Origin of the sequence: Roseovarius sp. CAU 1744 (genome assembly GCF_039839345.1) — a bacterium.
GTDB lineage: Bacteria > Pseudomonadota > Alphaproteobacteria > Rhodobacterales > Rhodobacteraceae > Roseovarius.
Genome location: NZ_JBDOQV010000008.1, coordinates 111,314 through 224,776 on the forward strand (window position 1 = coordinate 111,314; position 113,463 = coordinate 224,776).

General features: G+C 61.1%; 107 protein-coding genes, 1 tRNA gene, 1 other RNA gene and 2 riboswitches (2 of these 111 only partly in view). Of the genes, 69 read left to right on the forward strand and 40 right to left on the reverse strand.

Annotated elements, in window-relative coordinates:
- The 3 genes from AAFO92_RS16865 to AAFO92_RS16875 form a co-directional block, all read right to left on the reverse strand.
- Positions 1–40, reverse strand: the start of a protein-coding gene (locus AAFO92_RS16865; protein WP_347537069.1) for a class I SAM-dependent methyltransferase. 956 nt of this gene lie to the left of the window's left edge; the window shows 40 of its 996 coding nt (coding positions 1–40); its start codon is at positions 38–40; its stop codon lies off the left edge, out of view.
- Between the two features lies 1 nt (position 41).
- The gene (gene clpS / locus AAFO92_RS16870) at positions 42–380 is read right to left on the reverse strand and encodes an ATP-dependent Clp protease adapter ClpS (RefSeq protein ID WP_347537071.1); all 339 of its coding nucleotides are present in this window, start codon (positions 378–380) and stop codon (positions 42–44) included.
- A 135-nt stretch (positions 381–515) separates the two neighbouring features.
- On the reverse strand, positions 516–1,307 hold the full coding sequence (locus tag AAFO92_RS16875; RefSeq protein ID WP_347537073.1) for a pseudouridine synthase: 792 nt from the start codon (positions 1,305–1,307) through the stop codon (positions 516–518).
- Positions 1,308–1,370: 63 nt separating this feature from the next.
- Between AAFO92_RS16875 and AAFO92_RS16880 the strand changes: the two genes are divergently transcribed.
- The gene (locus AAFO92_RS16880) at positions 1,371–1,820 is read left to right on the forward strand and encodes a nucleoside deaminase (protein ID WP_347537075.1); all 450 of its coding nucleotides are present in this window, start codon (positions 1,371–1,373) and stop codon (positions 1,818–1,820) included.
- A gap of 92 nt (positions 1,821–1,912) precedes the next feature.
- Here the strand turns inward: AAFO92_RS16880 and AAFO92_RS16885 are convergent, their stop codons facing one another.
- On the reverse strand, positions 1,913–2,608 hold the full coding sequence (locus tag AAFO92_RS16885) for a metal-dependent hydrolase (protein WP_347537077.1): 696 nt from the start codon (positions 2,606–2,608) through the stop codon (positions 1,913–1,915).
- Between the two features lie 129 nt (positions 2,609–2,737).
- On the opposite strand from AAFO92_RS16885, the gene gatC reads away from it, so the two are divergent.
- The 5 genes from gatC (at position 2,738) to rnpB (ending at position 6,402) form a co-directional block, all read left to right on the forward strand.
- Positions 2,738–3,025, forward strand: a complete 288-nt coding sequence (gatC, locus tag AAFO92_RS16890) for an Asp-tRNA(Asn)/Glu-tRNA(Gln) amidotransferase subunit GatC (RefSeq protein WP_347537079.1) — start codon at positions 2,738–2,740, stop codon at positions 3,023–3,025.
- Positions 3,025–4,512: an Asp-tRNA(Asn)/Glu-tRNA(Gln) amidotransferase subunit GatA gene (gatA, locus tag AAFO92_RS16895; protein ID WP_347537331.1), complete on the forward strand. Its 1,488-nt coding sequence runs from the start codon at positions 3,025–3,027 to the stop codon at positions 4,510–4,512. The genes gatC and gatA overlap by 1 nt, the downstream gene beginning before the upstream one ends.
- Positions 4,513–4,548: 36 nt before the next feature.
- Entirely contained in the window at positions 4,549–5,271 is a 723-nt protein-coding gene (locus AAFO92_RS16900) for a hypothetical protein (protein WP_347537081.1), read from the forward strand.
- Positions 5,268–5,954 (forward strand): N-acetylmuramoyl-L-alanine amidase, encoded by a 687-nt coding sequence (locus AAFO92_RS16905; RefSeq protein WP_347537083.1) that lies wholly within the window; start codon positions 5,268–5,270, stop codon positions 5,952–5,954. The genes AAFO92_RS16900 and AAFO92_RS16905 overlap by 4 nt, the downstream gene beginning before the upstream one ends.
- A 50-nt stretch (positions 5,955–6,004) precedes the next feature.
- Positions 6,005–6,402, forward strand: an RNA gene (rnpB, locus tag AAFO92_RS16910) — RNase P RNA component class A.
- On the opposite strand, the gene AAFO92_RS16915 is transcribed toward rnpB, so the two are convergent.
- On the reverse strand, positions 6,403–7,158 hold the full coding sequence (locus tag AAFO92_RS16915) for a PhnD/SsuA/transferrin family substrate-binding protein (protein WP_347537085.1): 756 nt from the start codon (positions 7,156–7,158) through the stop codon (positions 6,403–6,405). It abuts the RNA gene before it with no gap.
- 220 nt (positions 7,159–7,378) lie between these two features.
- Here AAFO92_RS16915 and rpmG point away from each other — a divergent pair, with 220 nt between their 5' ends.
- The 5 genes from rpmG to AAFO92_RS16940 all read left to right on the forward strand — a co-directional run bounded on the left by rpmG (position 7,379) and on the right by AAFO92_RS16940 (position 16,820).
- Positions 7,379–7,546, forward strand: a complete 168-nt coding sequence (gene rpmG, locus AAFO92_RS16920; RefSeq protein ID WP_007814563.1) for a 50S ribosomal protein L33 — start codon at positions 7,379–7,381, stop codon at positions 7,544–7,546.
- 278 nt (positions 7,547–7,824) lie between these two features.
- Positions 7,825–10,272 (forward strand): C1 family peptidase, encoded by a 2,448-nt coding sequence (locus AAFO92_RS16925; protein ID WP_347537087.1) that lies wholly within the window; start codon positions 7,825–7,827, stop codon positions 10,270–10,272.
- Positions 10,273–10,298: 26 nt separating this feature from the next.
- A complete protein-coding gene (locus AAFO92_RS16930; RefSeq protein ID WP_347537089.1) occupies positions 10,299–13,706 on the forward strand; it encodes a D-Ala-D-Ala carboxypeptidase family metallohydrolase in 3,408 nt (1,135 codons plus the stop codon).
- A gap of 206 nt (positions 13,707–13,912) precedes the next feature.
- A complete protein-coding gene (locus tag AAFO92_RS16935; protein ID WP_347537091.1) occupies positions 13,913–14,641 on the forward strand; it encodes a transporter substrate-binding domain-containing protein in 729 nt (242 codons plus the stop codon).
- 25 nt (positions 14,642–14,666) lie between these two features.
- On the forward strand, positions 14,667–16,820 hold the full coding sequence (locus tag AAFO92_RS16940; RefSeq protein ID WP_347537093.1) for a bifunctional diguanylate cyclase/phosphodiesterase: 2,154 nt from the start codon (positions 14,667–14,669) through the stop codon (positions 16,818–16,820).
- 210 nt (positions 16,821–17,030) lie between these two features.
- Here the strand turns inward: AAFO92_RS16940 and AAFO92_RS16945 are convergent, their stop codons facing one another.
- Both AAFO92_RS16945 and AAFO92_RS16950 read right to left on the reverse strand, forming a co-directional pair.
- A complete protein-coding gene (locus tag AAFO92_RS16945) occupies positions 17,031–17,801 on the reverse strand; it encodes a Bax inhibitor-1/YccA family protein (RefSeq protein ID WP_347537095.1) in 771 nt (256 codons plus the stop codon).
- A 127-nt stretch (positions 17,802–17,928) separates the two neighbouring features.
- Positions 17,929–18,129: a DUF1127 domain-containing protein gene (locus AAFO92_RS16950; RefSeq protein WP_347537097.1), complete on the reverse strand. Its 201-nt coding sequence runs from the start codon at positions 18,127–18,129 to the stop codon at positions 17,929–17,931.
- Between the two features lie 123 nt (positions 18,130–18,252).
- On the opposite strand from AAFO92_RS16950, the gene AAFO92_RS16955 reads away from it, so the two are divergent.
- Positions 18,253–19,128, forward strand: coding sequence for a LysR family transcriptional regulator (locus AAFO92_RS16955; protein WP_347537099.1), 876 nt, complete (start codon positions 18,253–18,255; stop codon positions 19,126–19,128).
- On the opposite strand, the gene AAFO92_RS16960 is transcribed toward AAFO92_RS16955, so the two are convergent.
- Entirely contained in the window at positions 19,115–20,077 is a 963-nt protein-coding gene (locus AAFO92_RS16960; protein WP_347537101.1) for an NADPH:quinone oxidoreductase family protein, read from the reverse strand. The two genes, AAFO92_RS16955 and AAFO92_RS16960, sit on opposite strands and share 14 nt — an antisense overlap.
- A gap of 305 nt (positions 20,078–20,382) precedes the next feature.
- Between AAFO92_RS16960 and AAFO92_RS16965 the strand changes: the two genes are divergently transcribed.
- The 6 genes from AAFO92_RS16965 (at position 20,383) to AAFO92_RS16990 (ending at position 25,545) form a co-directional block, all read left to right on the forward strand.
- The gene (locus AAFO92_RS16965; RefSeq protein ID WP_347537103.1) at positions 20,383–20,754 is read left to right on the forward strand and encodes a helix-turn-helix transcriptional regulator; all 372 of its coding nucleotides are present in this window, start codon (positions 20,383–20,385) and stop codon (positions 20,752–20,754) included.
- A gap of 59 nt (positions 20,755–20,813) precedes the next feature.
- On the forward strand, positions 20,814–21,602 hold the full coding sequence (locus AAFO92_RS16970) for an inositol monophosphatase family protein (protein ID WP_347537104.1): 789 nt from the start codon (positions 20,814–20,816) through the stop codon (positions 21,600–21,602).
- A gap of 112 nt (positions 21,603–21,714) precedes the next feature.
- Positions 21,715–23,052, forward strand: a complete 1,338-nt coding sequence (locus AAFO92_RS16975) for an 8-oxoguanine deaminase (RefSeq protein WP_347537106.1) — start codon at positions 21,715–21,717, stop codon at positions 23,050–23,052.
- A gap of 96 nt (positions 23,053–23,148) precedes the next feature.
- Positions 23,149–23,745: a heme NO-binding domain-containing protein gene (locus tag AAFO92_RS16980; protein WP_347537108.1), complete on the forward strand. Its 597-nt coding sequence runs from the start codon at positions 23,149–23,151 to the stop codon at positions 23,743–23,745.
- Entirely contained in the window at positions 23,742–24,800 is a 1,059-nt protein-coding gene (locus AAFO92_RS16985) for a GGDEF domain-containing protein (RefSeq protein ID WP_347537109.1), read from the forward strand. The genes AAFO92_RS16980 and AAFO92_RS16985 overlap by 4 nt, the downstream gene beginning before the upstream one ends.
- 130 nt (positions 24,801–24,930) lie before the next feature.
- Complete coding sequence (locus AAFO92_RS16990) at positions 24,931–25,545, forward strand: hypothetical protein (protein WP_347537111.1); 615 nt, start codon at positions 24,931–24,933, stop codon at positions 25,543–25,545.
- Positions 25,546–25,561: 16 nt separating this feature from the next.
- On the opposite strand, the gene AAFO92_RS16995 is transcribed toward AAFO92_RS16990, so the two are convergent.
- From AAFO92_RS16995 to AAFO92_RS17020, 6 genes are read right to left on the reverse strand one after another with little or no spacing between them, the layout of a single operon-like run.
- On the reverse strand, positions 25,562–26,347 hold the full coding sequence (locus AAFO92_RS16995; protein ID WP_347537113.1) for a carnitinyl-CoA dehydratase: 786 nt from the start codon (positions 26,345–26,347) through the stop codon (positions 25,562–25,564).
- On the reverse strand, positions 26,344–28,419 hold the full coding sequence (locus AAFO92_RS17000) for an acetate--CoA ligase family protein (protein ID WP_347537115.1): 2,076 nt from the start codon (positions 28,417–28,419) through the stop codon (positions 26,344–26,346). Before AAFO92_RS17000 ends, AAFO92_RS16995 begins: the two co-directional genes overlap by 4 nt.
- Complete coding sequence (locus AAFO92_RS17005; protein WP_347537117.1) at positions 28,416–29,576, reverse strand: acyl-CoA dehydrogenase family protein; 1,161 nt, start codon at positions 29,574–29,576, stop codon at positions 28,416–28,418. Before AAFO92_RS17005 ends, AAFO92_RS17000 begins: the two co-directional genes overlap by 4 nt.
- Before the next feature lies 1 nt (position 29,577).
- Complete coding sequence (locus AAFO92_RS17010; RefSeq protein ID WP_347537119.1) at positions 29,578–30,987, reverse strand: carnitine 3-dehydrogenase; 1,410 nt, start codon at positions 30,985–30,987, stop codon at positions 29,578–29,580.
- Positions 30,987–31,748, reverse strand: a complete 762-nt coding sequence (locus tag AAFO92_RS17015) for an SDR family oxidoreductase (RefSeq protein ID WP_347537121.1) — start codon at positions 31,746–31,748, stop codon at positions 30,987–30,989. The genes AAFO92_RS17010 and AAFO92_RS17015 overlap by 1 nt, the downstream gene beginning before the upstream one ends.
- On the reverse strand, positions 31,745–32,659 hold the full coding sequence (locus tag AAFO92_RS17020) for a 3-keto-5-aminohexanoate cleavage protein (RefSeq protein ID WP_347537123.1): 915 nt from the start codon (positions 32,657–32,659) through the stop codon (positions 31,745–31,747). The genes AAFO92_RS17015 and AAFO92_RS17020 overlap by 4 nt, the downstream gene beginning before the upstream one ends.
- Positions 32,660–32,738: 79 nt before the next feature.
- Between AAFO92_RS17020 and AAFO92_RS17025 the strand changes: the two genes are divergently transcribed.
- Together AAFO92_RS17025 and AAFO92_RS17030 are read left to right on the forward strand one after the other, a co-directional pair.
- Positions 32,739–33,689, forward strand: a complete 951-nt coding sequence (locus AAFO92_RS17025; protein ID WP_347537124.1) for a helix-turn-helix domain-containing protein — start codon at positions 32,739–32,741, stop codon at positions 33,687–33,689.
- A 139-nt stretch (positions 33,690–33,828) separates the two neighbouring features.
- Positions 33,829–34,653 carry a bifunctional allantoicase/(S)-ureidoglycine aminohydrolase gene (locus tag AAFO92_RS17030; RefSeq protein ID WP_347537126.1) on the forward strand — a complete coding sequence of 275 codons (825 nt, stop codon included), beginning with the start codon at positions 33,829–33,831 and terminating at the stop codon, positions 34,651–34,653.
- On the opposite strand, the gene bhcR is transcribed toward AAFO92_RS17030, so the two are convergent.
- On the reverse strand, positions 34,654–35,478 hold the full coding sequence (gene bhcR / locus AAFO92_RS17035; RefSeq protein WP_347537128.1) for an HTH-type transcriptional regulator BhcR: 825 nt from the start codon (positions 35,476–35,478) through the stop codon (positions 34,654–34,656). It abuts the gene before it with no gap.
- Between the two features lie 196 nt (positions 35,479–35,674).
- Here bhcR and bhcA point away from each other — a divergent pair, with 196 nt between their 5' ends.
- Genes bhcA through bhcD form a run of 4 tightly spaced genes read left to right on the forward strand, consistent with a single transcriptional unit; the run spans position 35,675 to position 40,040 of the window.
- Positions 35,675–36,865 (forward strand): L-aspartate--glyoxylate aminotransferase BhcA, encoded by a 1,191-nt coding sequence (gene bhcA, locus AAFO92_RS17040; RefSeq protein WP_347537129.1) that lies wholly within the window; start codon positions 35,675–35,677, stop codon positions 36,863–36,865.
- Positions 36,865–37,833 carry a beta-hydroxyaspartate dehydratase BhcB gene (gene bhcB / locus AAFO92_RS17045; RefSeq protein WP_347537131.1) on the forward strand — a complete coding sequence of 323 codons (969 nt, stop codon included), beginning with the start codon at positions 36,865–36,867 and terminating at the stop codon, positions 37,831–37,833. Before bhcA ends, bhcB begins: the two co-directional genes overlap by 1 nt.
- A gap of 20 nt (positions 37,834–37,853) precedes the next feature.
- Positions 37,854–39,017: a 3-hydroxy-D-aspartate aldolase BhcC gene (gene bhcC / locus AAFO92_RS17050; protein ID WP_347537133.1), complete on the forward strand. Its 1,164-nt coding sequence runs from the start codon at positions 37,854–37,856 to the stop codon at positions 39,015–39,017.
- 57 nt (positions 39,018–39,074) lie between these two features.
- Complete coding sequence (gene bhcD, locus AAFO92_RS17055) at positions 39,075–40,040, forward strand: iminosuccinate reductase BhcD (protein WP_347537135.1); 966 nt, start codon at positions 39,075–39,077, stop codon at positions 40,038–40,040.
- On the opposite strand, the gene AAFO92_RS17060 is transcribed toward bhcD, so the two are convergent.
- The gene (locus AAFO92_RS17060) at positions 40,037–40,948 is read right to left on the reverse strand and encodes a LysR family transcriptional regulator (RefSeq protein WP_347537137.1); all 912 of its coding nucleotides are present in this window, start codon (positions 40,946–40,948) and stop codon (positions 40,037–40,039) included. The genes bhcD and AAFO92_RS17060 overlap by 4 nt on opposite strands.
- 168 nt (positions 40,949–41,116) lie before the next feature.
- Between AAFO92_RS17060 and xdhA the strand changes: the two genes are divergently transcribed.
- The 4 genes from xdhA to AAFO92_RS17080 all read left to right on the forward strand — a co-directional run bounded on the left by xdhA (position 41,117) and on the right by AAFO92_RS17080 (position 47,409).
- Positions 41,117–42,577 carry a xanthine dehydrogenase small subunit gene (xdhA, locus tag AAFO92_RS17065; RefSeq protein ID WP_347537139.1) on the forward strand — a complete coding sequence of 487 codons (1,461 nt, stop codon included), beginning with the start codon at positions 41,117–41,119 and terminating at the stop codon, positions 42,575–42,577.
- 11 nt (positions 42,578–42,588) lie between these two features.
- Positions 42,589–44,913, forward strand: a complete 2,325-nt coding sequence (xdhB, locus tag AAFO92_RS17070; protein WP_347537141.1) for a xanthine dehydrogenase molybdopterin binding subunit — start codon at positions 42,589–42,591, stop codon at positions 44,911–44,913.
- A complete protein-coding gene (xdhC, locus tag AAFO92_RS17075; RefSeq protein WP_347537143.1) occupies positions 44,910–45,758 on the forward strand; it encodes a xanthine dehydrogenase accessory protein XdhC in 849 nt (282 codons plus the stop codon). The genes xdhB and xdhC overlap by 4 nt, the downstream gene beginning before the upstream one ends.
- A gap of 70 nt (positions 45,759–45,828) precedes the next feature.
- A complete protein-coding gene (locus AAFO92_RS17080; protein ID WP_347537145.1) occupies positions 45,829–47,409 on the forward strand; it encodes a xanthine/uracil/vitamin C permease in 1,581 nt (526 codons plus the stop codon).
- A 94-nt stretch (positions 47,410–47,503) separates the two neighbouring features.
- Here the strand turns inward: AAFO92_RS17080 and AAFO92_RS17085 are convergent, their stop codons facing one another.
- The 3 genes from AAFO92_RS17085 to puuE form a co-directional block, all read right to left on the reverse strand.
- A complete protein-coding gene (locus AAFO92_RS17085; RefSeq protein WP_347537332.1) occupies positions 47,504–48,913 on the reverse strand; it encodes a nucleobase:cation symporter-2 family protein in 1,410 nt (469 codons plus the stop codon).
- 83 nt (positions 48,914–48,996) lie between these two features.
- Complete coding sequence (locus tag AAFO92_RS17090; RefSeq protein WP_347537147.1) at positions 48,997–49,494, reverse strand: ureidoglycolate lyase; 498 nt, start codon at positions 49,492–49,494, stop codon at positions 48,997–48,999.
- Positions 49,491–50,906 (reverse strand): allantoinase PuuE, encoded by a 1,416-nt coding sequence (gene puuE, locus AAFO92_RS17095; protein WP_347537148.1) that lies wholly within the window; start codon positions 50,904–50,906, stop codon positions 49,491–49,493. The genes AAFO92_RS17090 and puuE overlap by 4 nt, the downstream gene beginning before the upstream one ends.
- Positions 50,907–51,065: 159 nt before the next feature.
- Between puuE and uraH the strand changes: the two genes are divergently transcribed.
- Positions 51,066–51,419, forward strand: coding sequence for a hydroxyisourate hydrolase (gene uraH, locus AAFO92_RS17100; protein WP_347537150.1), 354 nt, complete (start codon positions 51,066–51,068; stop codon positions 51,417–51,419).
- A gap of 233 nt (positions 51,420–51,652) precedes the next feature.
- On the opposite strand, the gene AAFO92_RS17105 is transcribed toward uraH, so the two are convergent.
- Positions 51,653–52,564 carry a LysR family transcriptional regulator gene (locus AAFO92_RS17105; RefSeq protein ID WP_347537152.1) on the reverse strand — a complete coding sequence of 304 codons (912 nt, stop codon included), beginning with the start codon at positions 52,562–52,564 and terminating at the stop codon, positions 51,653–51,655.
- 109 nt (positions 52,565–52,673) lie between these two features.
- Here AAFO92_RS17105 and AAFO92_RS17110 point away from each other — a divergent pair, with 109 nt between their 5' ends.
- A complete protein-coding gene (locus AAFO92_RS17110; RefSeq protein WP_347537154.1) occupies positions 52,674–53,909 on the forward strand; it encodes a urate hydroxylase PuuD in 1,236 nt (411 codons plus the stop codon).
- 56 nt (positions 53,910–53,965) lie between these two features.
- Here the strand turns inward: AAFO92_RS17110 and AAFO92_RS17115 are convergent, their stop codons facing one another.
- Positions 53,966–54,604 (reverse strand): ChrR family anti-sigma-E factor, encoded by a 639-nt coding sequence (locus AAFO92_RS17115; RefSeq protein WP_347537156.1) that lies wholly within the window; start codon positions 54,602–54,604, stop codon positions 53,966–53,968.
- Positions 54,601–55,167: a sigma-70 family RNA polymerase sigma factor gene (locus tag AAFO92_RS17120; protein WP_347537158.1), complete on the reverse strand. Its 567-nt coding sequence runs from the start codon at positions 55,165–55,167 to the stop codon at positions 54,601–54,603. The genes AAFO92_RS17115 and AAFO92_RS17120 overlap by 4 nt, the downstream gene beginning before the upstream one ends.
- Before the next feature lie 189 nt (positions 55,168–55,356).
- Here AAFO92_RS17120 and AAFO92_RS17125 point away from each other — a divergent pair, with 189 nt between their 5' ends.
- The 6 genes from AAFO92_RS17125 to AAFO92_RS17150 all read left to right on the forward strand — a co-directional run bounded on the left by AAFO92_RS17125 (position 55,357) and on the right by AAFO92_RS17150 (position 61,069).
- The gene (locus AAFO92_RS17125; protein WP_347537159.1) at positions 55,357–56,637 is read left to right on the forward strand and encodes an FAD-dependent oxidoreductase; all 1,281 of its coding nucleotides are present in this window, start codon (positions 55,357–55,359) and stop codon (positions 56,635–56,637) included.
- Positions 56,634–57,383, forward strand: a complete 750-nt coding sequence (locus AAFO92_RS17130) for a DUF1365 domain-containing protein (RefSeq protein WP_347537161.1) — start codon at positions 56,634–56,636, stop codon at positions 57,381–57,383. Before AAFO92_RS17125 ends, AAFO92_RS17130 begins: the two co-directional genes overlap by 4 nt.
- Positions 57,383–58,540 (forward strand): cyclopropane-fatty-acyl-phospholipid synthase family protein, encoded by a 1,158-nt coding sequence (locus AAFO92_RS17135; RefSeq protein ID WP_347537163.1) that lies wholly within the window; start codon positions 57,383–57,385, stop codon positions 58,538–58,540. Before AAFO92_RS17130 ends, AAFO92_RS17135 begins: the two co-directional genes overlap by 1 nt.
- Positions 58,533–59,051, forward strand: a complete 519-nt coding sequence (locus AAFO92_RS17140) for a chalcone isomerase family protein (RefSeq protein WP_347537165.1) — start codon at positions 58,533–58,535, stop codon at positions 59,049–59,051. Before AAFO92_RS17135 ends, AAFO92_RS17140 begins: the two co-directional genes overlap by 8 nt.
- Complete coding sequence (locus AAFO92_RS17145) at positions 59,051–60,274, forward strand: MFS transporter (protein WP_347537166.1); 1,224 nt, start codon at positions 59,051–59,053, stop codon at positions 60,272–60,274. Before AAFO92_RS17140 ends, AAFO92_RS17145 begins: the two co-directional genes overlap by 1 nt.
- Positions 60,275–60,346: 72 nt before the next feature.
- Positions 60,347–61,069, forward strand: coding sequence for an SDR family NAD(P)-dependent oxidoreductase (locus tag AAFO92_RS17150; protein ID WP_347537168.1), 723 nt, complete (start codon positions 60,347–60,349; stop codon positions 61,067–61,069).
- Positions 61,070–61,185: 116 nt separating this feature from the next.
- On the opposite strand, the gene AAFO92_RS17155 is transcribed toward AAFO92_RS17150, so the two are convergent.
- The 5 genes from AAFO92_RS17155 to AAFO92_RS17175 all read right to left on the reverse strand — a co-directional run bounded on the left by AAFO92_RS17155 (position 61,186) and on the right by AAFO92_RS17175 (position 66,880).
- On the reverse strand, positions 61,186–63,714 hold the full coding sequence (locus AAFO92_RS17155; RefSeq protein WP_347537170.1) for an AMP-binding protein: 2,529 nt from the start codon (positions 63,712–63,714) through the stop codon (positions 61,186–61,188).
- Positions 63,715–63,738: 24 nt separating this feature from the next.
- Positions 63,739–64,512 (reverse strand): aspartate/glutamate racemase family protein, encoded by a 774-nt coding sequence (locus tag AAFO92_RS17160; protein WP_347537172.1) that lies wholly within the window; start codon positions 64,510–64,512, stop codon positions 63,739–63,741.
- Entirely contained in the window at positions 64,509–65,324 is an 816-nt protein-coding gene (locus tag AAFO92_RS17165; protein WP_347537173.1) for a hypothetical protein, read from the reverse strand. Before AAFO92_RS17165 ends, AAFO92_RS17160 begins: the two co-directional genes overlap by 4 nt.
- A complete protein-coding gene (locus AAFO92_RS17170) occupies positions 65,321–66,115 on the reverse strand; it encodes a hypothetical protein (RefSeq protein ID WP_347537175.1) in 795 nt (264 codons plus the stop codon). Before AAFO92_RS17170 ends, AAFO92_RS17165 begins: the two co-directional genes overlap by 4 nt.
- 594 nt (positions 66,116–66,709) lie before the next feature.
- Positions 66,710–66,880, reverse strand: coding sequence for a DUF1328 domain-containing protein (locus tag AAFO92_RS17175; RefSeq protein WP_347537177.1), 171 nt, complete (start codon positions 66,878–66,880; stop codon positions 66,710–66,712).
- 156 nt (positions 66,881–67,036) lie between these two features.
- On the opposite strand from AAFO92_RS17175, the gene AAFO92_RS17180 reads away from it, so the two are divergent.
- From AAFO92_RS17180 to AAFO92_RS17215, 8 genes are all read left to right on the forward strand, one after another.
- The gene (locus tag AAFO92_RS17180) at positions 67,037–67,366 is read left to right on the forward strand and encodes a hypothetical protein (RefSeq protein WP_347537178.1); all 330 of its coding nucleotides are present in this window, start codon (positions 67,037–67,039) and stop codon (positions 67,364–67,366) included.
- A gap of 3 nt (positions 67,367–67,369) precedes the next feature.
- Positions 67,370–67,726, forward strand: coding sequence for a phage holin family protein (locus AAFO92_RS17185; RefSeq protein ID WP_347537180.1), 357 nt, complete (start codon positions 67,370–67,372; stop codon positions 67,724–67,726).
- 231 nt (positions 67,727–67,957) lie between these two features.
- Positions 67,958–68,689, forward strand: a complete 732-nt coding sequence (locus AAFO92_RS17190) for a Crp/Fnr family transcriptional regulator (protein ID WP_347537182.1) — start codon at positions 67,958–67,960, stop codon at positions 68,687–68,689.
- 35 nt (positions 68,690–68,724) lie between these two features.
- Positions 68,725–69,774: an AI-2E family transporter gene (locus AAFO92_RS17195; protein ID WP_347537184.1), complete on the forward strand. Its 1,050-nt coding sequence runs from the start codon at positions 68,725–68,727 to the stop codon at positions 69,772–69,774.
- A gap of 575 nt (positions 69,775–70,349) precedes the next feature.
- Positions 70,350–71,879, forward strand: a complete 1,530-nt coding sequence (locus AAFO92_RS17200; protein ID WP_347537186.1) for a hypothetical protein — start codon at positions 70,350–70,352, stop codon at positions 71,877–71,879.
- 232 nt (positions 71,880–72,111) lie between these two features.
- Positions 72,112–72,714 carry an HNH endonuclease signature motif containing protein gene (locus AAFO92_RS17205; RefSeq protein WP_347537188.1) on the forward strand — a complete coding sequence of 201 codons (603 nt, stop codon included), beginning with the start codon at positions 72,112–72,114 and terminating at the stop codon, positions 72,712–72,714.
- Between the two features lie 270 nt (positions 72,715–72,984).
- Positions 72,985–74,211: an AAA family ATPase gene (locus tag AAFO92_RS17210; protein WP_347537189.1), complete on the forward strand. Its 1,227-nt coding sequence runs from the start codon at positions 72,985–72,987 to the stop codon at positions 74,209–74,211.
- The gene (locus AAFO92_RS17215) at positions 74,208–74,855 is read left to right on the forward strand and encodes a retron system putative HNH endonuclease (RefSeq protein ID WP_347537191.1); all 648 of its coding nucleotides are present in this window, start codon (positions 74,208–74,210) and stop codon (positions 74,853–74,855) included. Before AAFO92_RS17210 ends, AAFO92_RS17215 begins: the two co-directional genes overlap by 4 nt.
- An 82-nt stretch (positions 74,856–74,937) precedes the next feature.
- Here the strand turns inward: AAFO92_RS17215 and AAFO92_RS17220 are convergent, their stop codons facing one another.
- Positions 74,938–75,498, reverse strand: coding sequence for a recombinase family protein (locus AAFO92_RS17220; protein WP_347537193.1), 561 nt, complete (start codon positions 75,496–75,498; stop codon positions 74,938–74,940).
- Between the two features lie 584 nt (positions 75,499–76,082).
- Here AAFO92_RS17220 and AAFO92_RS17225 point away from each other — a divergent pair.
- The 3 genes from AAFO92_RS17225 to AAFO92_RS17235 are packed head-to-tail and all read left to right on the forward strand — an operon-like array spanning position 76,083 to position 78,352.
- Complete coding sequence (locus AAFO92_RS17225; RefSeq protein WP_347537195.1) at positions 76,083–77,261, forward strand: serine protease; 1,179 nt, start codon at positions 76,083–76,085, stop codon at positions 77,259–77,261.
- Positions 77,262–77,822 carry a hypothetical protein gene (locus AAFO92_RS17230; RefSeq protein ID WP_347537197.1) on the forward strand — a complete coding sequence of 187 codons (561 nt, stop codon included), beginning with the start codon at positions 77,262–77,264 and terminating at the stop codon, positions 77,820–77,822.
- On the forward strand, positions 77,810–78,352 hold the full coding sequence (locus tag AAFO92_RS17235; RefSeq protein WP_347537199.1) for a hypothetical protein: 543 nt from the start codon (positions 77,810–77,812) through the stop codon (positions 78,350–78,352). Before AAFO92_RS17230 ends, AAFO92_RS17235 begins: the two co-directional genes overlap by 13 nt.
- 405 nt (positions 78,353–78,757) lie before the next feature.
- On the opposite strand, the gene AAFO92_RS17240 is transcribed toward AAFO92_RS17235, so the two are convergent.
- The 5 genes from AAFO92_RS17240 to truA form a co-directional block, all read right to left on the reverse strand.
- Positions 78,758–79,150, reverse strand: coding sequence for a hypothetical protein (locus AAFO92_RS17240; RefSeq protein WP_347537200.1), 393 nt, complete (start codon positions 79,148–79,150; stop codon positions 78,758–78,760).
- A gap of 510 nt (positions 79,151–79,660) precedes the next feature.
- Positions 79,661–80,134 carry a hypothetical protein gene (locus AAFO92_RS17245; protein WP_347537202.1) on the reverse strand — a complete coding sequence of 158 codons (474 nt, stop codon included), beginning with the start codon at positions 80,132–80,134 and terminating at the stop codon, positions 79,661–79,663.
- Positions 80,135–80,230: 96 nt separating this feature from the next.
- Positions 80,231–81,166, reverse strand: coding sequence for a DUF6538 domain-containing protein (locus tag AAFO92_RS17250; RefSeq protein ID WP_347537203.1), 936 nt, complete (start codon positions 81,164–81,166; stop codon positions 80,231–80,233).
- A gap of 113 nt (positions 81,167–81,279) precedes the next feature.
- Positions 81,280–81,356, reverse strand: a tRNA-Arg gene (locus AAFO92_RS17255).
- 48 nt (positions 81,357–81,404) lie between these two features.
- On the reverse strand, positions 81,405–82,172 hold the full coding sequence (gene truA, locus AAFO92_RS17260) for a tRNA pseudouridine(38-40) synthase TruA (protein ID WP_347537205.1): 768 nt from the start codon (positions 82,170–82,172) through the stop codon (positions 81,405–81,407).
- A gap of 112 nt (positions 82,173–82,284) precedes the next feature.
- Here truA and AAFO92_RS17265 point away from each other — a divergent pair, with 112 nt between their 5' ends.
- From AAFO92_RS17265 to AAFO92_RS17280, 4 genes are all read left to right on the forward strand, one after another.
- Complete coding sequence (locus AAFO92_RS17265; RefSeq protein WP_347537207.1) at positions 82,285–83,700, forward strand: YcjX family protein; 1,416 nt, start codon at positions 82,285–82,287, stop codon at positions 83,698–83,700.
- The gene (locus tag AAFO92_RS17270; RefSeq protein ID WP_347537209.1) at positions 83,697–84,689 is read left to right on the forward strand and encodes a TIGR01620 family protein; all 993 of its coding nucleotides are present in this window, start codon (positions 83,697–83,699) and stop codon (positions 84,687–84,689) included. Before AAFO92_RS17265 ends, AAFO92_RS17270 begins: the two co-directional genes overlap by 4 nt.
- A gap of 224 nt (positions 84,690–84,913) precedes the next feature.
- Positions 84,914–85,819: a GTPase Era gene (gene era / locus AAFO92_RS17275; protein ID WP_347537211.1), complete on the forward strand. Its 906-nt coding sequence runs from the start codon at positions 84,914–84,916 to the stop codon at positions 85,817–85,819.
- An 81-nt stretch (positions 85,820–85,900) separates the two neighbouring features.
- Complete coding sequence (locus AAFO92_RS17280; protein WP_347537213.1) at positions 85,901–86,233, forward strand: DUF1491 family protein; 333 nt, start codon at positions 85,901–85,903, stop codon at positions 86,231–86,233.
- 84 nt (positions 86,234–86,317) lie between these two features.
- On the opposite strand, the gene AAFO92_RS17285 is transcribed toward AAFO92_RS17280, so the two are convergent.
- Positions 86,318–87,052 carry a CatB-related O-acetyltransferase gene (locus AAFO92_RS17285; RefSeq protein WP_347537215.1) on the reverse strand — a complete coding sequence of 245 codons (735 nt, stop codon included), beginning with the start codon at positions 87,050–87,052 and terminating at the stop codon, positions 86,318–86,320.
- A 449-nt stretch (positions 87,053–87,501) separates the two neighbouring features.
- On the opposite strand from AAFO92_RS17285, the gene AAFO92_RS17290 reads away from it, so the two are divergent.
- Positions 87,502–90,009 carry an FAD-dependent oxidoreductase gene (locus tag AAFO92_RS17290; protein ID WP_347537217.1) on the forward strand — a complete coding sequence of 836 codons (2,508 nt, stop codon included), beginning with the start codon at positions 87,502–87,504 and terminating at the stop codon, positions 90,007–90,009.
- Between the two features lie 489 nt (positions 90,010–90,498).
- Positions 90,499–90,687, forward strand: a riboswitch (cobalamin riboswitch).
- Between the two features lie 105 nt (positions 90,688–90,792).
- On the forward strand, positions 90,793–91,056 hold the full coding sequence (locus AAFO92_RS17295; protein WP_347537219.1) for a hypothetical protein: 264 nt from the start codon (positions 90,793–90,795) through the stop codon (positions 91,054–91,056).
- Positions 91,057–91,281: 225 nt separating this feature from the next.
- Here AAFO92_RS17295 and AAFO92_RS17300 read toward each other — a convergent pair whose 3' ends face one another.
- Complete coding sequence (locus tag AAFO92_RS17300) at positions 91,282–91,503, reverse strand: DUF1127 domain-containing protein (RefSeq protein ID WP_347537221.1); 222 nt, start codon at positions 91,501–91,503, stop codon at positions 91,282–91,284.
- Positions 91,504–91,880: 377 nt separating this feature from the next.
- On the opposite strand from AAFO92_RS17300, the gene AAFO92_RS17305 reads away from it, so the two are divergent.
- On the forward strand, positions 91,881–92,279 hold the full coding sequence (locus tag AAFO92_RS17305; protein ID WP_347537223.1) for a cupin domain-containing protein: 399 nt from the start codon (positions 91,881–91,883) through the stop codon (positions 92,277–92,279).
- 86 nt (positions 92,280–92,365) lie between these two features.
- On the opposite strand, the gene AAFO92_RS17310 is transcribed toward AAFO92_RS17305, so the two are convergent.
- Positions 92,366–92,881: a peptidoglycan-binding domain-containing protein gene (locus AAFO92_RS17310; protein ID WP_347537225.1), complete on the reverse strand. Its 516-nt coding sequence runs from the start codon at positions 92,879–92,881 to the stop codon at positions 92,366–92,368.
- A gap of 378 nt (positions 92,882–93,259) precedes the next feature.
- On the opposite strand from AAFO92_RS17310, the gene AAFO92_RS17315 reads away from it, so the two are divergent.
- On the forward strand, positions 93,260–93,583 hold the full coding sequence (locus AAFO92_RS17315; RefSeq protein ID WP_347537226.1) for a 2Fe-2S iron-sulfur cluster-binding protein: 324 nt from the start codon (positions 93,260–93,262) through the stop codon (positions 93,581–93,583).
- A gap of 2 nt (positions 93,584–93,585) precedes the next feature.
- Positions 93,586–94,389: a VCBS repeat-containing protein gene (locus AAFO92_RS17320; protein ID WP_347537228.1), complete on the forward strand. Its 804-nt coding sequence runs from the start codon at positions 93,586–93,588 to the stop codon at positions 94,387–94,389.
- A 92-nt stretch (positions 94,390–94,481) separates the two neighbouring features.
- On the opposite strand, the gene purD is transcribed toward AAFO92_RS17320, so the two are convergent.
- On the reverse strand, positions 94,482–95,744 hold the full coding sequence (gene purD / locus AAFO92_RS17325; RefSeq protein ID WP_347537229.1) for a phosphoribosylamine--glycine ligase: 1,263 nt from the start codon (positions 95,742–95,744) through the stop codon (positions 94,482–94,484).
- Between the two features lie 101 nt (positions 95,745–95,845).
- Between purD and xseA the strand changes: the two genes are divergently transcribed.
- Positions 95,846–97,336: an exodeoxyribonuclease VII large subunit gene (gene xseA / locus AAFO92_RS17330; protein WP_347537231.1), complete on the forward strand. Its 1,491-nt coding sequence runs from the start codon at positions 95,846–95,848 to the stop codon at positions 97,334–97,336.
- Positions 97,337–97,434: 98 nt separating this feature from the next.
- Here the strand turns inward: xseA and AAFO92_RS17335 are convergent, their stop codons facing one another.
- Together AAFO92_RS17335 and AAFO92_RS17340 are read right to left on the reverse strand one after the other, a co-directional pair.
- On the reverse strand, positions 97,435–97,833 hold the full coding sequence (locus AAFO92_RS17335) for a hypothetical protein (RefSeq protein ID WP_347537233.1): 399 nt from the start codon (positions 97,831–97,833) through the stop codon (positions 97,435–97,437).
- Complete coding sequence (locus AAFO92_RS17340; protein ID WP_347537235.1) at positions 97,754–98,977, reverse strand: alkane 1-monooxygenase; 1,224 nt, start codon at positions 98,975–98,977, stop codon at positions 97,754–97,756. The genes AAFO92_RS17335 and AAFO92_RS17340 overlap by 80 nt, the downstream gene beginning before the upstream one ends.
- A gap of 153 nt (positions 98,978–99,130) precedes the next feature.
- Here AAFO92_RS17340 and AAFO92_RS17345 point away from each other — a divergent pair, with 153 nt between their 5' ends.
- The 11 genes from AAFO92_RS17345 (at position 99,131) to AAFO92_RS17395 (ending at position 111,739) form a co-directional block, all read left to right on the forward strand.
- Complete coding sequence (locus AAFO92_RS17345) at positions 99,131–100,816, forward strand: NAD(P)H-dependent oxidoreductase subunit E (RefSeq protein ID WP_347537236.1); 1,686 nt, start codon at positions 99,131–99,133, stop codon at positions 100,814–100,816.
- A gap of 74 nt (positions 100,817–100,890) precedes the next feature.
- Positions 100,891–101,436: a lysoplasmalogenase family protein gene (locus tag AAFO92_RS17350; RefSeq protein WP_347537238.1), complete on the forward strand. Its 546-nt coding sequence runs from the start codon at positions 100,891–100,893 to the stop codon at positions 101,434–101,436.
- 59 nt (positions 101,437–101,495) lie between these two features.
- Positions 101,496–102,839 carry a signal recognition particle-docking protein FtsY gene (gene ftsY / locus AAFO92_RS17355; protein ID WP_347537240.1) on the forward strand — a complete coding sequence of 448 codons (1,344 nt, stop codon included), beginning with the start codon at positions 101,496–101,498 and terminating at the stop codon, positions 102,837–102,839.
- A gap of 40 nt (positions 102,840–102,879) precedes the next feature.
- Positions 102,880–103,782 carry an EamA family transporter gene (locus tag AAFO92_RS17360; protein ID WP_347537242.1) on the forward strand — a complete coding sequence of 301 codons (903 nt, stop codon included), beginning with the start codon at positions 102,880–102,882 and terminating at the stop codon, positions 103,780–103,782.
- An 18-nt stretch (positions 103,783–103,800) separates the two neighbouring features.
- Positions 103,801–104,406 carry an inner membrane-spanning protein YciB gene (locus tag AAFO92_RS17365; protein WP_347537244.1) on the forward strand — a complete coding sequence of 202 codons (606 nt, stop codon included), beginning with the start codon at positions 103,801–103,803 and terminating at the stop codon, positions 104,404–104,406.
- Between the two features lie 89 nt (positions 104,407–104,495).
- Positions 104,496–105,128, forward strand: a complete 633-nt coding sequence (locus AAFO92_RS17370; protein ID WP_347537245.1) for a hypothetical protein — start codon at positions 104,496–104,498, stop codon at positions 105,126–105,128.
- 71 nt (positions 105,129–105,199) lie between these two features.
- A riboswitch (SAM riboswitch) is annotated at positions 105,200–105,278 on the forward strand.
- A 59-nt stretch (positions 105,279–105,337) separates the two neighbouring features.
- Positions 105,338–106,519: an O-succinylhomoserine sulfhydrylase gene (gene metZ, locus AAFO92_RS17375; RefSeq protein WP_347537247.1), complete on the forward strand. Its 1,182-nt coding sequence runs from the start codon at positions 105,338–105,340 to the stop codon at positions 106,517–106,519.
- A gap of 154 nt (positions 106,520–106,673) precedes the next feature.
- The gene (gene folE2, locus AAFO92_RS17380) at positions 106,674–107,774 is read left to right on the forward strand and encodes a GTP cyclohydrolase FolE2 (protein WP_347537249.1); all 1,101 of its coding nucleotides are present in this window, start codon (positions 106,674–106,676) and stop codon (positions 107,772–107,774) included.
- A 168-nt stretch (positions 107,775–107,942) separates the two neighbouring features.
- A complete protein-coding gene (locus tag AAFO92_RS17385; protein ID WP_347537251.1) occupies positions 107,943–108,641 on the forward strand; it encodes a hypothetical protein in 699 nt (232 codons plus the stop codon).
- A 57-nt stretch (positions 108,642–108,698) separates the two neighbouring features.
- On the forward strand, positions 108,699–110,147 hold the full coding sequence (locus AAFO92_RS17390) for a TrkH family potassium uptake protein (RefSeq protein WP_347537252.1): 1,449 nt from the start codon (positions 108,699–108,701) through the stop codon (positions 110,145–110,147).
- The gene (locus tag AAFO92_RS17395; RefSeq protein ID WP_347537254.1) at positions 110,147–111,739 is read left to right on the forward strand and encodes a 5-guanidino-2-oxopentanoate decarboxylase; all 1,593 of its coding nucleotides are present in this window, start codon (positions 110,147–110,149) and stop codon (positions 111,737–111,739) included. The genes AAFO92_RS17390 and AAFO92_RS17395 overlap by 1 nt, the downstream gene beginning before the upstream one ends.
- Positions 111,740–111,790: 51 nt before the next feature.
- Here the strand turns inward: AAFO92_RS17395 and AAFO92_RS17400 are convergent, their stop codons facing one another.
- Positions 111,791–112,510, reverse strand: coding sequence for a Hint domain-containing protein (locus AAFO92_RS17400; RefSeq protein ID WP_347537255.1), 720 nt, complete (start codon positions 112,508–112,510; stop codon positions 111,791–111,793).
- Between the two features lie 235 nt (positions 112,511–112,745).
- Here AAFO92_RS17400 and AAFO92_RS17405 point away from each other — a divergent pair, with 235 nt between their 5' ends.
- On the forward strand, positions 112,746–113,463 hold the 5' portion of the coding sequence (locus tag AAFO92_RS17405) for an acyl-CoA dehydrogenase family protein (RefSeq protein ID WP_347537257.1). It continues 512 nt past the right edge of the window; 718 of the gene's 1,230 nt are visible here — the first part of the coding sequence; the start codon lies at positions 112,746–112,748; its stop codon lies off the right edge, out of view.

The window sequence follows — 113,463 nt, forward strand, 5'->3', positions numbered from 1 at the left end:
CACCGCTTTCCAGGGCCAGGGACAGGCGGGAAGCGGACAAGCTATTCCTTTTCCATCGTGCATTGCAGCGGGTGCTGATGCTGGCGCGAGAAATCCATCACCTGGGCAACCTTGGTTTCGGCGATTTCGTGACTGAAGACGCCGACAACGGCCAGGCCCTTCTGATGCACGGTCAACATGATGTCGAAAGCCTGTGCGTGGGACATGCCGAAAAATCTTTCAAGTACCGCCACGACGAACTCCATCGGTGTGTAATCGTCGTTCAAAAGCAGGACCTTATAAAGCGGCGGGCGTTTGGTCTTGGGGCGCGTTTCGACGACGACCGAGGTATCCTGATCGTCATCGTTCTTGCCGGCCATGGTCACTGGATATTGAATCATGTTTTCAGTGGCGCTTCGAAACAGGTCTTTGGTGAGCAGTCTATATAACCTCACGGTGGCGCGTGAAAAGGGGGCGATCGCGCCTATCCGGGCGGTTTGGGCGAAAAGAGTTGAAATTTCCCTTACAATGGCGGCCTAGTTCCGGCGTCTGCGCACCGATTTCGGCCGGCCCTTCTGGGGCTTTGACGGGGTGTCGTCCTCGAGCCCGAGCTGATCGCGCAGGATGCGCGGGCGGATTTCCTGCACCTGGCACGGTTTCAGCTGCCCCAGCTGGAATGGGCCATACGAAACGCGGATCAGCCGGTTGACGATCAGGCCGATGGCTTCCATCGCGCGGCGGATTTCCCGGTTCTTGCCCTCGCGGATCGATACGGTTGCCCAGGCATTGGCCCCCTGTTGGCGATCCAGCGTGACGGTCATGGGTTGGAACGTCTCACCATCGACCTCCAGCCCCTTTCGCAGCGGGTCGAACGTGTCATCGGCGGGGCGGCCCTTGACCCGGACACGGTATTTCCGCAGCCAGCCGGTTGACGGCAGTTCCAGCTTGCGCTTGATGCCGCCGTCATTGGTCAACAGCAGCAACCCCTCGGAATTCAGGTCCAGCCGGCCAACGCTCATCACGCGCGGCAGGTCTTCGGGCAGGTCGTCGAATATCGTGCTGCGCCCCTGTTCGTCGCGCGTGGTCGTCACCAGCCCGGTGGGTTTGTGATAAAGCCACAGGCGCGGTGGATCGGGGTCGCCCAACGCGCGGCCATCGACGGTGATCCTGTCCCGCGCGGTCACGTTCAGGGCAGCGCGGTCGATGGTCTTGCCGTTGACGGTCACGCGACCTGCCTCGATCATGCGCTCGGCCTCGCGCCGGCTGGCGATACCGGCGCGGGCGATGACCTTGGCGATGCGGTCGCCGGCTGGGGGTTTGGTGTTCATGGCTTCCGCTTAGACCAAATCCGGTGCTTGCGAAAGCGCAATGGAGCAGGCAAAGACGGGTTCATGACGTTCAAGAGCCATATGCAGGCCGCCCTGGACGAGGCACTTGCCGCCGGTGACCGGGGCGAGGTGCCGGTTGGCGCGGTGCTGGTGAATGCGGCGGGTGCAGTGGTCGCCACCGCGGGCAACCGCACGCGGGAGTTGAACGATCCAACCGCCCATGCAGAGATACTGGCGATCCGGGCCGCCTGTGCAGCCGCCGGCAGCGAGCGGCTGCCGGGTCATGACCTCTACGTGACGCTGGAACCCTGCGCGATGTGCGCCACGGCGATTTCCGCCGCCCGCATCGCCCGGCTCTACTATGGCGCCGCCGATCCCAAGTCCGGCGGCGTTGGGCATGGGGCAAAGGTGTTCACGCACCCGCAATGTCATCACGTGCCCGAGGTCTATGACGGGATCGCCGCGGCAGAGGCCGAAACGCTGTTGACGGATTTCTTCCGTTCCAGGCGCTGAAACTTCTGGATGCCTCCGGCGGGAGTATTTCCAGAACGATGAAAGCGCGCGCCCGCATCTTCACCGTTCCTGAAATACTCATTTCCTCCCGGCTACGACAGCTCGATCGGCTGCATCACCTCGGGCTCGATCACATTTACGTCAGGCAGGGCCTCGACAAGCGGTTTGGCGGATTGTTCGAGGATCGGGAAGGTCTTGTAGTGGCAGGGAATCAGCGTCTTGAAGTTGAAGAAGGTCTTGGCCGCATAGGCCGCGCGGCGCATATCCATCGTGAAATACCCACCCGCGCAGAGAATGCCGATATCAGGCGCGTGCAGATCGTTGAACACCTTCATGTCGGCCATGACATCGGTGTCACCCGACAGGTAGATGGTATGACCTTCTCCCTCGATCATGTAGCCGCATTCGGTGCCGGGCACCTCGGGGCCGCCCGGGCCGGCCACGCTTGAAGAATGGGTGGCATGCACCATCGTGACCTTGATGCCATCAAGATCGACAGTGCCGCCCTTGTTGAAGCCCACGGCCGCAATGCCCTGCTTTTCCTCCCAATGGGACAGCAGGTCATACTGGCCCACGACCGGCACATCCTTGTCTTTCGCGATGTTCAGCACGTCGGCCACATGGTCGAAATGCGCATGTGTCAGCAGGATATGGGTCACACCGTCGGTTGCTGCCGCCCGATGTTCCTCGGGGAGCATCGGATTGCCGCTCAGCCACGGATCGACCAGCAGAACCTGTCCGCCAATCTCGATTTTGAATGAGGCATGTCCTAGCCAGGTGATTTTCATGATGTGCTCCAGGTTGATGTTTCCGACAACCTAACACGGTAAACGCGGACGAAAAGAGGGCAGGTGGCTTGCGGGGCCGCGCGTGCGGCGGTAAACGCTGATCCGACAAAGCTGACCCGGAGATCACCCATGTCGATCGACACCGACACCGCCGCAAAGGTGGCCAAGCTGGCGCGCATCCGCGTCGAAGATGACGCGCTGCCGGCGCTGGCGCAAGAATTCAACAATATCCTTGGCTTCATCGAACAGCTGAACGAAGTCGATGTCGACGGTGTCGAGCCGATGGTCAGCGTGACGCCGATGCGCCTGAAGCGGCGTCAGGACGTGGTCAATGACGGCGATCAGCAGGACAAGGTGTTGTCAAATGCGCCCGATGCGCGCGAAGGATTTTTTGCGGTGCCGAAGGTGGTTGAATGATGTCCGAACTGAACAAACTGACGATTGCCGAAGCGCGCGACAAGCTACGCCGCGGCGAGATTACCAGCACCGAGATTACCACCGCCTGCCTGGAACAGATCGACGGGGCGGGCGCGTTGGGCGCCTTCGTGCATCACACGCCCGATCTGGCGATGGAACAGGCGCGCGCGGCGGATGCGCGCATCAGCGCGGGGGAGGCGCCGTCGATCTGCGGTATCCCGCTGGGAATTAAGGACCTGTTCTGCACCAAAGGCGTGCCGAGCCAGGCCGGAAGCGCGATCCTGAACGGGTTCAAGCCCGAATATGAATCGACGGTGACACAAAACCTGTTCGATGCCGGCGGCATCATGCTGGGCAAGCTCAACATGGATGAGTTTGCGATGGGGTCGTCGAACGAGACCTCCGTATACGGCAACGCGGTCAACCCGTGGCGGCGCGGCAACGAGGATACCGCGCTGACGCCTGGGGGGTCCTCGGGCGGGTCGGCCAGCGCGGTTGCGGCGGATCTGTGCCTGGGCGCGACCGGTACCGATACCGGCGGCTCCATCCGTCAGCCCGCGGCATTCACCGGCATCACCGGCATCAAGCCCACCTACGGGCGTTGTTCACGTTGGGGGATCGTCGCTTTTGCATCCTCGCTCGACCAGGCCGGGCCAATGACCAAATCCGTGCGCGACGCCGCGATCTTGCTGGAAACCATGTGTGGCCATGACCCCAAGGATTCGACCTCTGCCGATCTGGCCGTGCCGGATTTCGAGGCCATGTTGACCGGCGACATCAAGGGCAAGGTCATCGGCATTCCGGAAGAATACCGCATGGACGGGATGCCGGAAGAGATCGAGAAGCTGTGGTCCGATGGTACCGACATGCTGCGCGACGCGGGGGCCGAAATTCGCGACATCAGCCTGCCGCACACGAAATACGCGTTGCCGGCCTATTACGTGATTGCGCCGGCCGAGGCGTCCTCGAACCTGGCGCGCTATGACGGGGTGCGCTACGGGCACCGGGCGAAACTTGCCCAGGGCGACGGCATCACCGAGATGTACGAGAAAACCCGCGCCGAAGGCTTTGGCCCCGAGGTACAGCGCCGGGTGATGATCGGCACCTATGTGCTGTCCGCCGGCTTCTACGATGCGTATTACAACCGTGCCCGCAAGGTGCGCGCGCTGATCAAGCGCGATTTCGAGGATGTCTTTGCCGGCGGCGTGGATGCGATATTGACCCCGGCGACGCCATCGTCGGCCTTTGGCCTGGGCGAGATGGCGGATGCGGATCCGGTGCAGATGTATCTCAATGACGTGTTCACCGTGACCGTCAACCTTGCAGGGTTGCCGGGCATCAGCGTGCCGGCGGGCCTGGACAAGCGCGGCTTGCCCCTGGGGCTGCAGCTGATCGGACGGCCGTGGGAGGAGGGCGACCTGCTGAATTGCGCTTATGCCCTTGAAGGCGCGGCAGGTTTTGTAGCCAAGCCGGAAAAATGGTGGTAAAAATCCGCGAAAATATGAGAGCGGCAGGATGAGCAGATGCGTTTTTCGTTGATCATGGTGGCGGGTATTGCCCTTGCGGCCTGCAGCCCCCCTGTACCCGATAGCGGCCAGGGTGTCGGGTTCGGGAACTACGAGGAATACCAGAAGCAGCAGCGCGCGCGCGACGCGCAGCTGGCGGGCAGCGCCCTGCCGCCCGCCACGGCCGTGTCGCAAGAGACGCTGGCGGCGGACGGGACGGTTGTTGCGTCGAATGACGGATCGGACCTGGCTGCTGAAACCCAGGCTGCCCTGGGCCAGGGGCAGTCCGGTTCTGGCGCGGCGACGGCAGCGGGTGGCACCGGCCCCCAACCCGAGGCCGTGTACAGTTCGGGCATTTCGCAAGAGAACAATTTCGACGCGGTCGGCGCGCAGCGTTCGATCGAAAGCGATGCGGCCAAGATCGCCCAGAACCGCGCGCAGTACAAGGTGATCGAGGCCGAAGCCCTGCCGGCGCGTCCGGGGGGCGACGGGCCCAATATCGTCGATTACGCCTTGGCCACGACACATCCGATGGGCACGCAGGTGTATCGCCGCATCGGCGTGAACCTGGATGGCAAGGCGGCGCGCAACTGCGCCAAATACGCCTCGCCCGACCAGGCGCAGAGCGCCTTCCTCAGCAAAGGTGGTCCACAGCGCGACCGGATGGGGCTGGACCCCGATGGCGACGGGTATGCCTGTGGCTGGGATCCCGGCCCGTTCCGCAAGGCCGTCGGTGGTTGAGCTTGGCGGGCATCCACCCGGACGCCGAACAGCATCCTTCACCGAATTTTGGTGATCGCCGGGACGGCGTGATCCCCAGCCTCGTGGTCTTGCATTACACCGCGATGCAGACCGCCGAAGCGGCGCTTGAGCGGCTTTGCGACCCCTCTGCCGAAGTCTCCGCGCATTACCTGATCTCGGAAAAGGGCCGTGTCTGGCAGATGGTTGATGAAAGCCGGCGTGCCTGGCACGCCGGGGCGGGTCAATGGCGGGGCATCTCCGATGTGAATTCGCATTCGATCGGGATTGAACTTGCCAATTGCGGCGACCATCCGTTTCCCGAACCGCAAATGGTGGCGCTGGAGGGATTGCTCAAGGGGATTTGCCTTCGATGGAAGCTTGTTGCGGGGGGGGTGATCGGTCATTCGGATATGGCGCCCGGGCGCAAATTCGATCCCGGTCCCCGGTTTGATTGGCTACGGCTGGAAAGGCTGGGCCTGGCGGGCCGCCGCGGGCATGATGCCGGGCCGGGCGATCCGTGCGCCGACCTGTTCCGGCGTCTGGCACGGGATGCGGGTTATACCGCCGATGTGGATGACGCGACCCTCTTGGCGGCGGTAAGGCTCAGGTACCGCCCGCAAGCGTCCGGTCCGCTAGCACCCGAGGATTTCACGCCGATCGGCCACGCGGCCGCGTGGACATGACCCAAGCAGGATTGACGCCGCCCCCGCGATCCGCATAGACCGATCCCCGCGCGGAGGGCCGGATGGCCGCGGGGGCCGCAAGGCCCGCGAGGAAAGTCCGGACTCCACAAGGCGACGGTGCCGGGTAACGCCCGGCCGGGGCAACCCGAGGGAAAGCGCCACAGAAAACAGACCGCCCCGGTCCGTCCGGGGTAAGGGTGAAACGGTGGGGTAAGAGCCCACCGCGGGACGGGCAACCGGACCGGCACGGCAAGCCCCACCGGGAGCAATGCCAAATAGGGACCGCAGGCGGGGATAGGTCGGGCAACCGATACCACCCGCAGGCCGCCTTGGCCCGGCGGTCCGGGTTGGCAGCTAGAGGTGCCCTGGCAACAGGGCATCAAGATGAATGGTCATCCAAGGGGGTTCGCCCCCAGGACAGAATCCGGCTTACAGGCCCTCCGCGCATCTATCGGCGATCAGCCGCATCGGGATTTGGTACTGCCAGGTATTCCCGCGCGGGGATTTCCACGATCCCGCGCAGCCCGAGCGCCTCTGCATCGTCGGCAGCCAGCTGCGAGATGGCCTGCGAAACCGCATCGAACGTGGCGCGGCGGTCTGCGCCCGCGGCGGCGATATAGGGCAGGCCGGGGGTGGGGGGTGTCCAGTCGATCACACGGAGCCTGTCGGCGAAGGCTTCGTAGCGCCGCATGAGCCGCCACGAGACCGCATCGAGTGCGGCGATGTCGGCCCGCCCCTCGGCCACGGCGCGGGCGGAATTCAGATGCCCATGAGTCTGAAGCCGGTTTTTGAACCAGAAGCCGCGCGGTTTCAGGTGGTTGTAAGGCGCGGCGAAGCCTGATTGGGAAAAGTTCTGGTTATAGGCAAAAACCGCCTCGCCAAACGCGTCCGGCCCCTGGCGCGGATCATCGGCGCGGGCCACGATGGCGCTGCGATAATGGCCCGGCGGGCAGCCTTCCAACCCGTAGTCGGGGGTGCCGATCAACGTGACCTTGTCGTGCAGCCACAGCCGGTAAGGCATCCCGCAGGTCTGGCTGAGCACCAGGTCGGGCGCGTTCCAGACCGCGAATTCCTCGGCGTCCTGCGACAGCGTCCCGGGGCTGTCGATCCCGCGTTCCGCCAGTGCCGCGCGCATGAGCTGCCAATAGCGGTCATGCGCCCCGGCCAGTTCGGGGCGGGCGTACATCATCAGGCTGGCAATCATGGCGGGGCCCCTGTTGGTTCTTGCCGGGTCGCGATATTGCCGGCCCGGCCCGCAACAGTTTGACCGCATTGGCGATCCGGATGCAATCACGCGCGCCCGCCGCGACAGCATTTCGCACGCTCCGCGTGGAAAGCCGGTTGACTCAGGCCGCGCGGCGAGTAAAAGGCAGGTTCAAGTTTTTCACGGGCCATGCAGTTGTGCCCGACGCAGGAGCACTATCATGGCGAAGCCGACCACTATCAAGATCCGCCTGAACTCGACCGCAGGTACCGGCCACTTCTACGTGACCAAGAAGAACGCGCGCACCATGACCGAAAAGATGGTCGTCCGTAAATACGACCCGGTTGTGCGCAAGCATGTCGAATACAAGGAAGGCAAGATCAAGTAAGATCACCTTGCTTTGCAATGAGAAAGCCGCGCCCGCCGGGTGCGGCTTTTTCGTTTTGGAGGAGGCGCTGCGCCTCAAGACCGTCCTCCGGCAAGGAGAGCCCTATGCGCAGCGTCGCAGTACCGGAGGTTGGCGGGATCATGTCCTTGCCATCACCGGTTGCAGAAATATTTTGTAATTCGCCGCTTCTTTGCTACGCTTATCAGGTCTTAATTCTGTAATGGCTGCGTTTTTTTGGCAGCGCGTATTTTATTGTAGTTCGTTTGACGGGGTAATTTGTGAAAAGGTTCCCGGAAGAATTCATTGACGACAAGGGTGTGCGCACGGACTGGGTTGACCTGCGCGACCAGCGGTATTTGCCCAACCTGTCGGTGTTGCGATCCTCCGTGTCGATGGATCCCCACCTGATGCGCGCCCTCGATGACGAGGAAGCAGCCAAGGTCATCGGCATTGCCGGGCAATCGTATGCGCAGCCGATTTTCGACGTGCGCAACCAGGGTGTCAGCGGGCGCTGCGTGGGATTTGCGCTGGCCAATCTGGTGGACATCCAGCGCAACCTGCAAAGAGTGCGCGAGGAAACGCCGCTGCCAATCGACCCCGAGGCGGAAAAGTCCAAGACCCCGGCGCAGAAAAAGAAGGAAGCGGCAGAGGCCGAGAAGAAAGCCCGGCAGGACAGGCTGGCCAGGCGCCAGGACATCGTCAGCGCAGACATGCTCTACCGGATGGCCTTTTTCCACGACCGTTACCCGGATCTGGAAGATCCCAATATCCTGCACAAGGACGGGGTGCGTACGCTGCGATCCGCCATCAAGGGGTTTTATCACCACGGGGTTTGCCTGGATTGGCCGGAAACGATCGCGCCGCTAGAGACCGACCGCTGGCAAAGCGTGTGTTATTCGGGGATCACGTCGGCAAATGAGCCGAATTTCCCGACCGTCGATCAGGCGAAAAGCGCGCGCAGGATCGGGCTGGGGGCCTATTTCCGCCTGTCTTCGGTGCTCAATCATTTTCACGCCGCCCTGAACGATGTCGAGGCCATTCTGGTCAGCGCCAACATCCATGACGGCTGGCGCGAGGCCACCCCGCAGAACGGCGGTGTCATCACCTGGCCGCCCAAGAAGGGCAAGATCGGCACCCATGCCTTTGTGCTGGTCGGGTATAATCAGGACGGCTTTCTGGTGCTGAATTCCTGGGGCCCGGAGTGGGGCGGGTATAACGGTCAGCTTGGCATCGCGCTCTGGTCCTACAAGGATTGGGCGCAGAACGTGGTCGACAGCTGGGTATTGCGGCTTGGCGTGCCGGCGCCCGAAGCCTTTGGCGCGTCGATCGGAGAAAAGGGTACGAAAGGGCTTACGGGTCCGGTTCAGGTGGGGTCGATGCCCTGTTCTGAACTGGTTGGGCATTACATGCATCTGGATGACGGGTTTCACGTTGTCACCGGCTCCTATCCCACGTTCGAGAACAGCTGGTGCAAGACGCGAGAGTATCTCGAAGGGCATATCGACCGGAACGCCAGCGTCGGCAAGGACGAGACCAAGTACCGGGGGATTCTGGTCTGGATCCCCGGCAGTTTCGAGGGGATAAAGCCCGCTTTTGCCGCTGCCGTGCAGCGCAAGAACCTGATCAAGAATCTGGGCCTTTATCCCTATACGATCTTCTGGTGCAACAGCTTCGTCGAGAAGTCGATGGAGGTCTTGAACGTCATCTTCGACAGCTGCAAGGAGCAGGCGGGATCGGATGCCGAACATCTGAACGAGCTGATCGAGGGCCGTGTGCGCGGTGTCGGCCGGGCCTTTTGGCGGGATATCGAGATCGGCGCACGCCGAACCCTGCGCGGCACGGGCGAGTTGCCATTCGAACCTGACGATCAGGGTGATCTCGACCGTATCGAAAAGGGCTTCATCGCGCGCTTTCTGGCGGACCTGATGGAGCTTAAGCACAAGACCAAATGCGAAATCCACATCGTTGCCCAGGGCGCGGGTGCGCTCGTGGTTCACGAGATGCTGGCGCTGCTCAAGGATGATGCCGAGTATCTGAAAGAGCTAGAGAAGAGAAAGAAATGCACCTGCGGCCTGGTGAAGAAGGACAAGAAAAACAAGGATGACGAGGTCGAGGACGAACCGCAGTTCAAGGGCCGCAAGGCCGAGGATTTCATCGACACGCTGCACCTGATCCACCCGGCTATCGGGTTGCCGCGTGCACAAAAGTGCCTGTTGCCCTTCATCAACAAGGTGAACGGCAAGATCAATGGCGATCACCGCGCCGCCAGCCGGGCGGCCACGCCCGTTGTCCGGCCGCTGATAAGGTCTTCGGCGCCGCGGCGGGCCCGCATCTACATCCCCGACAAGAAACTCGAGGAACGCATCTGTTTCGGCATCTACGGCAAGTCGATCCTGCATCTGGTGTCGCGCTCGTTCGAGGACCGCTATGCCAAACCGCCCTGCGACGATTCCCGGGACATCCCCGTGTTCCGGGATGTCCGGAAGTTTCTGGGAATGGCCAGCATCATTGATCCCCCCAAGGAGGCAAAGAAGGGCAAGAAAGGGGCAAAAAAGAAGACCCAGAAGCCGGAAGACAGACCGTTTGATGCGCATGGTGCGGTGTATCGGCTGAATCGTGTTGCGTCGCAAAAGCACGAAATGGATCGCGTGCCACAGGATGTCCTGAGCCAGGATCCGACGATCACCGAAGAAATATTCGACTGTATCCTTAACCGAAGAAAATAGGAATTTGTCCAGACAGGGAGTTGAAGATGCCGAAGATTACCGTTGAAGAACTGATGTCGAAAATGGCCGATCTTGGGGCCGATGAAAGTGAACTGTCGGAATATTTCATCCTAGACGAGGAAAATTCCGCGCCATTTGCGCCCAGGTTCAAACTGAACCCGGCGACCGTGAAAATCCCGCGCGGGGCGGATGCGGCGCAGCGCTCGGCGGCGGTGATGAATTCGGCCAACTGGTTTGCCCGGATGCACCGCGAAGGCCGGTTTCGCAAGATCCTGGACCTGGGCTATGACGGGCCGATCATCGTGTCGGAAGGCGATAGCTGGTTCCAGTACCCGCTGCGCCTGAAGGACACGATCGACCACCTGATGGACAGCTACGCGATCTATTCTCTGGGGGCCGCGGGCGATCTGCTGAAGCGGATGGCGGACAAGCAGGAATATGTCTCGGCCCTGCGCAATACCGGCGCGGAAATCCTGCTCTTGTCCGGGGGCGGTAATGACCTGGTGGCGGGCGGTGCGCTGGCCTCGCATCTCGAGGCGTTTCACCCTGACCTGGCGCCCGCGGATTACCTCTTGCCGTCGTTCCAGCGGCTGTTGGATGACGCGCTCAGCCAATATGGGCGGATGTTCCGGCAGGTGCATGACCTGTTCCCGCATGTCAGCATCCTGTGCCACGGCTACGATTACCCGGTGCCCAACAAGGACCGCTGGCTGGGCAAGCCGATGGAATCGCGCGGCATCCGTGACAAGGGTCTGCAGAAGGCCATCGCCGCCTGCATGATGGACCAGTTCAACCGCCGTCTGCGGCGGCAGGCGCAGGCGATGCCGCATGTCACCTATATCGACTGCCGCGGTGTGGTGGGGGATCATCGCTGGTTCGATGGGCTGCACCCCACGAATGAGGGATACGGCGATGTCGCCAAGAAATTCGCCCGTGAAATCAGCCGTATCGCCAATGCGCGCAGCGGCCCGCCGGTGATTATCGGTGGCCCGTTCGGATCGGCAAGCCAGCTGTCACGTGCCATGCAGTCGCCGCCGGTGATTGCCGGGGGGCGGGCCAAGGGCATGTCGCTGCATGTCGGGCTCAACCTTGTCGACCCGGATCAATATGGCGGCTGGGACGGCGAGTTGAAGGCCTGCGAGGCGGATGCCTATGCCATGCAGACCATCGCAGAATCCGAAGGGTTCAAGCCCGAGATCCTGCTGACGGGCGACGCGACGCGCAAGAACGTGGTGGCGGAAATCGAACGTGCCGCCAGCGAGTTGAATGCCGGCGACATGTTCCTGTTCACGGTCTCGGGTCATGGTGGCCGTCTGCCCGATTTCAATCAGGACGAGGATCACGACGATGACAGTCAGCGCATGGACGAGACCCTTTGTCTTTATGATCTGCAGATAGCCGATGACGAGATCTACATGCTCTGGACCAAGTTCCAGCCCGGCGTGCGGGTGTTGATGGTGCCGGATACCTGCCATTCGGGCTCGATGGCCCGGTTCGGTCCTGCGGTGCCAATGAACCTGTTCGGGCGCGAGGTCGACATGGGGCCGACCGTGCGGGCCATGCCGCTGCATGTCGAAGAGGCCGCCTGGCGCGCCAATGAGGAGATTTACCGCGAAACGTCGAAATCCTACGCCGCGCTCAAGGAAAGCGTGATGACCTCGCCGCTGTCCACGCCGATCCGGGCATCGGTTCTGAACCTCGGGGCGTGCATGGACGAGCAGTTCGCCATGGACGGCCCGCAGAACGGCGCGTTCACTGGCGCGCTGCTGCGGGTCTGGGACAATGGCCGGTTCAATGGCGACTATCGCCAGTTCCGTGACCGGATCGACGCCACGATCAACAGCAACAGCCAGACGCCGCAGCTGTTCGACCGGCTCATCAGCGATCCGGATTTCGTCGGCCACCGCCCGTTTACCCTGCAGCCAACCGGCGGCTCGTGCACCGGGTTCGGACCGTCGGGCGGCGGGGGCAGCGCGGTGGTCGCGCAGCATAACCGCGGGTCAGATGAGGACGATGGCGGCGAAGGAGACGAGCGCGACATGCTGTCCGGCGCAGAGCTCGATGCCATTTTCGCATCCAAGGCGCATGGCGCGGGTGTCCGCAGCGGTTCCGCGGCGCTCAACTGGCCGGACTACGCGGATTTCGATGCGTTCATCACCTCGCTCGGGCTCAAGAACTTCTCGACCGATGAGTTTCTGATCCTGGGCGGCGGGCACAATACGCCGGGTGGTCCATGCGCGGGCAAGAACACCTATCCGCCCCGCAATGTCTGGACCAATATCGCCAAGACGGCACAGGTCGTCGATCACTTGCGGGATCGACTGGGTAAGCCGATCGCGATCACCAACGCCTATCGCTCGCCCGCCTACAACGCCTGTATCGGCGGCGCGACAGCCAGCCAGCATGTGCAGTTCCGGGCGCTTGATTTCACGGTCTCGGGCATGGCGGCGCCGGATGTGGCGCAGGCCTTGCGGTATCTTCGCGACGAAGAAGAGTTCTTCAAGGGCGGTGTCGGGCGGTATAACGGGTTTACCCATGTCGATACCCGCGGCCATAACGCCACCTGGCCGCCGGCCTTCAAGAATGCGCCCGGGCCTGCGTCGTCACCGCTGTTGCCGCGCGCCCCGCGCGACATGACCGAACGCATGGCGGTTCTCAATGCCATCACCCTTGCAGAGCCGCGCAAGACTCGTGGGGCCAAGCTTGACGCATCCGCCTTTGCCGAGCCGGCCAGCCGGTCAGGCGACACGTTCAATCCGCATTCGGATATCGGCAGCCACCAGCAATCGCTGCAGGCGGCGGTCAGCGCCTCGAGCGTGATATCGTTTGTCGAAAACCTGACACCCGGACAGAAGGAGGATGTCCTGCTGTCCACGCTTTTTGCCCAGCGGGCGGCGGATGCCAAGGCCGATCCGGTCAAGCAGCGCGAGGCGTGGTACGCCGTTTACATGGACATTCTCAGCCTGCTGGGCTGGGCAAGGGAATCACAGCCGTTCGAATCCAGCCACAAGATGCAGGGCAGCGGCAGTTTCGATCAGGTGATCCTGGCGACGCTGGCGCAGGTTGCCAGCGGCAACCAGTTCAAGATCGTCGAAAGCGCGATCGAGGCCTTGCGCGGGCTCGCCGACGGAGATGGCAAGATCAAGCTCTTCGATTTCGAAACCTCGTCCACCAAGGGCGGCAATTTCCAGATCGGCAGCGCCGAGGCGGCTGGCGACGTCATCAGCATGGCCCTGGGGGCGTTCAATTTCACCTACAAGGACCGCAAGCAGAACATCCTCTTTGTCTCATGGGGCAAGAACGAACTGGAATACTGGCTGTCGGCGCAGAAAATGGCGTTGAGCCCGACGATCTATCGGGATGTGCGGGAACTGGTAAAGACCAAGCTGGCCGATACCCGCAAGACCCTTATCGCCGATATTGATATCGGCTGACCGGTTTGGCCAGGGGCCCCGGGGCCAGCCGGTGGCCCCGGGCCTTCTTGCCGGTTTCCCTGTGCCGCATCGTGCGAAAAACTGGCCAAGGCTGGCCGCCGGCGCGCGGGAAAACTGTTGAAAGTTTTAACAGCCCCCGATTTTAAAACGAATTCTCAAAGCTCTCGCCGTACCACCTCGGACCATAACAGTTCTGGAGTGTACGAATGCGATTTCTGATCCCGGCTGCGATTGCATTGTTGACCGCCTCTGCCGAGCTTCGGGCGGAAACAAGGTCATTGACGATAGCGACAGGCGATTACGCCCCCTTTACCGGGCGCGACATCGCCGGTGACGGTATCGTGAACCAGACTGTCCGGCAGATCGCCGCACGGGCGGGGTTTGATGTCGAATTTGCGTATATGCCCTGGAAACGTACCCTGGAAATGACGCGCCGGGGTGAATTCGATGGCACTTCGTACTGGTATTACGACGCCGGGCGCGAAAGCGATTTCTTTCACGTCGGGCCCGTGATCGAGGATGAGCAGGTCTTTTTCGCCATTGCCGGCTCCGATATCGCGGATTTCCAGACGCTGGAGGAGCTTTCCGGTCTGCGCATCGGCGTGGTGACGGGCTATACCTATTCCCCGGAGTTCTGGAACTTGGCGGAAAGCGGTGTTCTGACCGTGTCGGAGGCGCAGACGGACGAGGCTAATCTGCGCAAGCTTCTGGCCGGGCGCATTGATGTTTTCCCGATCAGCGAGATCGTGGGGCGGCACATCATCGCCACCAGCTTCCCGGCTGAAGAACGGGGGGAATTTGTCGTGGTTGGCGATCCGCTGATTGCCTCCCACGGGTATCTGCTTGTGCCGCGCAGCCGGCCGGGTGCCGCCGGAATAGCCGAGGCATTGCAGGTGGCAGCCGATAGCCTTCAGGCAGAGAACGCCAAACAGTAATATGGCATCCGGTTCAGCGCGCGACATGGCTATCACGGGACGGGCCCCCAGGCCGCTCAGCAAGGTCTTGCTGAAGATCACGCTGTTGCTGACGCTCGTCCTGGGCATGATCGCCGCGCTGACACAGCTTGCGGTCGACCTCAGACAGGAAAAAGACGCGGTCGAGGCATCGGCCGACGCCTTTCTGGACAGTATCGTGCCCTCGGCATCTTCGGCGGTTTTCAATTTTCATGATGCGGCGGCCGAGCAGGTGATCGAGGGGCTGTTCATGCAGCGCGCCATCCGCCAGGTGCGTATCTTCAATGGCCCCGACCTGATGACCGAGCGTGAGCGGGTACTGGAATCGACCCTGCCAACCTTCGCGCCGATGTCGTCCAGCGATGAGAAGGAACTGACCAGGGAATTGCATAACCCCGAAGCCAGCGAAAATGAGGTGATCGGCCGGATCACGGTGGTGGTTGATCGTTCCATCGTCCCGCCGGCAATCGTTAACCGGATGGTGTCCTATTTTCTGCTTGCGACCATCAAGAACCTGTTGTTTGGCGTCGCCCTGGTGGCGCTGGTCTATGCCGCCCTGGCGCGCCACATCATCCAGATCGCCGAGGCGGCGGCAGGCTGGCGGCCGGGCGCGGGGGTGATCACCACGCCGGCACCGCCCGGCTTTCTGCGCGGCACCGAGATCGAGATGCTGGGATCGCGGATCGAAGCGATGTCAGGCAATGCCGAATCTGCGATCAATACGCTGGAAAACTCCACCCGCGAGGTCAGAAAAAGCAATTCAGAGCTTAACCAGCGGTCGACCTTGTTGTCAGAGGCAGTCAGGGCCCGGACCGAGGAACTGAACGCCGCCAACCGCGCCCTCAAACGGCAGGCGGATTTCGATGCGCTGACGGGGCTCTACAACCGGCGCGCATTCGACCGGCTGTCGCAACGTTTCGTCAAGGATGCCACGGCGACGGGCTCGTCGGTGGCGCTGCTCATGATCGATGTCGATCAGTTCAAACCGTTCAACGACCACTACGGGCACCAGGCCGGTGACGAGTGCCTGAAACGGATCGCGGTGGCCCTGGGCGCCCTGTCCGACGGGCAGGACATCCTGGTCGCGCGCTATGGTGGCGAAGAATTTGTGTGCATGACCCGCGACGGGGGCCGGGGTGCCGGCGAACAGCTTGCCATGGCGGCGCATCGGGCAATCGCCTCGCTCGCGATCCCGCATGACCGCTCCGGTGTCAGCGATATCGTTACCGCCAGCATCGGGCTGGCCTGGGAGAGATGCGTGCCGTCAACCTCGCTCGAAGCGCTTCTGGGGGCGGCGGATGAGGCGCTCTACGAGGCCAAGCACAAGGGCCGCAACCGAACTGTTCTGTCCAGCGAGAACATTCAGGAACGCGTAAGGAAGCGCCGCGAGGCGGTGAGCGACCTGCTCCAGGCGGTGGAAGAGCGGCAGTTCGAGCCGTTCTTTCAGTCCCAGGTGAACGCAAGGACCGGCCGAATCGTCGGCATGGAGGCATTGGCCAGGTGGCGCAAACCGGGTGGCGAGATCCTGGGCCCGCGGGAATTCATGCCGGTGGCCGAGGACAACGACCTGGTCCGGATGATCGACGGCATAATCTTTGACAAATGCGCGCAGTTTCTCCGCGATGCCGCGGCCGATGGGGTGACGGTGCCGGGCCTTTCCATAAACCTGTCCGAGGATCATCTGCGGGATGACGGGCTGATTGACCGGCTGCAGGCACTGCGTGAGGGAATCGAAACGCCGGTGGCCGTCGAGCTTCTGGAGACGACAACGCTCGACAAGCCCTCGCGCGAGCTTTCCTGGACCATCGATGCCATCCGGGAATTGGGGTTGGATATCGAGATTGATGATTTCGGCACCGGCAGGACATCCATCGTAAGCCTGATGACGCTGCGCCCCTCACGCCTGAAAGTCGCCCGTGAACTGGTGATGGCGGCCCTCCAACAGGACCGGAACGAAAAACTGCTGTCCTGTGTTCTGGAAATTGGCAACACGCTGGGCATCAGCGTTGTGGCGGAAGGGGTCGAGACCGAGGAGCAGCGGAAACTGCTGTTGGACCTGGGATGCAGTACCCATCAGGGGTTTCTCTATGCCCGCCCCGTGCCGGCCGCGGAACAGCTGGCGCTGCTGGCTGCACGCAGGCCGGGGAAACGGGCGTCGTGATCTCACGGGATAGTGGGGCCGGAGATGGCCGCACCGCAACGTGACAGGTGTGATCGCCATGCGCCGGAGGCGCTGCGGTAGTGTTTCCGCGCCCGGTGCACCGTTGGCGCCCTGTCGGAGAGCCCGCAGCAGGATCAGCCTGACCCAAAAACAAACCCGCCAGACCTGGGGTCTGGCGGGCCGTTTCATACGTGATCTTCGGCTATGCCGTTATTCGCGATTGCCGAGCAATTGCAGCAGGAACATGAACATGTTGATGAAGTCCAGGTAGAGGTTCAACGCGCCCATGATCGCGGCCTTGCCCAGCCATTCCGTGTCACCGCTGTGGGCATGCGCCACATAGGTGCTCTTGATGTTCTGCGTGTCATACGCCGTCAGGCCGGCAAAGATCAGCACGCCCAGGATCGAGATCGCAAAGGCCAGACCGGGCATCGGCCAGATCAGGTTGACGATCATCGCCACGATCAGGCCGATCACGCCCATGATCAGGAAGCTGCCCCAGCCCGAGATATCTTTCTTGGTGGTGTAGCCCCAAAGCGACAGGCCCGCGAAGGCGATGGAGGTGATCAGGAACACCTGCACGATCGAAAACCCGGTGAACACCAGAAAGATCGAGCTGATCGAGATACCCATCACCATGGCAAAGACGTAGAACACGACCTGTGCTGTCGCCGCCGACATGCGGTTGATCCCGGCGCTGAAGCCGAACACGAAGAGCAGCGGTGCGAACATCACCAGCCATTTCAGCGGCGAGGTGTAAAGCGCGACCCCGAGACCGGTCAGAAACTTGTCCGTGCCGATCTGGTAGGCATTCGGCACATCGGTTACCGCCAGCCCCGAAAGCGCCCAGGCAGCGGCAAACGTGATCAACATGCCCACGGACATCGTGCCGTAGACCTTGTTCATGTGGGCGCGCAGGCCTTCATCAATCGCGGCGGTGCGCGTGCCTGCGACGCCCCGGATTGTGTCAAATTCAGCCATCTAATCCTCCGATTTTGAAACTGGCGGGTCACAACGCGGACCCTTTGCCGTCAATATCGGTCAGCAAACCATCATTTTCAAGGGTTTACTGAGGCGGAAACGGACTATTTCAGCGCCCTGTTCCGCTTTATTTTTCGGGCCGATCCCAAAACCACCGCCGCGATTCGGCAATGGCCTCTTCGCGGGTGATTCCCAGATCATCGAGTGCCGCATCATCCAGCCTGGCCAGTGCGCGGCGCTGCCGATAGAGCGCCAGGGCGTCCAGAAGAGACCCGCGCCGGTCGGAAACCGGGCGGCAGCTGTGATGTGTCGTGGACAGGTATGCCATGGTTTTTCCTTTCGTTTTGGTGATGGTTCTGCATCAATGCATTTCCAATGTTGATCTTTTGCCAGAAGTCGTGCCATATTGAAAACGAATGTTTATGACGTCTACCATCAAGGAGTGTGATATATGCGCAATCTCGACCTAACCACGCTCAGATCCTTCGTGGCGGTATCGGATCACGGCGGTGTCACCCGTGCGGCCACGGCGCTGAACCTGACGCAATCGGCCGTGTCGATGCAGCTCAAGCGGCTCGAAGAGATGCTGGGGCTGGACCTTCTGGACCGCAGCAACCGCAAGATCGCCCTCACGCCTTCGGGCGAGCAGTTGCTGGGCTATGCCCGCCGTCTCGTCGAGACGAATGACGAGATCGTGGGCCGCTTGACCGACCAGGTATGGGAAGGCGAAATTACCTTCGGCGTGCCGCATGACATCATCTATCCCACCATTCCAAGGGTACTGAAGCAGTTCAACGCCGCGTTTCCCCGGGTAAAGGTCAACCTGAACTCGTCCTATTCCACGGCGCTGATCGCGTCTTATGGCAGCGGCGATGTCGACCTGATTCTGACCACGGAAACGATCGTGGGGCCGGGCGGGGAAACCCTGACGGAGATGCCGCTGAGATGGTATGGCGCGGTGGGCGGCACGGCCTGGAAACAACGCCCGCTGCGGCTGGCCAACTGCCGCAACTGCCTTTTCCGCCCGGGCGCGATCAAACTGCTGGAAGAGGCTGAGATCGACTGGGAAAATGCCATCGATTCGGATTCAGATGGTGCGATCATGGCGACGGTCAGTGCAGATCTGGCGGTCACCGCGATTCTGGAGGGCAGCGCGCCGGGTCATCTGGAATTGGTTCCAACGGCGGCCAACCTGCCCGAGCTGGGGACGCAAAAGATCAATCTATATGGCGGCAGGACGCCGCGAAACGAACTGGTCGAGCAATTGGCGATCATGCTGCGGAACGGTTTCTGCGCCAGTGATATGGCGGCGGTCAATCAATCCTGACGACGACCTTGCCGGTTGATTTGCGGCTGCGCAGCAATTCCAGCGCATCGGCCGCCTGCGCAAGCGGCAAGGTGTGGCTGACATGCGGTTTCAGCCGTCCTTCGCGGTACCAGTTCAGCAACGTCGCCATGCTTTGCGTCACCACCTCGGGCCGGAATTTCAGGTATCCGCCCCAATAGAGGCCGATCACGCTGATGTTCTTGACCAGCAAGTGGTTGGCGGGGATTTGCGGCACCTCTCCGCTGGCGAAACCGATGGGCAAAATCCGTGCACCGGGATTGCTGGCGCGGAAGGCGGCCTTGAATTGCTCGCCGCCGACGGGATCATAGGTCACGTCGACCCCGCCCAGCGATTTGCAGACCTCGCGGATATCCTCGGTCTGGGCGTCGATCAGGTGATCTGCGCCGGCCGCGCGCGCAACATCGAGCTTTTCTGAACCCCGGGCGCAGGCGATCACCCGGGCGCCCATCAGCTTGCCGATTTCGACGGCGGTCAATCCGACCCCTCCGGCGGCGCCCAGCACCAACAGGGTCTCGCCCGGTTGCAGACGCGCCTTGTAATCTAGCGCGACATGGCTTGTGCCATAGGCGATCTGAAAGGCGGCGGCGTCCACGAATGACATCTGCGCAGGCAATTCAACCGCGCGATCCGCCGGGAAACACCCATATTCCGCCAGGCCGCCCTGACCGCCGAACACCGCAACCCGGCTTCCGACCGGGGGGGCATCCGTTTCGGGGCCGATGGCGTCCACCGTGCCGGCTACTTCCATGCCGAGCGTGAAGGGCGGTTGGGGCGTGTCCTGATATTTTCCCTCAGTCATCAGAAGATCGGCAAAGTTCAACCCGCAAGCCCCGATTTTCACCCGGATTTCACCCTTGGACGGCTCCGGCACGGCGGCTTCCGCCAGGGCAGGGGGCATTTCAAAGGAAGTGATCTGATAAGCGCGCATCCGGGCCTCTTGAGCGGGGGGAAATGATCTGGCGTGAGTGCGGGCCTAGACGAAACCGGCCGATATTGTCAAACATCGCGGGGCCTTACGCGGGCCTAGTCTAAAGTATAGGTGCAAGCGTAGATTGTTTCTCGTTTGGGTAGGTCACGTTTTCGTATAGCAAAATTTCTTGTAATTTAACGCTACAATGGTACCTTTGCGGCGCGCTACAGGGATGCGTGGCGTAATGAATGGTAAATATTAACCCCGCCGTGCCCGGAATATCGGGTTTCGGATGTTTGGGGCAGTAAAGGAAGGAAATACCCATGCCGCACCCCGTAGACGTACATGTTGGTAAGCGCATTCGTCATCGTCGCTGGCTTGTCGGAATGACACAGCAACAACTCGCGGAAAGTGTTGGAATCAAGTTCCAGCAGATACAAAAATACGAAACCGGCGCCAATCGCGTCAGCGCATCTCGGCTTTGGGATATTGCCGATGCACTGGATGTCGAGGTCAGCTTTTTCTTCGAAGGTCTCGATAGCGACACTGCCGAGCGTGACGAAGGAAGTGCGGTTCCGGCCGATCTTCTCGGCGACAAGGAGGCACTGGATCTGGTTCGGTCCTACTATGCTATCCCCGAAAACCAGCGCCGCCGGCTGTTTGATCTGGCACGGGTCCTCAGCGACGTCGCTTGAGGCGAGGTGAAAATCTGGCTACTCATTCTGCGACACGTAGCATGAGGGCCGGGTGATCCATGGACAAAGAAAACATCGTCGCCACCGCGCACGCGGTGGCGGATGCCGCCCGGGAGGCGGTATTGCCGTTCTTCCGTTCCAAAGACCTTTCGGCTGACAACAAGGCCGGGATGGGGTTTGACCCCGTGACCGAGGGCGATCGCGCCACGGAACGCGCCATGCGGGATGTTCTGGCCCGATTGCGCCCGAAGGACGGCATCCTGGGTGAAGAATACGGCAGCCAGAGCGGCGAGAGCGGCCTGACCTGGGTGCTGGACCCGATCGACGGAACCCGCGGCTTTATGTCGGGCACGCCCACATGGGGCGTCCTGATCGCGGTCTCCGACGAAAATGGGCCGATCTACGGGATTGTCGATCAGCCCTATATCAGCGAACGTTTCGAAGGCGGGCTGGGCCGGTCGCGCGTGGTCGGTCCCCAGGGTGAACGCGTGCTGCGGGCGCGCGGTGACTGCGCGCTTGATGATGCCGTGCTCTATACCACCTTTCCCGAGGTCGGGACCACCGATGAAGGGGCGGCATTCAGGGAGGTGGCCTCGCGCGTCAAGCTGACGCGCTACGGGATGGATTGCTATGCCTACGCGCTGATCGCGGCCGGGCAGATTGACCTGGTGATCGAAGCCGGGCTGCAGATTTACGATATTCAGGCGCCATTGGCCGTGGTCGAGGCCGCGGGGGGGATCGTGACCGATTGGCAGGGTGGTCCGGCGCATCAGGGTGGTCGTGTTCTGGCCGCTGCGGGGCGGCAGCAGCATGAGGCGGCGCTGGAGATTCTCTCGCGGATCGCTTGATCGCGGGGGCCTACCGAGGCTAATCTGGGGCTGACCGCGGTTCTTGCCCCTTTCCGCCGCGCATTTCACATCTGTCCGAGGGGGTCGGCGCGGAAGTGAAGAGGCCATTCCAATGGAAGAAGTACTTATTCGGGGCGCAAGCCATATCCTGACCATGGATGATGACCGCAGCGAATTGCGCGATGCGGATATTCGTATCGGCGACGGCGTGATACGGGAAATAGGTCGGAACCTGGAGACAACCGGGCAGGTGGTGCAAGCACGGGGCTGCGTGGTGACACCCGGGCTTGTGAACACGCATCACCATCTTTACCAGACGCTGACCCGCGCGGTTCCCGGCGGACAGGATGCGCTTCTTTTCGGCTGGCTGCGGACCCTCTATCCGATCTGGGCGCGTTTCGGTCCCGAAGAAATGCGGATTTCCGCCACGATCGGGCTGGCTGAACTGGCGCTGTCGGGCTGCTCGCTCAGCTCGGATCACCTCTACCTGTTTCCGAACGGCGCCCGGCTGGACGACACGATCGAGGCCGCAGTTGAGATCGGGTTGCGGTTTCATCCGACCCGAGGCGCGATGAGCATCGGCGAAAGCGATGGCGGTCTGCCGCCTGACGTGCTGGTCGAGCAGGAACCGGCGATCCTTGAAGACTGCATTCGCGTGATCGACCGCTTTCACGATCCCGCGGAGGGATCGATGTGCCGTGTCGGTGTGGCGCCGTGTTCGCCCTTTTCGGTCAGTCGCGAACTGATGCGCGATGCGGCTTTGCTGGCGCGTGACAAGGGGGTGATGATGCACACCCATCTGGCCGAAAACGACGAAGACATCACCTATTCCGAGGAAAATTTCGGCTGCAGGCCCGGCCAGTATGCCGAAGACCTGGGGTGGACCGGGGATGACGTGTGGCATGCGCATTGCGTGAAGTTGGATACGCATGAGATTGATTTATTTTCAAAAAGCCGAACCGGCGTGGCGCATTGCCCCTGTTCGAACTGCCGGCTTGGTTCGGGCATCGCACCGGTGCGGCAAATGCGTGATGCGGGGGTGCCGGTGGGTTTGGGGGTCGATGGGTCGGCCAGTAACGATACCGGCAATCTGATGCTCGAGGCGCGCCAGGCGATGCTGCTGCAGCGCGTGGCCCGGGGGGCGGATGCGATGAGTGCGCGCGAGGCGCTGGAAATCGCCACCCGCGGCGGGGCGGATGTTCTGGGCCGTCCCGATTGCGGCCGGCTGGCGCCCGGCAAACGCGCGGATATCGCGCTGTGGGATGCGGGCGGCGTGGACAGCGCCGGCAGTTGGGATCCGGCGGCGCTGCTGCTGGCCGGGCCCAGCAAGGTGCGCGATCTCTTCGTCGAGGGGCGACAGGTGGTCCGGGACGGATATGTCATCACGATCGACCTGCCAGCGAAAATCGCGCAGCAGAACAAGCTGGTAGAGCGGCTGGCCCGGGGCTGAGGCGCACGCGGGCGCGAAACTCTGCTGACAATTTGAATCGTTGGCCTCTTGTTAAGGATGCGGTGCGATGATGCCATCGCATCAATGGAGTGGCCCATGCACGGATTGATCAACAGATCGGTCGAACGATTCGTTCACGACACCTATGGCGAAGAGACCTGGGCAGAAGTCATGCGACGTCTGGATCTGGGCTTTGCCGAGTTTGAGCCGATGTTGACCTATGATGATGAGCTGACGGTCAAGCTGCTGGACGCGCTGGCAGAAGTATTGGACCGGCCGGACACGGATATCCTTGAGGATATCGGGACTTATCTCGTTTCTCATCCCAGTTTCGAGGCGCTGCGCCGCCTGATGCGTTTCGGCGGTGTGACCTTTGTCGATTTCCTGCATTCGGTGGACGATCTGCCGGAGCGCGCGCGCCTTGCCGTCGCCGATCTGAACCTGCCGGAGATGGAGCTGCGTGAAATCACCGCGGAATACCTGTGCCTGACGGTGCATTCCCAAAAGGCGGCAATGCCGGGCTTCGGCCATGTGGCAATGGGTCTGTTGCGGGCGATGGCCGATGATTATGGCGCGCTCGTGTTCATGGAGGTCAAGGACAGCAAGGGCAGACGTGAAACGGTCGAAATCAGGCTGCTGGAAACCGCGTTTGCCTCGGGCCGCGAATTTGAGCTGGGGGCGCGTGCGGTATGAGCGACAAGGAAAAATTTGCCGATATCGGCCGGGTGCTGGACCTGTTATGCCCGATGCACGCCGTTCTGGATGCCACGGGGCATATCGTTCATGCCGGTGCAACCACCCATAAACTGCACCCGTCCGGTGATGTGACCGGGAGGCGGTTTCTCGAGATTTTCGAGATGAAGCGGCCCCGCAGCGCCGTGTCCATGCGGGAATTGATGGCCATGGCCGGGGGCAAGCTGCACCTGCAGTTGCGGCCAAATCCGCGCACCGACCTCAAGGGCATCCTCGTCCCGTTGGGTGACAGGCCGGTATTCGGCCCGGCAGGAGGGGCCATCGTGAACCTGTCATTCGGTATCTCGGTTCTGGACGCGGTGAATGATTTTTCGCTGACCAATGCCGATTTTGCGGCCACCGACCTTGCCATCGAAATGCTCTACCTGGTCGAGGCGAAATCCGCCGCGATGGAGGCGTCGCGCAAGCTGAACCTGCGTTTGCAGGGCGCAAAAGTTGCCGCCGAAGAACAGGCCTTTACCGATACGCTGACCGGGCTCAGGAATCGCCGCGCGATGGACCATATCCTGAACCGGATGATCGATACGAGGCGGGATTTCGCCCTGATGAACCTGGACCTGGATTATTTCAAGAACGTGAATGACAGTCTGGGTCACGCCGCGGGGGATCATGTGCTGCAGACCGTGGCGCATGTGATGGTCAGCGAGACACGGAGCGAAGATGTCATCATCAGAACCGGCGGCGATGAATTTGTCCTGATCTTCTTGAGCATGACGACCAGCGACAAGGTCTCGGCGGTGGCCGAGCGCCTGATCGAACGCCTGGAAGAACCGATCATGTTCGGCGACAAGGAATGCCGGATATCGGCCAGCATCGGCGTCACGCTAGGCAGCACTTACGAAGCGCCGGATTTCGACCAGCTTCTGGACGATGCCGATGTTGCGCTTTATGCCGCGAAACGGCGCGGTCGTGGTCAGCATGTTCTCTATGATCCCTCGCTGCGGGCTTCCGCACAAAGCGAAGTTGTCTACATGCCCGAACGCCGCCGCGGCTGAGCAAGCCCGAATGCGGGCCCTGGCGGCGTAGATTTCGAGATTGTGAACGGTCAAGCGCTGGTCATCTGCTCGACAAGCCATTGATGGCGCGATAGCTGTGGGGGATGACGCACAGAAACACCGCGGATCAATGATTGTATTCTTAAGACTCCTATCTGTCCTGACGCTGCTGGCATTCGGTCATGCCGCATCAGCGCGGTCAGACGGTCCGGCACCGGGAACGCCGCAGCAGATCAGTGCGCTTGCCGCTCAGATTCAGTCGCTCGGCCGCGACGTGGACCCCGAAGAGGCATTGCGCGCGGCACGCGTGACCTATGAATACACGTATCAGTTGGCGCAGGAATATCAGATCACCGACGGGCCGCTGATCCATAACACCAAGGTCAACATGGGAACGCGTCCGCGCGGGCTGTGCTGGCATTGGGCGCAGGATATAGAAGCCCGCCTGAAGGCCGAGAATTTCGCGACGCTTGAGTTGCATCGCGCGGTTGCCAATTCATTCAATCTGCGGCTGGAACACAGCACCGCGGTCATCAGCCGCAAGGGCGATGATTTCCAGCAGGGCATCGTCCTTGACCCCTGGCGCAAGGGGGGCGTGCTGTTCTGGTCGCCCACGCTGGAAGACAGGCGATACACCTGGATGCTGCGCGAAGACGTGTTCAAGCGCAAGCGCGCCGAAAGACTTCGGCGCCGGTCAACCGCGGGCAACAAACGGTCAGGGCAGCTTCAGAACGGGCACAAATAGCCGCTGCCGCTGGCGGTTACCTGCCCTTCCAGACGGGATCGCGTTTTTCCGCAAATGCCCGCGCGCCCTCCTGCTGATCCTCTGACGCGTAGAGCGTATCGACGCTGCTGAATTGCCGCCGGGTGATCCGGTTCATGGCATCCTGAAAGCTCATGGCCTCGGCCTCGCGCACGATCTCCTTGATCGCGGCGTAGACCAGTGGCGGACCCGACGCGAGGTGATCGGCGAGCGCGCGCGCCTCGTCCATCAGTGTCGGGCCCGGATGGATCCGGTTGATCATGCCCCAGCGGGCGGCTTCTTCGGCATCGAGCCATCGACCGGTCAGCAACATTTCCATCGCGATATGATAGGGGATGCGCTTGGGCAGTTTGACCGAGGCCGCATCCGCCACCGTGCCTGATCGGATCTCGGGCAGGGCAAAGCTGGCGTGATCCGCGGCCAGGATGATATCGGCCGACAGCGCCAGTTCCAGCCCGCCGCCGCAGCAGATGCCGTTGACCGCGGCGATGATGGGTTTGTTCATCGCCCGCATTTCCTGAATGCCGCCAAAGCCGCCAACGCCGTAGTCGCTGTCGACGGCTTCGCCATCCGCTGCCGCCTTCAGATCCCAGCCCGGGCAGAAGAACTTGTCGCCGCCGCCGGTGATGATCGCCACGCGCAGTTCCGGATCGTCGCGAAACGCCTGAAATACTTCACCCATGATCCGGCTGGTTTTCAGGTCGATCGCGTTGGCTTTGGGGCGGTCCAGCGTCACCTCCAGCACGGCGCCGCGGCGTTCGGTCTTGATGGGGTTCTCTGTCACGTTTCGTCTCCGATCCTGATCAGGGCATCTGCGGCAACCGCGCGGGCGGGCGTGCAGATCAGCGGGTTAATTTCGACCTCGTCCAGATGGGCGGCATGTGCCGTTACATAGGCTTGCACGCCAAGTACCGCGCTGACAATCGAGGGTATGTCTGCCGGCGGCTTTCCCCGGTACCCGCGCAGCAGCGGGGCGATGCGCAGGGAAAGCAGCGCCTTGGTGATCTCCGTCCGGGTGACGGGCAACAAAAGGGACGCGCTGTCCTGCATGATCTCCGTCAACGTGCCACCCGCCGCCAGCGTCAGGACAAAACCATGCGCCGGGTCGCGGATGACCCCGATCAGTAGTTCGGCAACGCCACCTTCGATCATCTCTTCGATCAGAAAACACTCGGCAGGCATCGTCGCCGCGGCCGCGATAACCGCCTTTTCGCTGTCCAGTCCAAGCGCCACGCCGCCTGCCTCGGTCTTGTGGGGGAGCCCCTCGGCTTTCAGCACGACGGGTAGTGGCAAATTGCGCAACGCCTCAGGCAGCATGTCACGGGATGACGCCCGGTTGGCGCGGGGCAGTTCGACACCATGTTCGCTCAGCGCTGCCTTCGCATCGGCCTCGTGCAGAAGGGTGGGGGTGCGGACGTCGCCGGGGATCAGCAGGGGCGCGGGCAGGGTTCGGACCTGGCCCGCCACCGCCGCGGCCTCGATCGCGGCCAGCGCATCATCAAGCCCATGCAGCGGGATCAGGCCGGCGCGGGTGATGCGCGCTGCGGTCTCTTCGGGCAAGGCCTCGGGCAGGGTCGAGATGATCGCCAGGGGTTTTCTGGCCCTGCGGCTGGCTTCGGCCGCCGCGGCGATGGTGCAGTCCCACGCGCCGGCATCGCAGCGGTCGGTGCGCGGGTAATCGACAATCAGGCAACCCAGGGCAATGTCACCCGACAGGGCCGCCGCGAAAACCTCTGCCATCTGATCGACATGGTTCCAGACAAACGTGTGGTAATCCAGTGGGTTCGCCAGCGCGACCATCGGGCCAAGCGCCGCGCGCAAGCCGGTCTTCTGCGTGCCGGTCAGCGGGGGGAACTGCACGTCGCGACCCAGGGCGCTGTCGGCGATCAGGCTGGCCTCGCCCCCGGAGCAGGACATCGACACGACCCGAGAGGATGGCAGTGGTCCGGCAAAATGCAGCAGTTTCAGCGCCTCCAGCAGGGCGGTCAGGCTGTCCACCTGCGCGATGCCAAGCCGTGCCAGCAGCGCTCGTGCGCCGGCGTCGCTGCCTGCCAGCGATGCGGTATGCGACACCGCCGCCGCGCGCGCCTGCTCCGATTTCCCGGCTTTGAGGGCAACCAGGGGCTTGTTCAGGCGGTGTGCCTCCTGTGCCAGAGCCTCGAAGGCGCGCAGATCGCCCACCCCCTCGATATGCAGCCCAAGAGCGGTGACGCGCGGATCCGCCAGCAAACCGCGGCCGATCTCGGCAAGGCCGATCTGCGCCTGGTTCCCGGCGGTAACCATATAAGCCAGGGGCAGCCCGCGCGCCTGCATGGTCAGGTTGATCGCCATATTCGAGCTTTGGGTCAGGATCGCGACACCGCCGTCACAGCGCACCCCGCCATGCTGATCGGGCCAAAGCAGCGCACCATCAAGGTAATTGATGAAGCCATAACAGTTGGGTCCGATGATCGGCATGTCACCGGCGGCGTCAAGCAACGCGTCCTGCAAGGTGTCGCCATCGCCGGTTTCGGCCTGGGTTTCGCGAAACCCGCTGGCAAAACACACCGCGCCCCCGGCGCCCATTTCGCTCAGGTGGTGGACGGCCTCGATCGTGAGGTGGCGGTTGACGCCGATGAAAACGGCGTCCGGAATGCCCGGCAACTCTGCCAGCGACGGGATTGTCGCGATGCCGCCCATCGTCTCGCGGGTGGGATGCACCGGCCAGATCGGCCCCTGGAACCCCATCTTGTGACATTGTTCGATGACAGAGGCGCACCAGGCGCCGCCGCCGACCACCGCGATGGAGGCCGGACGCAGAAGGCGCGACAGATCGTGCACCTTCTCGTCGTTTCGCGGCGGCGGGGTGGTCTTCATGCGCCCAGGGGCCGCAACAACTCGCGGCTGATGATGTGGCGCTGGATCTCGCTTGTGCCGTCCCAGATCCGTTCCACCCGCGCGTCCCGCCAGAACCGTTCGATCGGGAAATCATCCATCAGCCCCATGCCGCCATAGATCTGCAGGGTCGCATCCGTCACCCGCGCCAGCATTTCACTGGCGTAAAGCTTGGCCGAGGCGATCTCGCGGTTGGCCGGCAGGCCCTGATCCAGACGCCATGCGGCCGAGAGCGTCAGCCAGTCTGCGGCGTCGATTTCGGTGATCATGTCGGCGATCTGGAAACCGACCCCCTGAAACCTGCCGATGGGTTGTCCGAACTGCTCGCGCTCGGCCGCATAGCTGAGCGCCATGTCAAAACAGCGCCGGGCGCGGCCGACGGACATGGTGGCGACGGTGATGCGGGTGGCGTAGAGCCATTCGTTCATCACTGCAAAGCCGCCATCCACCTCACCCAGGACCTGGGCATCGGGCAGGCGGCAATCGTCGAATTCAAGGATGCAGTTCTTGTACCCCTTGTGACTGACCGAGTTGTAGCCATCGCGGATGGTAAAGCCCGGGGTGCCGCGATCGACCAGGAAGGTGGTGATACGTTTCTTGGGGCCGCGCGGTGTGTCATCTTCGCCGGTGGCCACGAAAACAATAATGAAATCAGCGCGATCCGCGCCAGAGATGAAGTGCTTGGTGCCGTTCAACACCCAATCACCGCCATCGCGGCGGGCGCTGCATTTCATCCCCCGCACATCCGACCCGGCGCCGGGTTCCGTCATTGCCAGCGCGTCCATCCGCTCGCCCCGCACCGCCGGCAGCAGGTAGCGTTCGCGCTGTTCGCCTTCGCAGGCCATCAGGATGTTCTGCGGCCGTCCAAAGAAATGGTTGAGCGCCATCGACCCGCGGCCCAGTTCCCGCTCGACCAGGGCAAATTCCAGGTGGCTCAACCCGGCGCCGCCAACCTCTTCGGGGAAGTTGCAGGCGTAGAATCCCAGGTCGATGGTTTTCTGTTTGATCCGTTCGGCCACGTCCGCAGGCACCGCGCCGGTGCGCTCGACTTCGGCTTCGTGGGGATAGATCTCGTTCTCGACAAAGCTGCGCACGGTCGAGACGATCATCTCCTGTTCTTCGGTCAGTCCGAATTGCATCTCAGCTCTCCTTGTGCAGGGCGGCCAGCGCCTCGACCTTCTGCCGCACGTGGTCGGCGGGCTCGCAGGTGCGGCGGGTTTCCAGGCTGACATGCAGCATGAACTGGTCGCAGGTCGCCAGCAATTCCCCGTCGCTTGCGCGCTTCATCTCGTGAAAGCAGCGCAGTTTCTTGCCTTCGCCCTGGGTAATACGCGTATGTACCTCGATGGCCTCGCCGGCATGGGTTTCCATCAGGTATTTGACCGTCGTTTCAACGGTGAAATAGCTGAGGCCCCCGGCGATATAATCATCATCCGCGCCGACATGGGCCATGATTTCCTCGGCCGCGTCGGAAAACAGCTGCCCGTAGCGGCCCTCGTTCATGTGCCCGTTCACATCGGTCCAGTCTACCGGCACGGTGCGGCGCATCGACACGATCGGGTTGGCGTCGGTCAGGGCGGGGCGCAGTGTCTTCTGGTGGGTCTTGATCAGGCGGCCCGCCGCGTTGCCCTGCTGTTTCAGGGCCCGCATCATCGCGATCAGGTTGTTGTCACGCTTGCGTTCCAGCGCGCGGATCGACAGATGGCCGGATTGGTCGTCAGACTGCCCGGCGATCAGGTCGACAAGCTCGTCGGTGAACTCGGGCACGTCCATCAGCTTGGTCCAGGGCCATTTCAGCGCCGGACCGAACTGCGCCATGAAATGCTTCATGCCGGCTTCGCCGCCCGCCACGCGATAGGTCTCGAACAGGCCCATCTGCGCCCAGCGGATGCCAAAGCCATAGCGGATCGCGTTGTCGATCTCCTCGGTCGTGGCGATACCGTCCTTGACCAGCCACAGCGCCTCGCGCCAGACCGCCTCGAGGAAACGGTCGGCGATATGCGCGTCGATTTCCTTCCGGACCTGAAGCGGGTAAAGGCCAAGGCTGGTCAGTATTTCCTTTGTTTTTTCAATTTCTTCCGCGGTGTTCTTGTCGCTTGGCACGACCTCGATCAGGGGCAGCAGATAGACCGGGTTGAACGGGTGCGTCACAAGGATCTGCCGGGGGCGTACGGCACCTTGCTGAAGCTCGCTGGGCTTGAAGCCCGACGTTGACGAACCAATTACAGCATCAGGTGAGCAATGATCCTGAAGTGATTGATAAACCTTGTGTTTCACCTCCAGTCTTTCCGGCACGCTTTCCTGGATCCACTCGGCACCATCGACCGCCTCTGCCAGCGTTTCGTGGAAGCTCAGCCGGCCCTCGGCGGGCAGCGCATAGTCATAGAGCATGGGCAGCGCGTGGCGCGCGTTACCCATGACTTCGCTGATCTTGCGCTCGGCCTCGGGGTCGGGGTCATAGACCCGCACATCCCACCCGTTCAGCAGGAACCGCGCGGCCCATCCGCCGCCGATCACCCCGCCGCCAATAATCGCTGCCGTTCTGGTCATCAGTTGATGCTCTCCGTATGTCCGTCGACGGCCAGGATCTGGCCGCTGATTTTGCTTGCGGCGGGCGAGGCGAGAAACAGCGCCATATCCGCCAGGTCGTCCGCGTCTACCCATGTCCTGAGCGAGGTGCAGGCGACATAGGACGCGCGCAATTCTTCGACCGGCGTGCCCGTGGCGGCGCTTTCATTCGCCAGCACCCGTTCCATCCGGTCCCCTTCAACCGCGCCGGGGCAGATGCAGTTCACCCGCACACCGGCCGGGCCCAGTTCCATCGCCAGCGTCTTGGTCAGCCCGACGATGCCCCATTTCGCCGCCGCATAGGGGGAACGCAGCGGATACCCGAACAGCCCCGCCGTGGAAGAGGTGAGGATGATCGATCCAGAGCCTTGCGCCCGCATCCGTGCCGCCGCCCAACGGCAGGTCAGGAAGGCACCAAAGAGGTTCACGCCCACGCAATTGCGCCAGGCGTCATATTCCAGATCCTCGATCCGGCCTGCCGGACCGCCGGTGCCCGCATTGGCGCAAACCACATCGACCCCGCCCCAGGCCTTGTCGACCTGGCCAAAAAATGCCGCAATCTGCGCTTCATCGGTTACATCCGCCGGGCAGGCGATGACGCCGGGCAGTTCTGTCTGGACGCGGGCAATCGCCTCGGCGTCCGCATCGCACAATGCCACCCGGTCGCCCTCGGCCGTAAAACGCTTTGCCAGCCCCAGACCGATACCCGATGCGCCCGCGGTGATCAGGACGCGGCGGTTCATCCCCGCGGGGCCCGCTTGGTCAACCGCAGTTTCTTGCGGACCTCCTCTGGCCCGATGACGCGGGCGCCAAGGCGTTCGATGATTTCCTTCGCGCGCTCGACCAATTGCCAGTTCTCCGCCAGAACGCCGCGGTCCAGCATCAGGTTGTCCTCCAGCCCGACGCGGACATTGCCGCCCGCCAGCACCGAAGCCGCGACATAAGCCATCTGGTCGCGGCCCAGCGAGAAGGCGGACCAATTCCAGTCGGCCGGCACGTTGTTTACCATCGCCATGAAGGTGTTGAGGTCATTCGGCGCGCCCCAGGGCACCCCCATGCAGAGCTGCACCAGCGCGTCGGCCTCCAGAACGCCATCGGCAACCAGCTGCTTGGCGTACCACAGGTGGCCGGTATCGAATGCCTCGATCTCGGGTTTCACGCCCAGGTCGGTCATCATCTTGCCCATGGCGGTCAGCATGCCGGGCGTGTTGGTCATGACGTAATCGGCCTCGGCAAAGTTCATCGTGCCGCAATCCAGCGTGCAGATCTCCGGCAGGCATTCTGCGACATGGGCCACGCGTTCGGTCGCGCCGGCCATGTCGGTTCCGGCATCGTTGACGGGCAGGGGCGCCTCGGCACTGCCAAAGACGATATCGCCGCCCATCCCGGCGGTCAGGTTCAGGACGACATCGACATTGGCGCCGCGAATCCGGTCGGTCACTTCGCGGAACATCTTGGGGTCGCGCGACGGCGCGCCGGTTTCGGGATCGCGCACGTGGCAATGCACCACCGCCGCGCCTGCCTTGGCCGCGGCAATCGCGTTTTCGGCGATCTGTTGCGGCGAGCGCGGCACATGCGGGCTGCGGTCCTGGGTCGAACCCGAGCCGGTCACGGCGCAGGTGATGAAAACCTCTCGGTTCATGGCAAGCGGCATCTGAGTCTCCGTCATGGAATTTTTGCAGAATCGTACCGCCGTGTTACGAAGTGCATATTTGCAGAAAAGGACAATTTTCGTGCCAGAATGGACAAAAGCATCCCCATCGCCGGTGCGCATCGCCTTTCTGATCTTCGACCAGTTTTCGAACCTGTGCCTGGCCAATTGCCTGGAACCGTTGCGGGCGGCCAATACCCAGACTTCGACCCATGCGTTTGACTGGCAGATTTTCACACCCGACGGCGCGCCGGTTCTGTCGTCCAGCGGGATGCAGGTGCTGCCGCACGCGCCGCTGGATGCCCTGGCCAGATGCGACTACCTTTTTGTCACCGCCAGCTACGACCACCTCCGCCATGACACGCCGCGCAATCGCCGCGCCCTGCGGCGCGCATCACGCCTGGCCGGGGTCACGGTGGGGCTGGATGCGGGGCCGTGGCTGATGGCATCCGCCGGGTTGCTGGACGGGCGCCGGGCCACCGTGCACTGGGATCTGCTGGATGGTTTCACCGAGCATTTTCTGGAAGTGGCCGCCGAAAAGGCCCGTGTTGTCCGGGATGGTACATTGATGACCTGCGCGGGCGCGATGTCGGCGCTGGACCTGACGCTGGACCTCATCCGCGATCATGTGGGTGTTGCCGCGCGTCTGGATGTGGAGGCGCTGTTCATTCACAGGGATCCGCCGATCGGGGCGGATCGCGATCAGAAGGCAGTGCGTGACCCGCTGGTCAGCCGGGCATTGGGCCTGATGCGCGAAAACATCGAACGGCCGCTGGCGCTCGAGTCGCTGGCCCGGCAGCTGTCGTGCCAGTCACGGACCCTGGACCGCCGATTCCGGTCACGGCTGGGGGCGCCGCCGGGCACGGTGTACCGGCATCTGCGCCTGGCCTCGGCCCGCAAACTGCTGGAGGGCACCAACCTGGGCGTGGCCGAGATCGCCTTGCGCTGCGGGTACGAATCCCCTGCCGCGCTGACCCGCGCCATGCGGCGTGAATACGGCGCAACGCCCACGGCCCTGCGCCGGGCCGGATAGCGACAAGGGGCCAAGATGTGTCTGTCCTTTCAAAATTTCCCTTAGAGACCTTTTGCAAATGCAAGGCATGAATACTGTTGGAACCTGCCGTTGTCTGGTCTTTGATGGCACCGAACACAAGGAACGGACGGGCACCGATATGAACACATCCAGCTATTACGCGCCGCAGGGCGGTTTGCCGCCGCAAACGCAGTTGTTGACGGATAGGGCGGTCTTTACCGAGGCCTACGCGGTGATTCCAAAGGGCACGTTCAGCGATATCGTGACCAGCTACCTGCCTTTCTGGCAAGATGCGCGGTTCTGGGTGCTGTCGCGGCCGCTGTCGGGATTTGCCGAGACCTTCTCGCAATATATCGCCGAGGTGCAGCCGGGTGGCGGCAGCGACCGGCCCGAAACCGACAGCGGGGTCGAGGCGGTGATCTTCGTGGTCGCGGGGGCGATTGCCCTGACCATCGACGGCACAACGCACCAGATGGCGGAGGGCGGATATGCCTATCTGCCCCCGGATACGGCCTGGCAGTTGCACAACAGTGGCGATGTGGCGGCGCGGTTCCACTGGATCCGCAAGGCCTATCAGCCGGTCGAGGGGCTGGACGCGCCCGAGGCATTCGTCACCAACGAGCGTGATATCGCCCCCACGCCGATGCCCGATACAGATGGCGTCTGGGCGACGACACGGTTTGTCGACCCGGCGGATCTGCGCCATGACATGCACGTGACGATCGTAACCTTCCAGCCCGGCGGGGTGATCCCGTTTGCCGAAACCCATGTGATGGAACACGGGCTGTATGTCCTTGAAGGCAAAGCGGTTTACCGGCTCAATCAGGATTGGGTCGAGGTCGAGGCCGGGGATTACATGTGGCTGCGCGCCTTCTGCCCGCAGGCCTGTTACGCGGGCGGGCCGGGGCCGTTCCGCTATCTGCTTTACAAGGATGTGAACCGGCATATGCCGCTGAACAGGTGATCAGTCACCGGCAGGGGACGGTGCGCCAAGGCCGCGCGACACCTCCTGCGCGGCGGCGCAGACCCGCGCGGCGATCTCGTCGATCCGGTCTTCGGACATCCGGCTGGTCGGGCCGGAAACGGAAATCCCCGCGATTGCCTCGCCATAGATATTCAGGATCGGCGCCGCGACACAGCGCATCCCGGTGGCTTTCTCCTCGTCGTCAAGGGCCCAGCCCCTGGCGCGCGCGCGTCGCAGATCCTGCCGCAGCGCCTCGGCATCAGTGACCGTCTTGCCGGTAAACCCTTCCAGATCGCGGCCCGCGAACAGCCGATCGAACTGGTCGTCCGAATACCGGCTGAGAAGCGCCTTGCCGATGCCCGAGGCGTGCATGGGCGAGATCGTCCCCGGCGGAAAGAAGGCACGGATCGTCTCGGCGGTTTCAACCTGGCCGATGAACATCACGCTCCCGTTCATCTCGATCCCCAGGTTCGAGGTCTCGCCTGTTTGCTCCATCAGCCGGCGCATGGCGGGGCGGCTGCGCTCGGCCACACCGCTGCGGTGCAGGAATGCCGACCCGATACGATAGGCGGCAGCGCCGATATGCCAGGTCTGGCTCTGGCCGTCCATTTCCACCAGGTCGCGCGCCTGAAGCGTGGACAGGACGCGGTGCATGGTGGCCGGGGATTGATCCAGCCCGGTGGCGATTTCGGTCAATGTCAGCCCGGAACGCGACGCCAGCAGATCCAGCACATCTATCGCCCGATCCAGTGATTGAATCGTCGATTGTTCGGGTTTTGCATAAAATGCCCTGGGCCGACCCTTCTTGCGTGGTTGCTGTGCCATATGCGGAAATTTCCCGTTATTGCAAACGCACTTCTTCATATTATGAAAATACCTTTTAACCAATGAAAAAATCTAAGTAGCTGAAATTAAGATATAATAATCACAAAAAACGAAAGTGAAAAAGAATTTCAAAAAAATTTCCTTTCCTTTCGGACGCGTCTAACCTGGTTTCGACACATCAAAGGAGGGCACCGAAATGAGCTTTCAAAATCCTGTATTCATCCCCGGCCCGACCAATATGCCCGAGGAGATCCGTCTGGCGACCTACATGCCAACGATTGACCACCGTTCGCCGATTTTCGGAGAGATCCTGCATCCCGCACTGGCGGGGGTGAAGAAAATCCTGAAAAGCACGACCGCAGAGATTTTCGTTTTCCCCTCAACGGGAACCGGCGGCTGGGAGACGGCGCTGACCAATACGCTCAGCCCCGGCGACACGGTCCTTGCCGCCCGTAACGGCATGTTTTCGCATCGCTGGATCGATATGTGCCAGCGCCACGGGCTGGACGTTCAGGTTGTCGAAACCCCCTGGGGGCAGGGCATCCCGGCGGACCGGTACGAGGAAATCCTGACCGCCGACAGCGAACACAGGATCAAGGCGGTTCTGGCCACCCACAATGAGACCGCCACCGGCGTGAAATCGGACATCGCCGCCATTCGTCGCGCGTTGGACGCGGCCGGCCATCCGGCGCTGCTCTTCGTCGATGGCGTCAGTTCGATCGCGTCGATGGATTTCCGCATGGATGAATGGGGTGTCGATATAGCCGTCACCGGCAGTCAGAAGGGTTTCATGCTGCCCGCGGGCCTGGCGATTGTCGGGTTTTCGCCCAGGGCGATGGCGGCGGTCGATACCGCACAGCTTCCGCGAACCTTCTTTGATATCCGTGATATGGCCAAGGGGTATGCCAATAACGCCTACCCCTACACACCCGCCGTGGGCCTGCTGAACGGTCTGAAGCTGGCCACCGAGATGTTGCTGGACGAGGGGCTGGAAAACGTCTTTGCCCGCCACGCCAGGATTGCCGAAGGCGTGCGCGCCGCGGTCCGCGCATGGGGGCTGGAACTTTGTGCTCAGACGCCTGACTGCTATTCCGACACGGTCAGCGCGATTCTCACCCCCGAGGGGTTCAACGCCACCGATATCGTCAGCCATGCCGACAAGAAATACGGCGTCGCCTTCGGCGTCGGGCTGGGTGAGGTCGCGGGCAAGGTGTTCCGCATCGGCCATCTGGGTCAGTTGACCGATGTGCTGGCGTTGTCCGGCATTGCCACGGCCGAGATGGTCATGGCCGATCTGGGCCTGCAGATTCAGCTTGGGTCCGGCGTGGCCGCGGCGCAGGATTACTATCGTACGCATAACGGCTCCTCGCTGCAGGCGGCGGCGTGATGAAGGATCTGCCGATGGATATCCCGACCTATGACGACATGCTGGCCGCGCATGAGCGGATCAAGCCGCATATCCGGCGCACACCGGTGCGGCATTCGGATTACCTGAACGACCTGACCGGCGCAGAGCTGTTCTTCAAATGCGAGAACTTCCAGGAGCCGGGCGCGTTCAAGGTGCGCGGCGCCACCAACGCGGTGTTCGGCCTGGACGAGGCGCAGGCAGGCAAGGGCGTCGCGACGCATTCGTCGGGCAACCATGCCTCGTGCCTCAGCTACGCGGCGATGCTGCGCGGCATCCCGTGCAACGTGGTCATGCCGCACACCGCCCCGCAGGCCAAGAAGGACACGGTGCGCCGTTACGGCGGCAGGATCACCGAATGCGAGCCCTCGACCACCTCGCGCGAGGAGACCTTTGCGCGGGTTCAGGCCGAGACCGGCGGCGATTTCGTGCATCCGTACAATGACCCCCGGGTGATCGCGGGGCAGGGGACCTGTTCGAAAGAACTGGTCGAGCAGGTCGACGGGCTGGATTACGTGGTCGCCCCCATCGGCGGTGGCGGCATGATTTCGGGGACCTGCCTGACGCTGTCGACGCTGGCGCCGGAAACGCGGGTGATCGCCGCCGAACCCGAACAGGCCGACGACGCCTATCGCAGCTTCAAGGCCGGTCATATCATCGCCGACGACGCGCCCAAGACCATTGCCGACGGATTGCTGGTGCCGCTGAAGGATCTGACCTGGCATTTCGTGTCGAACCACGTTCATGACATTTTCACCGCGTCCGACCCCGAGATCATCGACGCGATGAAACTCATCTGGAAACACCTGCGCGTGGTGATGGAACCGTCTTCGGCCGTGCCGCTGGCAACCATCCTGAAGAACCGCGACGTGTTCGCGGGCAAGCGCGTGGGCATCATCATCACCGGTGGCAATGTCGATCTGGACAAGCTGCCCTGGCTGAACAGCTAAGTGCCGAAAGGACAAGGAAAATGAACGCACAAACCGATATTTCGAAACTTGAAGTGGGCTATGACGTGCCGGCCCTGCCGGGCATGGACGAAGCCGATATCCAGACCCCGGCGCTGGTGCTGGACCTGGACGCGCTGGAGCGCAACATCAAGAAGATGGGCGACTATGCCAAGGCCCACGGGATGCGTCACCGGGTGCATGGCAAGATGCACAAATCCGTCGACGTGGCGAAGCTGCAAGAGAAACTCGGCGGCGCGGTTGGTGTCTGCTGCCAGAAGGTTTCCGAGGCCGAGGTGTTCGTGCGTGGCGGCATCAAGGACGTGCTGGTGTCGAACCAAGTCCGCGACGCGGCCAAGATCGACCGGCTGGCGCAGCTGCCGAAACTGGGCAGCCGGATCATCGTCTGCGTGGACGATCTGGCCAACGTGGCCGAATTGTCGGCAGCGGCGCAGAAGCACGGCACCGAGCTTGAGATCTTTGTCGAGATCGATTGCGGCGCCGGGCGTTGCGGCGTGACGACCACGCCGGCGGTCATCGAGATTGCCAAGGCGGTTCAGGCCGCTGGCGGGCTGAAATTTGCCGGCATCCAGGCTTATCAGGGCGCGATGCAGCATCTCGACACCTACGAAGCCCGCCAGGAAAAACTGGACATTGCCATTGCGCAGGTCAAGGACGCCGTTGCCGGCCTGAAGGCCGAGGGCATCGATTGCGAACTGGTCTCGGGCGGCGGCACTGGCTCTTACTATTTCGAAAGCAATTCAGGGGTTTACAACGAATTGCAATGTGGCTCCTACGCCTTCATGGATGCGGATTACGGCCGGATCCTGGACAAGGATGGCAAGCGGATCGACCAGGGGGAGTGGGAAAACGCCTTCTTCATCCTCACCCAGGTGATGAGCCACGCCAAGGCGGACAAAGCGATCTGCGACGCGGGGCTCAAGGCGCAATCCGTCGACAGCGGCCTGCCCTTCATCTTTGACCGCGACGATGTGGAATACATCAAGTGCTCGGACGAGCATGGCGTCATCGCCGACCCGGCGGGCACGCTGAAAGTGGGGGAAAAACTGCGCCTTGTGCCCGGCCATTGCGATCCCACCGCCAACGTCCATGACTGGTATGTGGGCGTGCGCAACGGCAAGGTCGAAACCCTCTGGCCGGTCTCGGCCCGGGGCAAGGCCTACTGAATTTTTCCTGAGACTGGCGGGGGGCGCCCCGCCGCTTTTTTCCGAATAGAGGTGAATATGTATATCGTCCCCGAAAGCGCCGTCGCCGATCTGGTCACGCGCAAGGACAGTTTCGATGCGGTCGCGCAGGTCTTTGCGTCGATGTCAAAACGCTCGGCCTATAATTTCCCGGTGATCCGCGAGGCCATCGGCCACGCCGACGCGCTTTACGGGTTCAAGTCGGGCTTTGACCGGGATGCGCTGAACCTGGGCCTGAAATCCGGCGGCTACTGGCCGGGAAACGAGGCCAGGGGGCTGACCAACCACCAATCCACGGTGTTCCTGTTCGATGCCGATACCGGGAAATGCCGCGCGGTTGTGGGCGGCAACCTGCTGACCGCGCTGCGGACCGCGGCCGCGTCATCGGTGTCAATCGCGCATTTGGCCCCGAAAGAGGCCCGCGTGATCGGCATGATCGGCGCCGGGCATCAATCGGCCTTCCAGTTGCGGGCAGCATTGGAGCAGCGGAACTTCGAAAAAGTCATCGGCTGGAACTATCACCCCGAGATGCTCAGCCGGCTCGAAGAGGTCGCGGGCGAAGCGGGCCTGCCTTTCGAGCGCGTGGAACTGGATCAGCTGGGCGCCGAGGCGGATGTCATCATCTCGATCACGTCGAGCTTTGATCCGATCCTGATGGATGCGCATGTTTCAGGCGGCACGCATATCGCCTGCATGGGCACCGACACCAAGGGCAAGCAGGAGGTCGAGGCGACGCTGGTCGCGCGGGCGACCGTTTTCACCGACGAGGTGGCGCAATCGGTCAGCATCGGCGAATGCCAGCACGCGATCGCGGCGGGCCTGATCGAAGTGGGCCAGATCAACGAGATCGGCGCGGTGATCAACGGCGACCACCCGGGGCGCGGATCAGGTGATGAAATCACCCTGTTCGATGGCACCGGCGTGGGGCTGCAGGACCTTGCGGTGGCGGATGCGGTGGTGAAACGCGCCATCGAGAAAGGCATCGCCATCGAGGTGGATTTCTAGGCCACCGCGTCCAGCATCCGGCGGCTTTCGCGGGCCATGAAATCCACGAAATGCCGGATCTTGGGATCCTGAAGTTTCCGGTGCGGATAGAGGCACCCGAACATCGACGGCACGGGCGGCGTGGCGGGCAGAACCGGCACCAGCCGCCCGGCGCGCAGGTGATGTGCCACGTCGAACCGGGGTTTGTTCACGATGCCATGCCCGGCCAGCGCCCAATCCGTCAGAACATCCGAATCGTCAGCATCGAACCGGCCCGCGACATTCAGTTTCTGGGTGCCGTCCCCGGTTTTCAGCACCCAGAAATATTCGGGCGAGCGCGGGTAGCGCAGCAACAGGCAATTATGCCCGGCGCTCAGCAGGTCATCGGGTGTTTCCGGAGTGCCCTTGCGTGCCAGATAGTCCGGTGCGGCGCACAGGACACGTTCGCATTCCACGAATTTCCGAAGCTTCAGGTTTGATTCCTTTGGCGTGCCAACGAAGAACGCCACATCCAGCCGCTCGCTCAGCAGATCCACGGCGCGGTCCGACAGGCGCATCTGCACCTGGGTGTCGGGAAAGGCATCGACAAATCGCGGTACCAGCGGCGCGATGATGCGCCGCCCCACGCTGAGCGGTGCGGTAACCCGGATGACCCCGCGCGGCGTGTCGGAGAAACTGGCAACCGCGGCCTCGGCATCGCCAAGCGTTTCCAGCACCTTCTTGGCCTCGCCATAGAATACGCGCCCGACCTCGGTCGGGGTGATCGAGCGCGTCGTGCGGTTGAAAAGCCGCACGCCCAGGCGTTTCTCCAGCTCCTTGATACGTTTGCTGGCCACGGCAGGGGTCAGCCGCAGGTCGCGCCCGCCCGAGGTGATGCTGCCCAGCTCCACCACGCGGGCGAACACGCGCAGGCTTTCGATATAGGCCATGAAACCTCCGGTATTTCAGGGTGTTTGACTGTGGTTCGATCAGACACCAATCCGGTTTCATTTTCAACGTTTCGTATAAAGTATTTACCGACTCCGAGCGTATTCATTGATAGTAAAATGCGCTAATCTGGGATCACTACGCATGTCTTTCACGCAGGAGGGGGCCGGATGACACCGCGCCAGGAAATCCGATTTATCCTCAACGGCCGCGCAACCGCTGTGCCGGATGTCGGGGCGTCGCAGACGCTGCTGGATTTCCTGCGGCTGGACCGGCGCCTGACCGGCACCAAGGAGGGCTGCGCCGAGGGTGATTGCGGCGCCTGCACGGTGCTGGTGGGCCGTCTGCAGGACGGCGCGCTGACCTACGAGGTGGTCAATGCCTGCATCCGGTTCCTGGCCTCGCTCGACGGGTGCCACATCGTCACGGTCGAACATCTGTCGGGGCCCGACGGGCGGCTGCACCCGGTGCAGCAGGCGATGGTCGAACATCATGGCAGTCAATGCGGTTTCTGCACGCCCGGTTTTGTCATGGCGCTCTATGCGCTGTGGATGGAACGGCCAGAGCCGACGCTGGAACAGATCGAGACCGCGTTGCAGGGCAATCTCTGCCGCTGCACCGGGTATGAGCCGATCATACGCGCGGCAGAGGCCGTCAGCCGCCACGGCACGCCCTCTGCCGACTACCTCATGCGGGAGCGGGATGCGACTGCCAAGCAGCTGCAGGCCCTGAAGGACGGCAACCGGGTGGTGACCGGCCCGGCAGATAATCGGGCCATTCTGCCCGCCGATGTCGATGATTTCGCCCAAGTGTTGCTGGAACATCCTGACGCCACGATCGTGGCGGGGGCCACCGATGTCGGGCTGTGGGTCACCAAGTTCCTGCGCCCGATCGGGCCGGCGATCTTCATCAGCCACCTGGACGGGTTGAAATCCATCGCCGTGACCGATGCCGATATTTCCATCGGCGCGGGCGTGACCTATTCCGAATTCGACCCGGTGATTTCCGAACATTTCCCCTATTTGCGCGAATACTGGGACCGGATCGCCGGCTGGCAGGTGCGCAACATGGGCACGATCGGCGGCAATATCGCCAATGGCTCGCCCATCGGGGACACGCCGCCGGTGCTGATCGCGCTTGGCGCCGAGGTGACTCTGCGCCGGGGGGCGGATCGCCGTACGCTGCCGCTCGAGGATTTCTTCGTCGATTACGGCAAGCAGGACCGTGCCGAAGGCGAATTCGTCGAAACCATCCGCATTCCGCGCCCCGCAGACGGGCAGCGCGACGCGGCCTACAAGATCTCCAAGCGCCGGGACGAGGATATCTCGTCAGTGGCGGCGGGAATCAGTGTCCAGTTGACCGATGGCCGGATCACCCGGGCGCGCATCGCACTGGGCGGCATGGCGGCCACGCCGAAACGCGCGGCGGGCGCCGAGGCGGCGCTGATCGGGCAGGAATGGAGCGAAGCGGCGTTCGAGGCTGCGGCCGTTGCGCTTGCCGGGGATTTCGCGCCGCTGACGGATTGGCGCGCCTCCGCCGATTACCGGATGCGGGCGGCGCAGAACCTGCTGCGCCGGTTCTACCTGGAACAGGGCGCGGATGCCGATTCACCCGTCCGGTTGAGCGCGTGAGGAGAGGCGTGATGAACGATCAGAGCACAATTCGCGGCGCAGTCCATTCCGACCTGCAGCATGACAGCGCGATCAAGCACGTCACCGGCCGCGCGACCTATACCGACGACATCGCCGAGCCGGTGGGCACGCTGCACGCCTATCTGGGGGTGGCGACGGAAACCCACGCGCGCATCCGCAAGATAGACTTGGCGCCTGTCAGGGCCGCGCCGGGCGTGATCGGCGTGCTGACCGCCGAGGATATTCCCGGCCATAATGACATCAGCCCGACCGGCCGAGAGGATGAGCCGGTTTTCCCAACCGACAAGGTGGAATTCAATGGCCAGCCCCTGTTTGCCGTCGTGGCCGAGACACGCGATGCGGCCCGGCGCGCGGCCGAGCTGGCACGGATCGATTACGAGCCGCTTTCGCACGCGCTGGATCCCGTTGCCGCGCAAGCGGCCGGGTATCCGCATGTCACCGACCCGCTGACCCTGTCGCGCGGCGATGCCGCCACCGCGCTGGAGGGGGCGCAAAACCGGATCACCGGGCGCATGGTCGTGGGCGGTCAGGATCACATGTACCTGGAAGGCCATATCGCCTTTGCCGTGCCCGGCGAGGATGACGACGTGATCGTGCATTGCTCGACCCAGCATCCCAGCGAGGCGCAGCACATGGTGGCGCATGTGCTGGGCGTACCGTCAAACGCCGTCACGGTGAATGTGCGCCGCATGGGTGGCGGGTTTGGCGGCAAGGAAAGCCAGATGAACCTGTTTTGCGCCGTGGCCGCCATTGCCGCCAAGAAATGGAACCGCGCCGTCAAGATCCGCCCCGACCGCGACCAGGACATGACTGCCACCGGCAAGCGGCATGATTTCGTGATCGACTATGAGGTTGGCTTCGACGACGCGGGCCGCATTCAGGCGGTGGACGGCCAGTTTGCCGCGCGCTGCGGGTTTTCGTCTGACCTGTCGGGACCGGTGACGGATCGCGCACTGTTTCATGCCGACAACGCCTATTTCTATCCGCATGTGCGGCTGGAAAGCCACCCGATGAAGACCAACACCGTCTCCAACACCGCTTTCCGCGGCTTTGGCGGCCCGCAGGGCGTGATCGCCGCAGAGCGCATGATCGAAGAGATCGCCTATGCTTTGGGCCGCGATACGCTGGAGATCCGCAAGGCCAATTTCTATGGATCCGACGGGCGGGACGTGACGCCCTATCACCAGACGGTCGAAGACAATATCATGCCCCGCATCGTCGAGGAACTGGAGGCCGGCGCCGATTACCAGGCGCGGCGGCAGGCGGTGCTGGATCACAATGCCGGGGGCGGCATCATCCGCCGCGGTATTGCGCTGACACCGGTGAAATTCGGCATTTCCTTCACCGCCACCTGGTACAACCAGGCCGGTGCGCTGGTGCATGTCTACAACGACGGCTCGATCCATCTGAACCATGGCGGCACCGAGATGGGGCAGGGGTTGAACACCAAGGTTTCGCAGGTCGTGGCGGATACGTTCCAGGTCGATGTCGACCGGATCAAGATCACCAGGACAACGACCGAAAAAGTGCCCAACACCTCGGCCACGGCGGCGTCGAGCGGCTCGGACCTGAACGGCATGGCGGCGCTGGACGCGGCCGAGCAGATCAAGGCGCGGCTCATAGATTTTGCGGTCGAACGCTGGCAGGCGGAGCCGTCCGAAGTGCGTTTCCTGCCCAACCGGGTGCAGATCCGGGACGAGGTGATTGCCTTCAACGATTTCATCAAACAGGCCTATATGGCGCGGGTGCATCTGTCGGCGGCGGGTTTTTACAAGACGCCCAAGATCCACTGGGACCGGGCCACCGGCAAGGGGCGCCCGTTCTATTACTACGCCTATGGCGCCGCCTGTTCCGAGGTCGAGATCGACACGCTGACCGGCGAGTACCGGGTGCTGCGCACCGATATCCTGCATGACGTGGGCCGCTCGCTGAACCCGGTGCTGGACAAGGGCCAGGTCGAAGGCGCCTTCATCCAGGGCATGGGGTGGCTCACGACCGAGGAGCTCTGGTGGGACGAGGCCGGACGGCTGCGGACCCACGCGCCCTCGACCTACAAGATCCCGCTGGCCTCGGACCGGCCGCGCGAGTTCAACGTGAAGCTGGCCGACTGGTCGGAAAACCGCGAGATGACGATCAAACGCTCCAAGGCGGTGGGCGAGCCGCCCTTCATGCTGGGCATTTCCGTCTTCGAGGCGCTGTCGATGGCCGTGGCCAGCGTTGCGGATTACCGCGAATGTCCGCGCCTTGATGCGCCGGCGACGCCAGAACGCGTATTGATGGCCGTGGAGCGGCTGCAGGGTAGGGGGGCGTCATGACCGGTCAGACACCTCTCGCCGCGTTCTTCGCACGCAACCGCGATGTCGCAAAGGTCGCGCTGGTGCAGGTACTAGGCTCGTCCCCGCGTAACGCGGGAACCGAAATGTTCGTGGCACCTGGCGAAACGCTGGGCACGATCGGCGGCGGCCAGCTGGAATACATGATGGTCGATGAGGCGCGCAGCCTGCTGGCACGAGGCACTGGCCGCACGACGCGCGAGGTGCCGCTGGGCCCCGAGATCGGCCAGTGTTGTGGCGGACACGTGACCGTCGACATTCATCGGATGGGGGCGGAGGACCGGGCGCAGGCCCTGGCATTGGCCGGGCGCGAGGCGGAGGCGCGCCCGCATGTCTACATCATGGGCGCGGGTCATGTGGGCCGGGCCCTGGCCGGGTTTTTCGCGCAGCTGCCGGTGCGGACGGTGCTTGTCGATACGCGCGCCGAGGAGCTTGCGCTGTGCCAGGCGCCGGTCGAGTATCGCAACACGGCGCTGCCCGAGGCGGAAATCACGGCCGCACCGCCGCTCAGTGCCTTCATCGTGCTGACCCACGACCATGCGCTCGATTTCCTGCTGACATCCGAAGCACTGGCGCGCGGCGATGCCGCCTATGTCGGCCTGATCGGGTCGGCCACGAAACGGGTGAAGTTCCGCAACTGGTGCCGCGATCACGGCGGTGGACAGCCCATCGACGGGCTGACCTGTCCGATTGGCGCGGGCGGCAGCGATGACAAGCGCCCCGAGGTGATAGCCGCCTTTGTCGTGGCCGAGGTGATGGCCGCGTTGACACGGGATACTGAGGATACCGCCAAGCAGGCGGAGAGAACCTTGCGCAAGGCAAGGTAGGGAGCCGGCCGGGCCCCGCGAGTGATGAGGAGATCACCAAGCCCGGCCATTCAAGCAAAGGAGGCCTGCCATGCAGGAAGGGAGCTATTCCTATAGGTTATTTGCGCGCAATGACTTCAGCGCGTTCTGGGCATTGTTCACCGACAACCTGATCAACCTGATCGTGCTGTCGGGGATTTGCCAGTTTGTGTTCCAAATGCCCGCCGAGATCGTTTTCGGCCGGATCGTTCCGGGCGCGGCGGTCGCCATTCTGGCCGGGATCTTGGTTTACACGCTGCTTGCGAAACACGTGGCCGAGCGTGAGGGGCGTGACGTGACCGCCATGCCCTACGGTATCTCGACCCCGGTGATGTTTGTCTATCTGTTCGGCGTCATCGGTCCGATCTACTGGGCGACGCAGGATGCGATGCTGGCCTGGCAGGTGGGCATCGGTGCCGGTTTCATGGGCGGTATCGTGGCGGGTCTGGGGGCGATCATCGGGCCGTTCCTGAAACGTGTCACGCCGCGCGCGGGCATGCTGGGGACGCTTTGCGGCATCGCGCTGGTCTTTATTGGCACCGTGCCACTGGCCACGATTTTCGAGGATCCGTTTATCGGCTTTGCCTCGATGATCATCATCCTGTGGGGTCTCGTGGGCCGGTTCCGCCTGCCCTACAACATCCCGGCGGGCCTGCTGGCCCTGGGGGTGGGCACGCTGGTGGCATTGGTCATCGGCAAGGCGTCGATCAGTTTCGAGGGGGTCGGATTCTATCCGCCGCTGCCGTATTTCGGTGACCTGATCGCGGGTATTCAGCATCTCTTTGCCAACCCCGAACTGTTCCTCGTGCTGGTGCCGGTGCAGATCTACAACTTCATCGAGACCATGAACAACGTCGAAAGCGCCGAGGCGGCGGGCGATCACTATCCGGTCGCGCTCTGCCAGGTGACCGATGGGGCCGGTACGATGATCGGCGCGATTTTCGGTTCGCCCTTTCCGACGACGGCCTATATCGGCCACCCGGCCTACAAGCGCATGGGCGCGCATTCGGGTTATGTGATCGGGGTGGGTGTGATCATCCCGCTGGCGGCCTTCCTGGGGCTTCTGGCCTTCCTCAACAACCTGATCCCCGTGGCCGCCGCCGCGCCGGTGCTGGTCTTTGTCGCGCTGAGCCTCATCACCAACACAGCGCATTCGGTCAAGACCGAGCATATGGCCGCCATCACCATCGCGATGATGCCGCATGTGTCGAGCTTCCTGGTGATCAAATGGGGGTCGCTGATGGGCGCGCTTGGCGCTTCGGGTCTGGAGGGGATGCCGCAGCTGGGTGATCCCGACCTGACCGGCGCGATGCTGCAGCAGGGCGCGCATTATGCCGGGCATCTGGCGCTGAGCCAGGGGGCCATCCTGACCGGGCTCATCTGGGGCGCGATCGTGGCCAGCATCATCGACGGTGACTTCCGCAATGCCGGTGGATTTGCGCTGGCGGCGGCTGTCATGGCGATGTTCGGCATCATCCACGGCGCCAGCCTGCACTGGCCCGAACTTGGGCCCATCAGCGGGGGCTACCTGATCGCGGCGGCGTTCCTGTTCATCTATCCGATCTTCCACAAGGAGGATCTGGAGAACAAGAACCTGCCGGTCGACGACCCCACGCAGATCCAGGACGCGTGATCAAGAAGGGCGGCGAAATTGCCGCCCTTCGGACCATCATCGTTGGGGATGAAACAGGGACCGGGGCCTCTTGGATAGGCCCCGGTCTCTTCGTTCAGCCGCGCGTGACCTTCGGAAGCGATCCCTTGCCATGACCTGACAGGCCCCCGGACACTTCCTCGGTTGCTTCCCCGGCCAGTTCTTCGGGCAGGACGAGGTTCAGCGTGATCGCCACGAAGGCCGCCGGCAGCAGGCCCGAGGTCAGCAGGATGCGCAGGGTGTCCGGGAGGTATTGTACGGCATCCGGCTCCAGTTGCAGGCCAAGGCCGATGCTGAGCGAAATGGCAAAGATCACCATGTTCCGCCGGTTCCAGTCCACGTCGGACAGCATCGAGATGCCGGCGGCGACGACCATGCCGAACATCACGATCACGCCGCCGCCCAGCACTTCGATCGGGACGGTGCGGATCACGCCGCCAGCCTTGGGGACCAAGCCGCAGAGGATCAGGAAAATTGCGCCGCAGGTCACCACGTGGCGGCTCATAACGCCGGTCATGGCAATCAGCCCCACATTCTGGCTGAAGGATGTGTTCGGGAAGGCGCCAAAGCACCCGGCCAGCGCCGAACCCAGGCCGTCCGCATAGGTCGCGCCCTGGATTTCCGTATCGGTGGCCTCGCGCCCCGCGCCGCCCTTGGTGATCCCGGACACGTCCCCCACCGTCTCAATGGCCGAAATGAACGCCATCAGGCAAAACCCGATGACCGCCGCTGCCGACATCTCGAACCCGTATTTGAATGGCTCGGGCAGGGCGAAGGCGGCGGAACCCGCCCAGGATCCGGTGATCGCATCGATGCTGAGCATTCCGACGGCGATCGCGTAGACATAGCCGACGATCAGCCCGATCAGCACCGCGGAGATACTCAACATGCCGCGGGCAAAGAACTTGAGCCCCAGCGTGACGAGGATCACCAGCAGTGCCGCCGACCAGTTGAGCAGAGAGCCGTATTCTGCGGCACCCGAGACCTTGGCCGGCACGCCGCCCGCTGCGTACTGGATGCCGACCTTGACCAGCGCCAGCCCGATCATCGTCACCACCAGCCCGGTCACCAGCGGGGGCAGGGCAAAGCGGATCTTTCCGATGAACATGCCCAGCATCGCATGGAACAGCCCGCCAAGGATGACACCCGCAAACAGAGCACCCAGGGCATCGACACCCTTGCCCGCCACCAGCGGGATCATGATCGGCAGAAACGCGAATGACGTGCCCTGCACGATCGGCAGCGCGGCGCCGACCGGACCCAGCGTGATCGTCTGCAGGAGCGTCGCCACCCCGGCAAACAGCATCGACATCTGGATCAGATAGAGCAGTTCGGGAAAGTCGGGCGAGTTCGAGCCGAAACCGAACCCGGCGGCGCCCGCCACGATGATTGCCGGTGTCACGTTGGACACGAACATCGCCAGCACGTGCTGGATGCCAAGTGGGATGGCACGACCCAGCCCGGGAAAATAGTTCGGGTCGCGCAGTTACGCCGGTGTTCCGATTGAATGATCAGCCATGGCTCTCTCCTCGCGTTCAGCTGCAAATCGGCGGCGAGTGCAGGAAGGGCCTACATCTCAATCGCCTCGACTATGTAGGGGTCGTCAAACCAGTGTTCTTCAAGGTTTGCCCCGTCACCGATCCGGTCGACCACGGCAAACTGCCCGGGTGCGCCGATCGGCGCCAAAACGCCGTGCCAGACGCCGCGATGCAGGTTGATCGATTGGCCCGGCGCGGTGACAAAGGCCTTCGGATTGACCGGCGTGCCGTGTTCGTCATCGGCCACGACCACCAGAAAGCGAACCTGCGAAACCGGCATGAAGGCCTGACTGCCCTCGGGGTGGCGTTCGACCATGTCCACCACATGCGGCAAGTGCCGGGCCTTGGCGTCAAACAGGCTGATCCCGGCGCGGCCATCGGCGAAATCCAGCCGCGCCAGATCGTGATGGCGCCCGCACATGCCCTGATTGATCATCTTGGTGGGCTCTCCGCGGGCCTCGATCACATCGCCATAGGGCGCAAATGCGTCGGCGGTCAGCGGGGCGACATCCAGTATTTTCCGCGTCATGACAGCATGTCCTTCAACCGGAACTGGGCGATACGTTCCACCTGTTTGCAGGCCTCGGCGAATTCGGTTTCGGTGTCATTGCCGATCCGCCTTTCGAATGCCGCCCGGATCGAGGCCTTGTCGTGATCGCGGACCGCGATGATGAAGGGAAACCCGTGTTTTGCCACGTAATCCCTGTTGAGATTCTGAAACATCTCGCGTTCGGTATCGGTCAGCATGTCCAGACCGGCGCCGGCCTGTTCCGAGGTGCTTTCCGCGGTCAGCTTGCCGGCTGCCGCCAGCTTGCCCGCCAGATCCGGGTGGGCGGTCAGCACCCCCAGCCTTTCATCCCGGCCGGCGCTGCGAAAGACACGGCAGAGCGCATTGTGCATCCCTGCCGCGCAGTCATGCGCCGGGCCAAGTTCCAAATCAAAGGCACCATCGGCGATCCAGGGAGAGTGTTCAAACACCCCGCCGAATGTCGCGACAAAGCGATGTCTGTCCATCTCGCTCGGGCGAATCGTGTGCCGGGGTTGATGTTTGGATACCCAATGCCTTGCGATGTCGATGCGGCGGGCGCACCAGACATCCCCAAAGCTCTGAATGTATTCGATAAAACGCTTCAACCCTGCAATTTTCCCGGGCCGCCCGATCAGGCGGCAATGCAGGCCCACCGACATCATCTTGGCGCGGCCCTCTTCCCCTTCGGCATAAAGCGTGTCGAACGCGTCTTTCAGATACTGGAAAAACTGCTCGCCGGTGATCCAGCCGGGGCTGTTGGCGAAACGCATGTCGTTGGCTTCCAGCGTGTAGGGAATGATCAGCTGATCGCGGTCCCCCACCTTGATCCAGTGCGGCAGGTCGTCGTCATAGGCGTCGGAGATATAGGCAAAGCTGCCCTGTTCGGCCACAAGCCGCACGGTGTTGCCGCTGCACCGGCCGGTATACCAGCCCCATGGGGCTTCGCCCACGACCTCGGTATGCAGGCGCACGGCCTCGTCGATGGCGGCGCGTTCCTCGGCCTCGCTCATGTCCTTGTGGTCGACCCATTTCAGACCGTGGCTGGCGATTTCCCAGCCTGCATCCTTCATTGCCTGCACGTGCTCGGGGCTGCGCGCCAGCGCGGTCGCCACGCCGTAGATCGTCAGCGGAATGCCTGCGCCGGTGAACAGGCGGTGCAGGCGCCAGAACCCGGCCCGGGCGCCGTATTCATAGATCGATTCCATGTTCCAGTGGCGCTGCCCTGGCCAGGGTGACGCGCCGGGTATGTCCGACAGGAACGCCTCGGAGGCCGCATCGCCATGGAGGATGTTGTTTTCGCCGCCTTCTTCGTAATTGAGGACAAATTGCACAGCGATCTTGGCCCCGTTCGGCCATTTCGGATCGGGGGCGTTCTGGCCATATCCGCGCATGTCGCGGGGATAGCGTTTCATCTGGGCTCTCCGGTAGATTGCTTTATTTGGTTCTAGAACAAAACAATGCGAATGGCTTTCTAAAATTACTTGAAAGAGCTATTTGAAAGAAACCGATGTTCGTTTGACCCGTTACGCGGCAGTAAGGGACCAAGCTTGGGTGCAGACAGAGGATGTGACATGGCCGGATATCTGACAACGCATGTATTGGACACGGCAAAGGGCTGCCCGGCGCAGGGCCTGAAGATCGAGCTATTCCGGGTGACGGACGAGGCGCGCACGCATCTGCGGACGCTGGTGACCAATGCCGATGGCCGCACCGATGAACAGATCCTGCCCGAGGCCGAGTTTCAGACCGGCACTTACGAGCTGGTATTCCACGCCGGCGCCTACCTGGATGCGACCGGCACACCCGAAGAAACCCCGCGTTTTCTGGATGTTATTCCCTTGAGGTTCGGCATGTCCGAAGCGGCACATTACCACGTGCCCCTGCTGCTGTCGCCCTTCGGCTACAGCACCTATCGCGGCAGCTAGGCGGACGGAACGGTCGCTTCGTCGCGCGGAATCAAGGCCGCAGGCCGCCGCGCGATCGCCAGACCGCCCCCCGGGCTGGCGATTGGGTGATGCCAGTGCGTCCTTCGGGTCTTCTTCGATCTTGGCAGCGATAAACTGCGCCGAACCAAGGGGGTTCGCCACCCCGCGGTCTGGCCATCGCGCCGCTTGCGTTGACTGACCGCTCTGGGCTCGCAGCAGTCTTTTCTCTTGATTCAGCTGCGGGTCGGTAAAGACGCCTTGATGTGATCGACCATGAAGTCGATCAGCAGCCGTGTCTTCGGATCCTGCCTGCGGCGGTGGGCATAGAGGCACGCCATCTGGATCGGCACGGGCGGTTCACTTTCCAGCACCGGCACCAGACGTCCGGCCTCGAGATGTTCGGCGACCTCGAATAGCGGTTTCAGGATGATCCCGTGCCCGGCCAGCGCCCATTGCGTCAGCACATCACCGTGATCGGATTCAAATGGCCCCGAGACCGCCACCCGCCGGACACCGTCGGGCGATTGCAGCGGCCACTGGAACTCGGGCGCACCTGCATAGCGCAGGTTCAGGCAATCATGTGCGCCCGATTTGAGTTCATCACTGGATGCAGGCGCGCCCTTGCGGGCGATATAATCTGGTGCGGCGCAGAGCACCCGCTCGCAGTCGGCGATCTTGCGGATCCGCAGCGAGGAATCCTCGGGCACGCCCAGGAAAAACGCGGCATCCAGACTTTCGCCGGCCAGGTCGAGCTTGCGGTCCGACAGGCGCAGGCGGATGTTGATCAGCGGATAGAGCGCCTTGAACTCGGGCACCGCGGGGGCGATCAGGCGCTGGCCCATTCCCAGCGGCGCGGCCACATGCAGCGAGCCGCGCGGCGTCTGCGTGACCGATGTGATCTCGGCCTCGGCCTCGTCCACCGCCTCGAGGATCTTGCAGGCCCCGCGATAGAACATCACCCCCTGTTCGGTCGGGTTCAGCATCCGCGTCGTGCGTTGGAAAAGGCGCACGTTCAGGTGCTCTTCGAGCGCCGCGATCCGGGCCGAGGCCACCGCCGCCGAGATCCGCTGGTCCCGCGCGGCGGCGGACATGTTGCCCAGCTCATAGACGCGTACGAAGGTCCTGACATTGTCCAGATAGGCCATGGGTGAACATTATTAGCTTTCACTTGAAGCAGCTAGGCTTTTTTCCCGAATTCAGGATAATCAACAAAAATGCGATACCTGCGGGTGACTCGTTGGACGGAGGCTAAAAATGCACGATTTTGCGATCATGTGGGACTGGATCGGTTTCGCGGTCCGCTGGCTGCATGTGATTACCGCCATCGCCTGGATCGGTTCTTCCTTCTATTTCGTGGCGCTGGACCTGGGGCTGCGCAAGGTGCCTCATCTGCCGGTCGGTGCGCATGGCGAGGAATGGCAGGTCCATGGCGGCGGCTTCTACCACATCCAGAAATACCTGGTGGCGCCCGAAAACATGCCCGACCACCTGGTCTGGTTCAAATGGGAAAGCTATGCCACCTGGTTGTCCGGCGCAGCGTTGCTGATGATCATCTACTGGGTGGGCGGCGAGCTTTACCTGATCGACAAGACCAAGGCCGACCTGGCGCTGTGGCAGGGCGTGCTGATCTCGGCGGCGTCGCTTTCCGTCGGCTGGCTGGTCTATGATTTCCTGGGCAAATCGGGCCTGGGCGAAAAGCCGACCCTGCTGATGATCTTGCTGTTCGCGCTTCTGGTGGCGATGGGCTGGGGCTACGCCCAGATCTTCACCGGGCGTGCGACGATGCTTCACCTCGGGGTGTTTACCGCCACGATCATGACGGCCAACGTGTTCTTCATCATCATGCCCAACCAGCGCATCGTGGTGAAGGATCTGCAGGAAGGCCGCGAGCCCGACCCGAAATACGGCAAGATCGCCAAGCTGCGCTCGACCCACAACAACTACCTGACGCTGCCGGTCATCTTCCTGATGTTATCCAATCATTACCCGCTGGCCTTTGCGACCGAATACAACTGGATCATCGCTGCGCTGGTCTTTCTGATGGGGGTCACGATCCGGCATTTCTTCAACACGATGCACGCGGGCGGCGGCATGAAGTGGTGGACCTGGCTGGTCACGGTGCTGCTGTTCATCGGGATCATGTGGCTGAGTACTGCGCCGCTGATGCATGACAGCTATGACGACTCCGAGGCGCGGCCGCTGTCGGAAACCGAAACTCGGTTCGCCGCCGCCGAGGGGTTCGACGAGGTGGCCGGGATCATTCCCGGCCGTTGCGCCATGTGCCATGCCCGCGAGCCGTTCTATGACGGTATCCACCGTGCGCCCAAGGATCTTTTGCTGGAAACCGAGGCCGACATCGCCCGCGCCGCGCCGCTGATTTACCTGCATTCCGGCATCAGCGAGGCGATGCCACCCGCCAATGTCTCGTTCATGGAGGGCGACGAACGCCGCGCGGTGATCCGGTGGTATCTGAACGCGATAAAGGGATGAATGACCGCAAGGAAAGGCGCCAATGACACCCGTTTGCGCGGTGCCGGTCCGAAGTGTCAGATGCGGAACAGGGGTTGCAGCAGCCGCGGTACCCACGAGTTGAACCGCAAGGACGCATCGGTGGCCGCCAGGCAGATGCACGGCTCGCCCTCTTCGGCGGTCGGCGTGTGCTCCAGGTCGGCATCTGCAATCTCGACATCGCCCGCACCGTATCGGCCCGTTTCATCGCTGAAGGCACCCTGCAGTACCAATGTCAGCTCCAGCCCGTTGTGCCCGTGATCGGGCACGGCCTGTCCCGCCGGGATATAGAGAAGGCGCACGCTGCCCTCGTTGTTCTCTTCCAGTATCGACTGCCGCGCGCCCATGCCAAGTGATTTCCACTTGGGCGGCAACCCGTTCAGGGCCTGCATCACCGGGGACGGGAAGATGCCGGACCGCTCATGAACCGGCTCAAGCTCTGCGACGGTATCGTCAAGCCGGGACAATATGCTGTTCTTGGCACTCTCCGAGAGGATGATCGGATCGCTGCGTTCCAGAAGGACGCCGCCCGCGCCCTCATGCGCACCAAGCCGCGCCCGGCACTCGTCGCACATCGACACATGCGCGGCCACGACCAGCGAGAACGGCTGCGGAAGCGATCCTGACGCGTAGCTCAGAAGCAGGTGATCTGGGATATGATGGACAATAGAAGTCATGATTGCCGCGTCCCTTTCAGTTCGTGGCGCAGCCGTTCCAGGCCCAGACGGATGCGCGATTTTATCGTCCCCAAAGGCAGGCCCGTTTCAGCGTGAATTTCGCTGTGGCTGAGCTCGCCCAGGTATGCTTTTTCGACCATGAGCCGTTGGTTGTCGCTGAGCGTTTCCAGCGCGTCATGCAGTTTGGCGGCTTCTTGCTCAAGCGCGATGATCTGTTCGCTATCAACCTCGGTCGCGGGTTCAACTTTCAGCTCTTCGGGCACCGGCCGGCGCGTCTTGCGCCGGATATCCACCTGTCGGTTACGCGCGATCTGGTAGATCCAACTGGACACCTGCGCGCGGTGCGGGTCGAATGACGCCGCCTTGTGCCAGACCGAAAGCATCACATCCTGCACGATATCCTCGGCCTCGGCCGAGGTGGCCCCGCCACGCATGATGAACCCCTTGAGGCGGGGGCCAAAAAAATCGAAAAGCTGAGAAAAGGCGCGCTTGTCACGCCGGTCGCGCACGGCAAGCATCCAGAGTGTCTGATCAGACAATGTCTGAGGTGTTTTCTCGCTCAAGTCCCGCTCATTCACATCGTTGGCTGATGCCGCTAACGCATGATAACCGGCGGGTGGCCGGCGTTCCACGAAATTTTGACAGCTCAGGTTTGTCATGTGGGAGTTACGCGCACGGATCCGCGCCGGATCACTTTTTTTGATCCAGCGTCAAACTGCCAGCGTAACCCCTTAAAATACCTGAGGACCAGTATGTCTTTTGACGCCCCAACACCCCATGGACGGAAAATCGCGATCGTCGGCGGGGGCATTTCCGGCCTTGCCGCTGCTTACCTGTTGACCCCCCGGCATGACGTTACCCTGTTCGAGGCCGAGCCACGGCTGGGCGGACATGCCCGTACCGTGCGCGCAGGACGAAACGGCGATCAGCCCGTCGATACCGGGTTCATCGTGTTCAACCATGTGACCTATCCCAACCTGACGCGCATGTTCCACGAACTGGATGTGCCCGTGGAGCGATCTGACATGAGCTTCGGTGTCAGCGTGGATGATGGCCGGCTGGAATATGCGCTCACCAATCTGAAGGCATTGCTGGCGCAGCCCGCCAATCTTGCCAACCCGGCTTTCCTGCGGATGATGCACGACATCCTGCGCTTCAATGCCCGGGCCGAAGCATTGGCCCAGGACGATACGACCACGATTCGCGATCTGGTACAGGAGCTGAACCTGGGCAGCTGGTTCCAGCGCTTCTACCTGATGCCCTTCTGCGGGGCGATCTGGTCCACGCCACCCGATCAGATACAGAATTTTCCGGCGCAATCCCTGCTGCGGTTTTTTCGCAATCATGCGCTTCTGGGTGTCTGGGGGCAGCACCAATGGTGGACCGTCAAGGGGGGCAGCATCGAATATGTCTCACGCCTGCAGTCATGGCTCGCCGCGCATGGCTGCGATCTGCGCCCGGGCATACCGGTCAGGGCGGTGAACCGCGGGCAAGACGCTATCACGATCCAGACTGACCGATACGCCACCGAGCAATTTGACCAGGTCATCATGGCGTGCCACCCCGATCAGGCGCTCAGGCTTCTGTCGCGGCCCACGCGGCACGAACAGGCGATCCTGTCGGACATGCGTTACCAGGACAATCAGATGGTTCTGCACCACGACACTGCCCAGATGCCGCGCCGCCGGGCCTGCTGGGCCAGCTGGGTGTGCCGCGCTGCCGGTGATCCGATGACCTCGCCGGTCAGCGTCAGCTATTGGATGAACAAGTTGCAGAATATCCCCGAGGAGGATCCGCTTTTTGTCACGCTGAACCCGCTGCACGACATTCGCGACGAGTTCATCTACGACGCCCGGACATTTCGCCACCCGGTGTTCGACGTGGCGGCGCTGCGGGCGCAGGAGAGGATGAAGCTGATCCAGGGCGAAAACCGGACGTGGTTCGCGGGCGCCTATCTGCGCAACGGCTTCCACGAGGACGGATTTGCCAGCGCCCTGCGGGTCGCGAAACACCTGGACCGGCAGTTTGCATGACGCAATGGCCGGAACATATTGCGGGCGCGACCACCCATGCCCGGCGCGGCGGGATCAAGAACGCCTTCACCTACGGCGTCGATTACGTGCTGATCGACCCGGCGTCGACATCCGGCCCGCTGCTTTTTTCGCGCAACCGCTTCAACCTGACCGCAGTACAGGACAAGAACCACGGCGGGCCGACCGGCCGCGGGCGCGGCATGGCCTGGGCGCAGGAAGTGCTTGTCCGGGCGGGGCTGCCGGACACCTGCCGCATATTGCTGCTGACGCAGCCATCCTTCGCCGGGTATATCTTCAACCCGGTCAGTTTCTGGCTGGCGGTTGATGGCGATGATCTGCGCGCGGTCATCGCCGAGGTGAACAACCCCTGGGGCGACCGGCACAGCTATCTGTGTCATTTGCCGGATTTCGCGCCGATCACCCCCGGCCGAGCCTTGCGCGCCGAAAAGCTGATGCACGTGTCGCCGTTCCAGGATGTGGCGGGAGAGTATCAGTTCAACTTCGACGTGACGCCGGACAAGATCGCCATTCGCATCGGGTTCAGAAACGGCGGTGATGGTGTTGTCGCCACGCTCACCGGTACCCGCAAGCCGTTGTCGAACCTGTCCATCCTGGGCGCGCTGATCCGCCGCCCCGCTGGCGCCCTGCGCACCATCGTGCTGATTCACTGGCAGGCGCTGCGCCTGAAGCTGCGTGGGGCCGATTACCGCTCTCGCCCGACACCGCCGGAACAAGAGGTAAGTTGATGTTTTCCCTGACCAAACGCCTGAAGCACGACTTTCTGGACAGCTGCGCCGGTATCCGCTGGGGCCGCGTGACGATCCGGACACCCGATGGCGATGTTCATGACTTCGGTCGCGGGGCGCCGCATGCGGAAATGGTGATCAACGACTGGTCGGCGATCGCGGCCGCGGCGGCACGGGGCGATGTGGGGCTGGGTGAATCCTACGTAGCCGGGCTGTGGGACACCCCCTGCATCGAAACCTTCACAACCGTTGCAATCCGCAACATGGATCATCTGCACAGCTATGCCTTTCCGAATTTCTGGAGCAACCTGAAGTTTCGCGCCATCGACCGGATCATGCGCGCGAACTCGTTGCGCGGCGCGGCGCGCAATATCCGGACGCATTACGATGTCGGCAACGAATTCTACCAGCTCTGGCTGGATCCGGGCATGACCTATTCTTCGGCGCTCTATGCCGAGGGCGACGATGACCTGGCCCGCGCGCAGAACCGGAAATACGACCGCATCCTCGACCGGCTGGGCAAGGGCGAGCGCGTGCTCGAGATCGGGTGCGGTTGGGGCGGATTCGCCGAACGCGCCGCCGACCGGGGTCGTCACGTCACCGGTCTGACGATCTCGCCCAGCCAGAAGGGGTATGCCGATGCGCGGCTTGACGGACGTGCCGAGATCCGGTTGCAGGATTACCGGAAGGCGTCGGGCACCTATGACAACATCGTGTCGATCGAGATGATCGAGGCCGTGGGCGAGCGTTATTGGCCCACCTACTTCGCCACGCTCAGATCGCGGCTGTCCGAGGGTGGGCGCGCCATGGTGCAGGCCATCACCGTGCCGGATGTGAATTTCGACATCTACCGGAACTGTTCGGATTTCATCCGCCAATACACGTTTCCCGGCGGCATGCTGTTGTCGGATGCGATGATCGCCTGGCACGCCCGCAAGGCCGGGCTGAGGGTCTGCGACAATTTCGCGTTCGGACCGCATTACGCCCGGACCTGCCGCGACTGGTCGGCGCGGCTGGAGGCGCGGCAGGGCCGGATCACTGCCCTGGGATTTGACGAAACCTTCCTGCGCACCTGGCGCTACTATCTGGGGATCTGCGCGGCGGCTTTCGCCACGGGCCAGTCCAACGTGGTCCAGGTGGAGCTTGCCCATGCCTAGATGGGTGCTCATCGCCTGCCTGGTGCTGGCGGTATTGCCGGCGCGGGCCACCGAAGGGCCCGCCCTGATCGCCCGCATGTTCGATACGCCGGCGCTGCGCGGCGAGGCGACGTTTCGCTGGCTCGGGGTGCCGCTTTATACCGCGCGCTTCTTTACACCGGATGGGCAGGCGTTGAGTTGGCAGAAACCGGCGGCTCTGCAACTGATCTATGCCCGCGACTTCTCGCGACAGAGCCTGGTCGATGCAACCATGTCCGAACTGGAAAGAATGGAGGGCACGCGCGCGGACCATGCCGAGCTTGCGCAGAAACTCGTGCCCTGTTTCCGGGATGTGGGGGAGGGGGATCAGTTTGTCGCCATTGCCACCACCACGGACGAGGTGCAACTCTATTTCAACGGCGCCCCGACCTGCCAATTGCGCCACGCCGAGATCAACGCGCGCTTCCTGGGTATCTGGCTGTCGGATAACAGCCGCGCGCCAGAGCTGTCGCGGCGCCTCAGGGGCGGGTGATGCGGTACCTGAATGTCAGCCTGTTCGCGATGCTGTTGGCGGCGGCGGGCCTGCCTCTCTATATCCACCTGCCGCGCTTTGCCACCACGGAACTGGGGCTGAGCCTGTCTACGGTGGGCGTGATCCTGATCGGCATCCGGGTGCTCGATTTCGTGCAGGATCCGTTGATCGGCAGGGCGATCGACCGGTGGCGGCGGTCGCAGCAGCTGTTTGCCTGGCTCGCCGCCCTGGGGATGGCCGCGGGGTTCCTGATGCTGTTTTCGGTCAGCCCGCCGATTATGCCCGAGATCTGGCTGACCCTGTCCCTGATCATCGTCTTTTCCGCCTATAGCCTGGGCAGCATCCTGTTCTACGGCCAAAGCGCCGCCATCGCCGGCAGCAGCGCGGCGCGGGACATGTACCGCCTTGCGGCATTCCGCGAGGCCGGGCTTATCGCCGGGATCATCCTTGCCGCGATCGCGCCGACGGGTCTGGCCGCGTTTGCCGGCGCCGGGACAGGTTACACTGCTTTTGGCTATGTGCTGGCGGGTGTGGCCATCGTCACCGCGTTCCAGACGCGCACGCTCTGGCGGCGGGCGGCCTCGCCCGAGGCTCCGCTGACGCTCGCGGCCCTCAGAAATGCGGGCGGTTTGCGCCTGCTGCTGCTGGCATTCGTGAACAGCCTGCCGGTCGCCATCACCTCGACGCTGTTCCTGTTCTTCGTCGAAGATGGCCTGCTGCTGCCCGATCTGTCGGGTCCGTTCCTGATCCTTTTCTTTCTGGCCGCGGGCCTCTCGGTGCCGCTCTGGTCGCGGCTGGTCACGGCGCAGGGCGCCAGGCGGATCCTGATCCCGGCGATGTCGCTGGCCATCATCAGTTTTGTCGGCGCCGCCGCGCTGCCGCCCGGCGCGGCCTGGGTGTTTGGCCTGATCTGCGTGGCGTCGGGCGCTGCTCTCGGGGCGGATATGGTCATTCTGCCGGCGCTGTTTGCCACGACGCTGGCGCGTGCGGGCCTGCAGGCGGGGCAGGCGTTCGGCGTCTGGTCCTTCGCCGCGAAATCCTCGCTTGCGCTGGCCGCCATCCTGCTGTTGCCTGCGCTTGAAGTCAGCGGTTTCACCCCGGGCGGAGACAACAGCCGGCAGGCGTTGACGACGCTGACGGCCGCCTATGCCATTCTGCCCTGCCTGTTGAAGCTGATCGCCATCGCCCTGGTCCTGAAACTGCCGCAGGAGGATCTGAGCTGATGTATATCCAGCGGGACGTGCGGCCATCGCCCCGCCTAGGGGCCGCCCGCAGCCATTCAACGGAGACATGACATGTTCGAGGGCAAGACCTATTGGATCGTCGGCGCAAGCGAGGGGCTGGGCCGGTCACTGGCAACGCAGATGGATGCGCTTGGCGCGCGGCTGATCCTGTCTGCGCGCACTGAAAGCCGCCTGAGCGACCTTGCCGCCGGGCTGCGCGACGCGACGGTCATCCCCATGGATGTGACCGACAGCGCGGATGTCGAAAGGGCGGCAAAAGAGGCCGGTGAGGTCGATGGCATGATCTATTCGGTCGGCGCCTACGAGCCGATCACGGCCGAGCAATGGGATCCGGCCACGGTCGAGCGCATCTGCGAGACGAACTACATGGGCGCGGTACGACTGCTGGGCCATCTTGCCCCGGACTTCGCCCGCCGGGACCGCGGACACCTGGTTCTGATCGGGTCGCTGGCCGGGTTCACGGGCTTGCCGGGCGCCACCGGGTACGGCGCCAGCAAGGCGGCGCTGATGCACATGGCCGAGAACCTCTATGCCGATCTGCGCCGCACAAATGTCCGGGTCCAGCTGGTCAATCCGGGCTTTATCAAGACGCGCCTGACCGAAAAGAACGATTTCCACATGCCCTTTATCATGACCGCGGACAGGGCCGCCGGGCTGACCATTGCGGCGATGCGCCGGGGGCGCTTCCAGACATCGTTTCCGATGGTCTTCTCCTGGCTGTTCCGGGTGGGCCGGTTCCTGCCGAAAAAACTGTTCCTGTCGCTGATGTCGTGATGCCGTATCGCCGGCGCAGCCGGTTCGCCCACAGGGCCCCGGTCGCTATCAGGTCGACGGCCGGCCGGATGGGCGCAGGTATCGCCGTCCGCCACCCCTGCAAGGGACAGGCGGTTTCAGGTCGACCAGGCGTCGACCACGTCTTTCCACTGATGGATCGCCTCGCGCTGGATCAAGCTCTGGTGGTCGGGTGAGGTGACTTCGCGCAGTCTCAGATTGTCGCCTGCGACGGTTTTCCATTTCTGCAATGCGTCGCCGGGAAAAGTGTCGCAATAGACCAGGTCAACGGGCAGGGGAAAGGGTTTCAGGGTTTCGGCGGCAACCACGACGTGACCCAACGCGCTGCGTTGCCCCGAGCGCGGACGCGCACGTGATCGCCTGACCGAGTCGCGCGCCAGCCGCAGCAGGTTGCGCACTACGCTGAACTGGCGCGAGGAGATGCACCGCAACGCTTCTCCGGCCGCGGCGGCGGCATAGGACGGGTTGGTCCGGGTCGCCATCGGTGTCACGGGTTCGATCAGCGCCACGCCGGTGATCTCTTCACCCGCTTCGTGAAGCCTGCGCGCCACCTCGTAGGCCAGCAGCCCGTGGAACGAAAACCCGATCAGCTGATAGGGGCCCGATGGCTGGATCCGGCGCAGACCCTCGATATATTCGGAAACGTAATCATCCAGCCGTTTGCGCAAGGACACCTGCGGATCACCGGCAATGCCGGGGCTGATGAAAACCCGGCGGTCGGGCCAGAGCCCGGCAAGGTGCCCGACCCCGAAGCCGATCGCTATCAGGTTCGGACCGGTCACGCCCTCAACGTGAAAAAACGTCCGCGCCGGGCTGTCGCCGCCGCGGCGTTCGATAAAGGCGGACATTTCGCGGATGGACGGATTCAGCCAGATTTCCTCGAAGCCGATATCGGTTGAAAAGTGATCTGACAGGAAACCGGCCAGCATAACCGCTTCGAGCGATGTGCCGCCGGCATCAAAGAAGCTTTCGTCAACCGACAGCTGGCGTTTGCCCAAGGCCTGCTCGAAACAGTTGAGAACGGCGATCTCGGTGGCGGTCCCCCTGGCCTGGCTGGGCCGGGCGCTGCGGGCGGCCAGGTCCTCAAGCCGGACGGTCGCCTCGCGCAGCAGCTGCTGTGCATCCAGCTTTCCGTTCGCAGTCAGCGGAAAGTGATCGTGCGCCAGCAGGAGGCGCGGCACCGCGAGCGTTGGCAGCCGGGTCGTGATCTGCGCGCGCAGCGCATCCGCGTCGAACGCAGCCGCCTTGCCGGCTATGCAATGGCCGACCAGGGTCGGGTCACGCCCCGGCCCGTGGTCAACCGCACTGACCCAGGCATCTTCGATCCCCTCCGCGGCGCGCAGTGTGTCGATGATTTCGGGAAGGCTGATGCGCACCCCGTGGATATTGACTTCGCTGAGGTCGGCGCGCCCCAGTAATTCAATCTCGCCACCTTTCAGGCGCCGCCCGAGGTCGCCGGTGCGGTACCAGCGCTCGCCATCCCGCTCCAGGAACTTTTCCGCCGTCAGCTCCGGCCGCCGGTAGTAGCCGCGCGCCACCGCGCAACCACCAATCCAGATTTCGCCGGTCTCATTGGTCGCGGCATCCGCGCCGTCTTCACGCGCTACGCGAAGCGATAGGAACGGTTGAGAGGTACAGATCGTCGTGTCGACCGTGGGCGCATCCTTGTCAAAGACGGTTTTGGCGGCGGCGGGTGCTTCTGTTGCGCCGTAGAAGCCCAGCAAATTGGCAGAAAGCTGACGATGTGCCATCGCCTGCAATTCAGCGGGCATGGCTTCGCCGGCGCAGATGAGCGTTCGCACCCCGGCCAGTGCCTCGGCCGCTGCTGTGGAACGCAGAACAACGTTGAGCAAACTCGGGGTGATGCGGAAAGTAGTCACGCCCTCGCGCTGCACAAGCGCGGTAAAGGCGCGGGGGTCCGTGCGGATTGCGGGTTCGGCGATGACCGTCGGCACACCACACAGAAGCGGCAGAAAGAGTTCGTCGACCATGGTAATGAAACTGGACGGCGTCCAGGCGAGATCAGTGTCACCATCGCTGACGGATACGCTTGGCACAACGTTCTGCATCCGGCGCACGTAGTTTTCGTGGTGAATCATCACCCCTTTCGGTCCGCCGCTGGAGCCGGATGTGTAGACGATGAAGGCCAGATCCGGGTCGCAGCGGTCATGATCCGTACCCGGGTCCGCGTTAGATTCAATTGCTACGGCGACCTTCCCATCGCCGTCCTGTGATGGGGCACGTGTCAACGTGCAAACGGGGCGAACATTCTCGATGATCGCGTCGCGGCGCTCGTCGCCCAATGCGGGGTCGATCGGAACCGCGCAGGCGCCGGCGATCTGAACACCACACATTGCTACCGCCAGTTCGAGGGAATGTTCGATCTCGATCGCCACGAGTGCACCCGGGCGCAGCCCCGCATCCTTCAGCCGCGCGGCGAGCGCGAGCGCCTCGTCGCGCAGCTGTTTGCGCGTCAGTTCAACGCCCTGAAAACGAAAGGCGCAACGCGCGGGCGCGTTTTCGAGCGCCTCAAGCAGCATGGCGCCGAAATCATAGTCATCATCAGCGTCCCGGCGCGGCTTGTCCGTACCTGTGCGGAGCTGCGCCTTCTTCTGCTCGTCATACATCTGAGCGCTCCCGCCAGCAGTCTTTTAGTCGCCGGACGCAACCGCGGTCAGGGGGGTCACGGGCGCCGCCTTGTCGTGGTCCTTGGTCCGCATCCGCAACGGCGTCGGAAAGGCGTGTTTCGAATGGCTCAGGCCGGTCTCGACGAAAGTTTTTGCAAGTTTCACGGTCAGCGGCACGGGGTCGAGAACCGGTATATCGTACCCGGCGGTCCGAAGATCCTCCTCCAGTTGCCGTGCAGCGCCGAACATCGCGGTACAGCCGATTATCAACGTGTCCGCGCCATCCTCTTCAATCGCGGCCTTGGCCGCAACCACAAGGCGCTCGCGCCGCAGGTCCGACTGCGCGCGCAGGTCCGCGACCCGAATGTCGATCGACCGGGTGGAGGCGTATTTCTCGGCCACGCCATATTCCCGTGCCCGCCTGTGGAACGCCGCATGAGTCGACCGCGAGATCGACAGGACGCTGTAGCGGTGCCCGAGGGTCGAGGCGATGCTCATCGCCATCTGGCAGGGTCCGAGAACCGGGATGCTGACGCATTCCCGCGCCGCGATCAGGCCGGGATCGCCCATGCAGTCGATGACCACGGCGTCCACGCCATCTTTCTCGGCCGCCATGATCTTGGCAACGGTATCCGGCGCGGCAAGCACGGCGTCATAGCCGCACTCGACCGCCTTCGGTCCTTCGTCAAGCTCGGTGAAATCAAGGATATCGTTGTCATCGAGGATGCCTTCGAAATCTGTTGCCAGCGTGAGGCCGGTCGAGATGATCGGCGTGATGACGCGTACATGAACGCTCATGGCCGCCACCGGTGAAGCTGAAGGGTGCCGACACAGGAAAAACCCAGATGTTCAAGACAGCGCCGCGATTCCTCGGAATAGGCATGGACAAAGGCCTGCGTGCGGCCCGCGCGGGCGGCGTCGTGCAGCCGCCGTTTCACGACCGCGCTGTAGATGCCGCGCCCGCGATTGCCCTCCAGCGTGCACGAGACCCGGAGCAGAACCGATGGACCGTCGCCGATATAAGACAGATACCCAACGCCGACCGGCGTATCGCTACCATCTACCGCAGCAGCGTAAATTTCGGTTCTCTGAAGTTTCGATGGGTTTGCATACGCATTGTGGAAAATCTCAGCAACATCGTCCGGAACATCGAACCCCTGTGCCATCACACACCAGATGCGCTTGTCCGCAATTTCGTCAACCTTCCAGATGTGAACGCCGTCAGGCGGTTGCGGTTTACCATGCGGTTCGATGCGTTTGACCATCGCCGCAATCTGCAGGGGCGGATTGATGAAACCCTGATCCTCCAGCAGCGATACCAGCCCGGAATGATCGCAGCGGGGGCATGTCATCCAGTCGAACCCGCGGCCCTCGGTGCGAAACCGTTCCGTCACGCGCTCCAGCGCCGCTGCCGCCTCGCCGGGGTCATCGGTAGTCCAGCATATCAGGCTGAGCGCAGGGTGCGGATTGGGCGACGTCCAGCCCTCGACCCCGTCCACCGCGATCGCCTCGATCGCGCCCGGCTGCGAGACCAGCGTGAAATGACTGGCCATTACTTCTTCGGCCGTTATGTCAGAAACATCTCCGGCACGTTCGTCTAAAAGGGTCATTTCCTGTTTCCGCTCCGATCATGTGTGTCCAGATAGAGCATTGACCGCCCGGCCTTGGTAAGGGCTGTCAGCCGGGGCAGTTCGTCGGCGAACAGGCCCAATTCGATCTGCCAGAAAAACCTGGGCTGCGGACCGGGGTAGATGTCGATAGTCGGCCCGTTGCAGTAATAGGCATAGATCAACACCGGCACTTCGCACAGGAAGAACTCGGCAAAGCGTTCGAAATCCTGTTCCGTCTCGATCGGTTTGACCGAACTGATATGGTCATAGAGGATTTCGCGAATGCGGCCACCGTTTTGGAACGCGGCGGTCAGTTCGGCGCGGTATTCCGGGGGGGTGTTCGCCTCAAGCTCGCGCCACTTCACGATGTCTACCTGGTTGGTTCGCTTGCCGTTGATGGCCTTCTGGACCATCCGCGTGATATCCGACGACAGGCGTTCAATCTTCGCCGCCTCTTCTTCGGGCAGGTCGTCGCGCTTCAACTCGGCCATGCTGTTGTAGCGATAGGGATCATCGACCGCGCAGACATGGCCGTTCAGACCCAGCCCGTCGCACATGTCGATGAACCGGTCGATGTAAGACCGGTTGAACCCGCGATTCTTGATGCTGATGAAGATCCAGGCATCCCGCCCTTGCAGGTCGAAATCGCCGGTCCGGTTTGACAGCACGCCGCCGATACCGGGTAAGATGCATTCCCTTGCCGGCAATAGTTCACTGACGTTGAAGCCCGCGACCGATTCCGCATCCGCCGTCGTCTCGGCGAGCGAGTTCACAATTCTTGCACTATACATTTAACATTCATCCGTTTTTACATGAAGATTCAGAGCATCGCAGCCCCGGGTCATTCCCAATCGTTACGTCTCAGTCGGTTAGCCGCCAGGCGCCAGTCGGCGGGTGGTCGAAAGACCGATTTTATTCAATCGTGCACGGCGCGCTGCAATTTCTTGTGCCTGTGAATTGTAAAAAGTGTAAGTCATTAGCAACGCTCAAGTTAATGGTGCGAAGGGCAACCTGTCAATATTGAGCGGCTTTTTGCACATACGCGTGGCAGGGCAGCGAATTACCACTCGTTTCATGGATAGGGTCGGCTGCAGGGATGAGAGGCACGTTCAACACGGTCTTGCAGGAGCCAAGCCTGCCGGTCACGGAAAGCTGCTGTTGCCGCCAAATGACAGTAACATTGGCTCCGAAACTGTGCCAAAGTTCGCCTGTAAGTGTCGGAAAAATATGGAAACCACCCCCGGTGTCGGGCACCCACTGCCGGTGCGCCCAACTCTTTCCAGCAGTCTTTTTTTGACACGGAAGTGAACAGATTTTTCGCGCGGCATCGCTGAAAAGAAGTCACAACGCATCTTTACCCGTTACGGCATCTGTCCGAGCCTGCCCTAGGGCGAGCGGCCATTCATGGCACGAAGTATCAACGCCAGAATGAACAGCACCAAGAAGACAAAGAACAGGATCTTCGCAATACCCACAGAGGCCGACGCGATGCCGCCAAATCCAAAAACGCCGGCAATTAGTGCGATGACCAGAAAAACAACTGCCCAATAAAGCATGGCATATCCTTTCAATAGCCACCTGCGTTGAAGGGTCAACGGCAACGTCGCGCCAGTTGTTCCAAAGGACCGTCAAACAGGGAGCTGAAAAATTGCGGGAACCTTCGGTGCTGCCCGGGCGTTGGTTCCGTGAACCAGCGTGAAAGGAGCATTCAGATGGCCAAGTCGGGCGCCGCCGATAAATCGACCCGGGAAGATGTGCACGAACTGATCGAACAGATTGGCACTCTGAAAAGCGATGTCGCCGCGATTGCCAAGACGCTCGCCGAACTGGGAACCCATTCCAAAGAAGCCGCGCAGGCCAAATTTACCAACTCTGTCGCGCAGTTGCAGGAACGCGGCGCCGAAGGTGTCGAAGCTGCCCGCGCGGGCGCGCATGAGCTTGGCAATCAAGCCGCGGAAGCTGTTCGCAGGCAGCCTGCCACCGCGGTTGGACTGGCTGTCGGGGTTGGCTTTCTCCTTGGGTTTCTTACCGGGCGGAAGTAAGACATGGCCGCAATTTTTCAAAATCTCTCGGGCGAAGTGAAGGTTGCCGTCAGATCGGCCACCTTTACCGCATTTGGCATATTGTTCTGCCTGGCGGGTACGGTTTTTCTGTCAGTGGCTCTCTGGCAGTTTCTCGCCGTCGAAATCAGCGCGCTTGCCGCTTCTCTCGGGCTTGGCGCCATCTATCTGATCGCCGGGCTGCTGCTCCTTCTTCTTGCGCCCAACAGGCATCGCGACGACGAAGAGCACCGCCGCGCCGCTGACGAGAACGCGACCACATTCGAACCTTTCTTCCAGATGGCGCAGGGCTTTGCCGCAGGAATGCAGGCAGGCCGAGCCGCCCGCAGCGGCCGCGGCTAGTTCCGCGGTCCAATACCTCTTGGCGCAGAGTAGATCATGCGCTGGCCACGCCGGTTGAATTCAGCAAATCCTGCCCGAACAGCAGACAGAAGCCCCATGCCCCTTCTGTCTGCGCATTATTACGCATTCGAAGCCACTGTTTCGCCTGGGTTTTGACACCCGCCCGCGTGTCATCGCGGAACCTTTTGGCGAGTTGCGCATTAAACTCTGACATAACGACACGGAGTTTTCATGCCGGCCCGCTGCAAGAACTGCCCGCTTAGAAACTGGCCGCTTTTCGATCCGATGACGGACGAAGAGGTGAATTTCATGCAACAATTCAAGACCGGCGAGATGAGGGTCGATCCGGGCACCACCCTCATGAACGAGGGTTCTGACAGCCCGCAACGGTTCACCACGCTCAAGGGGAAGGGATTGCGCTTCAAGACCCATGAGACGGGCTGGCGGCAGGTCATTAGCTTCGTGCTGCCCGGCGAATTCATCGGGCTTCAGGGCGGGGTGATGAACAAGATGCAGCATCTGGTCGAATCCGGCACCAGGATGATTCTGTGCGTCTTTGACCGCAAGGCATTGTGGACGCTCTTTCGTGACCACCCCGGACGCGCCCATGACCAGACATGGATGGCCGCCTTAACAGAGCATGTTCTGGGTGAAAGCATGGCAGCACTGGGACAGCGGCGCGGGATCGAGCGGATTTCGCGGGCCCTCACCCGTCTGTACGGCCGTGGCGCCGCGCTTGGGTTTCTGAATGGCTCCAAAATGCCTCTGCCTTACCAGCAGCAGGATCTTGCGGATGCTCTGGGTCTGTCACTGGTTCGCACCAACAAGGCCCTGCAACCGCTTCGTGACCGGAACATCGCCCGCGGGTACGACGGACAGCTTGAAATCCTGAAACATGCCAAGCTGCGCGAAATCGCCACTCTTGCCCCGTCGGCCAAACCGGTGGTCCGGCCGTTGATCTGATTGCCGGCCTACCCCACAGCAGAGGCTTCGACTCGATGAAAAGAATCCATACCGCAACCCAGGACCAGGCCGCACGCAGCGCGCTGATTGTCATCGCAGTCATCCTGTTTTTTTCGGCACTGAGAATAGGCGCAGAGGTATTTGCCCCGCTGGTCATGGCGCTTGTCACCGGTGTGATCCTGGCCCCGGTAATGGAGTGGCTGGAAAAGGCGCGGATCCCGCGCAGCATCGCCGCCTTGCTGGTCCTGATGAGCGGTGTGCTGTTCGTCGCTGTTCTGGCATTCCTTGCCGAGCCGATTATCTGGCGCCTCGTCGACGAATTGCCCAGGATCAAATGGGAAATACGCGGCTGGGTCGAGGAGTTTCGCGGCGCCGTCCGAAACCTGGATGAGGTAAACAAGCAGGTCGAGGAAGTTCTGGGAACCGGCTCATCGGACAAGGTCGAAGACGCCGAGCCGGCAGTCCCCAGCCTTACGAACGCCTTGTTTCTCGCACCACGCATCCTGGCGCAGTTCCTGATCTTCCTGGGAGCGCTCTATTTTTTTCTGCTCACCCGAAAGGGAACTTACGCATGGATCTCCAGGCAGATCGCAGGCGAAGAAGAAGTTGATCGGATCGAGCAGCGTTTCACCAATGCAGAGAACCTGGTTTCGCGATATTTCCTGACGATTTCGGTGATCAATGCGGGTCTGGGCGCCGCACTTGCCGGGGTGCTGACGGTGATCGGTCTGCCCGGCGCGGTGGTTTGGGGGGCGGTGGCGGCACTGCTCAACTTCGTGGTCTATCTTGGGCCGGCTGTTATGGTCGGCGCTCTGACCTTTGCGGGCATCGTTGCCTTTCATGGGTTGATCAGTTTTGCCCCACCTTTGGCCTTTCTGTTTCTGAACATGCTTGAATCGCAATTCGTGACACCGGCGCTGATCGGACGGAATATATCGCTCAATCCACTGCTGATTTTCGTCTCGCTGGTGTTCTGGCTATGGCTCTGGGGGCCGGTGGGCGGTATCGTTGCCATCCCCGTGCTGCTGATCTCGATCGCCCTGCTTGACATTCTGAGCTCTGAAGATGAGGACCGGTGCGCCTGATCGGCAGTCCCTTCGACCAACACCGGTTGGCCCACGACAACGCCGTTCTCCGAGTGTTCACCGATCGTGCCGCACAGACAGCCCAACTGACGGCAGCGATCCTATGAACCCTGCCGCAAACCGGTGGAACCGGGGTTTCAATGCTGTCTTGCTGGCTAACCCGAGCCGGTCACGATACCTCAGAACAAGAACTAGTTGAAACCTGGGCGTTATTCATGATTGGCGATCCCGGAAGGACTATTTGTTATTATCTGCGCGATAGAATACATTTAAAATCATAGTGTTACAATCCATACTGATAGGGGGGTGTCATGCCTTGTGTCACCACTTGATCTTGGCTTTATCCTTTGTGCCAATCGAGCAATTTGCTCCACAAACGGAGAAGTCTGCGACTTCCTACCTTTTGCAGACTTCAGTAAACCTAGGTAATTTGCCTAGTGGCCTTCGAGAACTGGCCGTAGCTCAGCCATCCTCCACTCTTGATTGTGCCTGCCCGATGTTGGAAGTTGTGAACGTTGTACTGGAAACGTCTGATATCCAATGAGACAAATGGCAGCAATCTGAGGGTACTTTTAGTGAGCGAAGAAAATAGCGGCACATTGTCCAATGAAGCTAACTTAGTTGTTAACCAAGACGTAGAAGTACCTAGCCCGTTCGCAGTTCAGATCGCTTCAGTTTCGATCAGTAGCCTAAACAACTATTTTGACGAAGGCTATGAACTGGATTTGTCTGCGACGTTTGGTCAAGATTACATCAGGCTACAAGGTGATGACGGGGTCGAGATAGAAGCATACTTCGGGATTAACCAAGCTGAAGTGCTGCTATCTTTTGCAAATTCTTACCCGACCCATGGCCCTCACTACCATGACTATCATCGACTAGATGAAAAAAGCGTCCACGTAGAAAAAACGACCGAGCGCAAAGAAAAATCTTCGGGAAATTTGGGCGCCGACTTAAAAGCTTCTTTTGGAGTCGAGAACTCAGCCAGTAAGGCGTCAGGCGACGTCTTGCTTTCGAAAAATTTTGAGAAGGATCGCATCTCATTTCAGACTAGTAGATCAGTGCGAAACAGGGGAAAGTTTATTGTTCCAACAGTAGATAGAGTTTTGATTGGCGCTCAAGACAGTGAATTTCCTTTGGACGGCGTTGCGGTGGCTGGATACAGGGGATGGAAAGTTGTTCCCAAAGAAAACGTAGCAAAATCTGGTGCAGTAGCGAAGCTACGTGTTCAGGAGACTTGGATTTCTGTTGCAGATGTAAAAGTTTCCTACGCAGGAGGGAAAGTTGGCCCTGATATCAAAGGTTTATTTGAATCTACCAGTAGCGAAGCAAATCAGAGACGGATTTTCTTCGAGCTGCTTTTGCGAAAACTTGTATTTTTAGGTTTGCAAGATTCTCAGGATAGGGACTATGCGACTCTTGCGGCTGACGCTTTCGTTGTCGAGCCCGAAAGAGAACTCTCATACAACATTCCAGCGACCCAGCAGAGACTGAAGATTCCACTGAATCCTGCACTCATTTCTAGGTTTTTGAACGCAAGCGAGGAGGAGATGCGAGAAATCGCTGCCGATCCCACAAAATACCTAGTCAATAAAGTGAAAATTTATGAATTTCCTTGCTGCCATCCAATCAGCTTATTTCGTTATCTAGGGTTGCCCACTTCGAACTTCCCACTTACTCCTGCAGTTTCCAATTTAGTTGATAGTTCGGTTATCGGTCGTGAATTAGACTTTTTGGATATCCCCTATCGTAATGAATTTACTAGAGTCGTGATCGCGCTTTCTCGTTCTACAGGCGCGGAGAAGCTTATCGATCGTGTTGAAAAGGTGCCAGTCATTAAGGAAGCCCTGTCTCGTTATTCTATCGCTCGGTTCGGAACAGAGGAACCTCGTAGAAAGGAGTTTCGCCTTTCAAACATACTTTGGCCAAGAAAAAAGACGCAAAGCGGCATGGTGCGAAGTTTCTTGCGAGAATATTTCCAGAAAAAATGTGGGAACAGCATTGCGCTCAGCGAGATCGAAGAAAAAGTCGAATACTCAATTGCCTGGGTCGAACTCATCTTGTTAGTTAAACACAGAATAAAAATGAAATCGGAGTTTGTTTAGCAAGCCTAGGCTGTGTTTCATCTCTTCACACTAAGTTCTTCAATAAGTTTTTTTCCAGGCTTCGCCGGTTCGGTAGTCGCCATCTAAATCTTTCGAAAAGCAAACTCTGTATCGGCTACCCGCATGGCTCGATGTATCGAGTTCAAGGCGCTGGAAACGTTCTTTGCTTTGCGCTTTAAATGCCCAGTTGCTCTTACCATTTATGATTGTGAACTCCGGGAGTAGAGTTGAAATGAAAGATGCGGAATATGTTAAAGCTGTTTTGTCTACGGAATACGAGACGGAGCACTCTCACGAGAAGCCCTACCCAAGCCTGACGGAAGTCATAAGAGAGGCTTCGATTGATTATTTGGCTGGAACCGTGGACGGAGAGTTGCCAAACGGCAGAAAAAGCCGCGAAGGCTACGACTACCTTTGGTTTAAACACGGTGAAAAATCGATACTTTCCCACCGCTTCATCGCAGCAATAACTTTAGGCAAATGGGTTCCTAGAGACTTTGACGTAGACCACGTTAACCACAACCCCTCGGATAATAGACCCGCCAATCTTCGGATTGTGACACAGCGGGACAATATGGGAAACCGGCGAAAAGCTTTGCTTTCAGAACTGGCAAACCTAGAGACAGTTTCTTTAGAACTCAAAAATTTTGAACCTTCAACGATCCCTGAACCCAAGGTAGAGCAGGTAGAGATTAGCGTTACCACATCTCCTGACCTTACTTATGATCGTGGTCCTATTCCTCAGATCAAGTTCACTGGAGAGACTAAGCCCGCAGGCGATGGTTTAACTTGGCATAAAACCAATCTAGAGTCTTGGCATCTCCGTCGAGACTGACGACTGTTGATCCCGGCAGGGCAATTCTCATCATCTCAGTTTTTGATTTTTATTTCTTTTCAACGCGTTGGCAATGGCATTCTTCTATTGTGTAACTCCGTGTGTCACCTTTAACAAAGTTACCGGATTTAAAAGCTCGTCTTGACGTGCCGACATCTACACAAATCTCTATTTCAACATTGTGCCCAAATATGCCACTGAAATGCTTATGTTGTTCACATCGCACAGCGTCACGAGTAGTTTTTAAGAAAACAAGCAAGAGGAAGTCCTTTGAGAAATCGACTCTTTGTTTCATCATTGAAAATATCGAATTTCAAAGGGATAGCCTCTCTTGAACTAAACTTTGATCCCAAGCTCACTGTAATTGCAGGTTCTAACGGCGTTGGGAAAACTTCAATTTTGAAAGCCGTATTGGCTACCGCCACACAAGTTTGGGTAAGTACTGAACGCGGCTCTGGGTATCCCATTCATAACCTGGACCTGAATGCACGACGGCACGCAACCACCAACGGAAAAATTGAAGCTCATTTTCGAGCTGCTTCAGAAACAGAAACAGAATACTTTGAGCTTTGCTTGGACAAAATCGTTGGCACACGGCACCTCAGGGAAATGGTTGAATACGTCAAGCGCCAAGAAAACATGGAAACAAGCCTTATCGTCTACTATGCGCAAGAGCGCATTGCAGATCGAAAGCAATCAAGATCGATTGCAAACCGAGAAAGTTCACTAACGACATCCGTTAGCTCTGTTGGCGAATTTAAGGATTGGTTCTTCGAGAGAGAAAGCGACGAAGCTCGAGAGATAAAGAAGCGAAAGGACTTTGGTTTTAGCTTTCCAGAGTTGGATGCGATTAGGTCGGTTCTTGAGCAGATGGAGAACTTTGAAACAATCACTTCGAGTTACGATGAAGCTCAATCTGCGCGAAAACTTCTCTTTACCAAGAATGGTCTCGAGGTCCTTTTCGAAGAGCTTTCTAGTGGCGAAAAAGTTTATTTCCTTCTTGCTGCTGACTTGGCGAGAAGGCTGTCTCTGGAATATCCAAATCTGCCCATGCATGAACGTCCAGGTTTAGTTTTGATTGATGAAGTTGAGCTTCACTTACATCCCTCGTGGCAAAGAAAAATACTTGCTGAGTTGCTAAAGTCGTTTCCAGCTTGCCAATTTATTGTCACGACACATTCGCCCCAGGTGATGGGCGGGGTCAACGCTAGAAATATTCGACTATTGAGCGCTGATAGTAACGGTGAGGTTACGGTAAAAATCCCAAGTGCGTCCAAAGGACGTGACACAAACTTTATTTTAGAGGCATTGCTGGATTCTCCAGAGAGAGAGTTTGACGTCGACAAGCTATTTGAAAACTTTGATCGAGCTTATGACAAAGGTGATTTGGATGGTGCAAAATCAGCGTTAGAGCAAATCGAGGCCGAAGTCGAAGGTGAATCTTCTTTGGTTTCTACGTTGCGAAGTAAGTTTGAAAGAAAGTTTGGAACCCAATGAGAGGTTCTTCGAAGGGAGCCCCACCAGATACGTTTGTTGAATGGTTGGCTCTGGGTCAAGACAACGAAGATTGGACGCCAACTTACCCTGCGCTTAGCGGTAGCGAAAAACAAGATTTGAGATCGAGCCTCTTACGGGAACAAACCGGGCAGTGCCTTTACTGCGGCAGAAAATTGAATCTGAGTGATCCTCTAAAAGCACACATAGAACATTTTCGACCGCAGAGTACCTACCCAATACTGAGCCTCGAATACTCAAATTTGTTCATGAGTTGCGGCCCTAGGGATGACGAGGGCAACACCTTGGAGGTGTGCGGCAACAAGAAGGGTAATTGGTTTGACGAACGTTGCCACGTATCTCCATTTCCCGAAGCTAGCTGTGTGTCTCTATTTTTTTACCCATCGACTGGAGAAGTAACTGCAGAGGCAGAAAATGCCAAAAAGATGATTGAAGTTTTGAACCTCAATGATTCTGAATTGGTTCGCGAACGTAAAGACTTGATACGTGGTCTGGACGAAGAACTGGCCTTAGTACCAGTAGACATATTGCTTGATAACTGGAAAAGAACCGACCAAACTTCGTCGCGAAAGAGTTTTTCCAACGTTGCTATCGGTTATCTGGAAAGCCAGCCACAGACGAATTGATTTGTTACGGTTCCCCAAGCCCCATTTTTCAATGGTGAGCTTTTGAATGACCGTCTGGTAACAAAGACGGCCATTCCAACGTTCAATTAACTTCGGGTTTTGCGTTTAGAACCCGGTACACTGACCTTTCAGAGATACAGAGCCTCTTGGCAATCTCTCTCTTGCCAATGCCTTTGGCTAACAGTGCAAGTATGTCATTGGCCTTCTCACGAGCTGTAGGTCGTCTCCCCTTGTACTTGCCCAGCGCCTTGGCCTTCGCAATTCCTTCCCGCTGTCTCTCCAACATCAACTCTCTCTCGAATTGAGCCACAGCACCCAAGACGTTCAGCATGAGCTTTCCAGTGGCGTTTGATGTGTCCAGCCCAAGGTCTAGGATACGAAGCCCAACGGACTTACCTTCAAGCTCCTCAACGATCTCGCCAAGGTGCCTTACAGATCGAGCCAGGCGATCTAGCTTGGCGACCACCAGAGTGTCTCCCTCACGAGCATAGTCCATAGCGGCCCTGAGAGACTCTCTGAAGGCCACTGAGCTCGTCTGCTCCTCCCATACCTTTTCGCACCCAACGGCGTTCAGTGACTCTCTCTGAGTCTCTAGGGATGCTTTCTGCTCCAGGGTTGATGTGCGTGCGTATCCGATAAGCATATGAATGCCCTCCTTTGTCTGTCGTTAGGGTTTAAGAAGTGGTGGCAAAGGTCTGCCAAAAGCCGAAAGACCACTTCATATACAGACAGTTCCCCCACAGCGTCGGACTGCCACACGGGCAAGGGCTATTGGCGCAGCCTAAGCGCGCTGGGGTTTGGCGCAATCTTTCTTGAACGATGTAGGGGGGTGGTGGGTCTGCGAAACCGACTTCAAAAAACGGGGGTTATTGTTGTTGTTTTTTTTGATCCCAAAACGTCGTTCCTTACGATACTGACGCCCGAAAAGGAGGTCCTTTAGCTGGTTCTCTTTTGGCTTGAGACATGGCGAGGAGCTAAAAGAGTTTTTGCTCGCAAATTAAATAGGCCGATGGTTTTTCAACTGAATCGTAAATAGGAGACAATTGCCGTGTTTTTTGTTTATGGTTGTGTCAAGGACAACTTTAAGCAGCACATTCGGTTCTTATGGCTTCTTTTTGGTTCATTTTGTTTTTGACCAGGGCTGCGCGAGCATCTCTTTTGGTATTCGGAGTGAGCTTTTGGGGGACATCGGCATTTTGCTCAGATGCTTTTCGATACTTCGAGTCAGTGGACAAATTTGTAGAGCAAGCTGGAGGAGCTAGACTGGCGGAGTATCAAGAGTTCAAAAGAGGAGTGTCAATTTTTCCTAGAGCCATGATCTATCCGCACGAAGTAAACAACCAATCCTTCGCATACAGAACAGTTCAATGGGTATTGCCAGCTGTATCCAGAATCGATGTGTATTTTTCGAACAAGGGAATTTCAGACTTCTGCACTGCTACCATGATGAATGATCGTTGGCTTGTGACCGCCGGTCATTGCGTGAAAATTAAGGAGACCTATGCTGACCGAATAAGAGTTGTACCGAACTATCACTATAGGGGTGCTCGTCCGCTGGTTTTTGAGCCTACGAACTTTGAAATTTTTATAGAAGACGGTTCAGATATCGCCATTATCGATTTAGGCACTTCGAGCTCAAGCCTCACCTCGATTTCTCCTAGCGTACGCTTTCCAGTTTCTGGAGAGTCTGTTGTGTTGGTTACGCACCCGTTGGGACAAGCTAAGGCCGTTAGCAATTACAACTGTGTTGTTGATCCAGACTATCAGGAAGGTTCACCAGTTTTCTATCATTTTTGTACGACTTTTTCGGGTAGTTCAGGAGGCGCTTTGTTTTCAGCAACGGATCATACCTTGTTGGGATTTCACAGCCGAAAAGGCGCCGACGGTAGATCAATTGCTTATTCATCTGCGGCATATGGGAAAATATTCGAGACAATAGGGCTGCAGGAGAGTTCCTTACCCAATGAAGTTTATAGGAATAAGTTTCTTATTCCTGATGGTGAGATTAGATCAAACTTACTCTATTCGTTGCGCTCGAACGCAAACGGAGATTTTATCAAGGGTTTCCTGGAGAGTGAGTCCGAGAACGTATCCACTGACAAGGATTATTTCAAAGCCGTTGTTTGGACGGCCATAGAGCGGGGAAACTCTGAAGCTCTACCTCTAGCTTTTCTCGCAAGAAATAAGTTGGCTGACGTCGATGCATCAAGGCTGGTGTGGAGGGCGGTCAGGGCTATTAGAAGTGATGTGGGAAACAAGCAAAGATTCAAGTTATTGGGTATGTTGCTAGAAGCCGGTTTTCCTCTTTTGCCAAACAGTCGGGGTATATTGCCATCCTGCGACCGACGTACCCCCCCACAAGTTAGAGAATTTCTATCGAAGTATGGGTTTTCGAAGGAGTGTTAGATGAATCTCGTTTCACGTATTTCGACCTGTCTTAGTGTAATAGCTTGTTTCGCGCTCTCTAAACCGAGCCAGGCAGATATTGTTACCACTGTTCCCATAATTTTGATCGACGTACTTCAGGGAAATCCTGATGGTATGGCATGTGGGTCTGAGGGCTCAAGTCTTCACATAGTTGGGCAAGATGTCGCCCGAGAAATACTTAAGGATGTTCGATCAGGGCGCGAACCCATTGAGGTTGTCGGATTTCCAAGTTCGGAGACTTTAAACTCTATGGATGACGACATTAAAGCGTGGCTGGCTGTATTGCAGCGGGCCGGCGGGACCGTTGAAATTGTTTCAGAGGATCAATTGCAGTCAAGCGGCTCCGGGTTGCAGGAAGTTGTTGGTGAGGTGCTAGCCGACGTCAAAGACATAGTGTTCTCTACTTTGGATGAGTCATTAGAGAGCGTTCTCATAGAGAGCTTTCGGGGATACGATGCTCAGATAAAGCTAGTTTCCGGAGGCGGTTCATCCCTGAACGATGACATAGTTGTAGGAGTTAGCTTTAAATGCACAAATTAGGATTGGGCCGAAAACTCTTTTTGATTGCCCCTCTCCTGTCCTTCGGCTGTGGAGAAGAAACTACAGATTCGTCCCAGGGTTTTCGGGAATCCGAAAGCACGTTTTGCCAAGAATTAGAACAAGTTATTAATGCTGGTGGGAACGGCTTTTTTGGCTTTCGTGGAAAGAGAATTGATGACGATGAATACGATTCTGCTTTAGCCTTCTCCGACGCTGAAAAGTGTTGGATCGAAGAAGACAGCCGTTCCGATTGGAAGCTCAGTTGCACTCTGGAATATGAAGCCGAAGAGCGCATAAGCTATGTACGACAAAGATTCACAGACATTGAGTACGATATAGACCAATGTTTGCTGCCAGAAGGTAGGTTTACATATGAGGATTTTGGCAAAAAGAGACAAAGGTTTGAGAAAGGAATAACAATTGAAAGATTGGTGGTTTGGTATGATTATCAATTCGACGGAGACGTTTCCCTGCGACTTCGCGATCGCGGGCGAAGCGAACTAGTGATCGAAATTGAAAGAGAGAGCTAATCATTCTAACGGGTTCTTTGGCAAAGCGCATTTCCTACGTTTGTTGCTCGGGTTCCTTGGCCTTCACTACGATGATGACGACGCCTTACGCTTCATGGTAATGCAAAAGAAGTCAAAGGTGTATCCCATGGCCCTAAGGGGTGCCTTATTGATGTTGATATCTATTGAGACCAAGACCCCTTAGGCTAGCCTCAAGCTTGCAGGCTCGTGGTCGTTCTCCAGATCATCGCTGCTGGATGACTTCTCCTTGATCTCAGGCCTGAACCCCAATCGTATTTCATAAGCATTTCGAAGAGTGTTTGAGGCAGTCTCTTTGTCCTGACGGCGAACAATAAGACTGTCATGGACAGGCAAAGATGGGACATCAAAACGCCTGGCGAGTCGCCGCATGGCGGCTAGGAAGTACTAGGCACTTTTGGGTGGTGGCAAAACCTTGTAATCAATAAACAAGGCGTCGTCGTAATTTCCGAAACGGTGCCATTCTTCGTTGCTAACAACGCGACAAAAGAACCTAAGCCGTTCTGATACGTGTGTATTATCTAGCTCAATTACAATTTTGGGCCCGGAGACTTGTGTCCCATGCACGGACCAGTTGATTTCGTAAGAATCTTGTGGAAATGATGGGTCAACTTCAACCTCAATTGTCAAAACCTCACCAGGACGGAGGTAAGAACTTTGGTCCTTGTGACGGCGTTCTTTGGTAGTTCTCGTGTGTGGAGGGCGGGATTTCTCTAGAGTGAGGGAGCCGAAACTATCTCTTAATCCAATCACAGAAGGTACATTGTATTCTTCAGTCATGCCTAGGTCTTTGTAGTATAATTTGAGACTTTCAATAATGTCGTTTAATAGCAGATGACTTGTTCGACACTTCGTATAGATACAGGGTTCGAATGACACAATTGGTTGCGAGCTCTTTGTACTTTTTTCAAGAGCCCGCGGGCGAAGTTTGCACCTCCGGGAAAAGCTGTATCTAGCGCCACACGAAAGTGCTTTGCGTATAGGTCTTCTCGGCAAACGCAATATACGAGATCATCGAAAAATGCTGCATCAATCAACCTCGAATAGCGAAGTAAATCCTCTGATCGGCGTTTTTCAATTTCTACGACACGAGAACGGGCCAGCAGGTTCCCCCCATTTTTGGTTTCTGCATGAAAATAGTCTTCGCCATACGATTTCGAAAATTTCTCATCTACCAATCGACGCAGCCACATTTCGAGATTTTCTATTACTCTCCGGCAATGGTTGCGAAGTTCAGGCTCTGGGATACTGCTAAATGGCATCGCAATTCTATTGATCTAAGTGAGAGCATCATTGCTCAATGGACGTAATCTCATCTTTTACTGCCCTAAAGGCCTCCTCGAGTAAAACTGCTACGGATATCTCCTTACCATCTTTGAATTTGAAGTTTCTGATGCGGCCGGTCGCTACCAAAGTCGAACCAGTTGCGCTTCGAAGCACCTTGCCATCCGATGTAACGGCAATTCTTGGTCCAACTTCCAATTCGACCAAGTCTCTGGTCTGACCCTTCAGTCCAGGAATGCTGTCGGCGGTTACGTGTTTCGTACTTATGGCCACAGTTCGAAGGTAGATAAAATCTGGATATCTGCTTTGTATGGAAGCCCGAATGTCGGCCAGAGATCGCCCGGTATCGATTTTAATGTGATCCGCTGCTTGTTCGATGAGTACAGCCAGCGCATAGGCTAGATCATCATCGTTAGGAGTTGACCGATACTTCATCAAAATCGGTTCTAGGATTGTATCGTAGTAGTTTTGTGCGAACATGGTGAATGGCTCCTTCAGCATCCCTCGAACTACTCCTATATTTTATCCGTTAATCTATCTTCACACCACCGTACGTTGCGTTGCAGGTTTGCTTTCTCAATAGGGGACAGAAGTCTCAACGTACACGTCTTCAGTGAGTAGCCCTGCCACCTCTGATAAGCGAGCGCCTGTGTCACTAAGCATCGAAATGATCCAACGACGCTGATCGTCCTTATCTCTGCAGACCTGCTGAATTACCCGTATTTGTGGCAGCGTGAAGGGCCTGCGAAAATCTTCCTTGTGCCGTCCGCTGTCCGGAATCTTGACGTTTGAAAGTGGGTTGGCCATTTCGATCTCAAGTTCAGTGATCGCTGTGTTGAAGATTGGCCTGACCTGATTGACATAGCGTTTGATGGAAGCCTTCTTCAGACCGCTGTCCAGAAGGTCCTTCACGAAAGCATTGCCATGTTCCCGGCGATACTTGTCGATGGGAAGGTCGCCATTGATGCGAACGAAGCGGTCAACAGAGCGATCGAACTGTGGGTCATTTGCTCGCTTGGGGCTGAAGTAGAGATGCTTTTCTTTCACCTCACTGAAGCTGGGAACAACCAGTTTCTGTACTTCCTCAGGTGTGGCAAAGAATAGGTCTGCAGCCAGCTTGTAATCATCAGGCAGCCGTTCCCTTTTGAAGCCCTTATCGACCCCACGTTCATCCTGAGAATGAACCAGAAGCTCGCTGATGAAGGCATCAGGCTCCAGGTCATACTTCTCGTATTCAGATGCCTGCCCGGGTTCCAAGCCGTGGTTCCTTAGAATGGCCATTGCCTTGGTGCGAGTTTCAATGTCCGTTTCGTCAGATGACCGAAGTAGCATCCACTCACGATCTAGGTCCTTTGTGGCCTCAGCAGCCTTCCTAGCGGCCTCTCTGATGTCTCTCGTCTTCAAAGAGAAGAATAGGTGGGTCTTCTTCCCATAGTGTTTGCTTAGATCATCTGGCACCCTGCGTCTGTAGTAGGCGAGGCCCTTGCGCCACTGAACGTACTGAATCGTCATCTTTACCATTCCAACTTGGAACCAATTCTTCCCCATGTGTCACCTATTGTGTCACGTCCTGGAGGGCAATACCCATCTAACATATTGATATATTGTATTAATGTTAGAATGTTTGGCGATCCCGGAAGGACTCGAACCCTCAGCCTGCTGATTAGAAGTCAGCTGCTCTATCCAGTTGAGCTACGGGACCGCTCCGGGCGCAGCTTTAGCGCGGCTTCGGGCCAAGATCAAAGGCAAATCAGGCAAAAGGGTCATCCGGGTAGGTAACGCCGGCCAGGTAGAGCCCCTGGGGCGGGCAGACCGGGCCGCAGGCGGCGCGGTTGCGGGCCTGCAGCGCAGCTTTCACGTCTTCCGGCGCCCAGGCGCCGCTGCCCACGCGTTCCAGCGTACCCACGAAACTGCGCACCTGGTTGTGCAGGAACGACCGGGCGCGGATGTCGAAGTGAATTTCGGGTCCGCCGGGTGACTCGACGGCCTCAATCTCCAGCGTGTCCAGCGTCTTGACCGGGCTGGCCGCCTGACAGATCGAGGACCGGAACGTGGTGAAATCATGCCTGCCCAGCAAATGTGCGGCCCCCGCGCGCATCGCCGCCACATCCAGCCCGTGCGAGACCTGCCAGACCAGCCCCGCCGCATGGGTTGCCGGGGCGCGCCGCATGAGCAGGCGAAAGACATAGCGGCGCTCTAGGGCCGAAAACCGGGCGTGCCAGTCGCCATCGACCGCCGCGCAGGCCACAATCGCCACCGGATCGGGCTTGAGGTGATAATTCAGCGCCTCCGACAGGCGAAACGGATCCCACGCCTTTTCCATGTCGCAATGGGCCACCTGGGCCAGTGCATGGACCCCGGCATCGGTGCGCCCTGCCGCGGCAATCGTGTGGGCGCGGGGCTCCAGCCGGGCCAGCGCCGCCTCGATCTTCCCCTGGACCGAGGGTTGATCGGCCTGACGCTGCCAGCCGGCAAAGGGGCCGCCGTGATATTCGACTTTCAGGGCATATCTGGGCATGGATGCCACATAAACCGGGGCGGGCAGGGGAACAATCCCCCAAACCTCCCCTCTGGCAACGGGGCTGTGGCATGGCTATCTAGGGGGCGGACAGGCGGGAAAGGGCGGGTCTTTGGTGCTTACGACCATCGCAGACGGGCTGACGCGCGGGATTGAGCGCGTCGGTGACACGGTCTCCGGGGCATTGTTCGAGCCGGTGATCCGGCTGGGGGTGACCGGGCTGGCGCGGTCGGGCAAGACCGTGTTCATCACCTCGCTGGTCGCCAACCTGATGGATCGCGCACGGATGCCCGGGCTGCTGGCCGCTGCTGACGGGCGCATACAGGCGGCGTTCCTGCAGCCCCAGCCCGACGATACCGTGCCGCGGTTCGACTACGAGACGCATCTGGGCGCGCTGACCGCCGAGACGCCCCATTGGCCCGACAGCACCCGCGCCGTGTCCGAGCTGCGCCTAAGTCTGCGGGTCCGCCCCGGCGGCCTGTTGGGTGGGCTTCGCGGACCGCAGACGGTGCATCTGGATATCGTCGATTACCCGGGCGAATGGCTGTTGGATCTGGCGCTTCTGGAAAAGAGTTATTCGCAATGGAGCGCCGAGGTGCTGAGCCGCGTGGCGGAGCGCCCCGAGGCGCAGGATTTCCTGGCACAGGCACAAGCCAGCGATGCCGCTGCGAAACTGGATGAACCCGTCGCAAAAGCCCTGGCCGAAGGGTTCACCGCCTATCTGCGCACGGCGCGACAGGCCGGGTTCTACGATTGCACGCCGGGCCGGTTCCTGCTGCCCGGCGATCTGGCCGGATCGCCGGCGATCACCTTCGCACCCCTGCCGCAGCCCGACCGGCCGCCGCGTCGCGCCCTCTGGCGCGAGATGGAGCGGCGCTACGAGGCCTACAAGTCGCAGATCGTGAAACCGTTCTTTCGCGATCACTTTGCCCGGATCGACCGGCAGGTCGTGCTCGTCGATGCGCTGGGGGCGATCAACCGGGGGCCGAAGGCGGTGGAGGACATGCGCCATGCGATGGCCGATATCCTGGGCGCCTTCCGCCCCGGCCGGAATGATTTCCTGACCCGGCTGTTGATGGGGCGGCGGGTCGAAAAGATCCTGTTTGCCGCCACCAAGGCCGATCACCTGCACCATACCCAGCATGACCGGCTGGCCGCCATCATGCAGGCGCTGACGCGCGAGGCGCGCGACCGTGCCGATTTCGCGGGTGCCGAAACACAGGCGATGGCCCTCGCCGCCCTGCGCGCCACGGTCGAGGAAACCATCCGCCACAAGGGCGCCGATCTGGCCTGTGTGCGCGGCAAGCTGCTGGAGACCGGCAAGCAGGCGGCGCTTTATCCCGGCAATCTGCCCGAAGATCCGCAGCGGTTGCTTGCACCGGCGCGCGACGGCGCGGAAAAATGGCTGGATGCCGATTATCAGGTGATGCAGTTCGCACCGGCGCGGCTCTCGCTCAGACCCGGTGAGGGACCGCCGCATATACGGCTTGATCGCGCCGCGCAGTTCTTATTGGGGGACAGGATATGACCCGTGGGCCGGTTCTGATCGATCTGGAGGGCGACGCCCCGCCCCCGGGGCCCGATACCGCCCCTCCGGTGCCCGAGGCCACCCCCGCGCCTGAAGGGCGGGCGATGCAGGCGGTGGCCGTGCTGGCGGCGCGGCGCCCGTCACGCCTTGCGCGGTGGTTCTGGTCGATCCTGCTGATGCTTCTGGGCGTTGCGCTGTCGGTTGCCGCCTGGGATTTCGTCATGGGCCTGCTGGCGCGCGCGCCTGTTCTGGGATGGGCCGTGACCGGGCTGCTGGTGGTGCTGGGCGTGTTGATGCTGGCCATTGCCCTGCGCGAGCTGGCGGCGTTTTCACGGCTGAAACGGATCGACAGGATCCAGGCCGAGGCGGAAACCGCCCTGTCCGAGCAGGATCTGGGCAAGGCGCGGCAGCTGGTGGCGCGTCTTGTGGCATTTTATGCCGGGCGCGAGGATACCCGCTGGGGGCGCGATCGCCTGGCCGAATACAGCGCCGATCAGTTCGATGCCACTGGTCTGCTGGGGCTGGCCGAAAGCGAATTGCTGGCGCCGCTCGATCAGGCCGCCCTGCGCGAGGTCGAAGCCGCCGCGCGGCAGGTGGCGACGGTGACGGCCATCGTGCCCCTGGCCCTGGCCGACGTGGTGGCGGCGCTGACCGCGAATATCCGCATGATCCGCCGCGTTGCCGAGATTTATGGCGGGCGGTCCGGCACGCTGGGCAGCTGGCGGCTGACCCGCGCGGTGATGACCCATCTTGTGGCAACGGGCGCGGTGGCGATCGGCGACGATCTGATCGGATCGGTGGCGGGCGGCAGCGTCTTGTCGAAGCTGTCGCGGCGGTTCGGCGAAGGGATCGTCAACGGGGCGCTGACCGCACGGGTGGGGGTGGCCGCGATCGAGGTCTGCCGCCCGCTGCCTTTCAACAGCGTCCGCCGCCCCTCGGTTACCGGCCTCGTCAAACGCGCGCTGACCGGGCTGTTCGGGCAAGGGTGAAGGCGCGGACCTGTCAGAAGCACCGCCGCCTTACGCCGGCATTGGCTGTGCGACCGCAAACCGCAGGCGGGACCAGGACATTGCGCCGCCCGGCATCGTCGATGCCTGGCCTCTTTGTGCCAATCAAACGTCTGAGGCGTCCGGCCGTGCCGTGTTTCGAATACTTCTGGCAGCGTGCCCTGATTTCGGCTACACCCGCGCCGTTGCATAAAGAGGCCCCACATATGACCACCCGCGCCGGTTTCATCGCCCTGATCGGAGAGCCCAATGCGGGCAAATCCACGCTGCTCAACCGCATGGTCGGCGCCAAGGTCTCGATCGTCACCCACAAGGTCCAGACCACCCGCGCGCGCATCCGGGGCGTGGCAATCGAAGGTGACAGCCAGTTGGTTTTCGTCGACACGCCGGGCCTGTTCAAACCGCGCCGCCGGCTCGATCGCGCCATGGTCGCCGCCGCCTGGGGCGGTGCCGCCGATGCCGATCTGGTGGTTCTGCTGGTCGAGGCGCATCGCGGTGTGACCGAAGGCGTCGATCGCATTCTCGAAAGCCTGCCCGAGGTTACGAAGGGCCGCAAGGTGGCGCTGGCCATCAACAAGATCGACCGGGTGAAATCCGAGGCGCTGCTGAGCCTGACCCAGGATCTGAACGATCGTTTCGACTTCACCGAGACCTTCATGATCTCCGCCGAAAAGGGCCACGGGGTCGACGCGCTGCGCCGCTGGCTGGCCAGCGAGCTGCCCGAGGGCCCCTGGCTCTATCCCGAGGATCAGATCGCCGATCTGCCGATGCGCATGATCGCGGCCGAAATGACCCGCGAGAAGCTGACCCTGCGCCTGCATCAGGAACTGCCTTACCAACTGACCGTCGAAACCGAAAACTGGGAGGAACGCGCAGACGGCTCTGCCCGGATCGACCAGGTGATCTATGTCATGCGTGACGGTCACAAGGGCATCGTGCTGGGCAGGAAGGGCGAAACCGTCAAAGCTGTCTCGAAGGCCGCCCGCGAAGAGCTGGAAGATTTCCTGGGCCGCCGCGTGCATCTGTTCCTGCAGGTCAAGGTCCGCCCGAACTGGCTGGAAGAGGCCGAGCGATATTCGGAAATGGGCCTTGATTTCAAGGATGGCAATTGACCCGATGCGCGCGGTTTTCAACTTGCCCCAAATACTCCCGCCGGAGGCCCCCGCCTGCGCCAGATGCTGCAAGGGTCGACAATGACGCGCCTGACCGCCCAATTCTGGGTGCAGGCCTACCTGACCCGTCTGCGTCTCAATGACATTCAGGGGTTTGTCGTGGCCCACGGCGACGACACCGCCGGTGCGGTACTGGTCAAGCTGAACACGCTCGATGGCAATGCCAGCGTCTACCAGCGCAGTTTTGATCTGATGACGGGCGCGCGCCTATGGATCGAACTGTCGCGCGGCGCCGAGGCCGAGGTCGACGCGGCGATCGAGCGGCAGCGCAGGTCCGATCCCGACCTGTGGGTGATTGAGGCCGAGGACCGCCAAGGCCGCCACTTGCTGGACGAACCGGGGCTGTCGGAATGATCTCGCTTGGACGGGCTGCTTCAAGGCATAACAAACTGCGGTTCTGAGCCCAATCCGGTCATCTGGACGTGACTAATCTTTGGGTCAATCCATTAAGTCGCTTAGGCCAATTCGTGCCTCTGGATTGCGTTCAGCATCGCCGAGTGTCTGTGCTTCGCGGAGGAATTCCTTGACGTTTTCGGTTTGCAATTCCTGCACCGCATGAACCGTGTACTGCCACCATTTTAGATCCATTAGATTATCAACAATGTCCTTGTGAAACCTAAGCCGGATTTCTTTTGCGGGGTTCCCACCGACAATTGTGTATGGAGGCACATCCTTGGTAACAATACTGCATGCAGCAACGACCGCGCCATCGCCCACATGGATTCCGTCTTTCAGTGTGACGTCGTCTCCAATCCAAACATCATTCCCAATCGTAACGGGCCTTGGTGCCGTTGCATATCCAACCATTTCCCGGTTCGGTTCCACACCAGTTTTCTTGAGAAATTTGCGTTTCTTAAAAAACATTGGGCTAGTCGACACACGATCCAGAGGATGATGGTCTCCAAATACACCAACCGAGCGGCCAATCGAACAATAGCGACCAATAGAGGCACATGGTAAGAAGCCGCTCAGGCTGTAACTGTAACTTCCGAGTGGCATTAAGTGAGTACTGGGATGCTGGCATCCAGCTTCAAATCTAGCACCTGCATCAAGAATGCGGTGACCCGGTTTAACTCTTGGACGAAACGAAATACGCCTGCGTTCAGCCGCTTTCAGTGTTTTGGCATCTAGGGTGATCCAAGTGGGTGGCATGTTTCTTCGAATCTTCTTCACTCCCAACCATTCCTAGCGCCTTCCTTGGAAAACCAAAACTGCAACTATTAAGTTCGTTGATTATCGCATCGTAACTCGGGCTGGGATGGCCGCTTAGTCCGCTTCGCTGCCATCTGAACATCCCGGCGGATGGGACACACATACGATGAACACCATTGATACGCGGCAGATACGCGGCGGCCCGGAAATAGGTTGTCTGCCGCCGAAGGCTTGGCCGGTGCCGGCTGAAGGTTTCGGATCGTCCGTGACCGTCCCGCGCAGCGGGCCGGGCGGTGGGCCGGTTGTTTCCCGGTAGCGGCAGGCTGAGTGCAAGGGCCGTCATGCCCAACCGCTGGCCGTCGCATATGCCCTCCGAAGTCGGTTTTGCACGATCTAGCGTCGGCTGGGCTGTGCGCGCGGCTGCAGGATTGTTAAAACTCCCTGCAATCATGCAACGGAGTCGCAGTCACATGAAGACCAATGTCAAAGCCCTTGTTGTCGGCGGTGGTGCCGTCGGGACCTCGATCGCCTATCACCTGGCCAAGGCGGGCTGGGACGATGTGATGCTGCTGGAACGCGACGAGCTGACCTCCGGCTCGACCTGGCACGCGGCGGGCTTGCTGCCGCTCTTCAACATGTCCTACGCGACAACGCATATCCACAAATACTCGGTCGATTTCTACAAGACGCTTGAGGAGGAAACCGGCCTTAACGCGGGCTTCGCCGTGGTCGGCAACCTGCGCATGGCGCAGACGCAGGCGCGCATGGATGAATACATGCTCTATGCGTCGACCGCCGAGACCTGCGACGTGAAATACGAATGGCTGACCCCCGACCAGATCAAGGAGCGCTGGCCGCTGATCGAGACCTCGGACCTGAAGGGCGCGATCTACCATACCGAGGACGGCTATATTAACCCCGCCGACGTGACCCAGGCGATGGCCAAGGGCGCGCGTCAGCGCGGCGTGATGATCGAACGCAAATGGCAGGCAGATGCGTTCCACTGGAACGGCACCCATTGGGAAGTCACCTGTTCGAAAATGGTCGAAAAGGGCGGCAACCTCGTGCCCTCGGACGAGCAGGTGGTGATCACCGCCGAACATGTCGTGACTGCATCGGGCAACCACGCGCAGCGCACTGCCAAGATGCTGGGCATCAAGATGCCCGCGATCCCGGTCGAGCACACGTTCATCGTCATGGACAAGGATCCCGAACTGGTCAAATGGCGCGAGGCGGGCAATCCCGAACACCCCGTTGTGCGCGACGCCGATAACGAATCCTATGCGCGCGAGGAGCGCGGCGGCTGGATTCTGGGCATCTACGAGCACGGCGCGCCTGCGCGTTTTGAATACGGCGTGCCGGACAGTTTCCGCGCCGACCTGTTCCCGCTCGATCTGGACCGGATCGCCGAGCAATACATGGCGATGGCCGAACGCGTGCCGTCCTGCGCCGACTCGGGCCTGAAGGACGATTTCAACGGCCCGATCTGCTATACCCCAGATGGCAACCCGCTGGTTGGTCCGGCGCCGGGCCTGCGCAACATGTGGCTGGCCGAGGGCTTCAGCTTTGGTATCACCGCTGCGGGCGGCACCGGCTATTACCTAGCGCAGATGATGGTCGAGGGCGAAGCCGAGATCGACATGGCCTCGCTGGATCCCAAACGCTACAGCAGCAACTGGATGACCACCGAGTTTGCCGCGCGCAAGAACGAAGAGTGCTACGAGCACGTCTACATCCTGCACCACCCCGACGAAGAGCGCGAAGCCTGCCGGCCGCTGCGGACCGTTCCCGCCTATGACCGCCAGAAGGCCCGCGGTGCGCAATTCGGCTGGGTCAACGGCTGGGAACGCCCGAACTATTTCGGCCCGCTGGACGCGCCGGACAATTTCGACAAGGAAAGCCGCAGCTTCCGCCGTGGCGGGTGGTGGCAATATGCCGTCGAAGAAGCCAAAGCGATCCGCGAAGGCGTTGGCCTGATCGACGCGTCGGCCTTCACCAAGCATGTCGTCAAAGGCCCGGGTGCGACCCAGTTCCTGGATTGGTTCACCTGCAACAAGTTGCCCAAGGTCGGTCGCATCAACCTGACCTACGCGCTGACCTCGCACGGGACCACCCGCACCGAATACACCATCGTCCGCAATGGCGAGAACAACTACTACGTCGTCTCTGCCGGTGCCTGGACCGAGTATGACGCCGACTACCTGCGCAAGGCGGCCGAGGACAAGATGGAAGAGTTCGGGTATATCGAGATCCAGGACGTGACCACGCAATGGGGCGTCTTCGCCATCGCCGGACCCAAGTCGCGTGACGTTCTGAAAGAGGTCATCAAGGACGCCGATCCCGCGACAGCGCTGTCCAACAAGCGTTTCCCGTGGCTGTCGGCGCGTCAGATCGAACTGGGCATGTGCCCGGTCAACGCAATCCGTGTGGCCTATACCGGTGAGCTGGGCTGGGAATTGCACCACCCCATCGAAATGCAGAATTACCTGTTCGACCTGCTGGAAAAAGCCGGTGAGAAGCACGGCATGAAGCTGGTCGGTGCCCGCGCCCAGAACTGGCTGCGTCAGGAGAAATCCTATCGCGCCTTTGGCACCGAGCTGGGCCGTGACGCGACCCCGCTCGAGGCTGACCTGCCGCGTTTCGTCGATCTCGACAAGGATTTCCACGGCAAGGACAAGCTGGTCGAAACAGGCGTGCGCGCGAAATGCTGCACGCTGCTGATCGACGGGCCGGACGATGCCGACCCGTGGGGCCGTGAGGCGCTGTATACCCCCGAAGGCACCCGCGTGGGGCGCCTGACCTCGGGCGGCTACTCGGTGCATTTCGGCAAATCCATCGGCATGGGCTATGTCACCCCCGATCTGGCGGTCGAGGGCACCAAGCTGCAGGTCAAGATGCAGGACAGGCTGTGGGATGCGGTTGTCACCTGTGACAGCCCCTACGATCCGAAGAACGAAGTCATCCGCATCGACGGCTAGGATTTTCGGATATCCGCGATCAAGATCGGGGCGGGGCCGTCTGAGCTCGCCCGCCCGCCGCTGACGCCGGCATCGGCTGATCGGGAGGCGCCCGCAAGACGGCGTGGCCGCCGTGAGGGTCATCCACGCTCTGCGAATCAATGACGGGTCAATTACCTGGCGTAACGTGTTGGGAATAAACAGATGTGGCCGGGCAAGACACGACCCGGCCACGACCTGTTGGACTTTTCATATTGGGCGATGCGCAACGGGAGGAGATGTCGCGAACCGCCGAAACCTCGGGCCGATCACGATGGGAGGAGGTATCGCTTTTGACCTTTGGTGACCCCAGAATGCCGCAATGCAGCGTGACCGCAAGGCAAACTTGCTGCAACTGCAAAACAAACGGCGTGCGGCGGCTGGAATGCATGGAATTTGAGACGGCTGATACTTCTTTAGGCAGAAAATTTTGCCGTGGCCAAAAACCTCTTGTCTCGTTGCATGTTCCCGGCCACAATCAGGGTCCAAGGTGCCGTCGGTCAGGGCGGAGAATTGGGAAGCCGGTGTGATTCCGGCGCTGCCCCCGCAACGGTAAGGATGGGGGATGCTGCAACAGCCACTGGGCCTTGAAGGTCTGGGAAGGTGCCGCATCCGCAACCCCGCCAAGCCCGGAAACCAGCCTTGGACAAACGTCAAACCGCGGGGGGCGGTGGGGACGGTTGCCGCGGCGCCTGGCGTGCCTGCAATCATCCCGGTCTCTCTCTGCCCCATCCGGCCCGGGGTGCGGCCGGGGAGAAGATAAAGATGAGCATTTCCCGTATCCTCGATGGGCTCGAAGTCATCGACGCAACCGGCGCGGACGCGCTTCAGGCCGCGCGTCTGGGGTTCTTGGAATGGGCATTTTGTGCCCGTGACGGCGGGACTCCGCAGGCGGCACGCGCCGCGTTGGGCAGCCGTGCCGTGCAGAACGCCAGCAGTGACGCCGCGCGCGCCTTCGTGAGCTTTCTCCAAGAGGCGACGCAACCCCTGACGCCACGCCCCCGGCGGCGCACACGCCTGTTGCACTGACATTGCATCGGAAAAATTAAAACGGCGGCGCCCAGGGAGGAGAAGGCACCGCCGTTTCGATCTGCGTATGGCCCCAGGGAGGAGGAGAAAAGGACCATCCGCAATTCCGTTTGGGCCAGTGGCCCGGATTTTTGTCGGCAGCGGCACCTCGAGGGGAGGTGGTGCCGCTGCCGCTGGTCAGATGCCCGATAAGGGGGAGGAGAGGGGCATCCGATCTCTTTGCGCTCAGGCGCGTGTGCCGTAGACCGCTTCGCTGGCCGCGGCGATAATGCCCGAGCGGGACAGGCCCAGATCGGCCAGTTCATTGTTGCCCAGCTTGGACAGTTCGGCGACAGTGCGCCGATAGGCACGGTAATCCGCGATACGGGTCATCAACGCGTAAACAGCAGCGCTGATCTCGATCTGCAGTGCGCTCGTGGCGCCGTGTTTTTCAGTTGCAAATGCCATTGTCAGGCTCCTTGCGTCATCATCATCATTCTGCGCTGGTCAATTACGAGCGCCGTTTCGTTGAGGCCTAGATACGCCGATGCTGCGGATGCACAACCCCTGGCGCAGCAATGCTGCTATGCAGCATGTGCATGGCAGAAATATCGTTAACCTAATGAAATAATGAAGATTTATGGTTAACAGGTGCTTCAGCGTTGGTTGTGAAAAATGGCTATCCATGGAAACGGACGTTACGTCAGAAAATATCGCCCGCGTCGCGACATGACCGACGAAACACGTCGCGCAGCACTTCGCAGCAACTCCTCGCCCGGTGATTGCCCGCGTTCGGCCCGTCGAATAAGCTGGGGCGCAGAACACGTTGACCAGAAAGTTCTGCCATGGATATTTTCGAAGCCGGAACACGCGCACCTTCAGACGGGGGGCACGATTATTTCACCGGTCAGGTACGGATTGAACCGGTGCATTCCGCACCAGAGCCCGCCCGGTTGCGCGCAGTGATCGTCACATTCCAGCCCGCTGCGCGCACCGCCTGGCACACCCATCCCCTGGGGCAGACTTTGCATGTTCTGTCGGGGCTCGGATGGGCGCAGAGCTGGGGCGGCCCGATTCGCGAGATCCGCCCTGGCGACACCGTCTGGTTCGCGCCGGGTGAGAAACACTGGCACGGCGCCGCGGCCGATCAGCCGATGACCCATCTGGCGATGCAGGAGGCGCAGGATGGCTCTGTGGTTACGTGGCTGGAAAAGGTCAGCGACACGCAATACCTGGCAAGATAGCGCGAGGCGCTAAGCCTGCGATCGGTGGTCGCGTAGCGACGCCATGCGCTCTGTGGCTGGTTTGGCGGATTGCGGGTGGGTGCCGGCTATCTGGGCCTTTCGATCGCGATCAGACCCAGTGTACGGGCGGCGGTTATCGACAACACCGCGCTATCCAGCCCCTGACGCGCCTGATAGGCGCGGATGGCGGCCCGGGTTCGGGCGTCCATCTGGCCGGTGATTGCGCCGCGATACAGGTCGCGCGCTCCGAGCGCCCGCTGCAACGTGGCGATGAATTCCGGGGTCAGCTGATCGGCGCAGGGGGTCTCGAACCAGGTTTCCCGGCGTTCACGAACGATCGCCTGTCGGGATTCGGTTCTGTAGACGGCCGGTTGGGCGATGCTGCCGTCGCTGCGCCGCTCGGCTGGTTGGACGAGAACCTGTTCGGTGACCGTCTCCACGACCGCAGGCGATACGTCCTTGCCCCAGCAGGTGCCGGGTGCCGCGCCGGGCGGCGCGGTTGCCGTGGTCTCCTGCAATTCAGGTTCGGGGCCGGTCGGGCCGGCATCGCAGCCCGCGACAACGCAGACCACCAGCAGCAGGCAGGGCAGGGGTCGGATCATGTGCTCGGGCCTCTGAGCCTTGTTTTCCAACAGTCTACCGGTTTGTGCCGACGGGGGAAAGCGCAGTCTCGGTCCCGGGCATGCGGGGCCAGCGCGATTGACAGGGATCCCGGTTGTCGCCGTTTCGTGAACGGCTGTAGCAATATGCCCCTGAGACCCTTGCACGCCGCGCTGCACGATCCTTGCCTTTTTCGGCCCGGTAGGCAGCGCGCATGTGGTGCATCTGGCAGCGATGCTGCGCAGAGATGGTGAGAACAAAGGCAGAATGGCTGGATTTTGTCGCAACTCTTTTCTACGAAGGTCGCAAATGGGGCTGGCGGAAGCTATTTGGCTTGGCTAGGAACCGCTGAGCAGAATTTGTGAAGGGAGTGCGTTCGCATGGCGAAAATCACATATATCGAGCATAACGGCACCGAGCATGTCGTTGACGTCGCCAACGGTCTGACCGTCATGGAAGGCGCGCGCGATAACAACATTCCCGGCATCGAGGCAGATTGCGGCGGCGCCTGTGCCTGTTCTACGTGCCATGTCTATGTGGTCGAAGACTGGGTCGAGAAGCTGCCACCCAAGGACGACATGGAAGAAGACATGTTGGATTTCGCCTATGAACCCGACGCCAACCGCTCTCGCCTGACCTGCCAGATCAAGGTGACCGACGCGCTTGACGGGCTGGTGGTGCAGATGCCCGAAAAGCAGATCTGAATTTGAGCGGGGCGCGGCGTTACCGGTTGCGCCCCTGGCGCCGCTCCGCCCGCCGCGCCGTGCTGCTGTCGTGCTTTTGGCTGATGTTGCCAGGAGCAAACCCAGCGGCTGCGCAAGAGATTACCGCCGCGCGGTATGTCAGCCCGACGGATGAATACCCGCATGGCGCCCTGGGCGATGATCTGGAATGGGGCGCGGTTCAGATCACGATCTCGCGAGAAGCGGGAAGTGAGGGCGGCCTGTTCCACGGCAGAGCCGACCTGACCTACGAGATCAAGGCACCCGCCAATATGGTGTTCGAGGATACCAGCCCGCGGCTCTGGGATGTCGATGGCGATGAGCTTCCCGAGGTGGTCACGGTGCTCAGTCACCGGGATTTCGGGGCGCAGCTCGCCGTGATCGGCTTTCGTGACGGCAGCTTCAGCTACATCGCGGCGACACCCGTGATCGGCACGCGGTTTCGCTGGCTGGCGCCGGTCGGGGCGGCAGATTTGGACGGCGATGGGCATATCGAACTGGCCTACGTGCTGACGCCCCACCTGTCAAAGACGCTGCATGTCTGGCGCTACCGCGATGGTGAGTTCAACCTGGTTGCGCAGCAGCCTGGCCTGACCAATCACAAGATCGGCTGGGATCATATCCCGGGCGGTATCCGTGACTGCGGCGATGTTGCCGAAATCGTGACGGCCACTGCCGACTGGTCGCGGATCGTGGCATCAACCTTGTCGGACGGGATGATCCGCACCCGTGACATTGCCGCCTATTCCGGGCCAGACAGCCTGAACGCTGCGCTGAATTGCCGTTGAGCTTCATCGTTCCTGAAATACTCCGGGGAGCGCGAGGGGCAGCGCCCCTCGCCACTGTCGGATTGCGCAAGCAATTCGAAACCCGGCAATGATCAGAGCGCGCGCCAGCCGATATCGCGGCGGCAGAATCCTTCAGGCCAGTCAATGCGGTCGACCGTTGCATAGGCGCGTTCTGCCGCCTCCGCCAATGTATCTCCGCGCGCCGTGACATTCAGCACCCGCCCGCCGTTGGCCACGATCTGACCGTCCTTGCGGGCGGTTCCCGCGTGAAAGACCATGTTGAAACTGTCCTCGGGGATCGCCTCCAGCCCGTTGATGGCCGAACCCTTCGCGTAACTGCCCGGATATCCGCTGGCTGCCATCACGACGGTCAGCGCATGATCGTCGGCCCAGGTCAACTGTGCCTCGTTCAGCCGGGCTTCGGCGGCGGCCTGGAGCAGGTCCAGTACCTGGGCGCCCAGGCGCATCATCAGCACCTGGCATTCAGGATCGCCGAAGCGCACGTTGTACTCGATCAGCTTGGGCTGTCCGTCCTTCACCATCAGCCCGGCAAAGAGAATGCCCTGGAACGGGGTGCCGCGGCGTGACATCTCGGCCAGCGACGGCTTGATGATCTCGTTCAGCGCCCTGTCGGTCACCGCATCGCTCATCACCGGCGCGGGGCTGTAGGCCCCCATCCCGCCGGTATTGGGGCCGGTATCGCCTTCGCCCACGCGCTTGTGATCCTGCGCGGTGCCCATCGGCAGCGCCGTTTCGCCGTCACACAGGACAAAGAATGACGCCTCCTCGCCGTCGAGATATTCTTCGATCACCACCTCGGCCCCGGCACCGCCAAAGGCGCCGCCGAACATGTCGTCAATCGCGGCGAGGGCTTCGTCCGTTGTCATCGCGACGATGACGCCCTTGCCCGCCGCCAGGCCATCGGCCTTGATCACGATCGGCGCGCCCTGGCTGCGCACATAGTCGCGCGCCGGACCGGCGTCGGTAAACCGGGCGTAGGCGGCAGTGGGCGCGCCCGAGGCATCACAGATTTCCTTGGTGAAGCTCTTGCTGGCCTCCAGTTGCGCGGCGGCCTGTGACGGGCCGAACACCAGGAAACCGGCGGCGCGCAGATCGTCCGCGACCCCGGCAGCCAGCGGCGCCTCGGGCCCGACAATCACGAAGTCGATGGCGTTTTCCTCGGCAAAGGCCACCACGGCAGCGCCGCTCATGATATCCAGATCGGCGCAATCGGCGATATCCGCGATCCCGGCATTGCCCGGCGCCACGATCAGCCGGTCGCATTTGGGGTTCTGCATCACCGCCCAGGCCAGCCCGTGTTCGCGCCCGCCACTGCCCAGGATCAGAATATTCATGCGTGCCTCCCGCTTCGGTGATCGGGGTCTGAATAGGCGGCGCGCGGGGCAGAGGCAAGCGGGCACTTTTCTTTGCCCGTGGGATCGGTCATTGATGGGGCATGTCTGAGCTGATTGACGATCCGCAGCCGGGGCGGAACCTGCCCGAATATACCGTGTCGGAAATCTCCGGCGAGGTGAAGCGCACGCTCGAAGGCACCTTTGGTCGGGTACGGGTCAGGGGTGAGGTTGGCCGCGTGTTCAGGGCCCGGTCAGGGCATCTCTACTTTGATGTCAAGGACGACAAGAACGTTCTCGCCTGCACCACGTGGAAGGGCCAGATATCATCGCTGTCAGTCGTTCCCGAAGAAGGGCTGGAGGTGGTCGTGACCGGCCGGTTGACCTCGTTCGGGGCGCAGTCCAAATACAATCTGAACGTCGACGAGGTCGCGGTGGCCGGGCAGGGCGCGCTGATGGCGCTCTTGGAAAAGCGCCGCAAGCAATTGGCGGCAGAGGGGCTGTTCGATCCGGCGCGCAAGAAGGAAATTCCCTATCTGCCGGATATCATCGGCGTTGTGACCTCGCCCTCGGGGGCGGTCATCCGCGATATCCTGCACCGCCTGCGTGACCGGTTTCCCCGCAAGGTGCTGATCTGGCCTGTGGCCGTGCAGGGGGCCAATTGCGCGCCCGAGGTGACACGCGCCATCAACGGGTTCAACGCCCTGACGCCGGGCGGCGCGTTGCCCCGGCCCGACCTGATCATCGTGGCGCGCGGCGGCGGCTCGATCGAGGATCTCTGGGGATTCAACGAGGAATCCGTGGTGCGCGCGGCGGCGGCCAGCGACATCCCGCTGATTTCCGCCGTCGGGCACGAGACCGACACGACCCTGATTGACCACGCGTCGGACCGGCGCGCACCAACGCCGACGGCAGCCGCCGAGATGGCGGTGCCGGTCCGGCTCGAACTCCTGTCATGGCTGGACGGCCAGGAGGCACGGCTGACCCATGCCTTGACCTCGGGAATTACCGCGCGCGGGCAGCGGTTGCGGGACCTGTCGCGGGCCTTGCCACGGGCGGACGGCTTGCTCGATTCGCCGCGGCAGCGTCTGGATACCTGGGGCGAAAGGCTGCCCGCAGCGCTGATCCGTTCGGTTCAGGCCCGCCGGGTGAAACTGTACGAGGCGTCGGGGGCGCTGCGGCCGGGCCTACTGCGTCGCGCGGTCCAGAATGACCGGCAGAGGCTGCAGAACACCGCCGCCCGGCTGAACCTGCGGGCGCTGCGGGCGGATATCGGCCGCAGATCGCAGGAGTTTGACGGGCTGAACCACAGGCTCGCCACCGCGGCCGCGCGCCAGATCGCTACCTGGCGGGACCGGATCACCGCCATCGACAGGCTGCGCGAAACGCTCAGCTACAAGGCCACCCTTGAGCGTGGCTATGCGGTGGTGCGCGGCGATGGCGGGGTCGTGACGACCAGGGCCGCGGCAGGCAAGGCCAAGGCGCTGGAAATCGAGTTTGCCGATGGCCGCTTGTCTCTGGATCGCACTGAAAACCCGGCAAGAAAACCCGTCAAGCCCAAGAAGGATACGCCGGATCAGGGAAACCTGTTCTAAGCCGGACCCTAGGCGAAGTCACCGTGAGTATGTTCGCTATGTATAACTTTTAGCCATTTGATGTGCATATGTGATTGTGCGAGATTGCAGAAAGTAAATCAGGCGCCGACATCGGGACCAGGGCAATCGAGGGGTTCATGGCGCTTTTCGACCTCATATAGCTCGGTCTGGCCGGGATCGTTCTCGAACTGCGCGATCAGACCGTCCTGGGTACGCCGAAAGCTCCAGCATTGCGGCTCGGGCTTGTTTTCGTACAGAAAACAGATCTGTTCCCCCTGGTCATACCAGTGGCCCATTTCGCACTGGCCGTCCAGAAAGGTCCAGATGACGCGGCGGTTGTTCAGGTATTCCTCGGCGCCGTAGGGCTGGCCCTGGTTGCCATAGTAGAATGTCTTGTCGCGGGTATAGGCATCGAACTCATCCGCTGTCATCAGGTCGCTGGCGGCGGCGGTGGTGCCGCCAAAGGTCAGGCACAGGATCGGCATCAGGTTTCGCATGGGCCAACTCTGGCAGAACGGCGCCGTCTTCACCAGCCGGTTTTGCCCGGGCGACGATGGCAGGCGGGATGTCGCAGGCATTTGCTGCGGGGCGGTCGATCCACATCGGCAGCCATCGGGCGCAGCGCGGATCCATGACCCGCCGCCAGGCAGGCGGAACCAGGGCGATGCCGGCCATGATCGGCAGCGAATAGGGCAGGCACGGCATCTTGTCCTCGTCCAGCTGCAGGGCGGGAAAGGGGCGCGCGGGCGTGACGTGGTGATCCGAATGACGTGGCGCATTCAGCGCCATGGCCGAGGTGAACCAGTGCGGCGTATTCCAGGAATGCTGCGGGCCGACGGGTTCCGGCCTGCCATCGGCCAGGATATGCCGGCGCAGCCCGTAGTGCTGCACATAATCGGCCACAAGGATCTGAAGCTGGGCATAGATATTTATCATCAGCAGCGCCGAAACCCCCGGCAGACCTGCCAGCATTCCCGCGCCGGTCATGGTCAGCCCGGCAACCGAGACATAGAGCACATAGGGATGCCGCCAGACCGGCTGACCCCGGCGCAGCCGGTTTTCCGCCCGCAATCCTGCCATGAAACCCTGGGGCCAGGCGCGCAGGGCAAAGCGATAGAAGCTCTCGCCCAGGGCGGCGCTGTTCGGATCCGCCGCGGTGCCGACATGAACGTGATGCACCCGAAGATGCGCGCTGGCGTGATGGCCGAACATCATCGACGAATAGATCACCTGTCCAAGCAGCCGCGCCCTGCGTCCGGGTTTGTGGATCAACTCATGCGCCACCGGATGCGAGACCTGCCCGCAGAACAGGGAAACCGACGCTGCGATCAACCCGCTCTCCAGGCCGGTCAGCCCGCTGTTTCCGCCCACGGCCCAGACGCCCGCGGACAGCAGCAGCAGGTGGGCCATACCAAGTGTGATGAGCAAGCGGGTGGCGCCCGGGAATTCGGCCTGCGGGTCGGCGTTTTCGATCTGCTCCGGCACCAGCCGGTCCAGCGAAAACGCAAGCAGGGTGACAAAACCTGCGGCGAGCCACGCCCAGGCACCGCCCCAAAGCAGGGCGGCAAGGATCAGCACGGCAGGGCTGAACGTGGCAAGCGCAAACAGGATCATCGCGGCCTCTTCGATCGAATACCGCACCGCCCTAACGGGCGAATCCGGCGCCCAATGGGCGAAATCGAGAGGTTTTTGGGCAGGGTGGAACGTTTCCGGGGGTGCGATTGTCGCTTTTGTTGTCGCTTTGATCTGTCGACGGCGCTATCTGTCGGGCCGGAGCAAGTCAGAGGGCGACGCATGGCACTGGATGAACGCAAGGGCGTGTGGAAATCGGGCAAAGGCAAGGGGCGGCATACCCCCAAGGGCCGCCAGCTGGATGATCAGGCGTGGTCCGAAGTCCGGGATTTGCTGGGCGATTCCCCGCGCCGCCGTGATCTGCTGATCGAATACCTGCACCTGATCCAGGACAGGTTCGGTCATCTCTCGGCCGCGCACTTGCGCGCTCTGGCCGAGGAAATGCGCATTTCCCAGGCCGAGGTTTATGAGGTCGCCACCTTCTATGCCCATTTCGACGTGGTCAAGGAAGGCGAGGTGCCGCCGCCCGCGCTGACGATCCGGGTCTGCGATTCGCTGGCCTGCGAACTGGCCGGTGCACAGCAGCTGCAAAAGGCGCTGGAGGACGGGCTGGATGCGTCCGAGGTGCGCGTTTTGCGGGCGCCCTGCATGGGCCGCTGCGACACGGCGCCGGTACTGGAACTGGGCCATAACCATATCGACCATGCCACGCCGGAAAAGGTCCGCGCGGCGATTGCGGATGGCGATACCCATGCCCATGTGCCCGAATATCAGGCGTTTGACGCCTATCGCGCCGCGGGCGGGTATGACACGCTGGCCGATCTGCGCGAGAACGGTGACTTTGAGACGATCCAGCAAACGCTGCTCGATTCCGGTCTGCGCGGCCTGGGCGGCGCCGGTTTCCCCTCGGGTCGGAAATGGGGCTTTGTGCGCGACGCTGACGGTCCGCGTTACTTAGCGGTAAACGGGGACGAAGGTGAGCCCGGTACCTTCAAGGATCGCTTTTACCTCGAACGGGAACCCCATGTTTTCCTTGAGGGAATGCTGATCGCCGCCTGGGCGGTCGAGGCCGAGACCTGTTTTATCTACATGCGCGATGAATACCCCGCCGTGCTGGAAATCCTGCGCCGCGAAATCTCGGCGCTGGAGGACGCGAACATCGTGCCCGCGGGCTATATCGACCTGCGCCGGGGTGCGGGCGCCTATATCTGCGGCGAGGAAAGCGCGATGATCGAATCGATCGAGGGCAAGCGCGGCCTGCCGCGTCACCGGCCGCCCTTCGTGGCGCAGGTGGGCGTGTTCGACCGCCCGACACTGGTCAACAATGTCGAAACCCTGCACTGGGTCTGCCGCATCCTGCGCGAGGGCGGCGAGATCCTGAGCGGGGTCGAGAAGAACGGCCGCAAGGGGCTGCGCTCGTTCTCGGTGTCGGGCCGTGTAAAGAAACCGGGTGTTCATCTGCTGCCCGCGGGGTCAACCATGGAAGACATCATCGAGGCCTGCGGGGGGATGCTGGACGGGCATGCGTTCAAGGCCTACCAGCCCGGTGGCCCTTCGGCGGGGCTCTTGCCCGCGTCGATGGCCGACATCCCGATGGATTTCGACGTTTTGCAGGAACACGGCACCTTCATCGGGTCGGCGGCGATTGTCGTTCTGTCGGATCAGGACAGCGCCAGGGAGGCCGCGCTGAACATGCTGCGGTTTTTCGAGGATGAAAGCTGTGGCCAGTGCACGCCTTGCCGCGTGGGCTGCGAAAAGGCGGTCAAGCTGATGCAGGCCGACAAGTGGGATCAACCGCTGCTGGAAGAGCTCTGCACCGCGATGGCCGATGCGTCGATCTGCGGGCTGGGACAGGCTGCGCCCAACCCGATCCGCCTGACGATGAAGCATTTTCCCGACGAAGTGTGATTGCAACACTGACGGCGACCAGCGCGGTTTGCGCTGCGGCATACGGGCTCTGGTATTGTCGCCGGGCCCCCTCCGTGCTGCGGACAATTTTCAAGACGGTCCCCGTCGCCATGCTGGCGCTGGTGGCCGGGCTGGCGGGTGGGCCGGATCTTCTGGTGCTGGCGTTGGCCTTGTCGGCGCTTGGGGATCTGGCGCTGTCACGGGCGGGTGACCGGGCCTTTCTGGTCGGGTTGGGCAGCTTTGCCCTGGCGCATCTGGCCTATATCGTCCTCTTTGCTTCGCTGGCCACCGGCTGGCCGGCGCTCTTCCCGGTTCTGGCCCTGGTTGCCTATGCCATATCGACCGAGGTCTGGCTCATCCCCTATACTGCCGCCCTGCGCGGGCCGGTCCGGCTCTATGTCGTGCTGATTACCGGCATGGGCATCGCCGCGCTCGCGCTGCCCGGCATGGTGAGCATGGCACTGATCGGGGCCGGGGCGTTTGTGGCATCGGATACGATTCTGGCAGTTCAGCTGTTCCGCCTTTCGCCGCAAAGCCGCTGGTACGCCCCGGCGGAGTGGTCGCTATGGGCACTGTACTATGGCGCGCAGCTTCTGATCTTGTGGGCGGTGATCGGCTGAGGCTTCCATCTGCCGGTGATCCGCATTAGGTGGGGACAAGATATCGGCGCGGGGGACGCATGGCGTTTTTCAAGAAACTCAAGGAACGGCTGTTCCGGTCGTCTTCAAGGATCGAGGAAGGCCTTGACGCAATCGTCGAAGAGGGTGGCGAGGAAGAGGTGATCGAGGCCCAGACCCAGGCTGTTGACACCGGGGCGCCGGTATCCGAACCCGTTCCAGAGCCAGAGCCAGAGCCAGAGCCAGAGCCAGAGCCAGAGCCAGAGCCAGAGCCAGAGCCAGAGCCAGAGCCAGAGCCAGAGCCAGAGCCAGAGCCAGAGCCAGAGCCAGAGCCAGAGCCAGAGGTGCTTGCAGCACGGCCCGAATCCGAGACACTTTCACCGGAACCGGAACCGGAACCGGAACCGGAACCGGAACCGGAACCGGAACCGGAACCGGAACCGGAACCGGAACCGGAACCGGAACCGGAACCGGAACCGGAACCGGAACCGGAACCGGAACCCGCGCCCGAGGCGAAAAAGCCGGGCCTGCTGGGGCGCCTTCTGGGGCGGTCCGAAAAGCAGACCGTCATCCGCCGGGCGCTGGATGACGACATGCTGGAACAACTCGAAGAGTTGCTGATCACCGCCGACATGGGGGTCGACACGGCGTTGCGGGTGACGGCGAACATGGCCGAAGGGCGCATGGGGAAACGGCTTTCCACGCAGGAAATCAAGGAGTTGCTGTCTGACGAGGTTGCCCGGATCATGGCGCCCGTGGCGCGGCCGATGCCGCTTTATCCCAAGACCCCGCAGGTGGTGCTGGTGGTGGGGGTGAACGGTTCCGGCAAGACCACGACCATCGGCAAGCTTGCCAGCCAGTTCCGCGCCGCGGGCAAGTCCGTGGTCATCGCTGCGGGCGATACGTTCCGCGCCGCGGCGGTTGAGCAGCTTCAGGTCTGGGGCGACCGGGCGGGCGTGCCCGTGCTGACCGCGCCCGAGGGTTCGGACCCGGCCAGCCTGGCCTTTGACGCGATGGAACAGGCCCAGAAGGACGGCGCCGACCTGCTGATGATCGATACCGCCGGCCGGTTGCAGAACCGCGCTGACCTGATGGAGGAACTGGCCAAGATCGTCCGGGTGATCCGCAAGAAGGATGAGACCGCGCCGCATAACACCCTGCTGGTGCTTGACGCCACCACCGGCCAGAACGCGCTGAGCCAGGTCGAGACCTTCCAGAAGCTGGCCGATGTATCGGGCCTGGTCATGACCAAGCTGGACGGCACTGCCAAGGGCGGGGTGCTGGTGGCGCTGGCCGACAAGTTCGGGCTGCCCATCCATGCGATCGGCGTGGGCGAGCAGATCGATGATCTGGCCCCGTTCGACCCCGAGGAATTCGCGGCCGCGCTGACCGGGCTGGAGCGCTGATGACCGCGCGGAATTCACGCCACACGGCGGATGGGCGGAAATGAGCGAGTGGCTGGTCTCACTCGAAGGGACTGCAGAAGGCCACAACCTGGCCCTCGCGCTGGCGTTGATCGCGGCGTTTCTTCACGCGGTATTCGGCGCGCTGCAGAAGGGGCGGTTCGACCCGTGGCTGACCCGTGGTGCGATCGACCTCTGGCTGTTCCTGCTGGCCGCACCGCTTGCGTTTTTCGTCGTACCGCTGCCCGAGCCGCATATGTGGCCGATTTTCGCGGGCGCGGTCCTGATCCATGTGGTCTACAAGGTGTTTCAGGCGCTGGCCTACACTAAAGGGGCCTACACGGTGGTCTATCCGGTGGTGCGCGGCACGGGGCCGCTTTTTGCCGTGATCGGCGCCTACCTGATATTCTCGGAAACCTTCACCGCCATGCAGTGGCTTGGGGTCGGGGTCCTGCTGACCGGGATTTTCGGGCTGGCCGTCTATAACCTGATCTTTCTGGTGACGGACCGTGAAACGCTGCCCGCCGCGCTGGTGCTGGCGGTCTTGACCGGGCTTTTCGTGGCGCTTTACACAACCTATGACGCCTACGGCATTCGGGCGACGGCAAATCCGTTCTCGTTCCTGGCGTGGTTTTTCATGTTCGAGGGCATGACCTTGCCCGGTTTTGCCTACCTGCGCTGGCGCAGAATGCCGGATCGCCCGCCGATGGTGCCGCTGCTGAAGCGCGGTTTCATCGGAGCTTTGGTGGCGTTTCTCTCGTTCGGGTCGATCATGCTGGCGACGCGGCTGGACAAGGTGGGCGAGGCGGCCGTCCTGCGCGAGACATCCGTTGTCTTCGCCGCGCTGATCGGCTGGCTGGTGTTGCGTGAAACGGTCGGCCCGCGCCGAATTGCCCTGATGGCATTGATTGCGGCGGGCGCGGTCATAGTTGAAATGGGCGGATAGCAGAGGAGCGTGCCGGCAATGGCCGAAAAACAGATTGACGGAAAGGTGAAAACCGCATTGGAACTGGGCCCGATCCTGGCGTTCTTCGTTGCCTACCTGTGGCTGAAGGACCGGGTCTTTACCATTGGCGGGACCGAATATGCCGGCTTTGTCGTGGTGACCGCCGGATTCATTCCCGTTTTCCTGCTGTCGATGGCCATCCTGTGGAAATTGACCGGGCACCTGTCAAGAATGCAGGTCGTCACCGCGGTGCTGATCGTGGTTTTCGGCGGGCTGAGCGTTTGGTTCAACGAACCGAAATTCTTCAAGATGAAGCCCACCATCATCTATCTGCTCTTTGGCGGCATCCTCGGGCTGGGGTTGCTGCGCGGGCGGTCCTATCTGCAATCGGTGATGGAGGGGCTGATGCCCCTGACCGACGAGGGCTGGATGATCCTGACCCGCCGTCTGACCGCGTTTTTCCTGGCCCTTGCCGCGCTGAACGAATTGATTTGGCGAACCCAGAGCGAAGAAACCTGGGTCTACTTCAAAACCTTTGGCCTGACTGCCGCGATCTTCCTTTTTTTCATGACGCAGGGGCGGCTTTTCAGTGACCACGGCACCGGCGAAGACAAGGCGGATTGATCGCCGGCCTGTCTGCTGTTGGGTGGAATTCCCCTGAATGCTCATATCCTCGCCGGGTTTAAGCCGCATTTCGCGCTTATCCCGATGGCATGTTAAAGCGTGTTACCAGCCGTGTCTGGCATCTCACCACCTCGATCCCACCCATCCGGCCCGGTAATCTGTTACCGGTGCTGGTAATGGTCATACTGTGGTTCGGCCTGCGGTTCTGGGGCGTGTCGGAGGACAAGGCCTTTGTCATTGCATGTGTGACGGCGCAGGCCTACGTGATCTGGCGCAACCTGCCGGGTGCGGCGTTAAGCCTGCAGAAGGTCGAGCGTGGCAAACCCCGGATGCTGGTCATTCCCGTCTCGATCATCATCGCGGTAGCGGCGCTGCAGCTCTGGCTGGGAAGCCCGCTTTTCACGCAGCGAGTGGTGACGTTTTTCTGCCTGGTATTCCTGATCGTCATGGTCTGGGGCATCATGCGAGAGCAGGAGATGCTGGACCGGGTCGTGCCCGAAGGGCGGATGCCGCATCAGGTCAGCGCACCCGTCAGCCTGCTGCGGATCAACGCCATCGTCGCGGCGGTCGTGATTGGCGTGAACGAGTTGCTGATCGCCTTCGAAACGCTCTCTGTCTGGATCAGCCTCATGCCGGTTCTGGTACTGGCGCTACATGCCTTCTACTGGTTGATGGTGCTGTCGGTGCTGCCCACGGCCAGCGAAAACCAGACCGGCGCCTGACCCCCGATAAACGCAGTTGACCCGCTAGCAAGGCGCTGGCGACCAGTTGACGCCCGCCCCCGGCGGCGCTAAAGAAGCGACGTGGCGATTTGTTACCGGATTGCGGGCCACGTTAAACAACACCGCTAAAGAGGTCAGACGGGGGAACTCCTTTCGCTTGACCGCGACGGGAGTTTTTTTGTGGGCGGGCGCCGCCCCGGAGGGCAACGATGAGCGACGATTGGAACACACGCACCAAGCTGGTTCACGGCGGTACGCGCCGCAGCCAGTATAACGAGGTCAGCGAGGCGATTTTCCTGACCCAGGGTTTTGTCTATGACAGTGCCGAGGCCGCGGAAGCGCGGTTTTTGCAAAGCGGCCCGGACGAGTTCATCTATGCCCGCTACGGCAATCCGACGGTCGCGATGTTCGAAGAGCGTATCGCCGCGCTGGAAGGGGCCGAGGACGCCTTTGCCACCGCCAGCGGCATGGCGGCGGTGTCCGGTGCGCTGACCTCGATGCTGGCCGCGGGCGATCACGTGGTCGCGGCGCGCGCTCTGTTCGGTTCGTGCCTCTATGTGCTCGAAGAGATCCTGACCCGCTACGCCGTCGAGGTCAGCTTTGTCGATGGCACCGATCTGGACCAGTGGCGCGCGGCCATTCGGGATGACACCAAGCTGGTCTTTTTCGAGACCATTGCCAACCCGACGCTGGAAGTGGTCGATATTCAGGCGGTGGCCGACCTGGCCCATGCGGTGGGTGCACAGGTGGTGGTGGACAACGTCTTTGCCACGCCGGTCTTTTCCAATGCCATCGCGCAGGGTGCCGATGTGGTGGTCTATTCCGCAACCAAACATATCGACGGGCAGGGGCGTGCCCTGGGTGGGGTCATCCTGGGCAGTCGAGACTATATCCGGGGCACGGTCGAGCCCTACATGAAACATACCGGCGGGTCGATGTCGCCCTTTACCGCCTGGGTCATGCTGAAGGGGCTTGAGACGATCGACCTGAGGGTGCGGGCTCAGGCGGCCTCGGCGCTGGCGCTGACCGAGGCGCTGCAAGCGCATGAAAAACTGCGCCGGGTGATCTATCCCGGTCATGCGACCCATCCGCAGAACGAGCTGGTAACACGCCAGATGGGCAAGGGCGGCACCGTGGTTGCGCTGGAACTGGCGGGCGGCAAGGATGCCGCATTCCGTTTTCTGAACGCGCTGCGGATCATCCTGATCTCGAACAATCTGGGCGATGCAAAATCGATCATCACGCACCCCGCCACTACCACGCACCAGCGGCTACCTGACGATCAGAAAGCTGCGCTGGGGATCAGCCCGGGCCTGGTCCGGCTGAGTGTCGGGATCGAGGACACGGATGATGTGCTGGCCGATCTGCTGCAGGCACTGGACGCCGTTTAGCGCGACCGCTGGTGGTAGCATCGGTGGCGCTGAATTTCTTGACCGGTATGGAAACCGGGCAAAGATGCCGCATTTCAATGATTTGGTTACGGGGTTAGCAATTTCATCCGTCCGGCTATATATCAGTGTGCGGCACAGGAATTAGGAAACGCCCATGAACATTCTGTCTTCAGACATGGAAAAGGCGCCCGGGCGCGATGATGCGGATCAGGCGCTGGCGGTCTTGCGCGCCTGGGCCCGTGCCGCGACCCCCGAAGAAGTTGCTGATCTGGACCCCGCCGTCGCACGGCTGTTGCCGGGGCACGAGGTTGCGAATTACCCGCCGCTTGCGCGCGCCTATCCCGAGGAATTCACGGTGGACGAGGTGTATCGCGCTTCGCTGCCCGATCTGCAGAACGGCCCAAGCTCGCTGATCCGCGGGGCCAAGCAGCACCTGCAGCATGTGGGCATTTCAAACTTCCGCCTGCCGATCCGGTTTCACAGCCGCGATGCCGATGACCTGACGCTGGAGACTTCGGTGACCGGCACGGTCAGCCTGGAGGCGGGCAAGAAGGGCATCAACATGTCACGCATCATGCGGTCCTTCTACAAGCACGCGCAAAAAACCTTCAGCTTCGAGGTGATTGAGGCGGCGCTCAAGGATTACATCACCGATCTCGACAGTTTCGACGCGCGCATACAGATGCGGTTTTCCTATCCGATGAAGATCAAATCCCTGCGTTCGGGGCTGGAGGGGTTCCAGTTCTACGATATCGCCCTGGAGCTGGTTGAGCGCGACGGGCTGCACCGCAAGTTCATGCATCTGGACTATGTCTATTCGTCCACCTGCCCGTGTTCGCTGGAACTGAGCGAACATGCGCGGCAATCGCGCGGGCAGCTGGCGACACCGCATTCGCAACGGTCGGTGGCGCGGCTGTCGGTCGAGGTTCTGGGCGAGGGTTGTCTGTGGTTCGAAGATCTGATCGACCTGGCGCGGCGCGCGGTGCAGACCGAGACCCAGGTCATGGTCAAGCGCGAGGATGAACAGGCTTTTGCAGAACTGAACGCCGCCAACCCGATCTTTGTCGAGGACGCGGCGCGGCTGTTCTGCGAGGAGTTGCTGAAGGAGGAGCGCGTAGGCGATTTCCGCGTGATTGCCAGCCATCAGGAAAGCCTGCATAGCCACGACGCGGTCAGCGTGCTGACTGAGGGTACGACCTTTGCCGCTGACAGTCTTGACCCCAAGCTTTTCAACACGCTTTTTCATGTAGGCTGACGGAGTTCTGCGTATTCAGGCGTCTTCGTGCCGAAGTTTTTGGCCGGAGGCACGGCAGGGCGGCGGAACTTCGCGAAAGCCATGTTTTCCGGTTGACGCTGAGCCGGTATGGGTATGAATCGCGTGTGACGGATTGTATTTTGCCGACTCAACAACCAGGAATTGAAAATGAACCCTGTATCGACACCATTGGAAATGTCCGCAGCCAGTATCCGCCTTGCCGGGTACATGATCGAAAGCAATCTGCGCATTGCCCAAGCTCTCGGCGAAGCAGCGCTGATGACGAACCCCTTTGCAATGCCCTCGGATTTACGCAAGCCGACGGCCAAGCCCGTAGCCCGCGTGGCCAAGCCGGTCCAGAAGGCGAAGGCGCCCGCGCCCAAGAAAGCAGCCAAATCAACCGCCAAAGGGGCCGCTACAGAAGGTGAAACGCCTCAACCCAAAACAGCCAAGCCAGCGGCGCGCAAGACGGTCCGCAAGGCCGCTGCCAAACCGGCACAGGCAAAACCTGCGAAAACACCCGCTGCAGCGGCAAAAAAGACAGAAAACAATGCCAAGACTGCCCGCAAGGCGGCGCCCAAGACCGCGGCAGCGAAATCCGCGGCCAAACCGGCGCCTGCGAAGCCCGCGGCCAAACCCGCCCCGGCGCCTGAATTCAAGTCGCAAGCGACCAAACCGGCAACCGAACAGGCTAAGCCTGCTGCAGCCGCGGCCAAATCCGCCGCACCATCTGCGCCGGCCAAGGCAACGGCACCCGACGCCGCCGGCCAAGCCAGTACGGCACCACGCCCGGCTGCCAAGACGCACCGGGCCCCGTCGGCGCCCCCGGCGATGCCCACGCGCGACACCACCGCCAAGAAGGACTGATCGGGCAGGTCCGAACCCGCTTGACACCCGCAGCGCGCAGGGCCAACTCTGCGCCACATGATTGATCTGCGTCCCGTTGGTTACGTGATCGGCCTGATGGTCACGGCGCTTGGTCTGGCGATGTTCCTGCCGATGATGGTGGACATCGCCGAGGACCGCGGCCATTGGCCCGTCTTTGCCGAAAGCGGTATTCTGACGGTGCTGATCGGCGGGCTTGTTGCGCTGGCATGCCGCAACGGGGTGCGGGAGGGCCTGACGATTCAGCAGACTTTCCTCCTGACAACTGGCGTATGGGTCACGCTACCGTTCTTCGGCGCGCTGCCCTTCGTGCTGGGTGCGACCGAAGCACGGATCGTCGACGCTGTGTTCGAGGCAATGTCCGGCCTGACCACGACCGGATCGACGGTTTTGTCAGGCCTGGACGAGCTGCCCAAGGGCCTGCTGTTGTGGCGTGGGCTGATGCAGTGGCTTGGCGGCATCGGAATCATCGTTGTGGCGATGGTTTTCCTGCCGGAGCTTCGCGTTGGCGGGATGCAGATATTCCGCAGCGAAGGCTTTGATACCTTTGGCAAGATCCTGCCGCGGGCGACTGAAATTTCCTCCAGGATATCAGTAATTTACCTCAGCCTGACGTTGGTCTGTATCATGTGCTACCTGCTGGCGGGCATGAATGCGTTTGACGCAACTGTTCACGCGATGACAACGGTTGCGACGGGCGGGTTCGCCAATTACGACGCCTCTTTCGGCGCGTTCGGGGCTGCCACCGAATACGTCGCGGTTTGTTTCATGTTGGTTGCGGCATTGCCCTTCGTGCGGTTTGTACAGATTACCGCGGGAACTGCACAACCGCTACTGACCGATCCGCAGGTGCGTGGTTTCTTCTTGACGACGCTGTGCCTGGTTGCCTTGTTGACAGCCTGGCAGTTTCTTCAGCAGGAAACGCTGAGCGAGCCGGTGTTTCGCAAGGTTCTCTTCAACACCGTGTCGATCCTGACCGGCACCGGATATGCCAGCGAGGATTACATGCTGTGGGGCGCGTTTCCGGTGGCGTTGCTGTTTTTTACCGGGTTGATCGGTGGCTGCGCCGGCTCGACCTCGTGTTCGATCAAGATCTTTCGCTACCAACTCCTGTTCGCGTCGATCGACGCGCAGCTGCGCCGCATCCGCTCGCCCAACGGGATTTTCACGCCGCGCTATCAGGGCCGCGCGATCAGTGACGACGTGCTGAATTCGGTCATGTCGTTCTTCGTGTTCTTCGTGGTGACGCTGGGTCTGGTCTCGGTCGCGCTGGGCCTGACCGGGCTGGATTTCACCACGTCGGTTTCGGGCGCGGCGGCGGCGCTGGCCAATATCGGACCGGGGCTGGGCGACACGATCGGGCCCGCGGGCAATTTCGGTTCGCTCAACGATACGGCGAAGTGGCTGCTGGCCTCCGCCATGCTGATCGGACGGCTGGAATTGCTGGCGGTCTATGCAATTTTCACCGTAACTTTCTGGAGGGCCTGATGGCTGCCAAATCCGTCCGGAATCGCCCGCTTGGCGCACAGATTTCCCATATGCTCAGATCGCGCGGTGTCGATACGATCTTCGGCATTCCCGGAGTGCATAACCAGGAAATGTATCGCGGCATCGAAGAGGCCGGGATCACCCATGTGCTGGCGCGCCACGAACAGGGGGCGGGTTTCATGGCCGATGGCTATGCCCGGGCCACCGGCAAGCCCGGTGTGGCCTATGTGATCACCGGGCCCGGCCTGTGCAATATCATGACCCCGATGGGGCAGGCCTATTCCGATTCAGTGCCGGTGCTGGTGATCTCCTCCTGCCTGGACGAGACCGCCGCCACCGGGGGACAGCTGCATCAGATGCTGGACCAGGAGGCCGCCGCCGCGACCGTGTGCGAATGGAGCCACCGGGCACAGGACGCCAATGCGGTCTATCAGCTCATCGACCGGGCCCTGGTTGAGTTCGAAAGCGGCCGACCGCGCACACGCCATATCCAGGTGCCGATCAGGGCGCTTGAAGGAAGTGCCGCGCCAGCGCCCGCCCGTGCGGCCCTGATGAGCGCCAGGCCAGCTGACAGCGAGTCCGTGGCGCATCTGGCGGACCTGCTGCGCGGTGCCAGGCGGCCGCTGTTCATTCTGGGCGGCGGCGCCTGCGGGTCGGCACCGGAATGGCGCGAGCTTATCGAAACCTTGCGGGCAGGCGTCTTCACCACCTACGCCGGGCGCGGGATCATCGCGGCGGATTATCCCCTGAGCTTCGGCGCGTATATCGGGCGGCCCGAAAGCGAAAAGGTTGCCGCCAGTGCGGATCTTGTCGTTGCCGTCGGCACGGAGCTGTCGGAGAACGACCTGTGGCGGGACCGGCTGGGGCAGACCTGCCCGCTGGTGCGGATCGACATCGACCCGTCGCAGTTCAGGACGCTGAGCAACGGCGATCTGGGTATCCATGCGGATGCCGGCCAGGTGGCACGGGGGCTGTTGCGTGCCGGTCTTTCGGCGGCCGGAGGCTGGACCGAAACCGAGGTCAGCGCGGCGCGCAAGCGCTGGAAGGCCGAAGCGGATGCGGAAAGGCCAGGCATCGTGCGGATCTGCGACGCGCTGAGCGCGGCGCTGCCGTCGGACACGATGTATTATTCCGACATGACACAGTTTGCCTATGTCGCGCTGGAGGTTTGGGATATGCCCAAGCCGGGCATGTGGCACCATCCCTACGGTTTCGGTACGCTTGGTTATGCCCTTCCGGCGTCTATCGGCGGGGCGGTTGCCAGGGCGGGGCAGCCGACGGTCTGCATCGCGGGCGATTACGGTTTCCAGTTTACCGTGCAGGAACTGGGCGCGGCGGTCGAACTGGGATTGCCGCTGCCGATCCTGTTATGGGACAACAGCAAGCTGGGCGAGATCGAGGACAGCATGGTCCGATCACAGATCGCGCCCAACGCGGTCATTGCCCATAACCCGGATTTCTGCGCCCTGGCGCGGGCCTATGGCGCCCGCGCGACGCAGCCGGCGACGCTGGAAGAGCTGACCGCCGCCACCCTGGCGGCGCTTGGTGCGGATGGGCCAACGCTGATCTACATGACGCCCGATCTGGCCTGAGTTTGGGCCGCGGTCACGGCGCTTGGCGGTATCCAACCCTGCGGCGACGGCTCAGGCGCAGGTCGCAAGGACGGCCTCGCGCGTCAGGGTGGCACGTGCCAATACCTGAAGAGCCGCGTCCGGCCGGGTTTCGATCTGCGGGAAAACCTGTTTGATCGCAACGTTCTGGTCGTGCATCAGCGCGTCGATCGTCGGGCGGTTCAAATGAAAACTCTCAGACCAGAGGTTGTCCGACAAGATCACCTCATGCTGGTCGAACAGGACATGCACATAGGTCAGGTTATGGGGCACCACGCACATGATGCCCGGCTGACCGACAAGCGCACCCGCTTCGATCAGAACCTCCGTTTCGCCGGTCAGCGCGAGGTGTTTTTTGTCAGTGGTCAGGACACGGTGGCGCGGCGACACGATCATGTCCCGCACGGGCCGGCCGGGCGCCAGGGCATCGGCGCGGATGAGGACCGGCAGAGAGTTGGGGGTGATGGGCAGGCCGGTACAGGAAATCTGACGTGTGCCGAGCCAGCGAAGAGGCTGATACCCATGGTCACGGGTCAGAACACGATCACCGACCCTGAGGGATTCAACCGGGATCAGACCATTCTGCGTGGCGATCCCCGTCCCGGGCGTAAAACAGGTGATCGCGCGGTAATCCCGCGATCCGTCGGTGTCACAATTGTCGCGTTGCTGGTACGGATTACCGGCAAGGTTGCGATGATCCGGTCTCTCGTCTCTGGCCGAGCATATCCTGCTCATGTCCGGCATGGTTTGCATTTTACTGGTTCCGTTACTCGTTCAACTCAACACTTGTGCATCACAAGTTGTGCCTCCAACCGACTGGCACCGTAATCCACAAAAGCGAATATCCGGTTGATTTGTGGCTGCAGTGTGCATTTTTGGGGGTCAGGTTTTGACAATTTGGATAAATTTCCACCTATAGTTTCAGCGATGGGGCGCAAGGGTCCGTATCAACGCAACCATACATCGGGAAAAAGGCGCATGGGTTAACATGGATTTTAGTATTCGACCTGAAATCAAGAGCTTGCTGTCCAGGGTTTCTGCGATGGTTCGTGAAGAGATCATGCCGCTGGAGGCCGAATATCACGCGGAAATTTCCAAGGGTGACCGCTGGCAGTTCACCGACCGTCAGGCCGAGATACTCGAGGGGTTGAAGGCGCGTGCGCGGGATGCGGGTTTGTGGAATTTCTGGCTGACCGACAGTGCGCGCGGGATTGGCCTGACCACCGTCGAATACGCCTATTTCGCCGAGGAAATGGGCAGAACGCCGATGGGGGCCGAAGTGTTCAATTGCAACGCGCCCGATACCGGGAACATGGAAGTTTTCGAACGCTACGGCACCGAGCAGATGAAGGCCCGTTGGCTGGAACCCTTGCTGCGGGGCGATATCCGCAGCGCCTATCTGATGACCGAACCGGATGTTGCCAGTTCGGATGCCACGAATATCTCGATGTCGTGTGTGCGCGATGGCGACGCATATGTGCTGAACGGCCAGAAATGGTGGGCGACCGGGGCGGGGGATCCGCGCTGTGCGGTCTATATCGTGATGGTGCGTACGGGGGCCGAAGATGCGCTCAAACACCGGCGTCATTCAATGATCGTTGTCCCGGCGGACAGCCAAGGGATCGAAAAGCTGCGGCCGATGCAGGTCTATGGCGCCGATGACGCGCCGCATGGCCACATGCATTTCAGGTTCACCGATGTGCGGG

Coding starts and splice junctions, on each gene's coding strand:
- clpS (WP_347537071.1), bottom strand. CDS start 380: ATGATTCAATATCCAGTGACCATGGCCGGCAAGAACGATGACGATCAG.
- AAFO92_RS16875 (WP_347537073.1), bottom strand. CDS start 1,307: ATGAACACCAAACCCCCAGCCGGCGACCGCATCGCCAAGGTCATCGCC.
- AAFO92_RS16880 (WP_347537075.1), top strand. CDS start 1,371: ATGACGTTCAAGAGCCATATGCAGGCCGCCCTGGACGAGGCACTTGCC.
- AAFO92_RS16885 (WP_347537077.1), bottom strand. CDS start 2,608: ATGAAAATCACCTGGCTAGGACATGCCTCATTCAAAATCGAGATTGGC.
- gatC (WP_347537079.1), top strand. CDS start 2,738: ATGTCGATCGACACCGACACCGCCGCAAAGGTGGCCAAGCTGGCGCGC.
- gatA (WP_347537331.1), top strand. CDS start 3,025: ATGTCCGAACTGAACAAACTGACGATTGCCGAAGCGCGCGACAAGCTA.
- AAFO92_RS16900 (WP_347537081.1), top strand. CDS start 4,549: ATGCGTTTTTCGTTGATCATGGTGGCGGGTATTGCCCTTGCGGCCTGC.
- AAFO92_RS16915 (WP_347537085.1), bottom strand. CDS start 7,158: ATGATTGCCAGCCTGATGATGTACGCCCGCCCCGAACTGGCCGGGGCG.
- rpmG (WP_007814563.1), top strand. CDS start 7,379: ATGGCGAAGCCGACCACTATCAAGATCCGCCTGAACTCGACCGCAGGT.
- AAFO92_RS16930 (WP_347537089.1), top strand. CDS start 10,299: ATGCCGAAGATTACCGTTGAAGAACTGATGTCGAAAATGGCCGATCTT.
- AAFO92_RS16935 (WP_347537091.1), top strand. CDS start 13,913: ATGCGATTTCTGATCCCGGCTGCGATTGCATTGTTGACCGCCTCTGCC.
- AAFO92_RS16940 (WP_347537093.1), top strand. CDS start 14,667: ATGGCTATCACGGGACGGGCCCCCAGGCCGCTCAGCAAGGTCTTGCTG.
- AAFO92_RS16945 (WP_347537095.1), bottom strand. CDS start 17,801: ATGGCTGAATTTGACACAATCCGGGGCGTCGCAGGCACGCGCACCGCC.
- AAFO92_RS16950 (WP_347537097.1), bottom strand. CDS start 18,129: ATGGCATACCTGTCCACGACACATCACAGCTGCCGCCCGGTTTCCGAC.
- AAFO92_RS16955 (WP_347537099.1), top strand. CDS start 18,253: ATGCGCAATCTCGACCTAACCACGCTCAGATCCTTCGTGGCGGTATCG.
- AAFO92_RS16960 (WP_347537101.1), bottom strand. CDS start 20,077: ATGCGCGCTTATCAGATCACTTCCTTTGAAATGCCCCCTGCCCTGGCG.
- AAFO92_RS16965 (WP_347537103.1), top strand. CDS start 20,383: ATGCCGCACCCCGTAGACGTACATGTTGGTAAGCGCATTCGTCATCGT.
- AAFO92_RS16970 (WP_347537104.1), top strand. CDS start 20,814: ATGGACAAAGAAAACATCGTCGCCACCGCGCACGCGGTGGCGGATGCC.
- AAFO92_RS16975 (WP_347537106.1), top strand. CDS start 21,715: ATGGAAGAAGTACTTATTCGGGGCGCAAGCCATATCCTGACCATGGAT.
- AAFO92_RS16980 (WP_347537108.1), top strand. CDS start 23,149: ATGCACGGATTGATCAACAGATCGGTCGAACGATTCGTTCACGACACC.
- AAFO92_RS16985 (WP_347537109.1), top strand. CDS start 23,742: ATGAGCGACAAGGAAAAATTTGCCGATATCGGCCGGGTGCTGGACCTG.
- AAFO92_RS16990 (WP_347537111.1), top strand. CDS start 24,931: ATGATTGTATTCTTAAGACTCCTATCTGTCCTGACGCTGCTGGCATTC.
- AAFO92_RS17000 (WP_347537115.1), bottom strand. CDS start 28,419: ATGAAGACCACCCCGCCGCCGCGAAACGACGAGAAGGTGCACGATCTG.
- AAFO92_RS17005 (WP_347537117.1), bottom strand. CDS start 29,576: ATGCAATTCGGACTGACCGAAGAACAGGAGATGATCGTCTCGACCGTG.
- AAFO92_RS17010 (WP_347537119.1), bottom strand. CDS start 30,987: ATGACCAGAACGGCAGCGATTATTGGCGGCGGGGTGATCGGCGGCGGA.
- AAFO92_RS17015 (WP_347537121.1), bottom strand. CDS start 31,748: ATGAACCGCCGCGTCCTGATCACCGCGGGCGCATCGGGTATCGGTCTG.
- AAFO92_RS17020 (WP_347537123.1), bottom strand. CDS start 32,659: ATGCCGCTTGCCATGAACCGAGAGGTTTTCATCACCTGCGCCGTGACC.
- AAFO92_RS17030 (WP_347537126.1), top strand. CDS start 33,829: ATGAACACATCCAGCTATTACGCGCCGCAGGGCGGTTTGCCGCCGCAA.
- bhcR (WP_347537128.1), bottom strand. CDS start 35,478: ATGGCACAGCAACCACGCAAGAAGGGTCGGCCCAGGGCATTTTATGCA.
- bhcA (WP_347537129.1), top strand. CDS start 35,675: ATGAGCTTTCAAAATCCTGTATTCATCCCCGGCCCGACCAATATGCCC.
- bhcB (WP_347537131.1), top strand. CDS start 36,865: ATGAAGGATCTGCCGATGGATATCCCGACCTATGACGACATGCTGGCC.
- bhcC (WP_347537133.1), top strand. CDS start 37,854: ATGAACGCACAAACCGATATTTCGAAACTTGAAGTGGGCTATGACGTG.
- bhcD (WP_347537135.1), top strand. CDS start 39,075: ATGTATATCGTCCCCGAAAGCGCCGTCGCCGATCTGGTCACGCGCAAG.
- AAFO92_RS17060 (WP_347537137.1), bottom strand. CDS start 40,948: ATGGCCTATATCGAAAGCCTGCGCGTGTTCGCCCGCGTGGTGGAGCTG.
- xdhA (WP_347537139.1), top strand. CDS start 41,117: ATGACACCGCGCCAGGAAATCCGATTTATCCTCAACGGCCGCGCAACC.
- xdhB (WP_347537141.1), top strand. CDS start 42,589: ATGAACGATCAGAGCACAATTCGCGGCGCAGTCCATTCCGACCTGCAG.
- xdhC (WP_347537143.1), top strand. CDS start 44,910: ATGACCGGTCAGACACCTCTCGCCGCGTTCTTCGCACGCAACCGCGAT.
- AAFO92_RS17080 (WP_347537145.1), top strand. CDS start 45,829: ATGCAGGAAGGGAGCTATTCCTATAGGTTATTTGCGCGCAATGACTTC.
- AAFO92_RS17090 (WP_347537147.1), bottom strand. CDS start 49,494: ATGACGCGGAAAATACTGGATGTCGCCCCGCTGACCGCCGACGCATTT.
- puuE (WP_347537148.1), bottom strand. CDS start 50,906: ATGAAACGCTATCCCCGCGACATGCGCGGATATGGCCAGAACGCCCCC.
- uraH (WP_347537150.1), top strand. CDS start 51,066: ATGGCCGGATATCTGACAACGCATGTATTGGACACGGCAAAGGGCTGC.
- AAFO92_RS17105 (WP_347537152.1), bottom strand. CDS start 52,564: ATGGCCTATCTGGACAATGTCAGGACCTTCGTACGCGTCTATGAGCTG.
- AAFO92_RS17110 (WP_347537154.1), top strand. CDS start 52,674: ATGCACGATTTTGCGATCATGTGGGACTGGATCGGTTTCGCGGTCCGC.
- AAFO92_RS17115 (WP_347537156.1), bottom strand. CDS start 54,604: ATGACTTCTATTGTCCATCATATCCCAGATCACCTGCTTCTGAGCTAC.
- AAFO92_RS17125 (WP_347537159.1), top strand. CDS start 55,357: ATGTCTTTTGACGCCCCAACACCCCATGGACGGAAAATCGCGATCGTC.
- AAFO92_RS17130 (WP_347537161.1), top strand. CDS start 56,634: ATGACGCAATGGCCGGAACATATTGCGGGCGCGACCACCCATGCCCGG.
- AAFO92_RS17135 (WP_347537163.1), top strand. CDS start 57,383: ATGTTTTCCCTGACCAAACGCCTGAAGCACGACTTTCTGGACAGCTGC.
- AAFO92_RS17140 (WP_347537165.1), top strand. CDS start 58,533: ATGCCTAGATGGGTGCTCATCGCCTGCCTGGTGCTGGCGGTATTGCCG.
- AAFO92_RS17145 (WP_347537166.1), top strand. CDS start 59,051: ATGCGGTACCTGAATGTCAGCCTGTTCGCGATGCTGTTGGCGGCGGCG.
- AAFO92_RS17150 (WP_347537168.1), top strand. CDS start 60,347: ATGTTCGAGGGCAAGACCTATTGGATCGTCGGCGCAAGCGAGGGGCTG.
- AAFO92_RS17155 (WP_347537170.1), bottom strand. CDS start 63,714: ATGTATGACGAGCAGAAGAAGGCGCAGCTCCGCACAGGTACGGACAAG.
- AAFO92_RS17160 (WP_347537172.1), bottom strand. CDS start 64,512: ATGAGCGTTCATGTACGCGTCATCACGCCGATCATCTCGACCGGCCTC.
- AAFO92_RS17165 (WP_347537173.1), bottom strand. CDS start 65,324: ATGACCCTTTTAGACGAACGTGCCGGAGATGTTTCTGACATAACGGCC.
- AAFO92_RS17170 (WP_347537175.1), bottom strand. CDS start 66,115: ATGTATAGTGCAAGAATTGTGAACTCGCTCGCCGAGACGACGGCGGAT.
- AAFO92_RS17175 (WP_347537177.1), bottom strand. CDS start 66,880: ATGCTTTATTGGGCAGTTGTTTTTCTGGTCATCGCACTAATTGCCGGC.
- AAFO92_RS17180 (WP_347537178.1), top strand. CDS start 67,037: ATGGCCAAGTCGGGCGCCGCCGATAAATCGACCCGGGAAGATGTGCAC.
- AAFO92_RS17185 (WP_347537180.1), top strand. CDS start 67,370: ATGGCCGCAATTTTTCAAAATCTCTCGGGCGAAGTGAAGGTTGCCGTC.
- AAFO92_RS17190 (WP_347537182.1), top strand. CDS start 67,958: ATGCCGGCCCGCTGCAAGAACTGCCCGCTTAGAAACTGGCCGCTTTTC.
- AAFO92_RS17195 (WP_347537184.1), top strand. CDS start 68,725: ATGAAAAGAATCCATACCGCAACCCAGGACCAGGCCGCACGCAGCGCG.
- AAFO92_RS17205 (WP_347537188.1), top strand. CDS start 72,112: ATGAAAGATGCGGAATATGTTAAAGCTGTTTTGTCTACGGAATACGAG.
- AAFO92_RS17215 (WP_347537191.1), top strand. CDS start 74,208: ATGAGAGGTTCTTCGAAGGGAGCCCCACCAGATACGTTTGTTGAATGG.
- AAFO92_RS17220 (WP_347537193.1), bottom strand. CDS start 75,498: ATGCTTATCGGATACGCACGCACATCAACCCTGGAGCAGAAAGCATCC.
- AAFO92_RS17230 (WP_347537197.1), top strand. CDS start 77,262: ATGAATCTCGTTTCACGTATTTCGACCTGTCTTAGTGTAATAGCTTGT.
- AAFO92_RS17235 (WP_347537199.1), top strand. CDS start 77,810: ATGCACAAATTAGGATTGGGCCGAAAACTCTTTTTGATTGCCCCTCTC.
- AAFO92_RS17240 (WP_347537200.1), bottom strand. CDS start 79,150: ATGACTGAAGAATACAATGTACCTTCTGTGATTGGATTAAGAGATAGT.
- AAFO92_RS17245 (WP_347537202.1), bottom strand. CDS start 80,134: ATGTTCGCACAAAACTACTACGATACAATCCTAGAACCGATTTTGATG.
- AAFO92_RS17250 (WP_347537203.1), bottom strand. CDS start 81,166: ATGACGATTCAGTACGTTCAGTGGCGCAAGGGCCTCGCCTACTACAGA.
- truA (WP_347537205.1), bottom strand. CDS start 82,172: ATGCCCAGATATGCCCTGAAAGTCGAATATCACGGCGGCCCCTTTGCC.
- AAFO92_RS17270 (WP_347537209.1), top strand. CDS start 83,697: ATGACCCGTGGGCCGGTTCTGATCGATCTGGAGGGCGACGCCCCGCCC.
- era (WP_347537211.1), top strand. CDS start 84,914: ATGACCACCCGCGCCGGTTTCATCGCCCTGATCGGAGAGCCCAATGCG.
- AAFO92_RS17280 (WP_347537213.1), top strand. CDS start 85,901: ATGACGCGCCTGACCGCCCAATTCTGGGTGCAGGCCTACCTGACCCGT.
- AAFO92_RS17290 (WP_347537217.1), top strand. CDS start 87,502: ATGAAGACCAATGTCAAAGCCCTTGTTGTCGGCGGTGGTGCCGTCGGG.
- AAFO92_RS17295 (WP_347537219.1), top strand. CDS start 90,793: ATGAGCATTTCCCGTATCCTCGATGGGCTCGAAGTCATCGACGCAACC.
- AAFO92_RS17300 (WP_347537221.1), bottom strand. CDS start 91,503: ATGGCATTTGCAACTGAAAAACACGGCGCCACGAGCGCACTGCAGATC.
- AAFO92_RS17305 (WP_347537223.1), top strand. CDS start 91,881: ATGGATATTTTCGAAGCCGGAACACGCGCACCTTCAGACGGGGGGCAC.
- AAFO92_RS17310 (WP_347537225.1), bottom strand. CDS start 92,881: ATGATCCGACCCCTGCCCTGCCTGCTGCTGGTGGTCTGCGTTGTCGCG.
- AAFO92_RS17315 (WP_347537226.1), top strand. CDS start 93,260: ATGGCGAAAATCACATATATCGAGCATAACGGCACCGAGCATGTCGTT.
- purD (WP_347537229.1), bottom strand. CDS start 95,744: ATGAATATTCTGATCCTGGGCAGTGGCGGGCGCGAACACGGGCTGGCC.
- xseA (WP_347537231.1), top strand. CDS start 95,846: ATGTCTGAGCTGATTGACGATCCGCAGCCGGGGCGGAACCTGCCCGAA.
- AAFO92_RS17335 (WP_347537233.1), bottom strand. CDS start 97,833: ATGCGAAACCTGATGCCGATCCTGTGCCTGACCTTTGGCGGCACCACC.
- AAFO92_RS17345 (WP_347537236.1), top strand. CDS start 99,131: ATGGCACTGGATGAACGCAAGGGCGTGTGGAAATCGGGCAAAGGCAAG.
- ftsY (WP_347537240.1), top strand. CDS start 101,496: ATGGCGTTTTTCAAGAAACTCAAGGAACGGCTGTTCCGGTCGTCTTCA.
- AAFO92_RS17360 (WP_347537242.1), top strand. CDS start 102,880: ATGAGCGAGTGGCTGGTCTCACTCGAAGGGACTGCAGAAGGCCACAAC.
- AAFO92_RS17365 (WP_347537244.1), top strand. CDS start 103,801: ATGGCCGAAAAACAGATTGACGGAAAGGTGAAAACCGCATTGGAACTG.
- AAFO92_RS17370 (WP_347537245.1), top strand. CDS start 104,496: ATGTTAAAGCGTGTTACCAGCCGTGTCTGGCATCTCACCACCTCGATC.
- metZ (WP_347537247.1), top strand. CDS start 105,338: ATGAGCGACGATTGGAACACACGCACCAAGCTGGTTCACGGCGGTACG.
- folE2 (WP_347537249.1), top strand. CDS start 106,674: ATGAACATTCTGTCTTCAGACATGGAAAAGGCGCCCGGGCGCGATGAT.
- AAFO92_RS17385 (WP_347537251.1), top strand. CDS start 107,943: ATGAACCCTGTATCGACACCATTGGAAATGTCCGCAGCCAGTATCCGC.
- AAFO92_RS17390 (WP_347537252.1), top strand. CDS start 108,699: ATGATTGATCTGCGTCCCGTTGGTTACGTGATCGGCCTGATGGTCACG.
- AAFO92_RS17395 (WP_347537254.1), top strand. CDS start 110,147: ATGGCTGCCAAATCCGTCCGGAATCGCCCGCTTGGCGCACAGATTTCC.
- AAFO92_RS17400 (WP_347537255.1), bottom strand. CDS start 112,510: ATGCAAACCATGCCGGACATGAGCAGGATATGCTCGGCCAGAGACGAG.